The 115,343-nt window shown below is 36.4% G+C and carries 102 protein-coding genes (2 of these 102 running past the window's edge); 43 read left to right on the forward strand and 59 right to left on the reverse strand.

What is annotated here, in order from left to right; translation table 11 throughout:
* Both LC814_RS08665 and LC814_RS08670 read right to left on the reverse strand, forming a co-directional pair.
* Window positions 1-428: the 5' portion of a C40 family peptidase gene (locus tag LC814_RS08665; RefSeq protein WP_226063538.1), read on the reverse strand. 262 nt of this gene lie to the left of the window's left edge; only the first 428 of its 690 coding nucleotides appear in the window; the start codon lies at window positions 426-428; its stop codon lies off the left edge, out of view.
* 330 nt (window positions 429-758) lie between these two features.
* Window positions 759-2,957 (reverse strand): glutamine synthetase III family protein, encoded by a 2,199-nt coding sequence (locus LC814_RS08670; RefSeq protein ID WP_226063539.1) that lies wholly within the window; start codon window positions 2,955-2,957, stop codon window positions 759-761.
* 299 nt (window positions 2,958-3,256) lie between these two features.
* Between LC814_RS08670 and LC814_RS08675 the strand changes: the two genes are divergently transcribed.
* The 4 genes from LC814_RS08675 (at window position 3,257) to LC814_RS08690 (ending at window position 8,675) form a co-directional block, all read left to right on the forward strand.
* Window positions 3,257-4,933 carry a DUF6909 family protein gene (locus LC814_RS08675; RefSeq protein WP_226063540.1) on the forward strand — a complete coding sequence of 559 codons (1,677 nt, stop codon included), beginning with the start codon at window positions 3,257-3,259 and terminating at the stop codon, window positions 4,931-4,933.
* Window positions 4,934-5,052: 119 nt separating this feature from the next.
* A complete protein-coding gene (locus LC814_RS08680; RefSeq protein ID WP_226063541.1) occupies window positions 5,053-6,897 on the forward strand; it encodes a M1 family metallopeptidase in 1,845 nt (614 codons plus the stop codon).
* Between the two features lie 63 nt (window positions 6,898-6,960).
* Window positions 6,961-7,719 carry a type III pantothenate kinase gene (locus LC814_RS08685; protein WP_226063542.1) on the forward strand — a complete coding sequence of 253 codons (759 nt, stop codon included), beginning with the start codon at window positions 6,961-6,963 and terminating at the stop codon, window positions 7,717-7,719.
* A gap of 8 nt (window positions 7,720-7,727) precedes the next feature.
* The gene (locus tag LC814_RS08690) at window positions 7,728-8,675 is read left to right on the forward strand and encodes a hypothetical protein (protein WP_226063543.1); all 948 of its coding nucleotides are present in this window, start codon (window positions 7,728-7,730) and stop codon (window positions 8,673-8,675) included.
* Window positions 8,676-8,677: 2 nt separating this feature from the next.
* On the opposite strand, the gene LC814_RS08695 is transcribed toward LC814_RS08690, so the two are convergent.
* The 7 genes from LC814_RS08695 to LC814_RS08725 form a co-directional block, all read right to left on the reverse strand.
* A complete protein-coding gene (locus LC814_RS08695; protein WP_226065798.1) occupies window positions 8,678-9,109 on the reverse strand; it encodes a nucleoside deaminase in 432 nt (143 codons plus the stop codon).
* A gap of 82 nt (window positions 9,110-9,191) precedes the next feature.
* Window positions 9,192-9,731, reverse strand: a complete 540-nt coding sequence (locus LC814_RS08700) for a DUF3575 domain-containing protein (RefSeq protein ID WP_226063544.1) — start codon at window positions 9,729-9,731, stop codon at window positions 9,192-9,194.
* 65 nt (window positions 9,732-9,796) lie between these two features.
* Window positions 9,797-10,426, reverse strand: a complete 630-nt coding sequence (locus LC814_RS08705) for a hypothetical protein (RefSeq protein ID WP_226063545.1) — start codon at window positions 10,424-10,426, stop codon at window positions 9,797-9,799.
* Window positions 10,427-10,559: 133 nt separating this feature from the next.
* Window positions 10,560-11,195 (reverse strand): 50S ribosomal protein L25/general stress protein Ctc, encoded by a 636-nt coding sequence (locus LC814_RS08710; protein ID WP_226063546.1) that lies wholly within the window; start codon window positions 11,193-11,195, stop codon window positions 10,560-10,562.
* Window positions 11,196-11,242: 47 nt separating this feature from the next.
* A complete protein-coding gene (locus tag LC814_RS08715) occupies window positions 11,243-12,181 on the reverse strand; it encodes a ribose-phosphate diphosphokinase (protein WP_226063547.1) in 939 nt (312 codons plus the stop codon).
* A 90-nt stretch (window positions 12,182-12,271) separates the two neighbouring features.
* The gene (locus LC814_RS08720; protein ID WP_226063548.1) at window positions 12,272-13,834 is read right to left on the reverse strand and encodes an SGNH/GDSL hydrolase family protein; all 1,563 of its coding nucleotides are present in this window, start codon (window positions 13,832-13,834) and stop codon (window positions 12,272-12,274) included.
* A gap of 13 nt (window positions 13,835-13,847) precedes the next feature.
* Entirely contained in the window at window positions 13,848-15,086 is a 1,239-nt protein-coding gene (locus LC814_RS08725; protein WP_226063549.1) for an OmpP1/FadL family transporter, read from the reverse strand.
* Between the two features lie 388 nt (window positions 15,087-15,474).
* Here LC814_RS08725 and LC814_RS08730 point away from each other — a divergent pair, with 388 nt between their 5' ends.
* The 5 genes from LC814_RS08730 to LC814_RS08750 all read left to right on the forward strand — a co-directional run bounded on the left by LC814_RS08730 (window position 15,475) and on the right by LC814_RS08750 (window position 22,531).
* Window positions 15,475-16,767, forward strand: coding sequence for a PSP1 domain-containing protein (locus tag LC814_RS08730; RefSeq protein WP_226063550.1), 1,293 nt, complete (start codon window positions 15,475-15,477; stop codon window positions 16,765-16,767).
* Window positions 16,760-17,224 carry a gliding motility lipoprotein GldH gene (locus LC814_RS08735; RefSeq protein ID WP_226063551.1) on the forward strand — a complete coding sequence of 155 codons (465 nt, stop codon included), beginning with the start codon at window positions 16,760-16,762 and terminating at the stop codon, window positions 17,222-17,224. The genes LC814_RS08730 and LC814_RS08735 overlap by 8 nt, the downstream gene beginning before the upstream one ends.
* 8 nt (window positions 17,225-17,232) lie before the next feature.
* On the forward strand, window positions 17,233-19,614 hold the full coding sequence (locus LC814_RS08740) for a penicillin-binding protein 1A (RefSeq protein WP_226063552.1): 2,382 nt from the start codon (window positions 17,233-17,235) through the stop codon (window positions 19,612-19,614).
* Window positions 19,615-19,681: 67 nt separating this feature from the next.
* Window positions 19,682-21,226: a protein adenylyltransferase SelO gene (locus LC814_RS08745; RefSeq protein WP_226063553.1), complete on the forward strand. Its 1,545-nt coding sequence runs from the start codon at window positions 19,682-19,684 to the stop codon at window positions 21,224-21,226.
* Window positions 21,227-21,238: 12 nt separating this feature from the next.
* A complete protein-coding gene (locus LC814_RS08750) occupies window positions 21,239-22,531 on the forward strand; it encodes a DUF6080 domain-containing protein (RefSeq protein ID WP_226063554.1) in 1,293 nt (430 codons plus the stop codon).
* 57 nt (window positions 22,532-22,588) lie between these two features.
* Here LC814_RS08750 and LC814_RS08755 read toward each other — a convergent pair whose 3' ends face one another.
* The 6 genes from LC814_RS08755 to LC814_RS08780 all read right to left on the reverse strand — a co-directional run bounded on the left by LC814_RS08755 (window position 22,589) and on the right by LC814_RS08780 (window position 29,320).
* Window positions 22,589-23,959, reverse strand: a complete 1,371-nt coding sequence (locus LC814_RS08755; RefSeq protein WP_226063555.1) for a tetratricopeptide repeat protein — start codon at window positions 23,957-23,959, stop codon at window positions 22,589-22,591.
* A gap of 98 nt (window positions 23,960-24,057) precedes the next feature.
* Entirely contained in the window at window positions 24,058-25,440 is a 1,383-nt protein-coding gene (gene glmM, locus LC814_RS08760) for a phosphoglucosamine mutase (protein ID WP_226063556.1), read from the reverse strand.
* A 375-nt stretch (window positions 25,441-25,815) separates the two neighbouring features.
* A complete protein-coding gene (locus tag LC814_RS08765) occupies window positions 25,816-25,968 on the reverse strand; it encodes a hypothetical protein (RefSeq protein ID WP_226063557.1) in 153 nt (50 codons plus the stop codon).
* The gene (gene feoB / locus LC814_RS08770) at window positions 25,968-27,998 is read right to left on the reverse strand and encodes a ferrous iron transport protein B (RefSeq protein ID WP_226063558.1); all 2,031 of its coding nucleotides are present in this window, start codon (window positions 27,996-27,998) and stop codon (window positions 25,968-25,970) included. Before feoB ends, LC814_RS08765 begins: the two co-directional genes overlap by 1 nt.
* 40 nt (window positions 27,999-28,038) lie before the next feature.
* Entirely contained in the window at window positions 28,039-28,293 is a 255-nt protein-coding gene (locus tag LC814_RS08775) for a FeoA family protein (RefSeq protein ID WP_226063559.1), read from the reverse strand.
* A gap of 136 nt (window positions 28,294-28,429) precedes the next feature.
* Window positions 28,430-29,320: a GLPGLI family protein gene (locus LC814_RS08780; RefSeq protein ID WP_226063560.1), complete on the reverse strand. Its 891-nt coding sequence runs from the start codon at window positions 29,318-29,320 to the stop codon at window positions 28,430-28,432.
* 126 nt (window positions 29,321-29,446) lie between these two features.
* Between LC814_RS08780 and LC814_RS08785 the strand changes: the two genes are divergently transcribed.
* The gene (locus tag LC814_RS08785; RefSeq protein ID WP_226063561.1) at window positions 29,447-29,944 is read left to right on the forward strand and encodes a DinB family protein; all 498 of its coding nucleotides are present in this window, start codon (window positions 29,447-29,449) and stop codon (window positions 29,942-29,944) included.
* A 64-nt stretch (window positions 29,945-30,008) separates the two neighbouring features.
* Here the strand turns inward: LC814_RS08785 and LC814_RS08790 are convergent, their stop codons facing one another.
* Window positions 30,009-32,720, reverse strand: a complete 2,712-nt coding sequence (locus tag LC814_RS08790; RefSeq protein WP_226063562.1) for a TonB-dependent receptor — start codon at window positions 32,718-32,720, stop codon at window positions 30,009-30,011.
* Window positions 32,721-32,881: 161 nt separating this feature from the next.
* On the opposite strand from LC814_RS08790, the gene LC814_RS08795 reads away from it, so the two are divergent.
* Window positions 32,882-33,763 (forward strand): cupin-like domain-containing protein, encoded by an 882-nt coding sequence (locus LC814_RS08795; protein ID WP_226063563.1) that lies wholly within the window; start codon window positions 32,882-32,884, stop codon window positions 33,761-33,763.
* A gap of 42 nt (window positions 33,764-33,805) precedes the next feature.
* Here LC814_RS08795 and LC814_RS08800 read toward each other — a convergent pair whose 3' ends face one another.
* The 6 genes from LC814_RS08800 to LC814_RS08825 form a co-directional block, all read right to left on the reverse strand.
* Window positions 33,806-34,198: a DoxX family protein gene (locus tag LC814_RS08800; RefSeq protein WP_226063564.1), complete on the reverse strand. Its 393-nt coding sequence runs from the start codon at window positions 34,196-34,198 to the stop codon at window positions 33,806-33,808.
* A 39-nt stretch (window positions 34,199-34,237) separates the two neighbouring features.
* Window positions 34,238-35,935 carry a M14 family metallopeptidase gene (locus LC814_RS08805; protein WP_226063565.1) on the reverse strand — a complete coding sequence of 566 codons (1,698 nt, stop codon included), beginning with the start codon at window positions 35,933-35,935 and terminating at the stop codon, window positions 34,238-34,240.
* Between the two features lie 201 nt (window positions 35,936-36,136).
* Window positions 36,137-37,933 carry a translation elongation factor 4 gene (gene lepA, locus LC814_RS08810; protein ID WP_226063566.1) on the reverse strand — a complete coding sequence of 599 codons (1,797 nt, stop codon included), beginning with the start codon at window positions 37,931-37,933 and terminating at the stop codon, window positions 36,137-36,139.
* A 247-nt stretch (window positions 37,934-38,180) separates the two neighbouring features.
* Window positions 38,181-38,693, reverse strand: a complete 513-nt coding sequence (locus tag LC814_RS08815) for a hypothetical protein (RefSeq protein WP_226063567.1) — start codon at window positions 38,691-38,693, stop codon at window positions 38,181-38,183.
* 9 nt (window positions 38,694-38,702) lie between these two features.
* The gene (locus LC814_RS08820; protein ID WP_226063568.1) at window positions 38,703-39,239 is read right to left on the reverse strand and encodes a hypothetical protein; all 537 of its coding nucleotides are present in this window, start codon (window positions 39,237-39,239) and stop codon (window positions 38,703-38,705) included.
* A gap of 11 nt (window positions 39,240-39,250) precedes the next feature.
* On the reverse strand, window positions 39,251-39,802 hold the full coding sequence (locus tag LC814_RS08825) for an RNA polymerase sigma factor (RefSeq protein WP_226063569.1): 552 nt from the start codon (window positions 39,800-39,802) through the stop codon (window positions 39,251-39,253).
* Between the two features lie 103 nt (window positions 39,803-39,905).
* Here LC814_RS08825 and LC814_RS08830 point away from each other — a divergent pair, with 103 nt between their 5' ends.
* The 4 genes from LC814_RS08830 (at window position 39,906) to porW (ending at window position 44,334) form a co-directional block, all read left to right on the forward strand.
* Window positions 39,906-40,658 (forward strand): Rossmann-like and DUF2520 domain-containing protein, encoded by a 753-nt coding sequence (locus tag LC814_RS08830; protein ID WP_226063570.1) that lies wholly within the window; start codon window positions 39,906-39,908, stop codon window positions 40,656-40,658.
* Window positions 40,648-41,166 (forward strand): KdsC family phosphatase, encoded by a 519-nt coding sequence (locus LC814_RS08835; RefSeq protein ID WP_226063571.1) that lies wholly within the window; start codon window positions 40,648-40,650, stop codon window positions 41,164-41,166. The genes LC814_RS08830 and LC814_RS08835 overlap by 11 nt, the downstream gene beginning before the upstream one ends.
* A 13-nt stretch (window positions 41,167-41,179) precedes the next feature.
* Window positions 41,180-41,737, forward strand: a complete 558-nt coding sequence (locus tag LC814_RS08840; RefSeq protein WP_226063572.1) for a Maf family nucleotide pyrophosphatase — start codon at window positions 41,180-41,182, stop codon at window positions 41,735-41,737.
* Window positions 41,738-41,829: 92 nt separating this feature from the next.
* On the forward strand, window positions 41,830-44,334 hold the full coding sequence (porW, locus tag LC814_RS08845) for a type IX secretion system periplasmic lipoprotein PorW/SprE (RefSeq protein WP_226063573.1): 2,505 nt from the start codon (window positions 41,830-41,832) through the stop codon (window positions 44,332-44,334).
* A gap of 10 nt (window positions 44,335-44,344) precedes the next feature.
* Here the strand turns inward: porW and tsaB are convergent, their stop codons facing one another.
* Genes tsaB through rpiB form a run of 7 tightly spaced genes read right to left on the reverse strand, consistent with a single transcriptional unit; the run spans window position 44,345 to window position 50,501 of the window.
* Window positions 44,345-45,025, reverse strand: coding sequence for a tRNA (adenosine(37)-N6)-threonylcarbamoyltransferase complex dimerization subunit type 1 TsaB (tsaB, locus tag LC814_RS08850; RefSeq protein WP_226063574.1), 681 nt, complete (start codon window positions 45,023-45,025; stop codon window positions 44,345-44,347).
* 31 nt (window positions 45,026-45,056) lie between these two features.
* Window positions 45,057-45,806, reverse strand: a complete 750-nt coding sequence (locus LC814_RS08855) for an SDR family NAD(P)-dependent oxidoreductase (RefSeq protein ID WP_226063575.1) — start codon at window positions 45,804-45,806, stop codon at window positions 45,057-45,059.
* A gap of 16 nt (window positions 45,807-45,822) precedes the next feature.
* Entirely contained in the window at window positions 45,823-46,194 is a 372-nt protein-coding gene (locus LC814_RS08860; protein ID WP_226063576.1) for a YraN family protein, read from the reverse strand.
* A 10-nt stretch (window positions 46,195-46,204) separates the two neighbouring features.
* Window positions 46,205-47,134 (reverse strand): S66 peptidase family protein, encoded by a 930-nt coding sequence (locus LC814_RS08865; RefSeq protein WP_226063577.1) that lies wholly within the window; start codon window positions 47,132-47,134, stop codon window positions 46,205-46,207.
* Window positions 47,134-47,814 carry a LysE family translocator gene (locus LC814_RS08870; RefSeq protein ID WP_226063578.1) on the reverse strand — a complete coding sequence of 227 codons (681 nt, stop codon included), beginning with the start codon at window positions 47,812-47,814 and terminating at the stop codon, window positions 47,134-47,136. The genes LC814_RS08865 and LC814_RS08870 overlap by 1 nt, the downstream gene beginning before the upstream one ends.
* Before the next feature lie 60 nt (window positions 47,815-47,874).
* Window positions 47,875-50,040, reverse strand: a complete 2,166-nt coding sequence (gene rnr / locus LC814_RS08875) for a ribonuclease R (protein ID WP_226063579.1) — start codon at window positions 50,038-50,040, stop codon at window positions 47,875-47,877.
* Between the two features lie 29 nt (window positions 50,041-50,069).
* Complete coding sequence (gene rpiB, locus LC814_RS08880; RefSeq protein ID WP_226063580.1) at window positions 50,070-50,501, reverse strand: ribose 5-phosphate isomerase B; 432 nt, start codon at window positions 50,499-50,501, stop codon at window positions 50,070-50,072.
* Window positions 50,502-51,104: 603 nt separating this feature from the next.
* Between rpiB and LC814_RS08885 the strand changes: the two genes are divergently transcribed.
* The gene (locus tag LC814_RS08885) at window positions 51,105-52,295 is read left to right on the forward strand and encodes a phosphoglycerate kinase (protein ID WP_226063581.1); all 1,191 of its coding nucleotides are present in this window, start codon (window positions 51,105-51,107) and stop codon (window positions 52,293-52,295) included.
* A gap of 135 nt (window positions 52,296-52,430) precedes the next feature.
* Here the strand turns inward: LC814_RS08885 and LC814_RS08890 are convergent, their stop codons facing one another.
* From LC814_RS08890 to LC814_RS08915, 6 genes are all read right to left on the reverse strand, one after another.
* Complete coding sequence (locus LC814_RS08890; protein ID WP_226063582.1) at window positions 52,431-53,249, reverse strand: class I SAM-dependent methyltransferase; 819 nt, start codon at window positions 53,247-53,249, stop codon at window positions 52,431-52,433.
* 37 nt (window positions 53,250-53,286) lie between these two features.
* Window positions 53,287-55,146, reverse strand: coding sequence for a tRNA uridine-5-carboxymethylaminomethyl(34) synthesis enzyme MnmG (gene mnmG, locus LC814_RS08895; protein WP_226063583.1), 1,860 nt, complete (start codon window positions 55,144-55,146; stop codon window positions 53,287-53,289).
* A 73-nt stretch (window positions 55,147-55,219) separates the two neighbouring features.
* Window positions 55,220-55,633: an rRNA maturation RNase YbeY gene (gene ybeY / locus LC814_RS08900; RefSeq protein ID WP_226065800.1), complete on the reverse strand. Its 414-nt coding sequence runs from the start codon at window positions 55,631-55,633 to the stop codon at window positions 55,220-55,222.
* Between the two features lie 4 nt (window positions 55,634-55,637).
* On the reverse strand, window positions 55,638-57,803 hold the full coding sequence (locus LC814_RS08905; RefSeq protein WP_226063584.1) for a patatin-like phospholipase family protein: 2,166 nt from the start codon (window positions 57,801-57,803) through the stop codon (window positions 55,638-55,640).
* Window positions 57,804-60,248 (reverse strand): bifunctional UDP-N-acetylmuramoyl-tripeptide:D-alanyl-D-alanine ligase/alanine racemase, encoded by a 2,445-nt coding sequence (locus LC814_RS08910; protein ID WP_226063585.1) that lies wholly within the window; start codon window positions 60,246-60,248, stop codon window positions 57,804-57,806.
* Window positions 60,245-60,835, reverse strand: a complete 591-nt coding sequence (locus LC814_RS08915) for a thymidine kinase (protein WP_226063586.1) — start codon at window positions 60,833-60,835, stop codon at window positions 60,245-60,247. Before LC814_RS08915 ends, LC814_RS08910 begins: the two co-directional genes overlap by 4 nt.
* Window positions 60,836-60,896: 61 nt before the next feature.
* Here LC814_RS08915 and LC814_RS08920 point away from each other — a divergent pair, with 61 nt between their 5' ends.
* The 7 genes from LC814_RS08920 to LC814_RS08950 all read left to right on the forward strand — a co-directional run bounded on the left by LC814_RS08920 (window position 60,897) and on the right by LC814_RS08950 (window position 67,792).
* On the forward strand, window positions 60,897-61,895 hold the full coding sequence (locus LC814_RS08920) for a DUF8457 domain-containing protein (protein WP_226063587.1): 999 nt from the start codon (window positions 60,897-60,899) through the stop codon (window positions 61,893-61,895).
* A 9-nt stretch (window positions 61,896-61,904) separates the two neighbouring features.
* Entirely contained in the window at window positions 61,905-63,281 is a 1,377-nt protein-coding gene (locus tag LC814_RS08925; protein WP_226063588.1) for a UDP-N-acetylmuramate--L-alanine ligase, read from the forward strand.
* Window positions 63,282-64,016 carry a 16S rRNA (cytidine(1402)-2'-O)-methyltransferase gene (gene rsmI / locus LC814_RS08930; RefSeq protein ID WP_226063589.1) on the forward strand — a complete coding sequence of 245 codons (735 nt, stop codon included), beginning with the start codon at window positions 63,282-63,284 and terminating at the stop codon, window positions 64,014-64,016. It begins immediately after the preceding gene.
* An 11-nt stretch (window positions 64,017-64,027) separates the two neighbouring features.
* Window positions 64,028-64,771: a 3-oxoacyl-[acyl-carrier-protein] reductase gene (gene fabG, locus LC814_RS08935; protein ID WP_226063590.1), complete on the forward strand. Its 744-nt coding sequence runs from the start codon at window positions 64,028-64,030 to the stop codon at window positions 64,769-64,771.
* 260 nt (window positions 64,772-65,031) lie between these two features.
* A complete protein-coding gene (gene egtB, locus LC814_RS08940) occupies window positions 65,032-66,183 on the forward strand; it encodes an ergothioneine biosynthesis protein EgtB (protein ID WP_226063591.1) in 1,152 nt (383 codons plus the stop codon).
* A complete protein-coding gene (locus LC814_RS08945) occupies window positions 66,180-67,133 on the forward strand; it encodes an L-histidine N(alpha)-methyltransferase (protein ID WP_226063592.1) in 954 nt (317 codons plus the stop codon). Before egtB ends, LC814_RS08945 begins: the two co-directional genes overlap by 4 nt.
* Window positions 67,130-67,792 (forward strand): aspartate/glutamate racemase family protein, encoded by a 663-nt coding sequence (locus tag LC814_RS08950; RefSeq protein ID WP_226063593.1) that lies wholly within the window; start codon window positions 67,130-67,132, stop codon window positions 67,790-67,792. The genes LC814_RS08945 and LC814_RS08950 overlap by 4 nt, the downstream gene beginning before the upstream one ends.
* A gap of 75 nt (window positions 67,793-67,867) precedes the next feature.
* On the opposite strand, the gene surE is transcribed toward LC814_RS08950, so the two are convergent.
* On the reverse strand, window positions 67,868-68,632 hold the full coding sequence (surE, locus tag LC814_RS08955) for a 5'/3'-nucleotidase SurE (RefSeq protein ID WP_226063594.1): 765 nt from the start codon (window positions 68,630-68,632) through the stop codon (window positions 67,868-67,870).
* A gap of 134 nt (window positions 68,633-68,766) precedes the next feature.
* Between surE and LC814_RS08960 the strand changes: the two genes are divergently transcribed.
* The 6 genes from LC814_RS08960 (at window position 68,767) to cls (ending at window position 75,152) form a co-directional block, all read left to right on the forward strand.
* On the forward strand, window positions 68,767-70,887 hold the full coding sequence (locus LC814_RS08960; protein ID WP_226063595.1) for a carboxy terminal-processing peptidase: 2,121 nt from the start codon (window positions 68,767-68,769) through the stop codon (window positions 70,885-70,887).
* Window positions 70,888-71,027: 140 nt separating this feature from the next.
* Complete coding sequence (locus tag LC814_RS08965; RefSeq protein ID WP_226063596.1) at window positions 71,028-72,332, forward strand: 2TM domain-containing protein; 1,305 nt, start codon at window positions 71,028-71,030, stop codon at window positions 72,330-72,332.
* A gap of 5 nt (window positions 72,333-72,337) precedes the next feature.
* On the forward strand, window positions 72,338-72,619 hold the full coding sequence (locus LC814_RS08970; protein WP_226063597.1) for a 2TM domain-containing protein: 282 nt from the start codon (window positions 72,338-72,340) through the stop codon (window positions 72,617-72,619).
* A gap of 4 nt (window positions 72,620-72,623) precedes the next feature.
* The gene (locus LC814_RS08975; protein WP_226063598.1) at window positions 72,624-72,917 is read left to right on the forward strand and encodes a 2TM domain-containing protein; all 294 of its coding nucleotides are present in this window, start codon (window positions 72,624-72,626) and stop codon (window positions 72,915-72,917) included.
* A gap of 32 nt (window positions 72,918-72,949) precedes the next feature.
* Window positions 72,950-73,690 carry a LytR/AlgR family response regulator transcription factor gene (locus LC814_RS08980; RefSeq protein ID WP_226065802.1) on the forward strand — a complete coding sequence of 247 codons (741 nt, stop codon included), beginning with the start codon at window positions 72,950-72,952 and terminating at the stop codon, window positions 73,688-73,690.
* Between the two features lie 10 nt (window positions 73,691-73,700).
* A complete protein-coding gene (gene cls / locus LC814_RS08985) occupies window positions 73,701-75,152 on the forward strand; it encodes a cardiolipin synthase (protein WP_226063599.1) in 1,452 nt (483 codons plus the stop codon).
* A 31-nt stretch (window positions 75,153-75,183) separates the two neighbouring features.
* On the opposite strand, the gene LC814_RS08990 is transcribed toward cls, so the two are convergent.
* Window positions 75,184-76,272 (reverse strand): endonuclease/exonuclease/phosphatase family protein, encoded by a 1,089-nt coding sequence (locus LC814_RS08990; protein ID WP_226063600.1) that lies wholly within the window; start codon window positions 76,270-76,272, stop codon window positions 75,184-75,186.
* A gap of 229 nt (window positions 76,273-76,501) precedes the next feature.
* Between LC814_RS08990 and LC814_RS08995 the strand changes: the two genes are divergently transcribed.
* Entirely contained in the window at window positions 76,502-77,245 is a 744-nt protein-coding gene (locus tag LC814_RS08995) for a sterol desaturase family protein (RefSeq protein WP_226063601.1), read from the forward strand.
* Window positions 77,246-77,334: 89 nt separating this feature from the next.
* Here the strand turns inward: LC814_RS08995 and LC814_RS09000 are convergent, their stop codons facing one another.
* The 5 genes from LC814_RS09000 to mnmA form a co-directional block, all read right to left on the reverse strand.
* Window positions 77,335-79,353: a M13 family metallopeptidase gene (locus LC814_RS09000; RefSeq protein WP_226063602.1), complete on the reverse strand. Its 2,019-nt coding sequence runs from the start codon at window positions 79,351-79,353 to the stop codon at window positions 77,335-77,337.
* Window positions 79,354-79,622: 269 nt separating this feature from the next.
* Complete coding sequence (locus tag LC814_RS09005; RefSeq protein WP_226063603.1) at window positions 79,623-80,315, reverse strand: Dph6-related ATP pyrophosphatase; 693 nt, start codon at window positions 80,313-80,315, stop codon at window positions 79,623-79,625.
* A gap of 74 nt (window positions 80,316-80,389) precedes the next feature.
* Window positions 80,390-81,406 (reverse strand): MAE_28990/MAE_18760 family HEPN-like nuclease, encoded by a 1,017-nt coding sequence (locus LC814_RS09010; RefSeq protein WP_226063604.1) that lies wholly within the window; start codon window positions 81,404-81,406, stop codon window positions 80,390-80,392.
* Complete coding sequence (locus LC814_RS09015; protein WP_226063605.1) at window positions 81,399-82,607, reverse strand: DUF262 domain-containing protein; 1,209 nt, start codon at window positions 82,605-82,607, stop codon at window positions 81,399-81,401. Before LC814_RS09015 ends, LC814_RS09010 begins: the two co-directional genes overlap by 8 nt.
* Window positions 82,608-82,791: 184 nt before the next feature.
* On the reverse strand, window positions 82,792-83,979 hold the full coding sequence (gene mnmA, locus LC814_RS09020; protein WP_226063606.1) for a tRNA 2-thiouridine(34) synthase MnmA: 1,188 nt from the start codon (window positions 83,977-83,979) through the stop codon (window positions 82,792-82,794).
* Window positions 83,980-84,292: 313 nt separating this feature from the next.
* Here mnmA and LC814_RS09025 point away from each other — a divergent pair, with 313 nt between their 5' ends.
* Window positions 84,293-84,832 (forward strand): hypothetical protein, encoded by a 540-nt coding sequence (locus LC814_RS09025; protein WP_226063607.1) that lies wholly within the window; start codon window positions 84,293-84,295, stop codon window positions 84,830-84,832.
* 60 nt (window positions 84,833-84,892) lie between these two features.
* On the forward strand, window positions 84,893-85,732 hold the full coding sequence (locus LC814_RS09030) for a DUF5694 domain-containing protein (protein WP_226063608.1): 840 nt from the start codon (window positions 84,893-84,895) through the stop codon (window positions 85,730-85,732).
* A 76-nt stretch (window positions 85,733-85,808) separates the two neighbouring features.
* Here LC814_RS09030 and LC814_RS09035 read toward each other — a convergent pair whose 3' ends face one another.
* Window positions 85,809-86,450, reverse strand: coding sequence for a hypothetical protein (locus LC814_RS09035; protein ID WP_226063609.1), 642 nt, complete (start codon window positions 86,448-86,450; stop codon window positions 85,809-85,811).
* Window positions 86,451-86,557: 107 nt separating this feature from the next.
* Window positions 86,558-88,762 carry a TonB-dependent receptor gene (locus LC814_RS09040; protein ID WP_226063610.1) on the reverse strand — a complete coding sequence of 735 codons (2,205 nt, stop codon included), beginning with the start codon at window positions 88,760-88,762 and terminating at the stop codon, window positions 86,558-86,560.
* 142 nt (window positions 88,763-88,904) lie between these two features.
* Between LC814_RS09040 and LC814_RS09045 the strand changes: the two genes are divergently transcribed.
* On the forward strand, window positions 88,905-89,408 hold the full coding sequence (locus LC814_RS09045) for a superoxide dismutase family protein (protein ID WP_226063611.1): 504 nt from the start codon (window positions 88,905-88,907) through the stop codon (window positions 89,406-89,408).
* Window positions 89,409-89,484: 76 nt separating this feature from the next.
* Here the strand turns inward: LC814_RS09045 and LC814_RS09050 are convergent, their stop codons facing one another.
* Window positions 89,485-92,004 carry an ATP-dependent Clp protease ATP-binding subunit gene (locus tag LC814_RS09050; protein WP_226063612.1) on the reverse strand — a complete coding sequence of 840 codons (2,520 nt, stop codon included), beginning with the start codon at window positions 92,002-92,004 and terminating at the stop codon, window positions 89,485-89,487.
* 158 nt (window positions 92,005-92,162) lie between these two features.
* Between LC814_RS09050 and LC814_RS09055 the strand changes: the two genes are divergently transcribed.
* The 4 genes from LC814_RS09055 to LC814_RS09070 are packed head-to-tail and all read left to right on the forward strand — an operon-like array spanning window position 92,163 to window position 94,897.
* Window positions 92,163-92,381, forward strand: a complete 219-nt coding sequence (locus tag LC814_RS09055; protein ID WP_226063613.1) for a uroporphyrinogen decarboxylase — start codon at window positions 92,163-92,165, stop codon at window positions 92,379-92,381.
* 9 nt (window positions 92,382-92,390) lie between these two features.
* On the forward strand, window positions 92,391-93,485 hold the full coding sequence (locus LC814_RS09060; protein ID WP_226063614.1) for a glycosyltransferase family 4 protein: 1,095 nt from the start codon (window positions 92,391-92,393) through the stop codon (window positions 93,483-93,485).
* A 33-nt stretch (window positions 93,486-93,518) separates the two neighbouring features.
* Window positions 93,519-93,938 (forward strand): SufE family protein, encoded by a 420-nt coding sequence (locus LC814_RS09065; RefSeq protein ID WP_226065804.1) that lies wholly within the window; start codon window positions 93,519-93,521, stop codon window positions 93,936-93,938.
* Entirely contained in the window at window positions 93,935-94,897 is a 963-nt protein-coding gene (locus LC814_RS09070) for a glycosyltransferase family 9 protein (RefSeq protein ID WP_226063615.1), read from the forward strand. Before LC814_RS09065 ends, LC814_RS09070 begins: the two co-directional genes overlap by 4 nt.
* 183 nt (window positions 94,898-95,080) lie before the next feature.
* Here the strand turns inward: LC814_RS09070 and LC814_RS09075 are convergent, their stop codons facing one another.
* The 8 genes from LC814_RS09075 to LC814_RS09110 form a co-directional block, all read right to left on the reverse strand.
* A complete protein-coding gene (locus tag LC814_RS09075) occupies window positions 95,081-96,163 on the reverse strand; it encodes a mannose-1-phosphate guanylyltransferase (RefSeq protein WP_226063616.1) in 1,083 nt (360 codons plus the stop codon).
* A gap of 2 nt (window positions 96,164-96,165) precedes the next feature.
* Window positions 96,166-96,756: a SprT family zinc-dependent metalloprotease gene (locus tag LC814_RS09080; protein ID WP_226063617.1), complete on the reverse strand. Its 591-nt coding sequence runs from the start codon at window positions 96,754-96,756 to the stop codon at window positions 96,166-96,168.
* A 30-nt stretch (window positions 96,757-96,786) separates the two neighbouring features.
* Complete coding sequence (locus LC814_RS09085) at window positions 96,787-98,127, reverse strand: TolC family protein (protein WP_226063618.1); 1,341 nt, start codon at window positions 98,125-98,127, stop codon at window positions 96,787-96,789.
* Window positions 98,128-98,225: 98 nt separating this feature from the next.
* Entirely contained in the window at window positions 98,226-98,411 is a 186-nt protein-coding gene (locus tag LC814_RS09090; protein WP_226063619.1) for a hypothetical protein, read from the reverse strand.
* Window positions 98,412-98,486: 75 nt separating this feature from the next.
* Window positions 98,487-100,277, reverse strand: coding sequence for a MutS-related protein (locus LC814_RS09095; protein WP_226063620.1), 1,791 nt, complete (start codon window positions 100,275-100,277; stop codon window positions 98,487-98,489).
* Window positions 100,278-100,283: 6 nt separating this feature from the next.
* Window positions 100,284-100,673: a hypothetical protein gene (locus LC814_RS09100; RefSeq protein WP_226063621.1), complete on the reverse strand. Its 390-nt coding sequence runs from the start codon at window positions 100,671-100,673 to the stop codon at window positions 100,284-100,286.
* 28 nt (window positions 100,674-100,701) lie between these two features.
* Window positions 100,702-102,105, reverse strand: a complete 1,404-nt coding sequence (locus LC814_RS09105; RefSeq protein WP_226063622.1) for a spore maturation protein — start codon at window positions 102,103-102,105, stop codon at window positions 100,702-100,704.
* Window positions 102,106-102,291: 186 nt separating this feature from the next.
* Window positions 102,292-102,486, reverse strand: coding sequence for a hypothetical protein (locus LC814_RS09110; RefSeq protein WP_226063623.1), 195 nt, complete (start codon window positions 102,484-102,486; stop codon window positions 102,292-102,294).
* Between the two features lie 194 nt (window positions 102,487-102,680).
* On the opposite strand from LC814_RS09110, the gene LC814_RS09115 reads away from it, so the two are divergent.
* From LC814_RS09115 to LC814_RS09140, 6 genes are all read left to right on the forward strand, one after another.
* A complete protein-coding gene (locus tag LC814_RS09115; RefSeq protein ID WP_375373393.1) occupies window positions 102,681-104,795 on the forward strand; it encodes a prolyl oligopeptidase family serine peptidase in 2,115 nt (704 codons plus the stop codon).
* A gap of 89 nt (window positions 104,796-104,884) precedes the next feature.
* The gene (locus tag LC814_RS09120; protein ID WP_226063624.1) at window positions 104,885-105,604 is read left to right on the forward strand and encodes a class I SAM-dependent methyltransferase; all 720 of its coding nucleotides are present in this window, start codon (window positions 104,885-104,887) and stop codon (window positions 105,602-105,604) included.
* Window positions 105,605-105,641: 37 nt separating this feature from the next.
* Window positions 105,642-107,405, forward strand: coding sequence for a DNA mismatch repair endonuclease MutL (gene mutL, locus LC814_RS09125; protein WP_226063625.1), 1,764 nt, complete (start codon window positions 105,642-105,644; stop codon window positions 107,403-107,405).
* Window positions 107,406-107,408: 3 nt separating this feature from the next.
* Entirely contained in the window at window positions 107,409-108,050 is a 642-nt protein-coding gene (locus LC814_RS09130) for a rhomboid family intramembrane serine protease (protein WP_226063626.1), read from the forward strand.
* A gap of 12 nt (window positions 108,051-108,062) precedes the next feature.
* Window positions 108,063-109,040 carry an endonuclease/exonuclease/phosphatase family protein gene (locus LC814_RS09135; protein ID WP_226063627.1) on the forward strand — a complete coding sequence of 326 codons (978 nt, stop codon included), beginning with the start codon at window positions 108,063-108,065 and terminating at the stop codon, window positions 109,038-109,040.
* Window position 109,041: 1 nt separating this feature from the next.
* The gene (locus tag LC814_RS09140) at window positions 109,042-109,419 is read left to right on the forward strand and encodes a hypothetical protein (protein ID WP_226063628.1); all 378 of its coding nucleotides are present in this window, start codon (window positions 109,042-109,044) and stop codon (window positions 109,417-109,419) included.
* On the opposite strand, the gene LC814_RS09145 is transcribed toward LC814_RS09140, so the two are convergent.
* The 6 genes from LC814_RS09145 to ftsA form a co-directional block, all read right to left on the reverse strand.
* Window positions 109,420-110,937, reverse strand: a complete 1,518-nt coding sequence (locus LC814_RS09145; RefSeq protein ID WP_226063629.1) for a GH3 auxin-responsive promoter family protein — start codon at window positions 110,935-110,937, stop codon at window positions 109,420-109,422. It abuts the gene before it with no gap.
* Between the two features lie 106 nt (window positions 110,938-111,043).
* Entirely contained in the window at window positions 111,044-111,454 is a 411-nt protein-coding gene (locus tag LC814_RS09150) for a BrxA/BrxB family bacilliredoxin (protein WP_226063630.1), read from the reverse strand.
* A 96-nt stretch (window positions 111,455-111,550) separates the two neighbouring features.
* Window positions 111,551-112,807 carry a cation:proton antiporter gene (locus LC814_RS09155; protein WP_226063631.1) on the reverse strand — a complete coding sequence of 419 codons (1,257 nt, stop codon included), beginning with the start codon at window positions 112,805-112,807 and terminating at the stop codon, window positions 111,551-111,553.
* A 102-nt stretch (window positions 112,808-112,909) separates the two neighbouring features.
* Entirely contained in the window at window positions 112,910-113,356 is a 447-nt protein-coding gene (locus tag LC814_RS09160; protein ID WP_226063632.1) for a GatB/YqeY domain-containing protein, read from the reverse strand.
* Window positions 113,357-113,428: 72 nt separating this feature from the next.
* Window positions 113,429-115,249, reverse strand: a complete 1,821-nt coding sequence (gene ftsZ / locus LC814_RS09165) for a cell division protein FtsZ (protein ID WP_226063633.1) — start codon at window positions 115,247-115,249, stop codon at window positions 113,429-113,431.
* Window positions 115,250-115,268: 19 nt separating this feature from the next.
* Window positions 115,269-115,343 carry the final stretch of a cell division protein FtsA gene (gene ftsA, locus LC814_RS09170; RefSeq protein WP_226063634.1) on the reverse strand. It continues 1,299 nt past the right edge of the window, so only the last 75 of its 1,374 coding nucleotides appear in the window; the start codon falls outside the window, past its right edge — the gene reads right to left on this strand; the stop codon is at window positions 115,269-115,271.

The following is a 115,343-nucleotide window of genomic DNA, read 5'->3' on the forward strand; positions in this document are numbered from 1 at the left end:
GCCTGAGAAGCTGCTACTCTTGGTAAATCAACTCCAGCGCTTGTTCCAAATACTGATAAAACAAAAGCAGAACAGTCAATTCCATTTCTGGTTGTTCCGCCGTATCTATAAGGAGTTCCTAAATAAGATTCTGCTTCAGTAAGGATATCATCAATTTTTTTAGAAAAACGAACTGCTTTTGCAATCTCTTCGTTTTTAGCAATATTTTCTAATGTTTTCCCAGCAACGATTTGTTCTTCTCGAAAACTATTTACCAATTGTTTTTTTGCGATTTCAATTTTTTTACTATCTATTGAAGCAAGTTTGGCATTTGATTTGTATTCTGATACGTAGCTTGTTGGTGTTGAAACTACATAGTTGGTAACACAAGACTGCAATGATAATGTAGTAAACACGGCAGTGAAATAGAACAAAATTCTTCTCTTCATATATATTGATTCTCTGTGTTAAATGTAATATTTGTTTTTAAATGCAATACAAAAGTAGGTATTCATGCAAACGTGAGGGTGAAATCACCTTTTATACAGTAGCGTTTTAACACATTTTAACATTATTATTTGTAATGTTAATAGAATTTGCCGCGCAATCCCTTTAAAACAGGGATTGCAATTTTTTATTTATTATGATTTGTTAACATTTATAAGTTTCTTCTATATAGTTAATACGTATTATCGATAACCTTATCGGATTATTTATATAATAAAACAGAAAAGCCTCTATTTCAGAGGCTTTCTTATTTTTGATATTTTTGAAATGTATTATCTGGTAAACAGAAGTTCTCGATATTTAGTCAATGGCCAAAGTTCGTCATCCACCATCATCTCCAGTGAATCTGAAGCGAAACGTATTTTCTCAAAAAACGGAATCACATCATTACAGAAAGATTCAGCCATTTCTTTAGAAGAGTTTTTCGATTTTGCTTCTGCAATTGCATCAAGTAAATTTTCAACTTCTACTTTAATAGTGCTTACGTGTCCTGAAATTCCTCGGATTAAACTCATTTGTTCCTGCGCCAAAGTTTTGAACTCCGCATCACCAAAAATTTCTTTTAGACCTTTAACATTATCTATCAATCGGTTTTGATAATTTAACGCACTTGGAATAATGTGATTTCGTGCGATATCTGCTAAAACTCGCGCTTCTATTGCGATAACCGAAGAATATTTTTCTAATTTAATTTCATTTCGCGCTTCTGCTTCGCGAGCGGTATAAATACCGAGTTCTTCATATAGTGCAATAAATTTTGGATCAAGTTCTCTGCTTAAAGCTTCTGGTGTAGTTTTTAGATTATTAAGTCCTCTTTTTTCCGCTTCAATTGCCCACTCTGCAGAATATCCATCACCTTCAAACATAATATTTTTACACGACTTAATATATTCACGTAAAATATTGAAGATAGCTTCATCTTTTTTCAGCCCTTTTTCAACCAACGCATCAACTTCCTTTTTAAAGGTTTGAAATTGTTTTGCGGCTATTGTATTCATCACGATCATCACCTCTGCACAATTCGCAGAAGATCCTACAGCGCGAATTTCAAATTTATTCCCTGTAAAGGCAAATGGTGAGGTTCTGTTTCGATCTGTATTATCTAGGAGAATATTCGGAATTTTTCCAACTACATTTAATTTTAAATCTGTTTTTTCTTCCGGTGATAATTTACCATCTTTTACTTTCTCAAGCTCTTCCAAAACCGCAAAAAGCTGCGAGCCTATAAAGGCAGAAATAATGGCCGGCGGTGCTTCATTTGCTCCCAATCGGTGATCATTCCCTGCAGACGCGATGCTGACACGCAAAAGATCGGCGTAGTCATGCACTGCTTTCAAAGTATTTACAAAAAAGGTAAGGAATTGGAGGTTTTTTTTCGGATTTGCCCCTGGGCTCAAAAGATTTTCCCCCGTGTCTGTTGCGAGACTCCAGTTATTATGTTTTCCACTTCCATTTACGCCAGCGAAGGGTTTTTCGTGAAATAAAATGTGGAAGTGATGCTTATGGGCGACCCGTGCCATCAAATCCATTAAAAGTGAATTATGATCTACGGCAACGTTTACCTCCTCGAACATTGGTGCCAACTCAAACTGATTTGGCGCTACTTCATTATGTCTGGTCGTAACAGGAATTCCCAATTCAATTGAACGGATTTCAAGTTCCTTCATAAAGTTCATTACCCGCGTGGGAATTGATCCAAAATAATGATCATCAAGCTGCTGACCTTTTGCCGGAGAATGACCTAAAAGCGTTTTGCCCGTTATAACCAAATCTGGTCTTGACTGATACAAAGCAGAATCTACAAGAAAATATTCCTGTTCCCAACCTAATGTAGGACTCACTTTGGTTACATTTTTATCAAAATAAGATCGGCAAATATCTGTAGCTGCTTCATCAACTGCATGTAAAGCACGTAATAAAGGAGCTTTATAATCTAATGTTTCACCTGTATATGATATAAATATAGAAGGAATACAAAGCGTAGTTCCCATAATAAATGCTGGCGACGTGGGATCCCAAGCGGTATAACCACGAGCTTCGAAAGTATTTCTAATACCACCATTCGGAAACGAAGAAGCGTCAGGTTCTTGTTGAATAAGCATACCTCCGGAAAAACGATCGATCGCACGGTCACTTTCAAAAGGCGTAAAGAAGGAATCATGTTTTTCTGCAGTTGAACCTGTTAATGGCTGAAACCAATGCGTATAGTGTGTTACGCCTTTGCTCAGAGACCAATCTTTCATGGCTACTGCAATTTGATCTGCAACATCACGCTGAATTTTCGTACCTCTTTTAATAGCATTCTGAATAGAAGTGAACGCTTCCTTTGTTAAATATTCGCGCATGGTTTCTTCAGAGAATACCTTTTTGCAAAATAATTCAGATAATTTAGAAGGGACTTCGACTGCGTTTTCTTTTCTATAATCTTTCTGAGAAAGCAATTCCAGAGCCTTAAATCTTACATTAGCCATTTGATATTGTTTTTATTGCAGCAAAATTACAACAAAAACATAAAAAAAACACGATACACCCCCTTTTTTTATGGGGTCAAGTGAAAATAAAATAAATTTAGATAAATTAACATAAAGAAATAAGAGTGTTTTCTAGTAAAATAGCAACAATTATAAAAACGGCGTTATGCCGTACTACTTATTAAAAACGAAGAAATAATATTGTAACCACATATTAGCGATATGAATTTTTATTCACGTACAACCGTCGAATACAGATTTGAAGAGAAAATCCTTATATTTGTGTGAAATTTTACAATATGGTAAATTCACGTGCAAGAGAAACAACTGAAGCAATTGAAAGACTTTATGTTTCCATGCGACACTTATTCTATCGCGGTTTTTTCAAACCGGCCGGCATCTCCGGAGAAAGTCTTCGGTCATTACTGACCACCATCAATCCAGAAATTTACGGAACCATGGGCGTTCCAAATAAAATAGAGCTTGACGGACTTCTTTACGTTTTAGACCGTCTTCCGGAAGGCATTGAAGAGTGTTCCTTTATTCACCTCACTTCCGACGAAGGTTTTGAAAAAGGCAGTTTTGAAGTAATTGTTCCTAAAAAACGAAGAAGAAACTGCTATCGCATTGATGAGCACCAAATGAACATTGAAGTTCTATTGGGTCGTTCAGAAATCTATGATATTTTAACCCACCTTACCTTCTTATATATAGAAGCGGATAAAATTCGAAAACTGGCGTTTATTTCAGATGAAATTGATAAATCTACCAGAGCCTGGAAAATTATTGAAGGCGTAGCAATTGGTGAAAAGAAATTCAGCAGAAAAGAAAAAGAGGTCGCGTTAATTCATCTTTCTTCTCTTCTGGGAAGAACATTTGATGAGACTTTGAACGCTTATAATACTTTTGGTGACGACAAAAACCCAGATCGTCTTTTTAAAATTATTTATCATCTGGGTAATGAAAGCTTTAATGATTACAAAAAAATTCGCGAACGTGAAGTTCATTTCTCAGCTATTCTGAGGGAACGCGTGGGTCATCACTTCTTCGGAGAAAAATGGGCGAATAAAGTAAAAGAAGTTTTGGCTGAAAATGGCCTTCAAATGCGCCCCTTACATATAATTTCTGCGAATATGCATTCGGTAAAGAATATGCTGTTTGCAAATGATTCTATCGGTAAGAAAGTAACAAAAAAGGTCGATTATAAAATGTACGAAGAAATTTCTAACAAGAAATCCTTGCAGGAAAAAGTACTCAAACACTCCCAGGATGCTGGCCTTATTTATATTGATGACGAGAGCGGAAGTAATATTGATGTTCAAATAATAGACTTGTCTAAAACCGATTTGAGCAACACGCCTTTTGCAGGTATGAACTACTCGGGCGATGATGTTATTATGGTCTTTGATTATGCTTTCGGGGAACAGGCTTATGAAGTTATGGACGAATTGCTTCGCCCTTACGAATATAATGAAGAGGTATATACCATGAAGGTGAAATCAATTTCCATCATGGGTAAAGCTGGAATTTTAATGGGTGGAAAAGGAGATATTATGATTCCTACATCACACGTTTTTGAAGGAACGGCAGATAATTACCCATTTGAGAATGCTTTAAGTCTAGCAGATTTTGAAGATGACGAATTGCAAGCTTTCGAAGGTGGTATGGTTACCGTCTTAGGAACTTCGCTTCAAAATAAAGATATCCTTCGGTATTTTATGGACACTTCCTGGAAAGCGATCGGTTTGGAGATGGAAGGTGCGCACTATCAAAAAGCAATTCAAGTTGCTTCCAAAATACGGCGTCATATTTCGGAAGATTTATTTGTAATGTATGCGTATTACGCATCCGATAACCCACTTGAAACGGGATCAACTTTATCTTCAGGAGGACTTGGACTGACCGGCGTAAAGCCGACCTATCTCATTACTTTAAAAATATTGGAGAAAATTCTCGCCAGCTCGATGAACTCTTAATATTTATCGATTAAAACGCTAAAACCTTCCAGAACTTTAATATCTGGAAGGTTTTTTTGTCTCTTTTCAGTGTCATAAATTCTAAAATTCTTATCTTTAAAACTTTAAATAGAATATTTATGAATAAAGGTTTACTTCTTATTTTCGTCTTCTTTTTCGCTTTATCTTCAGCCCAGAAAGGTGCTTATTACCAGCAACGCGCTCAGTATAAAATGGATATCGATGTTGATGCGCAAAATTTCACCTATAACGGCAACCAAACTTTAAAATATACCAACAATTCACCTGACGAGTTAGATGTGGTATATTTTCATCTTTACTGGAATGCCTTTAAAGCTGGATCAATGATGGATCAGCGCATTGCCAGTCAGGGGAAAAATGGAGATTCACGCCTACAATTTAACGGCATTTCCCGCTTAGCATCAATTCCTAAAGAAGAGGAAGGTGCACAAAACATTCACTGGATCAAGCAAAATGGGAAGAACCTGAAATTTGAAATTCAGGAAACGGTGATGAAGGTTTATTTAGATTCACCTATAAAAGCAAACACTTCTACTACTTTTACTATGGAATGGGATGCAGTAATTCCCATGCAAATTCGCCGCGCGGGAAGGAACAACCGAGAAGGAATTGACATGACGGTTACACAATGGTATCCTAAAATTGCGGAGTACGATTATGATGGGTGGGCAACTTTTGACTATATCGGAAGAGAATTTCATGCTCCTTTTTCTGATTTTGAAGTCAACATTAAAATTGATAAAAATTATGTGATTGGCGCTGGTGGAACTTTAGAAAACCCATCAGAAGTCAAAGGTTATGATACAAAAGCGGCGATAAAATCAGATAAAAACAATAAAGCGACTTGGAAGTGGACCGCTAAAAATATGCTGGATTTTGCTTGGGCTGCTGATCGGGATTATACCGTAGAATCATTCGTTATTTTAGATGGACCAAAAGTGTACTACGTCTACCAAAAAAATGAAAAAACCAAATTATGGCAAGAATCTAAACCTTACGTAACGAAGTTCTTCCAATTGATGAACGCCACTTTCGGCAGATATGTTTACCCTTCGTACTCCTTTATTCAAGGCGGTGATGGTGGAATGGAATATGGTATGTGCACCATGATTTTGGGTGAAGCTAAAACACTGGACGGATTGGTGGGTTTAATGGTCCATGAAGGCGGACATTCCTGGAACCAACAGATAATGGCTTACAACGAAAGCGTTCGCCCTTGGATGGATGAAGGTTTTACAAGTTACTATGATGATTATATCATGTATCAACTTTTCCCGCCTGCAATCCCAAAGGCCAATCCTTTTACAGAAACCATCGAGCGGTACCGCAGTTTTGTAAAACGCGGAATTGAAGAACCGGCCGGCTGGTTGGGAGATCATCACGATAATGGAACCGCTTATTCGTTTGCGTCCTATTATAAAGGAGAATTATTTTTAGTGCAGCTGGGATATATTATCGGGGAAGAAAACCTGTCTTCGGTAATGAAGAAATTCTACAATGAATGGCATCTAAAACATCCGACAGATCGAGATTTTATGCATATCGCTCAACAGATTTCTGGGATGGATTTAACTTGGTTTCACCATTACTGGATCAATACGACCAAGACCATTGATTACGGAATCAAATCGGTTAAATACGATGAAACCTATACCACCATTACTTTAGAAAACAAGGGAACAATTCCGATGCCCATTGATTTTTCAATATTAACTGCGGAGAAAAAAATAGTGAATTTCCAAATTCCACTTAACATGACGCATACCTGGAAAAGCAAAGATATTTATGGTGATTTTAAAACGATGAGTTATTGGCCGTGGACCCAAAAAGAGTATTCATTAATAATACCGTACAACAAATCGCAAATTACTGCGATGGGAATTGACTTTTCACAAAGACTTGCAGACGTAAATCCGGAAGACAATTTCCTGGAAGTGAAATAAGAAGAAGATTTGATATCGCAGCTTTTACTTTAAGTTGTGGAAACACCTTCAAAATAAATACAAATGAATTCCATTGTAATTAATATAGGAAATACCAATATCAGATTCGGCTTGTTTGATGAGGACAATTGCGATATTTCCTGGATCTTAAATACAAAACCCTACAGAACCAGTGATGAATTGCAGATGCAGTTCATGATGATGTATCAAACACATAAAATAGATCCGGAAAATATCGAAAAGATTATTATTGGATCGGTAGTTCCTCAACTAACCTACGATGTATCGCGTGCAATTCAAAAAATTCATCATAAAAAACCCATTATTGTAGACCGTACGACCTCCTCGGGCGTTCAGCCAAAGTCGAAACAGATGGGTACAGATATTTACGCAAACTTAGTCGCCGCACATCATTTATATCCGGGACGCAAGAAAATAATTTTTGATTTCGGAACAGCTCTTACCGCAAGTTGTATTGATGAAAAAGGGGAAACAATTGGAGTAATTATTGCGCCCGGAATTATCACGGCGCTTAACTCTTTAATTCATGATACTGCGCAACTCCCCGAAATTGAACTGGTTAAGCCGAAATCTGTTTTAGGTTTAGATACCGTTTCCTGCATGCAAAGCGGAATGGTATACGGATATTTAGGAATGGTAGAAGGTTTTATAGACCGTATAAATGATGAGGTAAATGACGACTGTTTTGTTATTGCGACGGGCGGTGTATCGCACGTTTATAAACCATTGACCCATAAAATTCATATTGCTGATCGACTTCATACGTTGAAAGGACTGTATTATTTAGGTAAAGACTTATAAAAATTTGAATGAAAAAAATAGTTATTTTACCTCTGTTTTTTTTATTGATAACCCAATTTTTTTGGGCTCAGAAAAGTCTTGTCGGCAGTTATCAAATTTCTTCTACAAATCCTTATGATGTGGTTTCTCATTGGCTTTTGTTCGACAATAGTGAGTTTGCGGTAATAAGATCTAATACGGTGATAGCGGGAAAATATGAACAGGTTGACGAAGAAATTGATTTCATACCAGCTGTCCCGAAGGAACCATTTCACGTTTTCGGTAGATTTAATTCAGAAATCACCGGCACTAGAATAATGTTCAAAGGTGTAAATCTAAAAGAAAACATCTATGTGGCGACCTCTTCAGATGTGCTCTATTCTGTTCTCAAAAAGAAGGCAAAATGCGTCCCTTTTCCGCTCGCGAAGACTTTTGAAAAACCAATTTCAAACCTCATCCTCGCTAATTATGTTGGAAATGATGAAGTTGATAATAAATTCAGTTCAGAATATAATATAGGAGATTTTAATGATTTTATCATTTTGTATTTTAATTCTGAAACTATTCTGCCACCTGTTAAAGGGAAAATTTCCCATAATAAATTACGCGTAGAATACGGATTATCATCATATGAAAATTTAATAATTTCTGACTCTGATGAAATGCAGGTAGAAATGTCTGTGGAAAAACTGCAGAATTATTATAATCAGGATTCTATCATCAGTGATAATGAATATAACTTTGTCACTTTTTCTCCGGATTTAGATACCGATATTGAAAGAAGGATTTTGAATAATGGTGATTATGACTTCGATTCATCTAACGAAGTTTTCACTGTAAAAAATTTGGAAATCAGCGAGGAAAAATTTCCTACAGATTTTGAAAGGTTATTTGTTTATAAAATAGTAGATTCTAAACCAAGTTCTACTCCAGGAAAATTAAGCAAACGCAGCCTTTTTGACTACCAATGTCATTAGTTTTATCTTTTAAATTTAAAGAATTCTTTTACGATTTGGGAACATTCATTTTCCATAACCCCAATCGTTATTTCAGTTTTCGGATGAAGGGTTAATGACTTATTTAGAAAACCTCTTTGTTCATCTCTCGCCCCGATTACTACCTTAGAAATCTGCGACCAGTTTAGGGCTCCAGCACACATCACGCAAGGCTCCAGCGTGACATAAAGCGTACAGTTTTGCAGATATTTTCCACCCAAAAAATTGGCCGCTGATGTAATAGCCTGCATTTCTGCGTGTGCGGTAACATCATTCAAAGTCTCTGTGAGATTATGTGCTTTGGCGATAATTCTATTATTTGAAACAACGATACATCCAACAGGAATCTCCTCGTTTTCATAGGCGATTTGAGCTTCCATTAAAGCCATTTTCATAAAATATTCATCGGTAAACATCATGGTAAATTAAATCAGTGGTTTATTAAATAAAAAAAGGTTCCGCAAAATAGTGAACCTTTTCAATGTAAATATTTAAAAGTTAGAATCGATATCCAATTCCTAACATTCCTTTGCCTGTAATTTTATCAAAGTTTCCGCTGCCAAATCTACGTGCAATTCCAGCACTTGCTTCGAAAACAATATTACGCTTCGCTACCCACTTACCTCCAAAACCGATTCCCAAACCAATCGTGGTATTTTTCTCCGGCGTAAAAGAAGTGTCGTAATAGCCTGGTCCTGCATTATAGTAATACGTTCCGTTATTTGAAGTCGTAATGGGTGCAAATCCTTCCACGAAAAATCCCGAAGCATATTTTTTACCAAAATACATGCGATAATAAGGCGAAATTTGTGAAGTTATGCCACTGTCTTCGTCATTATTATCGAATAATATGATTGCATTAATTCCGATTCCAGAGTCATTACTAAGCAACCTTTCATACGAAATATTTAAGGCGGGACCGGCAATCAGCTCAATTGGACTGATCATGATATCATTCTGCTTTTCTGCATCAACCTCCTGTGCATTTACAGTGAGGAATCCTGCGGCGAAAACTACAAAAAGTATTAATTTTTTCATCGGTTAATTTTAATCAAATATAGAATTATATTCGTCATCATTCGCTGGTAAGAACAAACTTTGCTTTACTCAAAATTCATAGCTAAAGGAAGCCGAAACCGGTAACGCACTGCGGCACCTTTTATATATGCGGGAGAAAATTTATCGGGCAAAAGGTACAGTGCAATTTCCGCCTGTCTGTTAAAGGTGAAATTTTCACCATCTGCCTTTACACTGCTTATAGAACCATCTTTCTCAACAACAAAAATAAGGTTTGTCCGCATAATTTTCTGATCCGTAAGTACTGCATCAGTATAGAAAACATTGGTGATCTGCTGCCGCATCATTTCAAAACCTCCGGGATATTTTGCATCTTTTGTAAGTTCTGCCTTCTTAGCATTTGCTGTATTTAAGTGATTTTCATCTTTAAGGAAAAATTTACTTAGATCCTCCCGGATTTTAACTTTTATTAAAGCATTCACGAGCGCATTATTCTGAATACTGTCTAATTTTACCATAAACTCCTGAAAGTCATTGCGTACCGTCAATTTATTTGCATTATCAGCTTCACTATCAAACCGTTTTTTAAATTCTTTATTGAGCATGTAGCGCTGGTAATCGTAAAATTTCGTCACTTCTTTAAATTCTTCATTTTGCTGTCCAAAACAAAGGGAAAGCAATAAAATAAAGAATATTTGTAACGATTTTTTAAACATAGCGCGTAAAATGATGTAGTAAAAATAAATAAAATAAATGAGATTGAGGGCTGTTAAATTCTAGTAGCCTCAACTATTCCATAAAAAAGTCCCGCTCTATAAGAACGGGACTTCATATCATTTAAACGCTAAATTATTCTGCGCTTGTAGCTTCTGCTTCAGGAGTTTCACCTTCTGGAGTTGCTGTTTCATCTTCATCCTCATCAACGGCACCACCTTTAAGAGCAGTTCTCGCCATTTTCACAGCTACTACTACTGCATTATCTGGATGCATGAAAGTAAATCCTTCTGCTTTCACATCACCAACATAAAGTTTACTACCAATTTTCAACGGGGTAATATCTACCACGATCTCATCTGGCAAATTTGCAGGAATTGCTTTTACCTTCAGTTTTCTGAAAGACTGTCTTAGCGCACCACCAGCAACAACACCTTTAGAACGACCTGTTAATCTTACAGGAACTTCCATAACTACTGGTTTGTCATCTGACAATTGGTAGAAATCTGCGTGTAAGATTTTGTCTGTTAAAGGGTGGAATTGAATGTCCTGAAGTACGGCAGGAATAGTGTTTCCGTCAACTTCAATAGATACCGTGTGTGCTTCAGGAGTGTAGACTAACCCTTTGAATGATCTTTCTTCTGCAGAAAAATTAAGGGTTTCTTTGCCTCCGTAAACAACACAAGGAACTAATTCAGCATCACGTAAAGCTTTAGTAGACTTTTTGCCCACGCTTTCTCTTTTTGTACCTTGAATTGTAATTGATTTCATTATCGTAAATTAATAAATTTTAAGGGTGCAAAGATATAAATAAAATATTAGATAATGAATTTATCGCTGATGGATTTGTGCTGATGGACCATTTTCATCACATCTGCAAAAAGTTCTGCACAGGAAAGTACTTTTATTTTAGAAGATAATTCGGTCTTCACTGGAATAGTGTCGGTAACGATTACTTCCGCAAGTTGGGAATTTTCTATATTTTCATATGCATTCCCGGAAAGAACTCCGTGTGTTGCCATGGCTCGAACACTTTTTGCACCATTTGCCATGATTATTTCTGCTGCTTTGCACAAAGTACCTGCAGTATCTATCATATCATCAATAAGAATAACATTCCGTCCGGCAACATCACCAATTAGGAACATTTCATCAACAACATTGGCCTTTTTTCTTTCTTTGTACGCGATGACGACATCTGCTCCTAAATGACCAGCGTAATTCTTCGCTCTTTTCGCTCCACCCATATCAGGTGAGGCGATGGTCAGTTCCGGTAAATTTAATTTTTGAATATAATCAATAAAAATAGTGGAAGCATATAAATGATCTACGGGAATTTCAAAGAAACCCTGAATCTGATCAGCGTGCAAATCCATCGTCATAATACGCGTTGCTCCGGCAGCAGTGAGTAAGTTCGCCACCAACTTCGCTCCAATTGGTGCTCTGGGCTGATCTTTTCGATCTTGACGGGCCAAACCATAGTAAGGCAGAACCACTGTTATGCTTTTCGCTGATGCACGCTTAGAAGCGTCGATCATGAGTAACAATTCTAGTAAATTGTCTGCAGGCGGAAATGTTGAACCAATCAAAAATACCCGCGCACCGCGCACAGATTGATCTAAAACGGGTTCAAACTCACCGTCGCTGAATTCCTGAAAATTAATTTTACCCATTTCCTGCCCATAAAACTGGGCGATTTTCTCTGCCAGAACTTTACTCGTTCGGGTAGAAAATAAATAACTTGCCTGATCAACCATTTTTACTTTATTAGATGTGCAAATTTAAAAAAAATAAAACCACTCGAAGTACTCAAGTGGTTTTATTATTAGCTATTATTCTTTAATAATTTAAGGAAATGTTACGCCAGAATAACTATTTACATTCACCAATGGTAATGTTGATTTATACTTGTCATTAATGGCCTCAATAAATTCGTTGGCTAAAATTGCATAACCACGTCCTGTTGGGTGCACCCCATCAAGAGAGAACGAACCACCTGTTACGAAAGTTGAGGTATATTTTACACCATCAAACTGAATTCCTCCCGTAGCGTTAAGTTCACCCATTTTAGTGTTCGCATCAACAAATGCTAGTCCGTATGCGGAAGCTAAACTTTGAATTGATTTATTGTACGCAGCAACTGCCTTTGCAATTTTACCTACTTCTGTTGATGTAAGTGAATATTGATCAGCTAAAGGGAAAGAAGCTCCGTTGATAAATTGGGAAGTTGCTGTTGCTGGCTGACCAGTTAATGCATCTAAACCTAAAACCGTAGAAGCTGTTAGTAGAATTAATTCTCCTTTTTTCGCTTGTCTCGCCTGGCCGAAAGCTTTTCCTAAAAATGCTGCCTGTGCCGCGGGATAACCACTTGCACTTAAAACCGCAGTAAGCTGTGCTGATAAATTCGGTAAAGAATTATCTACCACAATAACCGGGTTGTTCCCAGCTTTCACTAATGAAAAACGATCTGGTGCTCCCAAGTACGTAAGTGCGCCAATCATTGGTTGGTATAAACCAGCATTTAAAGCTTGTGCTTTTGCAGCATCTAATGCAATCGTATTATAAGGAACACGGTTGAAATATGGAATTTTAGTTACATCAGGAATATTAGCAATTACCCCTTTTGTGGAACCCACGCTTTTCAATCCATCAAGCATACTTTTAATAACTCCACCAACAAGAGTTGGATCAGAGATGTCATTTGCCATGTAAGTGGTAGGATCCATATTCCCCGTTTGATCAACCGCAGGAGTGTATGTGGTTACATTACCAACTGTTTGAGAATTCATTCCCCCATTGGTTGCATAAGATAAAACATCATTATTACCAATCCAAAGAGAAAAGAAAGTTGGTTTTTGATCCATCGCATCAGCGATTACAGATGAGGTCGCTGGATTTTTTGCAAAACGCACAAAATAAGGGTTCGCTCTACCAACTGCAAGATTCGCCGGATTTCCGTAACCTGGCGCTACAAGATGGTAAGACTTAGCACCCGGAACTCCCATATTATTATAAGGACCTGAACTATAAATGTTCGCAAGTGTTGTTGTTCCTGTTCCTGAAGCTACAGCTAAACCAAGAGTAGAAGTTAATACGCGTTTGTTAGAAATACCAACTGAAGGAATACCTCCTAAATTATCAGCCATCAAAGGCTGTTTGAAAACACCGCCACCGGCAAGAGCCATTTGCTGTGCAATCATGGATGGAAACGATTCTGTTTGTCCATCAATATACAAAGCTCCATCTCTATAACCCGATGTAAGGGAATTCCCGATTGCAACATATTTGCTGAAATCTGCCTGCCCACTCGTTACAGCGATATTAGAAACATCCGTATCAAAGTCTGTGTTACAACTCACAGTGCACAATAATGCTGCTACTGCAATGGTTGAAAATACTATTTTTTTCATAATCAATTAATTCTTAAAATGCGTTATATGATAGACCTAAGCCGAAATAATAGGCTTTAGCTTTAGCCTGTCCGTAGAAATTATTATAAGCGTTTTCAACCGCTCTACTTTTTGGAAATGCGATTCCACCTGCGATATCTACTCCAAATCCTTTCATCAAATTAACTCCTAAACCTGCTGTAATAACATTAGCGTCAAACGATGGCGTTTCTGCTTGGAAATTTTTATCTGAATAAGGTGATTCATCATAGTAATATCCCGCACGTGCTGCAAACATATCATTGATCTGATACTGCGTTCCTACTCTATAAGTGTGCGTGTTCTTAAAATTCTTAGGACTTACCAAAATTGTGGGGTCATTCGGCTGATTACCAATTGGTGCATTCGCAAAATCAAGGGTAAGTTCGTTATATCGCTCCCAACCACTGTAATTAAAATCTCCAGAAACCATCCACTTCGGTGTGATCTTATAAGTAAGACCCACGGTATATTCGTCTACTAAAGGCAATGTCGCTTTAAATGAGTCTGTTCCAGCAGCATCAAGACCCAAATTAGGGTATAATGAAGGAGAAATATCAAAGGTTACTTTACCATTATCTGCCTGCATATCAATTGGAGAGCGGTACGCGATGCTTACGTCCAACTTTTCAGTTGGCTTCAAATAAAATCCAACGCCAAAACCACTACCAGATGCTTTATCATCGGTAAGATTTAGACTTCCTCCTAATTGCGTCACCGCTTTATCCCAGTTTACACTTCCTTTCGCATAAATATAACTACCTCCGACAGAAGCCCAAGGCGCCAATTTAAAGGACACCATTGGCTGGAAATAAAATGCTTTTAATTCTAACCGCTGAACGATTTCACGACCTGCCCAATCTGAAGGCCACTCTATCGTGCTACCAAACGGCGTCGAAAAGTTAAAACCTACAGAAACATTGTCTAAAACTCTATAAGCAATGGCTGCATAGATAGGAGTTCCAATTGGACTATTGGTTTCGTAAGATTGAAGGGTAGATAAATTTTGGTATGTCACGCTTGATTTCGCACCGAAACCACCGGCTGCAATGCTTAATTTAGCTGGTATAAAAGACATCCCAGCAGGATTGAAAAATGTTACACTTGCATCATCTGTATGTGCACTTGTGTGAGCCATGGCCAATTGTTTTACACCTTGCAAAGAAACTCTAAAGCCTCCGGCATAAGAAAGAACGCCGGCCAACAATGCTGTTGTTACAACTATTTTTTTCATAAAATCATTATTAATGTCCCAAATATAAAATTATTTTTTAAACAATTGTTAATTATTCTTAAAATATTTCAAACATATTTCGAAAATAGAGCAGTGTTTAAATGTTAATTTTCGGTAAAGACGTGGTAACAGCTGTTTTTAATGGAATCTTAATCGAATTATAAATCATTTTACACCGAGTGTTTAAATTAAATAAATTACCAAAATAGATAAATTTTTACCGGCAGTCCTATTGTATGATTTGCATAATAAATTCATATTCATTAAATATTTGATAAAAAATTATAGATTTTTATGAACTTTAAAAAATAGCATGTGTAAAAGAATGACTTTTGACTGATACCAAAAAAATTATACTAAATTTGCAACATATAACAAAAATATAAATATGAGTTGTGGATGCAAAACATCCGGCGATTCGTCCCATTCATGCGGAACAAAATCCGCAAATGGCTGTGAAAGTGTAGATACGTGTGGCAATAGTTATAAATTAAGTGTTTTCGATTGGCTTTCTGATATCAATAATCCTTCTCAATCTCAAACTGATTTTGTGGAAGTTAGATTCAAGAATGATCGTAAATTTTTCTATAAAAACATCAATAAATTGCCGCTTCATATTGGAAGCATTGTCACTGTAGAATCAAGTCCGGGTCACGATATAGGTGTGGTAAGCCTTACTGGAGAATTGGTTAAAATTCAGATGAAAAAGAAATACGTCACTGAAGATAACCCTCTGAAAATTTACCGATTAGCCAACCAAAAAGACATTGAAGTTTGGCAGGAAGTAAGAGCAAAAGAAGAAAGTGTAAAAGTACAAGGCCGTAAAATTGCCTACGCGCTTAATCTTGAAATGAAAATCACAGATGTTGAATTTCAGGGAGATGGCGGTAAAGTAACTTTCTATTATACAGCGGATAACCGTGTAGATTTTCGGCAATTAATCAAAGAATTTGCCTCACTTTTCCGTACGAAAATTGATATGAAACAAATCGGTTTTCGTCAGGAAGCTGCAAAAGTTGGTGGAATAGGATCGTGCGGACGAGAATTGTGTTGCTCGACTTGGCTGACGGATTTCCGATCAGTGAACACCAATGCAGCACGTTATCAACAACTGAGCATTAATCCGCAGAAATTAGCGGGACAATGTGGGAAACTTAAATGTTGCCTTAATTATGAACTCGACAGTTATCTCGATGCTTTAAGTGACTTTCCTTCTTCAAATTCAACCATTGAAACTGAAAAAGGGAAAGCCTTCTGTATTAAAATTGATGTTTTCAAAAAAAGAATGTGGTTCGCATACGTAGACCACTCTATGTCATGGTACGATTTAGATGTGCAGGACGTAAAAAAACTGATTGCCCAAAACAAAAAAGGGGAAAAAGCACCGCCGCTGGAGGATTTAAAAACCAATGATATTCCCGTAAAATCTGTTGATTTAATTCAGGAAAATAATGTTGATCGATTTGAAAGAAGAGGACGAAATCCTGGAAAAAACCAGAATAAAAGAAAGCCTAACAATCAGCAAAATCAGCAGCGAGGTGACCGAAAACCTTCTGAAAATCAAACGGATGTCAGAAACCCTGTAGCAAATAAGCAAGCACCGCAAAGTGCTAAGCCAACCCAACAGCAACCTAAAAAGTTCAAAAAGAAGACGCCACCAAAACGTGATGACAATGCATAAGATTTTGAGTCTTTTTTTCGTTATGTCATTGCTCGTAAGTTGTAGTGAAAAGTCAGAATATGTACAGCTCAATAATGTCAATGGAAATTGGGATAAAAAAGCCGAACAGAAATTTGATTTCAATATATCTGATACGCAAAAACCGAGAAATATTATGTTTGTTGTAAGAAACAACAATGATTACCCGTATAGCAATATCCGATTAATTGTAAATTTTCTAAATAAACAAACTAAGAAAAAAACGACAGACACTCTTAATTATATCTTAGCAGAGCCTAATGGAACCTGGTTGGGTAAAGGATTTGGCGAAACGAAAGAAATACTTTTTCAGTATAAATTAAATTATAAATTCCCCAATAATGGTGCTTATTCCATCGGCATTATACAAGCCATGAGACAAGATAAATTGCAGGGGATAGAAGATATTGGCGTAAAAATTAATACAGCGAAACCGTAAACGTATTTATGGAAAACACACAGAATAAAGGGAACAAACCACAGCAGAAATTTCCGCTTCCTCCTAAAAAAATTCGAAACACCGGCTGGAAAAAGTGGGTGAGATTAATTTGGATTTTCCTCATTGTGTTGATTTTGGGTATTGCAGGAACATTTTTCGCGGTATCTCAAGGATTTCTCGGCGATATGCCCGATGTGAAAGAACTCGACAATCCAGATATATTCGTGGCATCCGAAATTTATTCCTCAGATGGAAAACTGCTCGGAAAATTTGAAAAGGAAAAAACCCAACCGGTTAGCTATAAAGAACTTCCACCGTATTTAATTTACGCCCTTCAGGCAAAGGAAGATGAGCGTTTTAAGGAACATTCAGGTATTGATTTACAATCTGTAGTTCGTGCGGTTGCATTTGGTGGCCAACGTGGTGGTGGTTCAACCATTACACAGCAGTTGGCAAAACTATTATTTACAGGAACGGCTTCACAAAATTCGGTAGAAAGAGTTTTTCAGAAATTAAAAGAATGGGCCGTGGCCGTCAGTCTTGAGAAAAGATATACCAAAGAGGAAATTATTGAGCTGTATTTTAACAAATTTGATTTCGTTAATAATGCGAACGGAATTGAAATGGCCTCTAGAATTTACTTCAATAAAAAAACAAAACAACTGACATTACCGGAAGCAGCAATGTTCGTAGCGATGTTAGAGGCTCCTGTCGCAAATAATCCTTTACGAAACCCAGAAAGAGCGAAGAGACGACGAGATGTAGTTCTTGATCAAATGTTGAAAACGGGGTACTTGGATCAGAGCAATTACGAACAGGCAATTGCAACACCGATCAAAACAGATTTTCATCCTGTAAAATCAATTGATGAGGGTTATTCTGCGTACTATAAATCTTATCTTCGAAAAGAGATTGAAGGTTATATTAAAGATTTTGAAAAGCAGACTGGTAAAAGTCTCAATATTTTTAAAGATGGTTTAAAAATTTATACCACGCTGGATTCCAAAATGCAAATCTATGCTGAAGAAGCAATTAAAGAGCATTTAACCGATTTACAGAAAAGATTTGATGCCGAGCAAAGAGGCCGTAAAGATCGCCCTTTCTACTTAATTAATGACAAGCAGATCAACTCCATCATGCTGAACGCCATGAAGCGAACAGGAAGATACAAGCAGTTGAAAAACGCAGATGTTTCTGAAGATTCCATCATGATCGACTTTAAAAAACCAATTAAAACATCGAGGTTTACTTGGGAAGGAGAAGAGGAAGTTGAAATGTCTCCATGGGATTCTATTCGTTATCACAAGCAAATTGCGCAAGCGGGATTGATGTCTATGGTTCCAGGAACTGGAGAAATAAAAGCTTGGGTCGGCGGTATTAACTGGCAACATTTCCAATATGATCACATTAAACAAGGGAAAAGACAGGTTGGTTCAACTTTCAAACCGTTTGTATATGCGACGGCGATTATGAAATTAGGAATGACGCCGTGTTCAACAGTTTCCAATGCAACTTATACCAAAGGAACCTGGAAAGTGGAAGGATCAGGTGGGAATCTAACATTACGTGATGGTCTCGCACATTCCAAAAATCCGGTGGCCGTACGTCTGATTGAAATGACTGGTGTGAAAAGCGTCATCCAAACCGCAAGAGATTTAGGAGTGACGGAAGAAATACCAAATGAATATGCGGTGGCTTTAGGATCTTCAGATATTACGATTTACGAAATGCTAGGTGCTTACAGTACTTTTGCAAACTATGGAAATTACATTAAACCTGAAATGATTTGGCGTATCGAGGATGCCAACGGCCGCGTTATAAAAGAAGTAAAACCCGTAATGAAGGAGGTAATGAATGAGCTTTATGCATACACCATGATCGATTTAATGAAAGGTGTTGCAGAATTTGGTACCGCTTCCGGTGAATTAGCCAGAAGAGGCGTACCAAAAGGTATTGAAATTGCCGGAAAAACTGGAACGACGCAGAACAATTCCGATGGTTGGTTTATGGGAATTACGCCTAATCTTGCGACGGGAGTTTGGGTAGGCTGGGAAGACCGGGCGGCGCATTTCCGTGGTACGGGAGAAGGTCAAGGTGCCAAAATGGCTTTACCTGTTTGGGCAATTTATATGAAAAAAGTGTGGGCAGATAAGGAATTAGAAATTTCACCGGAAGACAAGTTCGTTAAACCATCTAACTGGACAGGAAATTGTTCCGATTTGCAGGGACTTGGCGGTTACGGTGATGAAGGTGCACTACAGACCATCGATGAAATTAAAAATCCTACGATAGAAGAACCGGTGTATGTTCCTAAGAAAGCGCCGGCGAAAAAAGAAGAAAACGTAAACGAGAAGATCAATACCGGCGAGGAAATTGATTTTAATAAATAGCAATACTCATTGCAACCATCTATCCTTCCAAAAAAACTTTGGGAGGATTTTTTTTTACCTTTGAATTATGAATTTAGATCTTATCACACAACCTTATTTCGAGAATTTCCCCGGCGATTTTTCCGGAAATGCCATGCAGCGACAAACGCCAAAGATGGTTTTTTCTACAGTTGATATCATGGGATTTGATACACCCGAATTACTCATATTTAATGAAAAATTGTCCCAGGAGATTGGATTGGGATCTATCGAGAATCAACAGGATGTCGATTTTTTAAATGCCAGTTCACTTCCGGAAAATGTGAAAACGTATTCTACAGCCTACGCCGGACATCAGTTTGGCAATTGGGCCGGACAATTGGGTGATGGTCGTGCTATATTTGCGGGAGAAATCACAAATAAAAAAGGACAACGCACAGAAATACAGTGGAAAGGTGCCGGCGCAACACCATATTCCAGGCATGCGGATGGTCGCGCAGTTCTTCGTTCCTCCGTGCGGGAATATCTCATGAGTGAATCCATGCATCACTTGGGAATACCCACCACACGGGCTTTATCACTTTCGCTAAGCGGCGAAAAAGTCTTGCGAGATATGTTATACGATGGAAATGCAGCCTACGAAAAAGGTGCGGTGATGACCCGTACTGCACCAAGTTTTTTACGATTCGGACATTTTGAATTTCTTTCTGCACAAAAGGAAATTGAAACGCTCCAAAAATTAGTTGACTTTTCTATCGAAAATGATTTCCCAGAAATTGATAAATCCAGTTCAACTAAATACGCTGAATTTTTCCAGAAAGTATCCGATTTAACCGCTGATATGATTGTAGAATGGTATCGTGTGGGATTTGTACACGGCGTAATGAATACAGATAACATGTCGATTTTAGGATTAACTATTGATTATGGTCCGTTCTCATTTCTAGATGAATATCACCTCAACTTTACGCCAAATACTACCGATTTGCCGGGTCGCAGATATGCCTTTGGAAATCAGGCGAAAATCGCACAATGGAATCTTTGGCAACTCGCGAATGCACTTTTCCCACTCATCAAAGACGAAACCAAGTTAGAAGGAACTTTAAATGATTTCAACGAAAGATTTTGGAAAAAGCACGACGAGATGATGGCTAAAAAATTCGGCTTCGATAATTTGCTAGAAGAGGATGCACAGTTTTTTACCGATGCTCAAGAAATCATGCAGGATTTGACCATCGACTACACTTTGTTTTTTAAACAGCTAGAAAGTTTTACTGAAAACACAGATTGTAAACTGCAATTTGAAGAGGTAATTTACACTTCTACAAGTACAGCTCAATTTGAAAAATTACAGTTATTTCTACAAAAGTACCAGGAACGTTTGGATAAAAATACAATTTCCAAAATAGCATCTTTAGAATTGATGCGTAAAACCAATCCTAAATTTATTCTTCGAAATTACCTGCTATTTGAATGTATTAATGAATTGAATGACGGCAAAAAAGACCTTTTGAACAAGTTGTTAATTGCTTTAGAAAATCCTTACGAAGAAATCTTTCCGGAATTTTCGGTTAAAAGACCTTCGTTGTACGACGGCCAAACAGGAAGTTCCACGCTATCATGCAGTTCATAAAATTACTTACTTTTGCCAAAACATTCTACCTTGGTTTTCAAACAAAAATTTATTGATCTTCTCAAGACTATTTTTCCGGAAACAAAATTTGAGTTGCTTCTTTTTGTATTATTTATTTCAGCGTATGGTTTTCTGGGAACTTCAATTGCGCTGAACTATCGGATCATTTTTGATGACCGCATTCCGTGGGATGCCTACTTTAGTTTTGATAATCGCGCCATCGTCATGACTGGTGGCGGCTTCGAAAGGCACCCGCTGGCGAATTATTTTTTTAACTGGATTCGAGAGTTTTCCTTACTTTTCTCAAATGGAAAAAAAGACGAAATTTTCCGCCTAGTTTTGGCGTGTTGTAGCAATATTGCGGTGAGTTTAAGTCTAATTCAAATCTATAAATATTTAAAAAATATTATTACTTTGCCAAAAAAAATTTCGGTAGTAATTGTTTTCTTTTTCGCTTTTTTCAGTACTTCGATTTTACTTTCTTTTACGCCAGAAACGTATACGTACACTTTATTATTTTTAGTGCTGTTTAATTATTACGCAGCTTTAAAATTGAGGAACAATGAAAAAATACCTGTAACGGCTTTGGCTTTAGCAGGTATTTCCATTGGTGGTTTGACGGTGACTAATATTGTTAAAGTTTATATTCCCCTGCTGTTTGAAAAAAAGGTTTTTCAGAACTGGAGAAAATTTGGGAATCTTATTTTTCGAGTAACCATTTCAGTTGCGGCGTTTGCGCTCTTGTTTATGTACCGTTTAAATTTTAAGTTTCTTAATTTCTTCGATAAATCTGCCGAGCAATATGAAAAGTTTTCTAATCCGAAAGTAACTCCTGTATGGGATATGATTGCATCTTGGTTTTTTGGCGGAAATATGCTTTTTAGCGGCTTTATTCTGCGCGATTATCACAATAAAAAAGGATTTGAGTACAAAGCAATTTTCATGGAGGTGTACACCGCTTTCCTCCCTTATGTTTTCGTAGGTCTTGTTCTGGTTTTGGTCTTGTGGAGTTACGTGAAAAATTTTAAAAATAAACTGGTACAGGTTTTAATGATTTCGTTTTTGGTAGATATTATCATTCACTGCGTTTTAAAGTTCGGACTTCACACTTCGTATATTTACGGAGGTCACTTTATTTTCGTGGTGCCTTTAATGATGGGTTGGCTTTTTTACGCTTACAAAGAATCTCCGAAAGTAATTTCATTTCTCTATTCATTAGTCATTCTTCTTCTGATTTATTTAGTTTTAAATAACATCTTCCGAATGTCGGAATTCTTTCAGTTCCTGGAATTATATTACCGCTAAATTTTAAACAAAAAAAAACGCCCTTTTCAGCGCGTTTTAAATTTATTTATAAAGAATTTATTTCTTTTTCGTTTTTACTTTATCTGCCTCTTCTTTAATGAATGGATATTTCTGCTGCATATCTTCCAGTAAATGAGGATCTAGCTCTAAGGCGGTTGCGAGCGCGTTTCGTCCTTTTTTCTGATTATTCAGATGGAAATAGCAATTGCTCAGCTGATAATACAATTCGCCGCGGTTGTGCAATTTTGTAGCTTCCAAAAGAACAGAAATTGCTTCTTCATATTCACCGACTAACATCAACACTTCTGATTGTGCATACCAATTATAAAAACGGCTTGGCTCAAAATCTACAAGTTTTTTCAGACAAATTAAACTCTCTTCAAATTCTCCAGCTTCGATATGTAAATAGGCCAATCTTTTCTGATAATCCAAATTACTTTCATTCAAAGAAACAGCTTCTTTCGCAAAATGCAGCGCTTCTTTCATGCTTCCCATTTCTTCGTAAACATAGGATTGCTCAATCATCGACATGTAAAACTGTGGATCATCACGCAATGATTTCTGAAAAGAATTTAAGGCCAAAACAGGTTGCTTATTTTCTTTGTAACAAAGTCCAATTTTATAAAAAGTAAAAGATTTGGTATATTCCAACTCCAACATTTCTTCGTATACGGCAATGGCTTTCAACCATTCTCCCATCGCTTCGAAACATGCAGCTTTATTTGCGTAAACGCCCACTGACTGAGAATTGATGGCCAATAAATAATCAAACCCTTTAATGGCTTCCTCGTAATTCTTTTTGTTAAAGTAAAACTGACCATACTCGTACCAGGCAGTTTCAGAAAAGGCATATTTATCCAAATAACCATTTAAAAATTCTATGGCTTCGTCACTTCTTTTCAGCTGGTTGTAACAGAACATGATATTCTCTAAGGAATATTCGTCCTGCGGATCAAATTTGAGGGCCAGTTTATAATGCTTCAGCGCGTTGAAAGGATCTTCTAGATTTACATACTCGTCTGCAATAAAATTGTGCAGAAAGTTCTCTTCTTCACCAAGTTCCAAGGCCTTTTCGCAGTATTCTATAGAACGTCGTGGATTACCCAGATTTGAGTAATATTTCGCACAGCAAACCAGAAAGTCTGTTTTTTCAAGACAGCTTTCCTTTAATTCCGCCATGAGTTCTTTTGCTTCAGCGTATTTTTCTAATTCTAAAAAAACCTCAAATTGCTTAACCTTTAAGTCTAGGGAATTGGGATGAATTTTCAACCCATATTTGGTAGCCATATCGGCGAACGAAATATCTCCCATTTCCAGATAGTGAATAATGATTTCTTCATATTCTTCGGTTTCGAAGTACAATTCATCATTATTTTCAATCATTGCTTCGAACTTTTGTACCAGTTCGTTTTCAAAAAATTCTTCCAATATATAATTTTGCGGTTCGTTACGAAGAGTGAAATTATCTTACAACCTTCGAAAAAAACCTTTTATTTAAACACTATTAAAATTAATAAAAATTTTGATTATATCAAACTTCTTATTTTTTCGATCATCTGCTCTCCCAGCTGATCTGCTTCTTCCTGGGAAAAGGCTTCTGTATAAATTCTGATAATTGGTTCTGTATTCGATTTTCTCAAATGAACCCAATTATTTTCAAAATCAATTTTCAACCCGTCAACCGTAGAAATCTCTTCGTTTTGATACTCTTTTTCCATTTTTGTTAAAAGGGAATCAACATTAATATCTGGTGTCAATTCAATTTTCTTTTTCCCCATGAAATAACTGGGGTAAGTTGCTCTAAGTTCCGATACCGTTTTATTTTCTTTTGCTAAGTGTGTTAAAAACAACGCCACACCAACCAAAGAATCACGACCGTAATGAAGTTCCGGATAGATGATTCCACCGTTTCCTTCACCGCCAATTACTGCGTTCTTTTCTTTCATTAAGGTTACAACATTCACTTCTCCAACAGCGCTGGCGAAATATTCAGAATCTAAATTTCGCGCTACATCTCTTAAAGCACGACTTGAGGAAAGATTAGAAATTGCAGCTCCTTTTTTATTCTTCAAAAGATAATCTGCTACGGCAACCAAAGTATATTCTTCACCGAACAATTCACCGTTTTGATCCACCAAAGCCAAACGGTCAACGTCTGGATCAACTACGATTCCGACATCTGCTTTCTCAGTTTTCATCAATTCGCAAATATCTCCCAAATGTTCTTTTAAAGGTTCCGGATTGTGGGGAAAATGACCGTTTGGTTCGCAATATAATTTTACGACTTCACAGCCTAATTCTTCTAACAATTGAGGAATGGCAATTCCACCTGTTGAATTTACGGCATCAACGACGACTTTATATTTCTTTGCTTTGATGGCTTCTACATCAACCATTGGTAAATCCAGAATCTTTTGAATATGAATATCAAAACCATCATCTCTGGTATCGTATTTTCCTAAATCATCAACTTCAGCGTAATCAAAATCTTGACTTTCTGCTAAAGCTAAAACTTCTGTTCCGTTTTCCCCGGTAATGAATTCGCCTTGTTCGTTTAATAATTTTAGTGCGTTCCACTGTTTCGGATTGTGAGAAGCGGTTAATATAATCCCCCCATCTGCATTCAATTCGGGAACCATTACCTCAACAGTTGGGGTGGTAGAAAGTCCCAAATCAATCACGTTAATTCCAAGACCTTGCAAAGTTGCCGTTACCAGAGAATTTACCATTGAACCGGAGATTCGTGCATCACGGCCAACAACTAAAGTTAAATCTTTTTTATTTTTATTATTCTGAAGCCAGGTTCCAAAAGCAGAAGTAAATTTTACCACATCAAGTGGCGTTAAGTTTTCGTCAACTTTTCCCCCGATCGTTCCGCGGATTCCTGAAATAGATTTTATTAGAGCCATAAAATGATTTTTTTTAATGATTTCTAAAAGCAAATGTTATGACAACATATGTTTTTTCAATGTGCAAAAATACGAATAAAATAGGAGAAGGAATAGTAGGATGGATGCTAGTTTTCGTCGATCATATCGTAAATTATTGATTAGATGGAATTTAACGAATTAACTTACGAACAACCGCAATCTGAATCGCAATCAGAATCTTGTTTTTTAAATTTTTTTGCGCCAAATGTTTTCGCTAACATTTTAAATAAATAATAGCCCGCAAAGAGAACAATCGCAGCGATCAATATATATTGAAATAACATGGAATCCATATCTTAACTTTTAGAAAATTAATGATTTTTAGCGTAACAATTGCTCAATTGCAAATCGAAATTAATGTCCACCACATTCTTGATCACACCCAAATTCTCCTTTTTTCTTTTTCTTAGAACTGAAGTTTGCAATGATCAGTTTGAATAAGGAATAACCCGCAAACAAAACCAGTGCTGCAATAATAATATATTGTAAAAGAAGTGAATTTTCCATTACTTTAGTATTTGATAAACAAATAATGAGGCCACATACGCCAAGCCCGACATGCCAAAAAGTTGCGCCATCGTCCATTTCCAAGACTTGGTTTCTCTATATACAACGGCCAAAGTAGAGACACATTGCATGGCGAAGGCGTAAAAGAACAAGATTGAAATTCCTGTCGCGAAACTAAACACTTTTTCCCCGTTTGGTTTTACATCGCTGCGCATTTTATCAATAATGGTGCCTTCTGGCGCTTCTTCATCCAAGCTGTAAAGCGTAGACATTGTTCCGACGAAAACTTCCCGAGCGACAAAACTCGTCAGAATTCCAACTCCCATTTTCCAGTCATAACCCAAAGGTGCGATGGCGGGTTCTATTGATTTCCCCATTTTAGCCAAATAGGAATTTTCTAATTTTACATCAGTTGCTACAAAGTCTTTCGGGTTTTGTTTCGGCCCAATGTAACTGAAAAACCAAATGACAATACTGAAGAGGAAAATAATTTTCCCGGCACCCGTAATAAATTCCCAAACTTTTCCCAGAACGATTTTAAAATCATAGCCGAAAAGAGGCATTTTATAAGATGGCAAATCCATCACAAGAAATGAAGTTCCTTTACTTTTAATAATTTTTTTCAGGATTAAAGAAGCCATTAACGACGTAAAAAAACCGAGAAAATACATCGCCATTAAAGCCAATGCTTTATAACTGATCCCAATAAAAAATTTATTCGGAATAATTAATCCAATAATAATACTGTACACCGGAAGTCGCGCAGAACACGTCATAAAAGGCGTAACGAGAATTGTAATAAGCCGTTCTTTTACATTCTCAATATTTCGCGTGGACATAATCGCGGGAATCGCGCAGGCAGTTCCGGAAACCAGAGGAACTATACTTTTTCCGTTTAATCCGAAAGGGCGAAGAAAGCGATCCATCAGAAAAATAACGCGGGACATATATCCAGAATCTTCCAGCAAGTAGAGAAAATATAGTAATATACCAATCTGCGGTGCAAAGACAACAATTCCCCCAACTCCCGGAATAATACCATTCGCTAACAGAGAATTTACAGGGCCAGCCGGCAACTGTGCATTTACAAATCCTGACAGCCAAAGGAAAAAATCGGAGATCCAGTTCATTGGATATTCTGCCAGAAAGAAAACACTTTGGAATATAAACAACAGCACAAACCCGAAAATCACATAACCCCAAAATTGGTGGACTAAAACTTTATCCAGTTTTTCGGTGAGTAATTCTTTGAACTGTGGTTTTTTTGAAATGACTTTGCCTATAATTTTGTCAATTTCCTGATAACGCCTGATGGTTTCTTGTGTCTGTAACCGTTTCGGCACCAAACACTTAACTTCGTAGTTATTCATCTGCTCGCTTACGGTTTCTAACTTTCCTAAATAAGTGTCCGAGGAGAGTAAAGTCCAGACTTTATATTGATTTTCTTCTTTCGTTTCCTGCAAAATTTTGAAAACCAAACCTCTGTGTTCCGTTGGAATATCAAAAGAAACGGTTTCTGATTTGGTAAAACTTTGTTTATGAATTTCATCTCGAAGTTCTTCTATTCCTTGATTAAGTTTTGCATTGGCTTGTAAAACCGTTACATTTAATTCTTTGGAAAGTTGGGCAATATCAATGGTAATTCCACGACGTTGCGCCTGATCGATCTGGTTGACGACTAAAATAATGGGAATTCCTAAATCTTGAATTTGCTGAAATAAAAGCAAACCTCTTTTGATGCTTAACGCTTCTAAAATATAAACAACACCGCTGTAATTATTCTGCTCATCAATCAGATATTTTGAAAATATGGCTTCATCCTCAGAACTTGGATAAATGCTGTAAGAACCCGGCAGATCAATTACCTCAACGCGCTCACCTTTATATTCGTAGCCTCCTGAATGACTCGCCACAGTTACGCCCGCATAATTACCGGTCTTCTGCTTTTTGCCGCATAAAAAATTAAAGACGGTTGATTTACCTACATTCGGATTTCCGACTAAAAGAATTTGTTTGTTTGAAGTGTTCATTCTTCGCTCCTGGTGTATCTGTAAAGAATTCGGAGAATATTTAAGTTAAACTTTCTACGATAATGAACCGTGCTTCTTCTTCTCGAAGTGCAATTCTGCTTTTTTCGTCACCGAACTCAATATAAAGCGGTCCACTGAATGGTGCCTGATAGAGCACTTTAAAAACGGTTTGTGGCAATAGTCCCATTTCAATAATTTTATTGGGCATTACAAGGTCATTATTTTCATAACCGAGTATTTTCCCAAACTTATTCCGCGGGAAGCAACATAATTTATCTGAAATATCTCTTTTCAAGGCTTAAATTTTGATAGGCAAATATACGTTATTTAAATTAAATCTAAATAAGACTTTGGAAAATAATAGCGTAAAAAAACCTCAGAACAGTAAATGTTCCGAGGTTTCAACAATTATAATTTAATCTATCTGAAGTCTATTTTTTAGTCTTTTCTACGGGCATTTCAATGGGATTATCGTTGGCTTTATAAAACTCTATGGTTGTTTTCTCCTGTTTTTTTAAATAATCACCCATTGTACCGTCCATTCCGGGCATTTTAGTGGCAAGCATTGCTGGCGTAAGCATTGGTCTCATCGTTGCAAACGGGTCTTTCTTATAATCTGCTAAAGTTTTGGTAAATTTTTCTCGCGTTAGTTCTTGTACTTTTCCGCCGTTTCCACCAGGCATTACAGACTCGATATAAGTTACTTCATTAAAGTTTGGTATTTTTTTGTTCCCCTTTAATTCCCAAGAATAATTATTTCCTTCATCGCTGATTTTCACAATAAGTCCGGGTAATCCGTGAAATTTATACGGTCCATCCTGCAAGGGAATATCTGAAGTAAACCAAGCTGTCCACTTTCTGCCGCCGTATTCTGTGGTGGCTTTTTGAGCATTATAAGAACCAATTTTTTCTTTTTGAGAATCAATTTTCCAGTTTAATTTTAAATCCTCATTGTAACCGATGTTCATTGGAGTAAAACCACTGCTGATTCTATCAACAAACTGAACCTTCATTTCTGGATAGAATTTATAAATCTTCTCCGTGAATTTCGGCATGGTCATCGTGTTCGAAATATCTTTAAACATTCCAGATTTTTGCATGGCTTCCACCTGAACTTTCAAGATGGAATCCTGTGCAACCAAGGTGTAATCTCTATAAATCGATTTATCTTTCGTCACATCTAAAATGGCCATCACTTTATCGACTTTCGCAGAATCTTTCTTCGGTTTAAACGTTAATTCGTAAAAGAATCTATTAGCGGTTTCCTGCGCGTTAACTGCGAAAAAAGCCGTAAAAGCAACCAGAGCAAATATTTTTTTCATATTTATATTTTATAATTAGTAATCAAGTGAGGTTTTTTGTTACACATTTTCAGAATTATATGTTTTTTTTAACATTTATTTTAAAGGTTAATTCGCTACACCTTTCTACCTTTAGAAAAACAAATTATGGAAACATTACCTATTTTAAGAAATGAATTTGAGCAGGAATATGAAACCACAAAACAATTCCTAGCAGCTTTCCCAGAGGGGAAAAATGATTATCAACCTCATGAAAAAAGTATGAAATTGATGCCTTTAGCCATTCATATTGCGGAAATTTTCGGTTGGCCAGAATTCATCATGAAAACAGAAAAATTAGATTTTGCAGCTGGTGATTATCAACCTACAATTCTTAACACCAAAGCTGAGCTTCTACAGAAATTTGAAGATGATTATGCAAAAACGAAAGAAACTTTGGCTTCCATGCGCGAAGAGGATTTAACAGGTGGCTGGGCAATGAACATGGGTGATCAAGTTCTTGCAGATTTCAATAAATATAGTGCAATGCGTCATGCTTTAAATCAGATTACGCATCATCGCGCGCAACTGGGCGTTTATTACCGCTTAAACGATATTGCTTTGCCGGCAAGCTACGGCCCGAGTGCAGATCATGAAAGCTTTTAAAAATTCTACCGCAAAAAAAATCCCATCTCTTTATGAAATGGGATTTTTTACTTCTAAAATTTTCTTATTTAAAATTAAACTTCACTGTAAACATCACTTGACTTGGTCTAATTTCTATACTGTTTCGCGTTGTTGAAAAGTATGTCGTGTTGTAACCAATGGTTTCGTAGACTTTCTTATTTGCAATATTCAGCCATTTAATTTCGAAATCAATTTTCTTTTTTGCCCAAGTATATTGGTAAGATAGGTCGTAGAAGGGATTTCGCAACGTTGTAGCACCTTGCGTTGTTGAAATGTCATCCCAAACAAAACCGATGGTGTGATTTTCCAGAGGATACAAATAAAGGTTTAGATTATGATTCCAACCCGAAGATTTATTCACATTATTTCGATAATCATCACTGTTTTTATTCCAGTTTAGTGAAATATTGTAGTCTAAACTCATCCAGGAAAAGTAAGTATTATTAAATTTTAATGCTAAACTCTGCGTATTGTTTTTATTCTCAATAAAATTATCAACATTATTGTTATCGACCAAAATACTGTAAGAATTGCCGTCACGATTGGTAAAACTCGCTGAAGCATTGGTTTTAAATTTGGGGAAATATTTACCAATTTCTACACTTTCACTTTCAGAATAAGAATTATTATCTACATATTCTAAAGTCACCGAAGACGCTCCAGAAGCAAAAGGTCTTGTCTTGGTAATGATATTTCTCTTCGTATCACTATAACTGTAGCGTCCATTAAAAAATAAATTATTTAGTGGATTTCGATATTCCAGTCGGGCAGAAGAATTGATGTTTCTGTTTTCAGGTAAAAGATTACTGTCTCTGAAATTGAGTGATTTTGGGTTGGTTAAAATCTGCCCTTGGTAAACCGACCCGAAGTTTCCATAACTGTAATTTACACCTCCATATCCAGAAAATTTAAAAAATGACGCAAAATCATAACTACCATAGAATGTAGGTTCAAAAACGGTTTTGTTGATTTCCGAATCTTTGTCTCGTAAAATATCTTTGTAATCCATGCCGTACATATTCAAAGGCAGATTAATACTCAAATTCAACGCTTTACCTTTATAGTTAAGACCTACTTGGGTATAGGGATTAATTTCATTCCATTTCATTCGGTTTTGAAAAGTTTGATCCAGCAGATCTCCGTCGCCATATAATTGGGAGTTCATATCATTAAAGGAAAGATTCAAACCAACTTCCGGGGTGATGGTCCATTTTTTATAGGAAAATCCGACTGATGCAGAATGATTTGCCTCCAAGGTTTTCAATGAAATTCCTTGATCCAATCGATTATAATGCGCACCTAAAACCGGATCAAGATCGTAGAAATTTTCATAGATCGCAGATAGATTTTGGCGGTCCTTCTGGTAAGAAAGATAACTCATGAAGTTTACCAGTTTTTCTTTCCAGGGAATAATGGTGCTCAGGGAATTTTTTATAATGCCTGTCGGAGCACTTAGCGACTCTGCGATAGAAATGTCGTTTAAACTGGCATCTGGAACAACCATATTATAGTTCGTTCTTGTATTTCCGCGATCTTCATTCCAGAAGCCGTTCCACGTCGTGGTATTTTTAAAGAACCCTTTCTTCGCATTTTTGGTAAAGATAATTTCTCCTTTTGCAGCATTGCTGTAGAAGTTGTTGGATTCTGAAGTGGTAATTTGTCCCGCTTTAAAAAAGTCCGTATCCTGCTCGTACGTCGTCTGGCGATAAGAATCTCTGCTGATGGCATTGTTGGTGTAACTGGTATTCGCTTTCAGTTCCCACTCTTTATTTTTAAAGGGACTCGTAAGAACATTGGCAGAGAAAAAATGCACATTATTCATTAAATATCTTTTTTCCGGGATATTTGGTACAGATGCTTTGTCGACACTTAACCACGAATTTGGGGAAGCTTGTCCTCTTCGTCCTTCAAATCGACTTCCGAACGACAACATATTTCCTTCTCTTTCAACACTTTCGCCGTTATTGTTCGTTTTATAATTCACTACCCACTGGTTTTTCTGTCCGAAAAACATCGGCGTCAGTTTCACATTCCAAAGTAGCGGTTCCATTCCCAAACCTACTTCACCACGACCTGTCATGGTTACCGCTTTTTTTAGTTTAATGTTTAGGGCTGCATTTTGAGAGGGAACTTTATCCTGAAGTATTTTCACAGGTTGGTGATTTTCCATCACCTCGATTTTTTGCACTGCGTCGGTCGGTAAAGAATTATTGATGGTTCCATAACCACCTTCCATCAAATCCTTACCATTCACATAAAATTTATTGATCGGCTCACCTTGATAAAGAACGGTGCCATCTTTATTTACATCAATACCGGGAATTTTCTTTAAAACATCAGAAAGTGTGCGGTCTGCTTTACTTTCGAACGCTTTTATATCGTAGGAAATGGTATCTCCACGCTTAGTAATCATTTTCGCTTTCAGCTTTACCTCCTTAATTTCGGTCGCATCTGGCTGTAAAGTAAAATTCTGAGTTTGATTTTCGTTTTTAATCTCTTTCTGAAGTGGCTTTTGGTTAAAAGCTTTTATTTTTAAATCAACATTTGCCTCAGAAGTGGTAAATGTAACTTTATATTCTCCTTTTGCATTGGAAATAGAAAAAGCGATAATTGCATCTTTACCAGGCTCCTCTACTGTAACACTTGCACTAGAAATGGGTTGACCTTCTGTATCTAATATTTTCCCTGTAATTGAAGATTGTGCCCAGGAAAATACAGCCAGCATTAAGGCAAAAAGAGTCGATATTTTTTTCATCAATAATTTTAGTAATGAGTACTTGAATCGTTGTAAATGTTACAATAATTGAATTCTTTTAATTTTCTTATCTCATATTTTATAAAAAAAATCCTCGAAATAAATAATTCATCTAAATATTGACTTTTTTATTACTTTTGCTCCATATTTATCTGATTTTTATGGGACTACACTTACTACCAATTGATGTCGTTGATACGATTACACAGGAAGAATTCCGGGAAAAATATTTGCTTCCCCGAAAACCTGTAGTCATCAAGGATTTAGCGAGAAGTTGGCCGGCTTACCAGAAATGGACCATGGATTACATGAAGGAAGTCGTGGGCGATGTTGAAGTTCCGCTCTATGATTCTTCCAAAGCCGATCCTGCAGCTCCCATCAATTCGGCAGCAGCTAAAATGAAATTTGGCGATTATATTAATTTGATTAAAGAAAAACCCACCGATTTGCGGATTTTTCTGTTTGATCCTATGAAATCTGCGTCTCAACTTTTGAAAGATTATATCGCACCGAAAGATTTAATGGGCGGTTTTCTAGATAAATATCCCAATATGTTTTTTGGTGGGCAGGGTTCCGAAACATTTCTGCATTACGATATTGATATGGCGCATATTTTTCACACGCATTTCAACGGCCGAAAACATGTTTTACTTTTTGATAATAAATGGAAGAATCGTCTTTACAAAATTCCCTACGCCACTTACGCACTTGAAGATTATGATATTTCAAATCCAGACTTCGAGAAATTTCCCGCTTTAGAAGGAATTGAAGGAATTGAATGTTTCCTGGAACACGGCGACACCTTATTTATGCCGACGGGTTGGTGGCATTATATGAAATATTTAGATGGAAGTTTCTCTATTTCACAACGGGCCTGGGACAAATCTTGGGCGGTAAAAGCGCGGTCGCTCTGGAATCTTACCGTTCAACGAAATTTCGATAATTTGATGAAAGGTAAATTTAAGAACAGATATATGGATTGGAAAGAAAAGAAAGCCATTGAAAATGCCAATTACGCACTGAAAAAAGGTTTGCCAAAATAATAAAAACGCTTTTAGAGATTGATTCTAAAAGCGTTTTTTATTTCAGGATTTCTTGAATTTCTTTAAAGCATCTGTAGAATAGAGCGCGAAAAAGATGAGCACCGGTTGAAAAAATAATCGCAATAATCTTTTGGAATCGGTATCTAAACCAAACCCATCTCGGTGTTCGGTATATTGCGCAATGTTTCCGGGAAAAACCAACACAAAGAAAATAGCCAAAGCTACACCGACGTGTTTTTTTTGTTTCGTAAAAAAGATCATCGCTAGTCCAAACAAAATTTCTACTATACCAGAAGCCAATACCACGAAATCTTTAGAAAGCGGAACCCAGTCTGGGACTTGCGCTTGAAATGTTTCCCGTGCGTAAGTCATATGCCCAATTCCTGCCAAAAGCATAAAGGCTCCCAATCCTATTCTTATCAAGTTTTTGATCATCGTTCGTTTTTAATTAGATTTTAAAAGACTGTTTCAATTTTAGAAAATCCGGTAAAATGGATATAAACCGACGCTTCCTTCGTAATACTCAGAATGTTTGTAAATCCAGTCCAGTTGAGCATTTCCATCTTTTGCAAAATCGATATTGGCTTTCTTTTCTTCTTCAAAAGCAGCTCTTAAATTTTTATTTGTTTTTAATAATTCAGCGGCGGTATCTTCGAAAACATACTCAGAATAATATTCCTTCTGTCCCAATATTGCATCAAAGAAGTTCCAGTTAAAGAAAGAATCTGTGGCTTCGGGTTCTAAGGTTTCCAATAAATATTTCACGCCGTTTTGTTGGGTAGAAACTAAAAAATCACCTTTTCTAAATTGAAAGTTTTTATTCTCAGAACTTACTTGAGTATCATAATGAAGGTAATGTCCTTCGTAAGGGTTTTTCACCGTTTTATAATCTGAAATTTTATATTGTTGCGCAAAAATTGTTGAATCCTGTTTGATTTCCTTCATCGCAATATCGTTGCGCTGTAAATACTCTAAAACTTTTTTCTCCGATTTTGGAATTACATAATAAGAAGGAATTGCAATTTCTTTCGTGGGAATATATTGATTGTAAAATTTTACTTTTCGATTAAACGGTTTGTTTTGGTCATAAAACAATCTTGGCTTTCCGGAAACCAAACTTGCTTTTTTTCCCGCTTCATATCCTTTAAAATCAATCATTTTAAATTTCGTACTGTCAAGTTTCCACTGAATTGGATATTTCATTTTGGGTTGATAATCCTTTAAACTTTCATCCATTAATTTTTGAATTTCCTTGGTGTTTTTTGAAGCATAATTAATGGAACTTATCATGTTTTCATAAGTCGCTCGAACACGGTCTTTGTAAGGTTTCAACATGTGAGTTTCAGCAACCGTTCCCATGGTATTAAAAAGCGTGGTGTAACCAGTTGCGTATCTGGGAGAATCCATAAAAGTTGGAAATCCTTCATCGGGAGAATCGCCATGAATATTGACATAAGGAGTCGTTAAAATTCCTTTCTTTTCTAAAGTTTCTAAAATTTCAGGTTGCATTTTGTCGTTAAGGTAGCTTCCTAACTTGTTGCCTAAACGTTCTTTATTTGTTGAAATATAAGTGAATAAATACTGGTAGTCTGCTCCATTACTCACATGATTATCAATAAAATAAATGGGTTTGAAATGCTGGAAAATCTGTTGAAAAGCTTTTGCGTTTTCAGTATCATTTTTAATGAAATCCCGATTCAGATCATAATTTCTAGCATTCCCACGAAAGCCATATTCTTCGGGACCATTTTGGTTGGCTCGGCTGTGTTTCCCCCGTCTTAACATTCCAGAAATGTTATAGGCTTGGACGGCCACAATTTGTAAATTTTTTACGGTGATTTTTCCAGTCGCGAAATCGCGCATCATCATCATCGTGGCATCAATGCCATCGGGTTCACCTGGATGAATTCCATTATTGATAAGGATTGTAGGAACGTTTTTATCTTTTGAATTATTAAAAATGACGACTTTTATCGGTTCTCCATTATCATCTGTTCCGAAAGATTCCACCGAAATAGTGGAGAAATTTTTGGCTAAATTATCGTAAAACTCTACCATTTCTGCATAAGTCGTGGTTTGGTTTCCGTTGCCTTTTTCGAAAGGAGTTTGATAGTTGGTTTGGGAGAAAAGAAGATTTGCAATTAATAAGGAAAAGAAAGAAATATATTTCATTGTATGAGATTTAAAAAAGCTGAACGAATTTAAACAAAAAATTCCTGAACGAATTCAGGAATTTTAATATTATATAGTCTTAAAGAAGCGAAAATCTGCGCCCCGACTTGAACGGAGCTCTTTTTATTTGGTGGCTGAGCTTGTCGAAGCTACCAAATAAAAAAGCGGGAGTGGAAGGAGGAAAAAGGCGCCCAACTCAATTTAATCGTTCAGTTTCAACACCGCCATAAATGCGGATTGTGGAACCTCTACTCTACCGATTTGCTTCATTTTCTTCTTCCCTTCTTTCTGTTTTTCCAACAATTTACGCTTCCGGGAAATATCTCCACCATAACATTTTGCGGTAACGTCTTTTCTCAAAGCTTTGATGCTTTCTCGGGCGATCACTTTCGCTCCTAAAGCTGCTTGAACAGCAATATCAAACTGTTGACGTGGAATAAGTTCACGTAATTTCTCACACATTCTTTTTCCGATATAAAAGGCATTGCTATCGTGAATCAAGGAAGAAAGCGCATCGACCATATCACCATTGATGAGAATATCCATCTTCACTAATTTGGAAGCACGGAACCCAATCGGATGATAATCGAAAGATGCATATCCTTTTGAAACTGATTTTAAACGGTCGTAAAAATCGAAAACAACTTCTGCCAAAGGCATATTGAAAACCAACTCGACCCGATCTGAAGTCAAATAACTTTGACCTACAATCTCGCCTCTTTTCTCGATACACAAAGTCATCACCGGACCAACATAATCGGATTTGGTAATGATTGATGCTTTGATGAACGGCTCTTCCACGCGATCCATAATCATAGGATCCGTCATTTCTGAGGGATTGTTGATTAAGATCATAGTGTCTGGATCTTTCTTGGTGTAACCGTGGTACGAAACGTTGGGCACGGTCGTAATGACGTCCATGTTGAATTCGCGGTCGAGTCTTTCCTGCACGATTTCCATGTGTAACATTCCGAGGAATCCGCACCGGAAACCGAAGCCTAGAGCGGCTGAACTTTCTGGTTCGAAAACGAGAGAAGCATCATTCAAACGAAGTTTTTCTAAAGAGAAACGCAGTTCTTCGAAATCTTCAGATTCTATAGGATAAATTCCTGCAAAAACCATTGGTTTTACTTCTTCAAAACCGTCGATTGGCTCTGTTGCGCCGTTTTCGAAAGTGGTAATCGTATCACCTACTTTCACCTCTCGGGCATCTTTAATCCCGGATATAATATAACCTACATCGCCCGTTTTAATTTCTTTCTTTGGAGTTTGTTTTAATTTTAAAGTTCCAACTTCATCGGCTTCATACATTTTGTTGGTCGCCATAAATTTGATTCGTTGACCTTTTTTAATGCTTCCGTTTACCACTTTAAAGTAAGCTTCAATTCCGCGGAAGGGATTATAAACAGAATCAAAAATCAATGCCTGCAACGGTCCATCTTCATTTCCAACCGGAGCTGGAATTCGGTTGACGATATGTTCCAACAATTCGTGAACGCCTTCGCCTGTTTTCCCGGAAACGCGTAAAACATCTTCATAATCACAACCGATTAAGTTCATAATCTCGTCGGTTACTTCTTCTGGGTTTGCGGAAGGCAAATCGATTTTATTCAGAATCGGAATGATGGTTAAATCATTTTCTAAAGCCAAATATAAATTGCTTATCGTTTGTGCCTGAATACTTTGCGCGGCATCTACGATAAGAAGCGCTCCTTCACAAGCTGCAATGGAACGGGAAACTTCGTAAGAAAAATCGACGTGTCCTGGAGTATCGATCAGGTTAAGAATATACTTCTCGCCATTTAATTCATAATCCATTTGAATGGCGTGTGATTTAATGGTGATTCCGCGCTCTTTTTCGATATCCATATCATCGAGCGTCTGAGACTGGAGTTCTCTCGCAGTGACCGTATTGGTATATTCCAAAAGTCGGTCTGCCAAAGTAGATTTACCGTGGTCAATATGTGCAATAATGCAAAAATTCCGTATGTTTTTCATTTAAAATTATCGTAATCTGCAAATTTAATCTTTTTTGATGGATTTTGTTAATATTTTCGGGTATCCTCTCGCGATAGGGATCGCAACGAAAACCCCGGAGTTCGCGGTGGGAATGTTGAGGCACGAGGAGTTGCAGTGTAGAGCCCGGCCCCAGAAGCTGGAGTAGCGCTGGCAAGGGATCGCCCAAAAAAGAACGACCTCTGCAAATAAATTGTAGAGGTCGCTCAAACATTAAAAAAATAAACTATTATGGTCGTCTGCGCTGCGAACCTGCATTTTGAGGTCCGTCTTGTTTTTTGTCTAATATCTTGGTACGCATTTTACCTTCTGTTTGGTACATTTTAAGGACCTGTTGAGGCGAAATCACTTTCATGAATTTCTGCGCATAATTTTTTCGGTTGTCTAGAAGCTGCTGCCCAATTTCAAAACTTTGATTGAGCTGCGTTGTCGCTTCTTCATCGCTCATGTTATCGTAGTTTTCATTCGGGACAAACTTATTTTTAATCGCATTTTGCTTTTGCTGATATTCGGTGTAGAGATTTTTAAAATCATCTTGGTGATCTGTGGATACATCTAACTCGGAAATCATCATTTTTTCCCGAAATTCCTTTAAAAGGTTCATTCTATCTTCGGGTTTCATTTTCTGAATAACTTCTTTTCTTTGTTCTGGTTTCATATTCTTCCAGTCATAGTTCAGTTGTTGTGCAAAACCACTTCCAGTAAGAATAACTACGCTCATCAGGGTTAAAATCTTTTTCATGCTCGCTGCTTAATTATACAAGTCCAGGTAAATATCTTGTTCTGAGTTCTGTGATAAATCTGCCAATTCTGCTCGGGTAAAATTCGAAAGAATTTGGTCTACCTGAAGGTCTGAATTTTTCACCTTTCCTTGTTCTTTTTGGTTTGCAAATTTAACTGTTTTGGCAGTCGTGTTAGTTTTGCGCTCCGTCTTGTTTTTTTGATGGTCGTTTTCTACAGAAGTTAAATCTTCTTCTAATACTTTCAGCGCAACCACTTCTTCAGATGGCGCAACGTTATCAGCTGACACCTTAACTATATTATTTTTTGCTGTCACATTCTGCTGTATTGCAGGTTCATCAGCAGGTGCCGAAGTTATAAAAAATGTAAATCCAAATATTAAGGCAATCGCGGCCGCAGCAGTATAAACCCAATTCATCTTAATTATCTTTCCCTCTTTTCTAGCAGGAACGTGTTCCAGGACTTTGTTCTGCATTTCTTCGAAAAAATCCTCCTTTTGAGTGAACACATTCTGGCGTTCTAGTTTTTCTAAATCAAATTCTTTCATCTCTCAATATCTTATTCCGTGAAATTTTGTTTAATATATTCTTCAACTTTTTGTTTGGCATAGTGGTAATTTGTTTTCAAAGTACCTACCGACATATCCAATATCTGCGACATATCTTCGTAAGGCAAATCTTCATAATATCTCATATTAAAAACAAGTTTTTGCTTATCGGGTAATGAATGTATGGCTTTCTGCAGTAAAAGTTGAATTTCATCTGCATCTGGTTGTACATTATCCGCCACCAAGTTTTGAAGATAGTTTGTTGCATCTTCATCACTTTTCTGCATCTTTTTCATTTTGTTTAACTGCTGCAACGATTCATTCGTTGCGATTCTATAAAGCCACGTATATAATTGACTTTCTTGTTTAAACTGATGAAAATTCTGATATGCTTTAATAAAAGTATCCTGCAAAACATCCTGAGATATATCGTGATCTACAATAAACCGCCGGATATGCCAATATAACCTGCTCTGATATGCATCCATCATCATGCGAACACCTTTTTCACGGGTTTTTTCGCTAGACATCAACTCGATAATTTCGGTCTCCTTAATCTTCATTGAGATGCATTCGTTGTTTGGATGAGTAATTTATTTAAAAGTTAAATAAGACTTCAATTTTTAGTCCAAACCAAAATACTATCTTTGTTTATAATACTTTTCTATGAAGATTGTTATTTTAGGTTCGGGCAATGTGGCTTATCATCTGTGTAAAGCATTCAGTCAAAAAAATATTGCGGTAGAGCAAATATTTGGGCGAAATGAAAAAGATTTAAGTCAGATTTCAAGCGAATTTCAAATTCCTTATTCTACTACTTCGCTGGCAGACGCAGATATATATTTAATTTGTGTAAGCGATGATTCAGTAGCGGAAATATCGAAGTTAATAAAAAAAGAGAACTGCCTGGTAGCACATACTTCCGGCTCTTTACCAAAAGAAATACTTTCTGGCAATTATAGAAAAGCAAGCTTCTATCCTTTACAAACGTTTTCTAAAGAGAAAAATTTAATGTATTCTGAAATTCCGTTTTTCATCGAAACAAATCAGAATGAAGATGAAAAAACCCTTTTTGATTTAGCAGAAAAGGTATCGCAAAAAGTGATGAGATCAAGTTACGAAAAACGAAAATACATTCACCTGACCGCTGTCTTTGCGTGTAATTTCGTTAATCATCTGTATGCGCGCGCGAAAGAAATCTCAGATCACGAAGGAATTCCGTTCGACTATTTTATACCATTAATTAAAGAAACTACGGAAAAAATTGAGCATCTTGATCCGAAACTTGCGCAAACCGGTCCAGCTATAAGAAATGATGAGCGTGTACTGAAACTTCATGAAGAACTCATCTTTAATGAAGAACATCGCAAGATTTATAAAACTCTCAATGAATCTATAAAAAAAATGTATGAGCTATAAAGCCCGATTAAAAAATATAAAAGCCTTTGTTTTTGATGTTGATGGTGTATTTACAGATGGCAGTGTTATTCTAATGCCCGATAAAAGTATGTGCCGTGTGATGAATGTTTTGGATGGTTATGCAGTTGTCAAGGCCCGCAGACATCACTATCCTATTTGCGTAATTACTGGTGGAGACGATCCTGCAGTAAGAAATAGAATTCATTATTTGGGAATTACAGATTACTACGCCAAGATTTCCGACAAGCTAGAGAAATTTGAAGATTTTAAGAAAAAATACAATTTAAAAGACGAAGAAATCCTTACAATGGGTGATGATGTTCCAGATTTATCAATGATGGAAATTTCAGGAATTTCAGCCTGTCCGGAAAATGCGGTGCCCGAAATAAAATTAATGTCTGATTATATATCGCCAATTCAAGGCGGCAAAGGAGCGGTTCGAGATGTCATTGAACAGGTGATGAAAGTTCAGGGAACGTGGCAGATAGATGACACGAAAAGCGTATAAAAGTTTGGAAAAGATGAAAATCATACTCGGCTCAAACTCTCCACGGCGTAAGGAATTGTTACAAAATTTAGGATATCCTTTTACGACGGTAAATATAGATTGTCCTGAAATTTATCCCGAAACTCTACCAATTTCAGAAATTGCCGGTTATTTATCAGAATTAAAATCTTCTGCCTATAAAACATTGAAAGAAGGCGAACTTTTAATCACCGCTGATACCATTGTTGTCTTAAAAGAAAAAGTTTTAGGAAAACCCCAAAACGAAAGTGAAGCTCAGCAAATGCTGGAAGTCTTGTCTGGAACTATACATCAGGTTTATACCGGAATTACCATTAGAACGAATTTGCAGACTATTACTGAAACTGACGTCGCAAAAGTGGAAGTCGAAAATCTAACCGCAGCGGAAATTGAGTACTATATTAAAACTTTCAAACCTTTTGATAAAGCAGGAAGTTACGGTATTCAGGAGTGGTTGGGAATGGCAAAAATCAAAAGTATTACCGGCAGTTTTTTCACAATTATGGGATTACCAACGCATTTGGTTTATAAAATTTTAAAAGAATTAACTTAAAAAAAGACCGAAAACAAAAAATCCCTTATTTTTACTTAAATATATTCAGTGTTTTTAGTAATAAAATCCTGATTTGAAAGTTATTATACATAATGAGAAAAACTATACTTTTCCTTTTGGCCATCGTTGTTTTTAATTCCTGCTCATCGCGGAAAAAAACCAGCGACTCTACCTTTATGAAAGGATTTTTCACCTACTACAATACATTATTTAACAGCAAAGACGCTTTGGAAACTGAGCTGAGAAATCGTGATAAAAGCCATCAAGATAATTTTTATGCGCCCTATATTCAAATTCTTACGTACGAAAACCAGGCTTTAGGATCGGACGTAAACAATTTATTCGGTGATGATGACACTATGCCAGGATTTACTGGTAACAATTCTCCGGGAACACCTGGTATGCCTGGTAATTTTCAATCAAATGATGGTGGAGACAAAAGAGGTGCAACCATTCTAGAAATTTCCGAAGCGAAAGCCTTAAAAGCGATTGCCAAATATTCGGTGATGAAAAGTGGCGAAGAAAAAAATAAAAAAATATTCGACGCCCATATTTTACTTGCCCAAGCGCGAATTTATCGGGAAAAACCTTTAGAAGCTTTGGATGCGCTTAACTATCTTTTTGCCAACATGCGCAATGATAAGCGCTTGCCTTTGGCTAGAATCTATCAGGGACTTGCTTACACGAAAATAGAAGATTACCGCCGCGCCGAAGATGTATTTGCAGATTTACAGGAAAGTAACCTCAATAAAGACTATAAAAGATTACTTAGTATTTATTATTCTGAAATGTTATTAAAGGCGGGTAAAAAGGAAGATGCCGTAAAGGAACTGGAAGAAGCCTACGTGGTAAATAAAGACAGAAAATTACGCAGTAGAATTTCTTTTCTCCGAGGTCAAATTCTCGCAGATTTAGGTAAAGATGAAGAAGCTCGCGAAAGCTTTGTTACGGCATACAAAAATGCAAACGATTTCGAGTTTGAAGTTAAATCCCAGATTGAAATCGCGAAAACCTTTAATGGAAGTGCCGACGATTTTGAGGGTGCAAGAGCATATTTAGAAAAAATAAGTAAAAAAGGAACCTATGCTTCCCGGAAAAATGAATTCTATTACGCACTCGGACTTATGGCAAATAAAGCGGGCAGAAAAGAGGATGCAAAGCAATTCTTCGCTCAATCGTTGACAGAAAAGATTTCTGATCCGCAGGTTCGTGGATTAACCTATTACGAAATCGGGAAGGCTTATTTTCAGGACAGTGATTATCTTTCAGCGGGCGCTTTCTATGACTCTTCATTAACTGTAATGACCTACGAACCATCGAAAATTTTATTACAAGAGCAGTCGGCAAATATTAAAAATGTCTCCGCTAATTACTATCTGGTAAAAAGAAACGACAGTATCCTTACTTTAACAAAGATGCCGCAAGCCGAAAGAATCGCCTATTTTACGAAGTATATTGACGAAATTAAAATTAAAGAACAACAGGCAGAAATCGAAGTTCGAAAAGCAGAAAGAAGCAAGGGTTTTGATACTGGCGATTATTCCGCTAATTCTGCATTTGCGGGAAACACTGGTGGTTTCCAGAACTTCGACGGTGGTAAAGGTGGATTCTATTTTGCAAATTTAGGAACTGTTGCGAAAGGAGAATCGTCTTTTAAACAAATTTGGGGCAATCGTACTTTGAGTGATAACTGGAGAACTTCAGCACGAAGTAATTCGATAGAAGATTTAAAAAATGAAGCAATGGGACTTTCAACAGCACCAAATCCGCGGCGTTTAGAACCGACTTTTTATATCGAACAGTTGCCAACAAGTATGGAAGAAATTTCGGAGTTAAAGAAAGCGCGGGACACGGCTTCACTAGGTTTAGGACGCATGTATGAGAGTTATTTTGGGGACACCAAACTCGCCACAAAAACCTTGTATGATGTCGTTGATAATCAGCCTGAAGAAGAAATTAAACTGCAGGCACTCTACCAAATTTTTTCAATGAATTACGAAAAAAATCCGAGCGCAGCCGACCGTGCGAAACAAATGATTCTCACGGAATTTCCTTACACCTCGTATGCTGAATTTGTGAGAAATCCGAAAAATAAAGTTTTTTCCCAGTCCTCTGATGAAGTTGAAAAAATGTATGCGGAAGCATTCAGTTTATATGAGCAGGAAAAGTTTGAGGAAAGTAAAGCTATAATTCAAACTGCTTTATTGAAATTTCCAAAAGATGCATTGGTTCCGAAGTTTACGCTTTTAAACGCTTTTAATACTGGAAAAACAGCCGGCAAGGAAGTTATGATTATACAATTGGAACAAATTGCACTGAATTATTCCCTTACGCCTGAAGGTGGAAAAGCTACTGAAATGTTGAAATACCTGGAAAGTGATCTGCAATTTGAAAAAACAGACAGCGAAGGAAATGTTATTGATCCTCCACGCACCCAAAATCCTGTACAAAATATAGAACCCGTTCCAAAAACGGCTAAAGATTCGAACAATGAAGAACTACCAAAAAGTACAGAGCCGCAGGATAGTCAAAAACAAGAACCAAATTCGAAGAATTTACCGCCAAATAGGAAAATAGAGGAAACAAAATTGAAGTAAAAAGTGAAGATTAACCTTCGCTTTTTTTCTTTTTTACGCCTTGAAACTCTTTTAAATAAAAAGGTTCGAAATAGGCAACATCTTCAAATTCTTTTTGTTTAAATTTTTCGACCGCTTTCTTTATTAAGTATTTTGCGCTGGGAAAAACATCTGCTTTAAAGACGGCGTCGGTACTTTGTAAGATATCCTGAGCTTTATTTGAACCATCACCTACAAAAAGAATTTTTTTACCGGGATACTCGTTAAAAGATTGGTCATCTAATATTTTAGCTTCTGTCTCCACAAGCAGATTTCCAGAAGTACCATCAAAAACTGCAGCGTACACTTCCATTCTCCGTGCATCGATTAAGGGAATTATGAGATCATATCCTTCATTTAAAAAGGGTTCGATCATCGTTTCCAAGGAATTGGTCGCGATAAGCGGAACATTTAGCCCATAACAAAATCCTTTCGCCGAAGATGATCCAATCCGCAAACCCGTGTAAGATCCGGGACCTTTTCCAAGTGAGATAGCATCGATATCTTCTAAAGTAAGTTTCGCACCTTCTAAAACCCACTGTACAAAAACGTGTAGACTTTCGGACTGCTTGTAATTTTCAGAAACTTCTTCGCAGAGAGAAATCAAGTGCTCACCATCAGAGATAGCGACGGAACAATTTCGGGAAGAAGTTTCAAGATGGAGAATTTTCATGTTTTAATAATAATAAGACATAATACGGTACCTATTTTCTGTGAATTGTTCTGGGTTCACTTTGGGCTGCGGGAAATATCGTTAGATCAGAAATACTCACATGTTTTGGAGCATTTATACAATAAGCGATTGCATCAGCAATATCGATCGCTTTTAAAGCTTCGTAACCCTGATAAACAGTTTTAGCTCTCTCTTCATCACCTTTAAAACGCACGGAAGAAAAGTCTGTCTCCACCGCACCAGGCTGAATATTGGTGATTTTAATACCATGTTCAGTAAGTTCAAGGCGCATACCTTCTGATATGACATCTACTGCTTTTTTCGAGGCACAATAGACTACTCCATTCGCATAAGTCTGTCGTGCAGCAACGGAGGAAATATTTACAATATGGCCTGTCTGCCTTTTTATCATTCCAGGAATAATCATTTTCGAAACATATAAAAGCCCTTTTACATTTCCATCGATCATTGCGTCCCAGTCATCGGTATTTCCGTCTGCCAACGAATCTAGGCCGTGGGCATTTCCGGCGTTATTGACCAGAACATCAATAGCTTTCCAATCTTCGGGCAATGCTTCAAATGCAGCTCTTACTTCTCGTAAATGACGCTGATCAAAGTTTAAACTAAAAACTTCGGTAATCTGTGATAATGCAGATTTTAATCGGTCTAAAACTTCTGTTCTACGACCACAAAGTATTAGTCTATAATTTTGCTTTGCCAGCAATTCTGCTGTTGCTTTCCCAATGCCAGAGGTGGCACCGGTAATTAACGCTGTTTTCATTTGAATTATTTATATATTAATTAGCATCAAAACTCTGAAATGCATCTTCTAAATGAGTAATTTTTAATTTCCCTCTTTGGTCCGGGAGAACGCTGATGATATCAAAACGTACTTCCTGCGGGAAATCATTTTGTTTCATATATTGATCCGCCGCTAATACAAGTGATTTTATTTTCGTTTTGGTGACTGCTTCTTCAGGTGCAATAAAAAGATCAGTTCCACGGGCTTTAACTTCTACAATAATAATCTGGTTCATAAAAAAAGCAATAATATCAATTTCTGCCCGCTGATATCTGTAATTTCTACAAAGAATTTTATACCCTTTTTCCTCTAAAAAAGAGGTGGCCAATTGCTCTGCAAGATTCCCGAAATCGTTGTGCTCTGCCATGAAATATCTTTTAAAACTGTACGCTCACTTTATCCGAAATTTTAATTTTTACTTGTGCTCCTATTAACAAGGGTCGGTTATCAAAAATATGACCATTCGGAAATGCAAATATCGTCGGAAAATTATATTTCTTTATCCTTTCAGCGATAATCTCGTAAGAAAAATCATCAAAACTGTTCTCATAATTTTTATTATCGATTTCCTCGCCCATGTTGATCATTCCGCCAATAATTAAACCTTTAATTTTCCGAAAGACTCCCGCAAGTTCTAGGCTCATTAGCATACGATCCAGCGCATAATATTTTTCTCCGATATCTTCAATAAAAAGAATGCTATTCTTGAACTTAAATGAGTAAGGCGTCCCTAATAAAGCGTAGATTAATGCTAAATTTCCGCCGATTAATTGGCCTTCTGCACTTCCTGATTTATTTAAGGGATGTTTATCAATTTTATACAGCGGTTTTGCTCCCTGCATCATGTCGAAAATCAAATCATAACTATCCCCAGAAACGCCAAAACTTGATGTTTTAATGGTCTGCCCATGAATCGAGGCAACATTATTTTTACAAAGAAAACTTTGGATGGCGGTGTTATCGGAATATCCAACGTACCATTTTGGGTTTTTCTTAAATTTAGAAAGTTGCAGGTGCCTCAGTAAATGCTGACATCCGTATCCACCTCGAGAGGCCCATACCGCTGTAATTTCCTCGTCATTAAATGCCCAGTTAAGATCAGATATTCGTTCTTTTTCGGTACCAGCGTAATTGTAACCGTGGTTATATCTTGTATAAAGGTTTTTCCCTACAATCGGCTCAAAGCCTTTTTTTCGAATTAGAGCAATCCCCTTCTCCAGCTGGTTTTCTGTGACCATTCCTGCAGGTGATACGATTGCAATTTTATCTCCTTTTTTAAGGGCTTTAGGAAAAATAATACTGTTCATTACCGTATATGCTTTTTTTCGATTCGCTCCGCTTCTTCTAATTTTTTATCAAAGGAATTAAACTTTTTAAAACTTTGTAAGAAAATAAATATACTGAAAGCAACTAAAACAAATCCGACCATTCTGCGAATTTTATTAGCCAAATGCTGGGTTAATTTATCATGGAAAATTTTTGCTAAGTATATTTTGAAAAAATCAATAAATAAATAAGTTCCCACTACGAGGCCCATATATAATAGAAAATCTTCAGTCTCGGGATAGGCATTTCTTACAGAAATTACCGTAACCAACCAAAATAATACAACACCGATATTTAAAATATTAAAGAAAAATCCATTTAAAAATGTTTTAAAATAGTTTTGATTGATGAGTTTTTCTTCGCCGGCCAGGTGCATTTTTGTTTTGGAAACGATCATAAACAACGCATAAATAAAGACGATAAACGCCGTTATTCTGTAAAATCCAGGATGTTTATCAATGATTTCAACCAAATCTCCACTTGCAAAATAGGAGGCCACAATACAAATAATATCCGCCAAGACAACACCTAAATCTAAAGTAAATGCATGCTTTGGACCACGCGAGAAGCTGGTTTCAATAAGGAGGAAGAAAATCGGACCGATAAAAACCAGACTGAGCATAATTCCTAAACCGACAGCTGAAAGGATTAGTTCTAACATTAATTTTTATTTAGAAAACAATCTTATTTTCTAAGGAAATTTAAAAGTGAAGTCCTGTACTTATACGTTTTGGGGCTCAATAATTTTAAAATCTAACTGCTTCTGAATGAGATTGGCTTTCATCACTTTAATCGTTACTTTATCGCCAAGCTGATATTGATTACCCGTTTTGCTGCCTTCTACCAAATGATTTTTAGCATCGTAGGTATAAGAATCATCCATTAAATCGCGCAATTTAATAAGTCCTTCCGCTCCATTTTCTGGAATTTGGACCCAAAAACCAAAATCTGCTACACCGGAAATTACGCCTGTAAATTCTTCACCTAAATGTTTCTCCATAAATTTCACCTGCATGAATTTGATAGAATCACGTTCCGCATCGGACGCTAATCTTTCCATCGCACTGCAATGTTTTGATTTTACTTCATATTCCTCTTTTTGTGGCGATTTTCCACCATCTAAATAATGCTGAAGTAAACGGTGTGCAATTAAATCAGGATACCGACGGATAGGTGAAGTAAAGTGGGAATAATATTCAAAGCCTAATCCATAGTGACCGATTGGGTCTGTGGAGTAAACCGCTTTGCTCATGGATCGCATGGCCAAAGTCTCAATCATATTTTCCTCGCCTTTGCCTTGGACATCTTTCAATAATTTATTGATGGATTCTGCAACTTTCTTGGTATTCGCAAGATTCATCTGGTAACCAAAAGTACCTACAAAATCCCGAAGTGCTTCCAATTTCTCGGGAGTTGGATCATCATGAACACGGTAAATAAATGTATTTCCGGTGGGAACGCCTTTTTTGTTTAGGGAAATAAATTCCGAAACTTTACGATTTGCCAATAACATAAACTCTTCTATGAGATGATTGGAATCTTTGCTTACTTTAAAATAGACGCCGATGGGCTCCCCTTTATCATCAAGATTAAAACGAACTTCACTGCGGTCAAAGGTAATTGCCCCGTTTTCGATGCGTTCTTTTCTCAATATTTTAGCGAGTCTGTCTAAAGTCAATATTTCTTCTGCTAATTCACCTTCTTTGGTTTCAATTCTCTCTTGCGCCTCTTCGTACGCAAATTTACGGTCTGAATGAATAACAGTGCGTCCAAACCATTCGTTCTTTACTTCGGCAGAATCTGTAATTTCAAAAACTGCAGAAAAGGTATATTTATCTTCATTTGGACGAAGCGAACATACATCATTACTTAAAACCTCCGGTAACATTGGTACTACGCGATCAACCAAATAAACTGATGTTGCGCGGTCATATGCTTCGTCATCAATGATGGTTCCGGGAATTACATAATGTGAAACATCGGCAATATGAACTCCAATTTCCCAATTTCCGTTTTCTAATTTCTGAATAGATAAGGCGTCATCGAAATCTTTTGCATCTTTCGGATCGATTGTAAAAGTGCATATTTCCCGCATATCCCGTCTTTTTGCAACTTCTTCTGGTCTAATGGTTCGGTCTAAACCATCTGCTTCTTTTTCAACTTCTTCCGGGAAAGTATACGGAAGTCCGTACTCTGCTAAAATAGAATGAATTTCTGTTTCGTGTTCTCCTGGAGGACCCAGAACTGTTATAATTTCTCCTTCCGGATTTTTCTCGCCGGCTTTCCAGTCGGTCATTTTCACAACGACTTTATCGCCATCTTGCGCACCGCCGATTTTACCTTTGGGTACAAAAATATCGGTATTAATTCTCTTTTTATCACCGACCACGAAACCAAAATCTTTGTGCTTTATAAATTGAAAAGTTCCGACAAATTCCGTTCGGCTCCGCTCCATAACTTCAAGAACAGAACCTTCGACTTTTCTGCCTTTAAAATGGTAAGTCACTATTAAAACAGTATCTCCCTGCAAGGCGTCTTTTACATTTTTCGAGTGAATGAAGATATCATCATCCATGCCTTCAACTTTTACATAGGCATTTCCGGTCTGATTAAAATCTATAACACCAGTTAATGTACCTTCAATCTTCAAATTAATGATATACTTTCCTTTTTCAACTTCTTTAATCCGTTGATCAGAAAGGAGCTTATGTATAGATTGAATAACCATCTCACGTTGGCGAGGATTTTTGTAATCAATACCATCAGAAATCTGCTTATAATTGTAGATTTTACTGGAATTATTGTTCATAAAACCTAAAATCAACCGGCCGATTTCCTGTAATTTATGATCGTTTTTTGCCGATATATATTTGTTCTTTTTCTGCATTGAGTAGCGTTGTATTTATTTGTAACGAATTAACAGGCGCTGATTTTCTGCACTCTGTTTTGATGTCTTCCTCCTTCGAATTCGGTGGATAGGAATTGGTTCACAATATCTATAGCAAGTTCGCTGGCAATAAATCTTGCTGGGAGAGCAATCATATTTGCATTATTGTGCTTGCGCGCTAGTTCTGCCAATTCAGGCATCCAGCACAGGGCGCAGCGAATTTCCGAATGTTTATTAGCGGTCATTTGTACTCCATTTCCACTACCACAAATCAAAATACCAAATTCATTTGCTCCATTTGCCACAGATGTAGCGGAAGGATGTACAAAATCAGGGTAATCTACGGAGTCTTCTGAAAAAGTCCCGAAATCTTCAATTATAAACTTATCTGACAAGTGCTTCTTTATAATTTCTTTATACTTGAAACCTGCGTGATCAGACGCAATTGCTATTTTTTTCATTGGTGGTAATTAGAGGTTAACTGTAGAACCAAGACAAATTTAAGATTAAAAATATAAATACAATTTTATCGGTATTATTATTTTACTTTGAAAATGGTAAAACTTTCTAAATTGAAGAAAAAACGAAAAGTAATCTAATAACCTGTGGATAGGATCAATAATTCGTGTTGGTAAGTTTATAAAAGCTTCTCTTTCAAGTTCAGAAAAATTTCCATACTGAACTAATTAATCGAACCGCTCACTTTTATCTTTCAAAAATTTCCTGAGGTTAACTGCCGAAGTTCCCAATAAAGCAGTTATTCATATTTAACGAGATAAACTATTACCAACAATTGTTAGCAAATACGCTATTTATCTATTAACCAACATTTTATGATATGGATAAACAATCGCAAAAAGAGGAACTACATGTGATTAAAAAAACACAATAAAGTTCTCCGCAACTTCGATACCTACAACAACACTACTCAATCTCTTTATTTATAAAAAGAGAATTAATGTTGAGAGTATGAGTTAAGAGGAGTTGTGGAATTTTAAAATCAAAATAATTTTTAGGAGCGAGAATTAATGCTAAATTTGTTGAACTTAAAACGGGGAATTTTTATGAAAACAATTAATGACTTTGACTTCAACGAAAAAAAAGCTTTAGTGCGTGTCGATTTTAATGTGCCACAAAGCGCAGATTTGAAAGTAACCGACAATACCAGAATTCAGGCAGTGAAACCAACCATAGATAAAATTTTGAATGATGGAGGATCTGTAATTTTACTCACGCATCTTGGACGACCGAAAGGAAAGTTTTCGGATGAATTTTCGATGAAGAATATTGTACCGGAAATTGAAGAAGTTTTAGGACATTCCGTAAAGTTTTGCCCAGATTGTATGGGTGAAGATGCTGAAAATATGACGTCGGAGTTAAAAAGTGGTGAAATTCTCCTTTTGGAAAATGTTCGATTTTACGAAGAAGAAGAAAAAGGAAATGTCGATTTCGCAAAGAAATTAGCGGGGTATGCAGATGCATATGTTAATGATGCATTTGGTACTGCTCATCGTGAGCACGCTTCAACAGCCGTGATAGCTCAATTCTTTCCTTCAACTAAATTTTTCGGTTTATTGATGGCGAAAGAATTAGAAGCGATCGATAAAGTTTTGAAAAGTGGTGAAAAGCCAGTTCTTGCAATTTTAGGAGGTTCGAAAGTTTCTTCTAAAATTACCATTATAGAAAATATGTTGCCTGCAGTTGATCATCTTATTATAGGTGGTGGAATGGCGTTTACCTTTGTTAAAGCATTGGGTGGCGAAGTAGGAAATTCTTTGGTAGAAGAAGATAAATTGGGTTTAGCTTTAGAAATTTTAGAAAAAGCGAAAGTCATGAATGTTAATATTCATTTACCAGTAGATGTGATTATGGCAGATGAATTCAGTAACGAAGCGGAGACAAAAGAAGTTGATATTTTTGATATACCGGAAGGTTGGATGGGGTTAGATGCGGGAACTAAATCTCGTTTATTGTTCCACGATGTTATTTTAAAATGTCGAACAATTTTGTGGAACGGACCAATTGGTGTATTTGAAATGCCAAATTTTGCCGCAGGAACTATATCTTTAGGTGAAAGCATAGCGGAGGCAACTCAGCTCGGAGCATTTTCATTAGTCGGTGGGGGAGACAGTGTGGCTTTCGTAAAACAGTTTGGATATGATGACAAAGTAAGTTATGTTTCAACTGGAGGCGGCGCGATGCTGGAAAGTTTGGAAGGTAAAGAACTTCCAGGTGTAAAAGCAATTAATCACTAACTATAAAAATTATATGATATAAAAAGTTTCCAATATCATTGGAAACTTTTTTTTATGATTTTTTAACAAATTCGTCCATTATTTGGTTAAACTTGTATAAAAATGACCTTCATATAACCATTAAAAATCGAATAACTATTTTTTTTCGATAATGTATATCAAACTTGAATATTCGCCAGTTTTTAAGGCTTTAAAATTGGAAATTGTTCCGGTGATTAATCCTTTTAGCCAAATTAATGATGATTTTTTGTATTTTTCACTTAATGCAGATATATAATAGGAATCGAGTAGGAGGGGTTTTATTTTGCTAACCTTCCAGAATCTATTATTCATTAATTTAATCATTCCGTTTTTTGAGAAATGAAATAGGTGTCTGGGTACATCGTAAGCCGCCCAAAACTCTTTATACTTTTTTGCGTCGTATGATGTTGGATTGGGAACTGCAATAATTAATTTACCATGAGGTGTTAATTTATTATAGAAAATTTGCAAGATCTCCTCCTGATTTTCTATATGTTCAAATACATGCCACAAAGTTATTGCATCTAAAGTATTATCTTCAATATCAGAAAGTGAAGAAATGAATTGGATCGAGTTGGTTTTTTTTTGCGAAATTATCCGTGCTGATACATCAGGTTCGAAACCATAAAGTTCAAAGTCATTTTCTATTTTCTTTAAAAATTCACCGGCACCGCACCCATAATCCAATACTTTCGATCCTTTTTTCACAGAATCCAAAAGTATATTTTGTTTATATTTTAAATTGAAATTTTGTAAAAACTTATATATTTTCTCTTTAAAACTTCCGGAATCTTGATGATGTGAAATATAATCATCACTTTCATAATAGACGGAAATATTTTGAGGTACGGGGTGTGTTTTCCAAATTCCTAAAATTTCAGTCTCTATAATTTCGAAAGTTTCTTGGGTAAGAAAGTGATCTTTAATTTTCATCGTTGTTAAAGTGGTAACAATTGTTTCACGTGAAACATTACTTCAAATAAATTAGTAAGACATTAATATCAGAGGGAGATACACCACTAATACGTCCCGCTTGTGCTATGGTAGCAGGTTTTACTTTGTTTAATTTTTGTATGGCTTCAGAAGAAAGTGATTTTAAGTTTTCGTATTTAAAATCTTCAGGGATTTTAATAGTTTCCAACCTCAATAACTTCGCTACATTATCTCTTTCTTTCTCAATATATCCTTTATATTTAATATTAATTTCAGCTTGTTCTTTAACCTCGGAAGAAAATTCTTTCGTAAAATCCTTTATAAAGTCTATCTGTTCTAATTTTTCTAAAGTCATATTCGGACGGGTGAGGATGGTTGCTGATTTATAAGCTTGATCTACCGGTGCGGAACTGATCTCGTCCAAAATGGGATTTATAATATTTGGTTTTAAAGAGGTATCCCGCAGAAAGTTTTCTAATTTTTGACCTTGTTCTATTTTATTTTGAACTTTAACCAATCTTTCCTGGGAAGCTAAACCGATGTTAAATGATTTTTCTGTTAACCGAATATCTGCATTATCCTGACGAAGAAGTAAACGGTATTCTGCCCGTGAAGTAAACATGCGATAAGGTTCTTCTGTACCTTTCGTGATAAGATCATCGATTAAAACACCGATATAGGCTTCATCACGGTTTAAAGTGAATTTTTCTTTACCGTGAACTTTATTGTGGGCATTAATTCCTGCCATCAATCCTTGTCCTGCAGCTTCTTCATAGCCAGTAGTCCCATTAATTTGGCCAGCAAAATAAAGGTTATTTATTAATTTGGTTTCTAATGTATGATAGAGTTGGGTAGGAGGGAAGTAGTCATATTCTATGGCGTAACCTGGTCGAAATACCTTGGCATTAGCAAAACCCGGTACATGACGCATCGCTTTTATCTGAATGTCTTCTGGTAATGATGAGCTGAATCCATTTACATAAATTTCAACTGTTCGCCAACCTTCTGGCTCTACAAATAATTGATGTCTTTCACGTTCTGCAAACCTGTTTATTTTATCCTCAATACTGGGACAATATCTTGGTCCCGTACTTTGTATTGTTCCGTTAAACATGGGGCTTCTATCAAAACCTTCGCGTAAAATATTGTGTACAATTTCGTTGGTATAAACGATATGACAGCTCATTTGTTTGGTGAGTTTCGGGGTATCGGTATAGGAAAAAGTCTGTGGATTTTCATCCCCTTTTTGTTCTTCCATTTTTGAATAATCCAGCGTTCTACCATCTACGCGTGGAGGCGTACCAGTTTTCATTCTTCCGGCTTCAAAACCAAGAGAAATTAGTTGCTCTGTAATCCCTACAGCGCGTGGTTCGCCCATTCTTCCTCCTCCGAGTTGTTTATCTCCAACGTGGATAAGTCCATTCAGGAAGGTCCCGTTTGTCAAAACAACAGATTTAGCCTTAATTGTCAATCCCAACGAAGTAATAACACCAACAACAGTCCCATTTTCAATAATTAAACTCTTTACCATATCTTGAAAAAAATCAAGATTTGGAGTGTTTTCTAAAGTAATGCGCCATTCTTCTGCGAAAAGCATTCTGTCATTTTGGGTTCTTGGTGACCACATGGCCGGTCCTTTCGAAAGATTTAACATCTTAAATTGGATCGCCGATTTATCGGCTACAATGCCCGAATATCCGCCCATTGCATCAATTTCCCGAACGATTTGTCCCTTTGCAATTCCACCCATCGCTGGGTTGCAGGACATTTGTCCTATAGTTTGCATGTTCATTGTAATCAAGAGGGTTTTTGATCCTAAATTTGCGGCGGCAGCTGCAGCTTCAGATCCTGCGTGACCTGCGCCGACAACAATGACATCATATATATCGTTTATCATAAATTAAGTTTAAAATGTTTCACGTGAAACATTAAAGAAATCACATCTTATATACCAAGATCACAATTTCCTGTTATAAAGAAAGCAATCTTAAATAAAAGTCTTCTTTACTTCGCATTTCGGTTTCTTCATTTTCTGTTTTATCTTTATAACCGCAAAGATGAAGGATTCCATGTGCAAGAACTCTATGGAATTCCTGTAAGAAACTTTTAGAATGAATTTCGGCATTCTCAGAAATGCGGGGCAAAGATACGAAAATATCAGCCGAGATGGTTTTACCCTTCACGTAATCAAAGGTGATAATGTCTGTGTAATAATCGTGTTTCAAATAATCCTGATTGACCTTCAGCAAAGCTTCATCCGTGCAAAAAATATAATTAATTTTCCCGACTTTCTTATTTTCAGCATTAATTATTTCCTTCAACCATTCAGATGATCGAGGATTGATGGTTATCGCGTCTATATCTTCAAAGAAAAAATTAATCATCATCTTAAAACCAATGTCCAAGTATTACACTCACTAAACCTTTTTTAACCTGCAATGAGTGGCTGTAATTAATTTTAATCTGGCCAAATGGGGATTTATAACCAGCTGTAATTTCCGCTGATGAGTCTGAGATATGTAGAATATCATCAACTTGCAAATTATCGAAAACGTTCGCTAAACTTACACCAGCTTCCGCGAAATAATTTTTGTAGACATTGAATTGGAAGACGTTTGTATTTTTTAGCAAGTTTTCTCCGCCTTTTTGACCAAACTCATAACCACCCAAACTTGTAAAATTCCCTAAACTCTGATCGAATATCGCTCCTAACCTGTACTGATAATACTTACTAAGGCTCTCACCGAGAGTAAAACCACCGAAGAGACTTAAGCGATAAGTTAACCAAGACGTGATTGGAAAGTTGAGTTTAGAATTCACTTTCAACTGAAGCGTTTTCCCGTCATTAATCTTATTAAATATGTCCAATAGCTTTCCTTCAGCATTAAGTAAAAATCCTTTTGTGGGGAAACTGCGGTCGTCCTGCGTATCTGTTTTAATAAAGACGTACGCATTAAGAAAATTCTGAGACAAACCATATCCGGATTCCCCAGTTGGTCTTGATTCGAAATAGTCATGACTTAAACCACCTCCAATGGCAAACTTATCTCGCCAGATTGACTGTAAAAAGGCCTCACTTCGAAACCAATTCCAGCGGTCGTAAGTATTCCCAATCTCATCTTTTAATTCCAATGACATCCCGGAAGCATATACCCCAAAACCAGGAATGTATCCATTATCGATAAAATAATTAAAATAATACCGTGGCTGATCTCCAACTACTAAATCTAATGATACCGTGGAATTTTGAAATAGAAGGCGTTTTGCCGTTGCATTTAGAAGTAATCCAGTTTTAAAAATTTCATCGTAATGAAGCCCAAACTTTAGAAAAAATCTGGTATCATCTTCCGTTACATCTAATTTCAAGTAATTTTGGTCGCCGCCTTGGATAATGTCATAATTAACCAAGCGATAATTGTTGGTAGCATAAAGCTTATCAATCATCTTATTGATACTTCCATAGGTTTGAAGGGAAGGAATCTTTAAATTCATTTTCCCTTGAATGTAATTTTTGCGGAAAATGTGATTGTTATCAACTGCTAAACTATCAATTTTATAAACGTTAGAATAAACAGAACTCAGCGGTGCACGAAGGAGGTCTTGTTTTCTTTTAGGTAGTAAAGACAAAGTTTCCACATATTTTTGCGCCTCTACATAGCCGGAGTCTAAAATTGCCTTCTTAGCATCATAACTGGTGGCGCCAGAGCCATCTAAATTAGGATGAATATTAATATCCGTATAGTTATACTGATTTTTAGTTTCTTTCTGAATTCCAAAATCAATAACCTGATTCAAAATTGATATGGCTGACTCGAGGTTTTTTCTACCTGCAAGTCCTTGACTTAAATCGACACCGATAACAACGTCTATCCCTTTATCCTTCAGTGGTTTAGAAGGATAGTTAATGGTCATAGCACCGTCAATATATAGCGAATCTCCAATTTTTACAGGATCCATAAGCCCTGGAAATGCGGAACTTGCCATGATGGCGGAGACCAAATCTCCTTTTTCAAAAACTTCCATTTTACCACTTTCTAAATTGGTAGCCACACACATAAAAGGAATGGGTAACTTAGAAAAATCATTAATCGTAGATACGTTTTTGAAAAGCTCTTTCAATAAATAGATATTTTTTTGTCCGGTCGAAATTGCCTTTGGAAGTACATTAATTTTTCCATCTTTTATAGGAATAGAAAGAATGTATTTGTCTACTGTTTTGTTGAAGAACGACGTTTCCTGCCGCGTTTTTTCGTTGGCGATAATAGAGTAGAAATCAGTGTCCATTACAATCTTTTCTATCTCTTTGCCGGTGTATCCAGATGCATATAAACCACCCACAATTGCGCCCATACTCGTTCCCGAAATGTAATCGATTTTTACACCAAGCGAGTCCAGAACTTTTAAAACGCCGATATGCGCAAAACCTTTCGCGCCGCCACCGGCAAGAGAAAGTCCGATTCGAGGATTTTTTGGGACTTTAAATCCTTCTTTTACTTGTGCCTGGAGCTGAAAGTTCAGGATTATTATGCAAAAAAGTGCAATTATTTTCTTCATTTAATCTTTAATATAAATTCTTTTCACTCTTCGTGATATAGATGTTAAAACTTCGTAAGGTATTGTCGAGCAGTATTCTGCAAATTGCTGAATGGTTGGGTTCGAATTAAATAGAACGACTTCTTCGCCCTCTTTAACGGGAAATTCGCCGACATCAATCATAAGCATATCCATGCATACATTCCCCACGATGGGAAATATATTATTTCGAACTCCTACGAACCCCACTTTATTCCCTAAAAGTCTCGGGATACCGTCTGCATAACCAACGGGAATAGTAGCAATTTTTGTATCTTTTTCTGCTTTAAATTTTCGATTATAACCTACCGATTCTCCCGCCTTTACCTCCGAGATCTGCGAAATAACCGTTTTAAAACTTACGGCACTTTTTAATCTTTTTGTAATCTCTGGGTCAGTAGATATACCTACCATTCCGATTCCAATTCTAACCATATCAAATTGGAATTCTGAATAATTAACTATTCCTGTGCTGTTCAAAATATGCCGAATCGGCTCGTATCTTAATTGATGACTTAAATACTTCGAATTTTCATCAAATATTTCTATTTGTTTTAAGGTATATAATTTTTCTTCCTCATCATCTGCAGAACTTAGATGGCTGAATATCGACTTTACCTTCACATTCATCGTCTGCAATCTCTTGTAAAGCTCCGGTAATTCTTCAGTTTTAAAGCCAAGGCGATTCATTCCCGTTTCTAATTTGATATGAATAGGATAGGTCTGCATAATACCTTTCTGCAGCAGTTTGTCATTGAAAAGTTCCAGCACCCGAAAACTGTAAATTTCTGGTTCTAAATTAAAATCAATTATACTGTTATAACTGTGTTGTTCAGGATTCATCACCATGATGGGAGTTGTGATTCCATTTTTCCGAAGATCTATACCTTCGTCCGCGTACGCAACACCTAAATAATCAATATGATGATGCTGTAAAAACTCTGCAATTTCGTATCCACCTAAACCATAAGAATAGGCTTTTACCATTGCCATCATCTTGGTTTCCGGTTTTAAGAGCAGTTTATGAACATTGATATTATGCAAAATAGAATTTAGGTTGATTTCTAAAATTGTATCGTGCTTTTGCAGTTCCAAAAATGTTTTAACCTTGTCTATTTCAAATTTTCTTGCACCTTTCAGTAATATCAGATGGTTTTCTACTTGATTAATTTGGTGACTATCAATTAGTTCAGATGTCGTAGCGAAGGTATGCGTCTCGGTTTTGAAGAGACTTTCGAGTTGCGTAATTTCAGATCCGACCAGAAATATTTGATTGAAATGCTGATCGTTTGTGAGTTCGGCTACTTCATCATAAAGCTCCTGAGAGTTTTTGCCTTCCACAAAATCTGTCAAAATCAGACATTTTTGCGATTTATTATATTCTTTTATATTCTGGTAAGCAATTTTGAGAGAATCGATATCCAGATTAAAAGAATCATTAATAATTAAATTATTTCTAACACCAACAACACTTTCGAGACGCATTTCTATTGCCTTCAATGAATTTAGCCGTTCAATAATTTGAAGATTACTAAATTCAAACTCTTTTAAAACCGCAATTACGCAGAGCACATTGCTAATGGTTGCTTCATCTCGTTGATATACGGGAATCGAAATTTCTTCCTCAAAATATCGAATAATAATTTCCTGAGAGCGGTCAGTCCAATTATTTATAACGCATAAATCGTTGTGTTCTTTAAGCCCAAAAGAAAGCATTCTCTTCTCTGGATAATACTCCTGTAATGCGCTTTTAACGAGAGAATTATCTCCATTAAAAATGATGAACTCTGAATGTTTAAACAGTTTTATTTTCTCTGCAATTAATTCATTTACATCCTGAAAGTTTACAGAATGTGCAGTTCCAATATAAGTAAGGATGCCGATTTGTGGGGAAAACAAATCTTCTAAAACTTGCATTTCGCCGGGTTTAGAAATTCCAACTTCAAAAATTCCCAACTGATGTTTTTGTTTTATTTCTAAAAGTGAGAGCGGAAGCCCTAATTGAGAATTAAAACTTTTCGGACTTTTCACAGTTGTGTAATCGTGAAACATCGCTTGGTATAACCATTCTTTAACGATAGTTTTCCCATTGCTCCCCGTTATGCCAATTGTTTTAAGATTAAATTGATGAAGATGATATTTGGCTAAATTTTGCAAAAATGACAAGGAGTCTTCTACAATTATCCAGGTAATATTTGAAAATTGCGGCAAATAGTTTTCGGCTATAATTACGGTAATTCCTTTTTCAATAACAGATTGAATATATTTTTCACCAGAATTTTTCGGAGTATTAATGGCTATAAATGCAGCATCAGTCACGGAATAGATATTTCTACTGTCGTAGGCAATATTTTTTACATGAATATCTGGATCACCAATTAATTTTGAATCGGTTATTTCTGCGATTTGTTTTGTGGTATAATTCATTCAGTTTCCCTGTTCAGAAATTCCTCGTTGAATACTTTTCTACTCACTGCTTCATAACTGTCAGTTTCTCCAAGCTGTACCAAATCTTTATTGGCTGATGTTCTCATAGAATGATTCGCTAAATTGCCAGTTCGCTTGCAAATTGCATGCACTTTAGTCACATATTCAGCAGTTGCCATCAGATTAGGAATCGGACCGAAAGGGCGTCCCATAAAATCCATATCAAGTCCGGCAATTACGACTCTAACACCACTGTTAGCCAGCTTATTAGCGACTTCTACAATACTTTCGTCAAAAAACTGTGCTTCGTCAATCCCAACTACGTCGCAGGTACTTCCTAAGAGTAAAATTTCGTTCGGACTTTCAACAGGTGTGCTTCTAATCTTATTTTGATTGTGGGATACGACTTCCTCGTCGGCGTATCTCGTATCTAATTTTGGTTTAAAAATCTCAACACTTTGGCCGGCCATCTCTGCACGACGAAGTCTTCGGATTAATTCTTCCGTTTTCCCAGAAAACATAGAGCCGCAGATGACTTCCATCCAACCGCTTTGTTTTGCGTGATTAATTGTATTTTCTAAAAACATTTGTTAAATTAGCCGTAAGAATTAAAAGGCCAAAATTACGGAAATTTAATAAGAAATTGATATGCAAAATCTTCAAGATATACAGGATAAAATTTTTTTTGAAACCAGAACTATTTTAGAAACGCTCGGCAAAATCAGTTCAGTAGATGAGTTGTTGGCAAAGCAAGATTTGTTCAGTGAAGTAACCGACAGGATTGCTTTTCTAAGAATACTCGAAAAAAATGAAGAAAGTTTTGAACAGATTTACAACCGAAAAACTGAAGTTGAAGAACTTTCCAATCTAGCTGAAGTTCACGCAACTCATCAGATAGAAAATTTTGATGATGCGCCTTTCCCGGAAGATGTCATTGAAGAGGAAGTACTTTTTACCAATGAACTCAATGATATTCATTCCGACGAACTAGATGAAACTGTCGAAAGTCCTGAAAGTGTACCCAATCCTCGTTCCATCAGAGAGCAAAACGAATATAATATCAATATTGAAGAGGCGCGGGCTTTTAATGAGGAACAACATATTTTAGAAGTTTCCGAGCACTCAGATATTATTGCGCAAAAAGAAAAAGAACTGGAAGAATCCGAAGTCAGAAGACGTCAGATTGTGGAAATTAGTAAACATGAGCCACAAAAGGTAGAACAAGCAGAGGAACTACCTCCAGTGCACGATACTCCACTTCAACAAGCGGAAAAAAAATTCAAGTTAGCCAATATCAAAGGCTTAAACGTTGTAAAGCAAATTTTTGATAATGATCCTCTGGAACAAGAAGAAGTTCAGCCAGACCAGGGAAGTATTTTAAAAACCAATATTCAGACAGATTTCATGGAAGCTGAAAGGCGCAAACCAGAATTCCGTCTTGATTTAAATGATAAAGTTGCATTTACCAAAAGCCTCTTCAACGGGAATGCTGACGAGTTAACTGCAGCCATCACAAAACTTAACAGTTTCACAAACTTGGAGGATGCCAAAAATTATTTAAGCGAACTTTATCACGAGAGGAATTGGGTAAAAGCAGACGAGTATGCACAACGACTTTGGAGTTTGGTAGAAAATAAATTCATGTAAGACTTATCAATGATTAAAAATATAGCAGATTTCCAAAACGTCTTTTTTATCGGCGTGGCAGGAGTCGGAATGAGCGCTATTGCTCAATATTTAAAAGGAATAGGAAAAGAAGTTGGTGGCAGTGACCGCTATTTTCATCCGGGAGAATACAATAAAACCAAAGAACAGTTAGAAGCCGAAGGAATTACCTGTTTTCTGCAGGATGGAAGTGGAATTTCCGAAAAGACCGATTTAATAGTTGTTTCAACGGCTATTGAAGATACCATTTTTGAAGTTCAAAAAGCCAAAGAACTTGGAATTCAAATTATTAAAAGAAGTGAACTTTTATCCATCATCGCTAAAAGTAAAAAAACGATTGCGGTTGCCGGAACTTCCGGAAAATCTACAACTTCCGCGATGTTATATCAAATCTTATTAGATGCCAATCTAGAACCGAGCATTATTTCTGGTGCGGGTTTAACAAGCATTATTAAAGAAGGTAAAATTGGAAATGCTGCAGTAGGGAAGGGAGAATGGCTTATCATTGAAGCTGATGAAAGTGACCGTTCAGTGATCCAATATCAACCTGAAGTCGGCTTGCTTTTAAACATTGACAAAGACCATCAGGAAATAGAGGAATTGATTGAATTATTTACTATTTTTAAAAATAACACAAACAGCTTATTCGTTGTGAATCAGTCGAATGCATTAGCGAAACCTTTGTCAACAAATTCAGAGAATGATTTTGGATTTGAGGATGAAAATGCAGGCTATTCCGCGGAAAATTTTGAGCAAGATGGTTTATCACTGACCTTCGAAGTCCGTGCTCAAAAATTCCAGATGAATTCTCTGGGTCAACATTCCGTCGAAAATGCAACTGCTGCAATTGCGGTTGCGAATCAGATCGGAATTGATTTAAAAACCTGTGCCGACAGCTTGGAAACTTATGAAGGAATTTATCGGCGTCATCAAATTCTCGGACGAAAAAATGGCGTTTGGGTTATTGATGATTATGCTCACAATCCAGCAAAATGTGCAGCTTCGATTAAAGCCTGTAAACCCTTGGCAGAAAAAGTAATTGCCTGGTTTCAACCACATGGCTATAAACCAACGAGGTTTTTGAAAGACGACTTTATTCAGGAAATCGCCGATTCATTAAGATCACAAGATGAAATCTGGATGAGCGAAATTTTCTACGCTGGCGGAACTGCTGTGAAAGATATTTCAGCGAACGATTTAATTGAAGGCATTACAGCAAAAGGGAAAAAAGCCTATTTTGTCGAAGACAGGAATTACTTATTAGAAAAATTAAGACCAGAATTAACGGACGGAACTGTTTTGCTGTTAATGGGTGCGAGAGATCCGAGTTTAGAAACGTTTTGCAAAAATCTTTATGAAAATTTGTAGATGAGTGGAATAATGTATTTTGTTCCCACACCAATTGGGAATTTAGAAGATATGACTTTCAGAGCGGTAAGAATTCTGAAAGAAGTTGATTATATTTTATGTGAAGACACACGAACTTCTGGAGTTCTTTTAAAGCATTACGAAATAGGTAAACCTTTGAAATCCTATCATTTACACAATGAACATCATTCGACGCAGAAAATTATAGAAGACCTAAAAAACGGTCAGAATATCGCCATAATTACGGACGCCGGAACACCAGGAATATCAGATCCTGGTTACCTTTTGGCAAAAGCAATTTCCGACTCGAATTTAGAAATGCAATGTTTGCCCGGTGCAACGGCCTTTGTCCCAGCTTTGGTGGTTTCCGGTTTGCCGAATAATGAGTTTTTATTTGCGGGATTTTTACCTCAGAAAAAAGGTCGCCAAACCAAATTGAAACAATTGGCAGAAGAAAAAAAAACGATTATTCTTTACGAAAGTCCGCACAAGATTAACACCACTTTAGAACAAATAAAAGAGGTCTTCGGTGAGGAAACCAAAGTGAGTTTAAGCCGCGAAATTTCAAAGAAATTCGAAGAAACCAAACGCGGAACAATTAATGATTTAATTGCTTTTTCTCAAAGCAAAACTTTAAAAGGAGAAATCGTTTTAATCATTAATAATGTTGAAAGCAAAGAAGATGAAGAAGAGAAACCTTCGTCTAAAAACAAGTACAAAAACCTAGAAAAATAAACGAGTATAATATGGGATTATTAGAAGGAAAAGTTGCCCTCATCACCGGCGCAACCCGCGGAATTGGAAAAGGAATTGCTGAAGTTTTTGCAAAAGAAGGTGCGCACGTCGCATTTACTTACGCGGGTTCTGTGGATAAGGCAAAAGCTTTGGAAGCAGAATTGGGCAAAATTACGACGGTAAAATCTTATCAGTCAGATGCTTCTGATTATGATGCGGCTCAGAAATTGGCGGCAGATGTGATGGCAGATTTCGGGAAAATCGATATTCTGATTAATAATGCCGGAATCACGAGAGATAATTTAATGCTTAGAATGTCTAAAGATGATTGGGATACGATTATCAAAGTAAATTTAGATTCAGTTTTCAATTTGACAAAAGCAGTTATTAAACCCATGATGAAGGCAAGATCTGGCTCGATTATCAACATGACTTCGGTTGTTGGTATTAAAGGAAACGCGGGCCAGGCAAATTATGCCGCGTCAAAAGCGGGAGTTATTGGTTTTTCAAAATCAATTGCGTTAGAGCTGGGTTCTCGAAACATACGTTGTAATGCGATTGCTCCAGGATTTATTGAAACCGAAATGACTGCAGCACTAGACGAAAAAACCGTTCAGGGTTGGAGAGAAGCGATTCCTTTGAAACGCGGTGGTCAGCCCGAAGATGTGGCGAATGCATGTGTTTTTCTCGCCAGCGACAGGTCGGCGTACATCACAGGGCAGGTGCTGAACGTGGATGGCGGAATGCTGACTTAAAATTTAATTTACTTGGAGGAGCGTCAACACTTATGCTTCTTTTCAAAACCCAACCCGCTCTCCGCTTTATCTATTTTTTCAGAAAAAAAATAGGATATCGCTACGATCGGGGCTAAAATTTAATTTATTTTTTCTTTTCAATTTTTAATTTACATTATCATAAATAGTAAAATTTCGTACTAATTTGTTACATTTAGTTGGTAAATTGCATATCTCGGAATATTTTTTGCATTCCTTGCGACTTCTAATAAATGTTGATTATGAATTCTTTACTCAAACAATTTCAGAAAACACGTGCCGCAACGGTTGCGCTTTGCGAGCCTCTTCATATAGAGGATTATATTCCGCAACCTGTGGATTTTGCAAGTCCGCCGAAGTGGCACCTCAGTCATTCGACCTGGTTTTTTGAGGAAATGGTTCTAAAAAAATATCTGGAAAACTATAAAGTTTATAATCCGCACTTTTCCTTTCTTTTCAACAGTTACTACCAAACTTTGGGTGATCGCGCAATTAGAACTGAGCGCGGAACTATTACCAGACCAACTGTTGCCGAAGTTTACGAATACCGTAAATATGTCGACGAGCACGTCGAAAAATTGCTTCAAAATACAGACGATGATGAAATCGAGAAACTCATAATTTTAGGGATTAATCATGAGCAACAGCATCAGGAACTTTTAATTACCGATTTAAAGCATACACTTTCTTACAATCCAATTTACCCCGTTTATAAAGAGAATTTCAATCTAACTGCGCATTCAAATATTGACCAAGGTTGGTTAAATGTACCGGAAGGCTTTTACGATATAGGTTTTGAGGGAGAAGGTTTTCATTTTGATAATGAAAAAGGACGTCATAAAGTTTTCCTGCATGCTTTTGATATTTCAAAATCGTTGGTAACCAATGGTGATTATTTGGAATTTATGGAAAGTGGTGGATACGAAAATTTTAAATATTGGTTAGATGAGGGTTGGAGTTGGGTTACTGAAAACCAAATAAAATGCCCTCTTTACTGGAAAAAGATAGAAGGGAAATGGCATTCCTTTACTTTAGAAGGCTTGAAAATCATTGAACCTGACCATATTCTAACGCATATTTCATTTTACGAAGCGCAAGCTTTTGCCATGTGGAAAGGTCTGAGATTGCCCACAGAATTTGAATGGGAAGTTGCAGCAGATCAATTAAATTGGGGACAAAGATGGGAATGGACCTATTCCGCATATCTTCCTTATCCTAATTTTTCTATTGCCGAAGGAGCAGTTGGCGAGTACAATGGTAAATTTATGGTGAGCCAAATGGTTTTAAGAGGATCATCATCTGCGACCGCAGAAGGTCACGAAAGAAAAACATACAGAAACTTTTTTCACCCGAAATACAGGTGGCAAATTACCGGAATAAGATTAGCAAAATGACGAAAAACGCCACTTTTTTAAAGGATGTAAATGACGGCCTCAGTCAAAATCCGAAATATATTTCTTCCCATTATTTTTACAATAAAGCTGGAGACGAACTTTTTCAGCAGATTATGGAAATGCCGGAATATTATCTGACCAATTCAGAACTCGAAATTTTTAGCAATCAGAGCGACGATTTTATCAAATCATTTGAAATTGATGAAAACGAGGAATTTGAGCTGATTGAATTGGGAGCTGGAGATGGCAAAAAGACAGAACATTTATTAAAATCGCTGCTCGATAAAAACTTTAACTTTAAATTTATTCCGGTTGATATTTCCCTAAACAGCTTAGAGGTAATCACTAATCGGATGGAAGCTCAGTTTCCTGATTTAGAGATTTCTGCGCAACAAGGTGATTACTTTCAGGTTTTAGATGATCTTTTTCTCTCGGATAAAACTAAGATTATTATATTTATTGGGTCGAATCTTGGCAATATGGAAGATGAAGTTGCCTCTGAATTTCTACAGAAAATTTCTCAGCATTTAAAGACTAATGAAAAATTACTTTTAGGTCTAGACTTAATTAAATCACAAGATATTGTACTTCCAGCCTATAATGACGCTGCAGGAATCACGAGAGATTTTAATCTTAATTTATTGAAAAGAATTAATTATGAATTGGGTGCAGATTTTAATCTCGAAAATTTTCAACATGCTCCCGAATATACCGAAGTGGAAGGAATTGCAAAAAGCTTTTTAAAAAGTACGAAAAAGCAAACCGTCTATATTAAAGAGTTAGATCGCTATTTTGATTTCGCGGATGATGAGCTGATCCATACAGAAATTTCTCGAAAATATGATGATCAAGTTTTACAAGATTTAATTGAGGGGACGAACTTTGAAATCACCCATAAATTTTTAGATTCCAAAAAGTATTTTGCAGATTATATTCTTACTAAAAAATGAAAGCAGATTTACCTGAAAAAGGAATTTTAGGATTAGGTAAAGCGTCCACTTTGTATTATCTGTCTGAAGTTCAGTCGAGATATAAGGAGCAAGGCGAAGAATACTCTACCTTGCCATTTCTAATGTATCAAATTGATTTTCAGGAAATAAACTCGTTCTTGCCCAATCAGTTTTCAGTGCTGATTCCTAAAATTGAACACTATATTGCCCAACTTTCAAAGTTGGGAATTTCTAAACTGTTGGTGCCAAACATAACGCTACATGAAACGCTGGATCAGATTGAATTCACTATTGAAATTTGTCATCCGATTCAATTGACTATTGATTATTTAAAGAAAGAACAAATTTCTGAAGTTTTTATTTTCGGAACTGCGTACACGATGAATTCTAGTTATTTGAAAAAGTATTTTTCGGAAAGTAATATTGTTCTTAAAGTGCCGGATTATGAAGATCAGCAGCTGATAGACAATTTCAGAAAATTGGTCTACGAAGAAAAAGCTTCTCCGGCAGAAATTTTAGACTTTCAAAATTTAATACAAAAATATTCCGAAAAAAATCTGGTGGTAATTGCCTGCACAGAATTGTCGGTGTTCGCTCCAAAAAATGAAACTAACTGTGTTGACATGGTAACTTTACAAACTGAAGAATTCTTAAAATAAAGCCATCTTCGATTCTCAAATATCTTAACCTTAATATTAAGGTTATGAATAAAAATGTGAATTTAATTTTCCAAACTATTCCAAAATTTCTCTCAACTGTTGTAAATGCTCGTGCGCGGTCAAGTCAAATTTTACAGGAACGATAGAAATAAATCCAGCTTCCAACGCAGTTTCATCAGCATCGTCACCAGAATCCATATTGTTAAAATAACCGGTTAACCAGTAATATTTTTTACCATGTGGGTTGATTCTCTCATCAAAGTTCTCTTCCCATTTGGCTTTTGCCTGGCGACAGACCTTTATCCCTTTTATTTCCTCTTTCGGAAGTTTGGGAATATTTACATTTAAAACGATGCCTGGCGGTAAAGGATTTTCTAAAACTTTTCTTACAATATCCTGAATGTATTCTTTCGCTTGAGAGAAATCGGCATCCCAGGAAAAATCAAGCAAAGAAAAACCGATGGCTTGCAATCCTTCTACACCTGCTTCTACCGCGGCACTCATCGTACCAGAGTAAATCACATTAATCGATGAATTGGCACCATGATTAATTCCAGAAACCACCAAGTCAGGTTTTCTGGTTAAAATTTTGTTCAATGCAAATTTCACACAGTCAACGGGCGTTCCACTTAATGAATAATCCTTTTGTGGTCCTTCTAAATTAATTTCTTCAAAAGTTAAGGTCGAATCAATTGTAATTGCGTGACCTTTACCGGATTGCGGTGAGTTTGGAGCGACTACAACGACTTCTCCTATTTCATTCATAAAGTTCACTAGATTTCGAATTCCCGGTGCGGTTATTCCATCATCATTGGTCACTAATATCAAGGGCTTTTGCATGTAAATTTTAGGTTTCTACAAATTTAATTAAAAAATAGGGCCTAGATGTAAATAAGGTATTAATTTTGTTTACTTGTAAAACCCTGTAACAAAACTGGGAAAATATCAACAAATTATCTATTACTACTAATTATATGTTTAAAAAATTTAGCCTCAATACTTTACTTCTTTTTATACCATTGACGAGTTTGGTGTTTTGTTTTAACACTCCGAAGAATGACGATGAAAAAATGTCGACGATCATGATCAGTGTAAAAAATACACTGAGTTATCTTCATTATTCCCCTAAACCTATTAACGACGCCTATTCGCAGGAAGTTTACAAGCATTACTTTGAAATGGTCGACGCTTCCAAGAGATATTTTTTACAGTCAGATATGGCTGAATTTGCGCAGCATAAAACCAAACTTGATGATTATCTTAATCAGGGAGATCTGAAGTTTTACAAATTGACTATAGACCGTTTATATCAAAGGGTTGACGAGATTGATAAAATCACACAGGACATTCTGAGCAAACCGGTTAATCTTAATGAAGATGAAACCTTGATTTTGGAACCGAAAGTGAAAACAAGTCCCGCAAATCAAACGGAGTTGGCTTCGGAATGGAGAAAATATATTAAGTACAATATCCTACAGGAAATGGAATCTTTAACTGCAAAAGAAGAAATGCAGAAAGAGAAGAAAGATTCAGTACAAAAATTCAATTTGAAGGATACCATTAAACTTGAAATTTTAACGCCGGATGAAAAGAGAGTGAAAGCAACTCAAGAAGTAAAGGATTTGGTCACCGATACCTTCCGAAGGTTCAAGAAAAGAAACAAAATGGATTGGTTTACGGTGTATATGAATTCGTACACCGAAGTTTTCGATCCGCATACAAATTATTATTCTCCGAAAAATAAAGAAGATTTCGATACCCAGTTTAAAGGAAAAGTGATTGGAATCGGTGCAATTATTCAGGAGAAAAGAGGGTTTTTATTCTTAGGTCCACTAACAATCGGAGCACCAGCTTGGAAATCTAAACAACTTACTGAAGGTGACAAAATTTTAAAAGTAAGATCTAAACCGGGTGAAGATGCTGTAAACGTAGTGGGAATGCTTTCCGACGAGGCAGTACGATTGATCCGGGGGGAGAAAGGAACTAAAGTAACTTTAACCGTAGAGAAAAAAGATAAAACGATTCGGGAAGTCACCATGATTCGGGAAGAAGTGGCGATTGAAGATACGTTTGCACGGAGCATTATTGTAAATTCTACCGATGGCAAAAAATATGGTTTCATCAGTTTGCCAAGCTTTAATGCAGATTTTGAAGATGCAAAAGGACGAAATGCGTCTGACGATATTAAAAATGAACTGATCAAACTTAAAGCCCAAAATGTTCAAGGAATTGTTCTTGATTTGCGAAATAATGGTGGCGGAAGTTTAACTGAAGTTGGCGATATCATGGGATTATTTATGAATGAAGGTCCTTATGTTCAGGTGAAAGATGGAAACGGAAAAATTCAAACGCTTCGTAATAAATCAAATACGCCGCTTTGGACAGGTCCGCTGGTAATCATGCAAAATGAACTTTCAGCTTCGGCTTCAGAGATTTTGGCTGGTGCCATTCAAGATTACGGCAGAGGTGTCGTTATCGGCTCGCCTCAATCTTTTGGAAAAGGAACGGTGCAGACTTTCGTTGATTTAAACAGGTTTTTAAATTCCACCGATGATTTCGGGTCTTTAAAATTAACGATTCAGAAATTCTACCGAATTAGTGGTGAATCAACACAGCGTAAAGGAATTGAGTCTGATATAAAAATGAAAGATTTTTATACCTATTCTGAAATTGGAGAGCGATATGATGATTATGCCTTAGCATGGGACAAAATTCCATCCGTACAATATCAACCTGTGAACTATTTTTCAATATTGGCTTTGCAAAAAGGAGTGGAAGCGCGACTTGCCAATAATAAAACCTATCAGCTTGTACAAGAATCTGCACAGTGGAAAGAAAATTTAGATAAGGAAGAAACCATTTCATTAAATCGAGAAAAATTTAATGAAGTAATGCAGAAAAGAAAAGCCCAAATCAAGAAGTTTAAAGGTTTAGAAAAATTCAATAACGGATTGAAATTTTCACTGAATCCTGATGAAGCACTGCGCGAGAAAAAAGATGAAGCATTTACCAAGAAAACACAATTGTGGACGAAAAATTTACAACGTGATCTTTATCTTCAGGAAGCGATCCATGTTATTTCCGAAATGAAATAAAAACGAAAAAATCATTACAATAACCACCGAATACCGGTGGTTTTTTTGTTTCTACGATTCAGCATTTAATTTTTACCATTCAGTCACTAAATTTTTTATTTACCTTTAATCAGTTATACATTTGATCCAACAATTAAATCATGCAAAGAAAAAGTTTACTGACCATCGGATGGATTACCTTTTTTATAGGAACGCTCATCTTTGTATTTTTCACACCAGAAAAATCCTTGAAAAATTACTTTATTAATATTTTTATTTCGGGGTTATATACTTTTACAATTGCGGTTGGAAATGGAGTTGTCAACAACTATCTAAACCAAAGATATTCTTGGGTGGAAGAGACTAAAAAACGTACAATTTTCGGGATTATATCTACGCTGATTGTTAATGTAATTCTGGTTCTTTTCTGCAACTATATTAATTTTATTATTTTCCAGAAACAAGATGTTGCTAATTTTTTCTCGGGTGAGATGGGATTTTCGAATTGGATCACCATTAATGTCGCATTACTAATCTCCGCCTTTTTGCATGCAAAAGGTTTTGTTGAAGAATGGAAAAGTTCAACCCGACAGGAAGTCGTTCAGCAAAAACTAATTGCGAAGTCTGCCAATGCGCAGTTTGAAAGTTTAAAAAATCAATTAGATCCTCATTTTTTATTCAATTCCTTAAACGTCCTTAGTTCTTTAATTGATGAAAATCCGGAGCAGGCACAACGCTTCACGTCGTCGATGTCTAAGATCTACCGGTATGTTTTAGAACAGAAAGATAAAGAACTGGTCACCGTAGAAGAAGAAATAGAGTTTGCAAGAATTTATTGTGATTTGCTAAAAACCCGTTTTGAAGACAGCGTGAGTTTCGATTTTAATGTAAATGCTGCTGAATTGAAATTTTTCGTGGTGCCGCTTTCCTTACAATTATTATTGGAGAATTGCATTAAACATAATTTTGCGACGTCGGGAAAACCTTTACATATAGAAATTTATGTTCAAGACAATCATCTTATTGTAGAGAACAATTTGCAACAAAGAGAACAAGTCAAAGAAAGCGCTGGTATTGGTCTTTCAAATATTGTTCAGCGCTATGCTTTATTAACCAAACAAAATGTTTTTATTGAAAAATCACCTCTTTTCTTTAAGGTAAAAATACCAATGCTAATTCAAAAAATTAAAACCATGAATACAATTTCCGATCAAGCGCAATCTTATGCGCGAGCCTCTAAAAGAGTGAAAGACTTGAAGGGCTTTTACAGCAATCTTATCGCATACTGTGTGGTCATTCCTTTCCTTATCTTCATCAACCTGCGTACTGCACCAGAATATTACTGGTTTTGGTGGCCCGCTTTGGGTTGGGGAATCGGTGTGGGGCTTAATGCTTTACAGGTATTTGGTATCAGCAACAATTGGGAAGAAAAGCAAATTCAGAAAATTTTAAATAAAGAAAAATAAATATCATGGAAAACTTAACAAAGACAGAAATTGATTATTCGATCGCCAAAGAGCGCGTAAATCAGCTTAAAAAATTCTACGCAAACCTGGCAATTTTCACCATCGTGTTTGCAGTATATAATTTCCGACAATTTTACTTAACAGGAGAAATAACCATTTTAAGTTTTGATAAATGGTCCGGAGTTTTTTGGATTTGGAGAATTATTTTGGCGGTAAAAGCACTAAAACTATTCTTTTTTAATACAAGTTGGGAAAGAAGGATGCTAGATAAAGAACTCAATAAATAAGATCATGGAAAATTTTAACGATACTGATATCAGATATTTAGAGGCTAAAAAACGGGTAAAAAGAATCAAAGGATTTTATATTCATGCATTTATTTACGTTGTTGTAAATATTGGTCTTATACTGATCAATGTTGATTACGGTAAAAGAAGCTTAGACAATATTGATTTGTATTGGACGCCGATTTTCTGGGGAGTTGGGCTTCTTGGTCATGGTTTAAGTGTTTTTCTGCCAAATTTTATTTTAGGTAAAAACTGGGAAGAAGAGAAAATACGCGAATTAATGAATAAAAATAAGTAGTTTTATTTCATAAATGATAAACTGTGAGAAGTATTAAAACCGTCATCATTGAAGATGAAAAACCAGCGGCCCGAAAATTAGAAAGGCTTTTGAGCGAGTTCACTGATTTAGAACTTGTTGGAACAATACATTCCGTGGAAGAAGGCATGCAGTGGTTTGAGAATAATGGGGCGCCTGACTTAATCTTTTCAGATATTGTTTTGGGAGACGGACTATCTTTTGATATTTTCGATAAAATTTCGGTGAAGAGTTTTATCATTTACACCACGGCTTTCGATCAATATACATTAAAAGCTTTTAAGCTGAATTCTATCGACTATCTTTTAAAACCAATTATGTCTGAGGATCTCGCGCGCGCAATTGAAAAGTTTAAAAGTTTTCTGCCTTCGGATATTCAGTATAATACGCAGGAAATTAAATCATTAATTAAAGAAGATAAGCAAAAGCTTTCCCGTATTTTGGTTAAAATAGGATATAATCTGAAAATTATTCAAACCGCAGAAGTTACCTGCTTTTTTAGTGAAAATAAAATAGTGTATCTGCAAACATCAGAGCGAACTTATCCGACCGATTTTACTTTAGATGAATTACAGGAAGTTTTGGAAGAACAGAAGTTTTTCCGGGTGAACAGGCAGTTTATTGTGAACTCAGATTATATTAAAAATATTCATACTTCGCCTTTTTATAAAGTGGAACTGAGTGCGCAACCTGAGGAGGAAATAACGGTAAGTCGCGATCGTCTAAAGGATTTTAAAGACTGGCTTTGTAAATAAAAACAACATTATGAACTGGATTTTAATTCTAGAGGTTCTTTACGTTATTTTTATTGTCGGCGTTTTGCTCCGCGTTGTTTACGACACCCAAAGTGTGACCAAAACTTTAGCTTATATTTTAATGGTTATTTTTTTACCATTAATCGGTGTTTTGATTTATTTTTCTTTTGGCATCAATTATCGGAAAAATAAACTGTACAGTAAAAAAATTATCCAGGATCAAGAACAGCAAAAAAAGGTTCTGCAAAAATTAGAGGATTACAATCGGGAAAATCTGCGAAATTCCAAGGAAAGTTTAAAGTTTCCGGGTCTCTCGAATATGATTTATCAAACGGATCGAAGTCCTTTAACGATGAACAATCACACCCAGTTGCTCATCAATGGTGAAGAAAAATTTCCAGTTGTTCTAGAAGAGTTGAAAAAAGCACAACATCATATTCATATTGAATATTATATTTATGAAGATGATGAAATTGGTCGCGCGATCGAAGAAATATTAATTGCTAAAGCAAAAGAAGGCGTTGAAGTTCGTTTTATTTATGATGATTTTGGAAGTTCATCCATTCGAAAAACTTTGGTAAAAAGACTTCAGGAAAATGGCGTGAAAGCTTTCCCTTTTTATAAAATTATTTTAATAAAACTCGCGAACCGCCTTAACTATAGAGATCACCGTAAAATAATTGTAATTGATGGACGGGTTTCATTTGTAGGCGGAATTAATGTTTCGGATAAATACATCAACGGTAAAGGAAAAAACGAACTTTTTTGGCGGGATACGCATCTTAAAATTGAAGGTGACGCAACAGCTATTTTGCAGCATATTTTCATCGGCGACTGGAATTATTGTTCCAATGAAAAACTAACATTAAATGACTTCTATTTTCCGAAACAAGAGCAAAAATTAGCGGATCAACATAAAACGGTACAGATTGTTTCCAGTGGTCCAGATTCCGATCGGCCTTCCATTTATTACGCAGTTATAAAAGCTATTCAATCTGCAAAAACTGAGGTTCTGTTGACAACGCCTTATTTTATTCCCGGCGAAACAATTATCGACGTCATGAAGATGGCCGGACTTTCTGGTGTGGAAGTAAAACTTTTAGTGCCGGGAATTTCCGATTCTTACTTGGTGAATGCTGCGGCTAAATCTTATTACACCGACCTTTTAAAAGCAGGAGTTAAAATCTATCTCTATCAAAAGGGTTTTGTTCACGCCAAAACTTTGGTGATTGACCGTGAGCTTGCGATGGTGGGAACGGCAAATCTGGATTACCGAAGCTTCGATCTTAATTTTGAAGTGAATGCAGTTGTTTACGATCAAGAATTGGCAGCAGAATTAGCGACTCATTTTGAGGAGGATTTGAAAGATGCCAAACAAATTGAAATTAATGCCTGGTTGCAGCGCCCAAAACATATTCAATTGATCGAAAAAATCGTGCGCTTGATTTCGCCGATGCTTTAAAGCTGTTTCTGTATAGCGGGTTATTCTCGGACTAATATTCTTTGGCAACAGCAGGCCTGTCGCTTTCTTCTTCGATTCCGTTTTCTATAATTTCTTCAACTGTTTCTTCTTCTTCTTCTTCCAGCGTTTCTACATCCTCCTTCTGAACTTCATTTTTGGTATTGATAAAGAAACTGCAGAACAGTGGTAAATGATCACTTCCTATATTTCGTAAAGTTTTAAAGTCTTCAATAAAAATATCTGTAGAGTGGAAAAAAAGATCGATTGGGAACCTCAATAATTTATATTTTGCGTGGTAGGTAGAGACAAATCCCCGTCCGATTCTAGGGTCTATCAACTCTGAGGTTTTTCTAAAAAGGATAGAAGACCGCGCCCAGGCTACATTGTTAAAATCTCCAACTACGATAACTGGTCCCTGTATTTCTTTCACTTTTTTACCAACCGCCAGTAGCTCGCCATCTCTTTCCTTGGCAGTATCTTCTTCTGTCGGACTTGGCGGCGGCGGATGAACGCCAAAAAAAGTGAATTTCATGCCGTTTTCACTAAAGAGAGACGCTTCAATACTTGGTAAATCATCTGCGATGAGGTAATTCACTTTTATATAATCAACTTTTAGTTTGGTATAAAAGTGAATTCCGTACGTATTTTCTAAGGGGACTTTTTTAAAATTTGGATAATCGTCTTCGATTTGTGTCAAGGCATTTTCCCAATTTTGATCCGATTCCATCGTTAGTAAAATATCTGGCTGCACTTCTTCCACTAGATTAATCAGTTTCTCGTAATGCTCATTAAACTGATAAACATTAACGGAAATAATAGAAATAGGATTAGAATCTATCGTATTGTTTCGGGCCGTATTTCGTTTGTATAGTGTCGTATAAGGAATTAAAATGATGACGTGATTGATGATAAGACCTAGATGAACCACTAAAACACTCCAAAAAATAACGCTTATATCCTGTAAGAAAAGAAATCCTAAAAGGAGGGTGGCAACTTGAAGGACGACTATCTGAACCCGACCAAACTCCCAGACCCGAAAGATCCAGTGCTGATTCCGGATGAAAGGGAGAATACTTGCCGTAATAGATATCGCGGATAAAAAGTAAAATACAAATAGCATAAATTATAATTGGGTGAATTCAACAAGATAAACAAAGTCTTGCTTAATTAATTCGCGATAAAGATAGCAATAATGTAAAAATAGAGGATTTTTTTTTGCGTGTAAAAGGTGAGTTGTATTTTAATATAATGTTCAAATCTCCCTAAGAATATCTTGGAATTTTATTTAATGGTCTTTACTAAACCAATATTTCGAATCTTTTCCTAACTTTGAAATTACTAAAATAAAGTTGATCACGATCATAATGGGAGAAATCATTGGTTATATCTTAATATTTTTTGCAATTCTACTCATTCGTTATTTTGCGACTGCAGGAATGTTTTATGCCTATTATCTACGAGTGAAGAATAACAAAACTTCAAAGAAAATATTAAGTCAACGCCCACTTAAAAAAGAGCAGGTAAAAAAAGAAATTTATTGGAGCATTATTTCTTCAGCTATTTTTGCTTTTTTTGGCGCCATAACATATTGGCTTTGGCTAAACGATATGACGGCTGTTTATTTAGATCCCTCAAAATATGGCTATTGGTATTTACCATTCAGTTTGGTAATCGTTTTATTAATTCACGAAACCTACTATTATTGGCTTCATCGCGCCATGCACATCCCGAAAATTTACAAAGTTGTGCACAAAATTCATCATAACAGTCTGAGCAGCACGCCCTGGACTGCTTTTTCTTTTCATCCGTGGGAAAGTGTTATTGAAGCACTAATTCTTCCTCTAATCTTATTGGTTTTGCCGGTAAATATTTATGTTCTACTTTTCTATCTATTGTTTATGACGTTTAGCAGTTTAGTCAATCACCTAGATATTGAAATTTATCCTGCGTATTTTAGAAAAAGTAGTTTTGGGAAATTATGGATTGACGCTACCCACCACCATTATCATCACAAAGAATTCAATACCAATTACGGCCTGTATTTTACATTTTGGGATAAATTAATGGGTACGGAAAGTCGCAAAATGGAATGATAAGATTATAAAAAAGATCGTGAGCTAAATAATAGCTCACCGTCTTTTATACTGTAACTTGTTTGTTTTAAGTGCACTAACAATTTCTTTTACCAGATCGTTATTCGCTTCTCTTTTGGCAAATACATTTTGTCCTCAGCTTTTACATCAAACGCTTTATAAAAAGGAGTGGTGTTCATGAGTGGGCCATTCACCCGCCAGATCGGTGGAGAATGCGGATTATTATTGATCCACAACCGAAGAAATTCATCTTTCATCTTCACTTTCCAAATTCTGGCAATAGAAAGGAAAAAGCGTTGATCTGGCGTAAAATTGCCCACTTTCGTAGAATCCTGTCCTTCCTTTGTCATTTTAAAAGCGTCGTAAGCAACAGCAATTCCTGCGATATCTGCTGTATTTTCGCCCACCGTCATATCACCTTTAACATGTAAACCATCCAGCACGGTAAATGTGCTGTATTGATCTATTACTTGCTGAATTCTTGATTTAAACTGGGCATAATCGTCTTTTGTCCACCAGTTTTTAACATTGCCATCTTTATCATATTGGGCACCTTGGTCATCAAATGTATGGGTTATTTCATGTCCGATTACCATTCCGATTCCGCCATAATTTAGGGCGTCATCTGCATCGTTATCAAAATAGGGCGATTGCAGTATTCCGGCTGGAAATACAATCTCATTTGCCGACGGATTGTTGTAGGCAGTAACGGTTGAGGGGGTTGTGAACCACTCGGAATGGTCGACCGGTTTACCCAATTTTGCAAGTTCACGTTGGTAACCAGCTGCAGACGCTGAAACTAAATTTTCAAAATAAGAATCTCTGCCGATACGCACATTACTGTAATCTTTCCATTTATCGGGATAACCAATTTTTTTAGTCATCGCGAAGAGTTTTTCTTTTGCCTTCTGTTTGGTGCTGGCGCTCATCCAGTCCAGATTATCAATTCTTACCGCATAAGCCTTTTGAACATTATTAACAAGATCTAACATTCTTTTTTTGGCAGATTCCGGAAAATATTTCTTCACATACAATTGTCCTAAAGCTTCGCCCAGGTAATTATCAACAGCGCTTGCCATGATTTCGCCACGAGATTTTTGAACCGCCTGACCAGATAATACTTTACTAAAGTCAAAAGCCGCATCTACAAAAGGTTGACTTAAATTAGCAGAATATCCTGCAATGGCATTTGCCCGTAAATATAATTTCCAGTGGTTGATAGGAATAGACTTTAAGAGGTCGTTTAATTTTACATAATAGGCCGGTTGACCAATATCAATAGAATCGGTTTCAGCGCCTAAATTTTCAAGAAAACGCGCCCAGCCGATGTTGGGTTGTGTTTTATCAAGATCTTTTACAGCCATCATATTGTAATTTGCAATCACATCACGGCGCTCTACTCTTGTGCGGTGAGAAGCTGCAAGTTGTTTATCAATATCGTACACAATATCCGCATCTTTTTTAGCTTCTACCTGATTGCTACCAGTAAGCTGAAACAAGGTGGAAAGATATTTTTTATAGGCATTCTGAATAGCAACCGTTGATTCATCTGTTTTAAAATAATAATCGCGGTCGGGTAAACCGAGACCTGTTTGAGAAGCATGTGCAATATTCATATTGCTGTTTTTATCGTCGGGACCGACTCCAAATGCCATTATAAAACCATTATCAACTTTCATTTGATTGGCCACAAAATCCATCAAAGATGGTACATCACGAATGGCTTCAATAGTTGAAAGCGTAGGTTTAATAGGTTCGAAACCGCGCTTATTAATGGTTGCAGTATCCATTCCGGCAGCGTAAAAGTCTCCTACTTTTTGTTCGATGCTTCCTTCCTGATGTTGCCCGCGTGAAACGCTGTCTAATATTCCTTGTAACCGCATGCGTTGTGGATAATTCATAAACATATAGGCGCCAACTCCTGCCTGAGAAGCCGGTATCGTTACGGAATCGTACCATTTGCCATTTGCATATTTATAAAAATTATCACCGGGCTTTAAGGAAAAGTCGACTCCCGTGATTTCCACAAATTTTTTGTCGGGAGTCGCAGGTCTTGTACAGGAGACCATGGTAAAAAGCGTTACAAAAAGGAGAACTGCGTGTTTCATTGTTTTAATTTCTATTAAAATTAAACATTTTGGCAATATAAAGGCAGTTTAATTGGATTATTACCAGATTAATCATCGATTCTGGTTTTAAACCATACTATTTACACTAAAATATAGATGCAGCTTTAAAACGGAAAGGTCGTAAGCAAAAAATAACCTTAAATGCCGCTAATACTCAAAATAGGCAGATGTATTCTAGTAGTTAAGATCTTAATTTCGAAAATATTTGTATAACTAAAGGAGTCGTCGACCGAGTTTCTCACATGATGTTAAACTGTCAGTACAGCCTGCCAATATTCAAAAGTCTTTTTTTCTCCTGTATCTAACGTAAAATCAAATGAAGTTTTAGTCGTTTCCGAAATTGAAAACTTAACTTCCTTCTTAAATAAGCCGCCGGCATAAGATAATGTGTGATACTCCCCATTTTCTCCGCAAACATCGATATTCTTCGGAAATGAGTTGATTAAATTTTGGTCTAAATCTTTTCCAATAAATGTTTCATCTAATAGATCGGCTTGAGTAACAATGATTTTTGATTGAATTCCGGATCCTAAAAAATCGTCGATTACTTCCTGCGATGTTTTTTCCCAAAGTGGTTCTACAACTTCAATTCTTAAAGGCTGAAGTTTGCTTTCCCGATATGCTTTGACGTCTGATAAAAAGATATCACCAAAAATAAAATGCTTCACGCCTTGTTCTTTAAAATGAGTGACTGCTTCTGCCATTTTCTCCTCGTAATTTTTCAACATTGTAGAAGATGTGACCGCGTACAAAGGGATGCCAATACTTTCGGCCTGTCTTTCTAATATTTCCAAAGGAATAGAATGCATCGAAGATTTTTGAGTTTCTTCATTCATAGTTGTCAGTAATGCAATGACTTCAAATTCTTTTTCTTCCAGAACTTTCTGAAGTGCTAAAGCAGAATCTTTTCCGCCACTCCAGTTGAAAACTGCTCTTTTCATTGAGTACGTGAATTTAAATATTTTCCTTTCCGCTGGCTACGATTAATGTTTTCTTATGCATGTGTTTTATAATATTAGCATACTTTGAACTTCATTGTATCTTTAATTTTTTTGTCTACTTTAATACCAATATCAACATTTTCATTTTCGATTGTATTTAATATGCTGGTTTTGTTATGTTGAATATTCAAAATATTAGTGTAAAATATGCTTGGAAAGTGATTGTCAGATTTAACTAATATTTTAGTTTTTTTGTCTATTATTCTTCCTTTTGTATTAAAACATAAGATCTCTTTATTAAAAATACTAATAACCTCAATATCGTTATTGTTAAGCTCGTAAATTTTAGACAAATAACTACAATTTATTAATTCAAATAACGATTTAGAAAAGATTTTCATAAAATCAATATAGTCAAATAGTATAGTCTTATTTATCAGCTGAACATTAATTACGCCATGTGCTATATCATTTCTTAAATCACAAATATGTTCAACAATTTGAAATACAATGGTATTCTTTTTTGATGAAAAATCTGAAACATTATTTTCTAAATAAGATTTTAAGGGTTCATATTGTCTGACTAAACTTGAAAAGTTTTTAATTCCAATTTCTGTAAAATAGTTGTCAATTACTGATATCCTAAAATTAGCACTATGATTTAGAAAGGCTTCAATATTAAGGACAGGAGAGTTTTCGTTTATGTTATTGTGTAAGATTTCAACTAATTTCTCTGGTCTTAAATTTTTATTCTTTCTATAATCTAGTTGTTTTAATATTTCTAATGTTTTATTTAAATTGTTTTTCTGTATTTCTTCAGGCAAAGAATTATAGGTTGTTGTTATTGCGCAAATGTTTTCTAAATATTTAGATATTAATTGCTCAATAAAATGTTCATATGCTCCATATATAGAAATAATATGAGAGCTAAAATCAAACTGCTTAATTTTTGAAATTGTCAAAGTTTTCAGAACAGTGTCTGGGTTATGTTTTTCAATTTTTGATTGATTTTTATAACTTCTATTTTGAAAATCTATGTAATACTTAAGCAAATCCATTTCTATTTGAAATTCACTTAATATTTTATTCATTGATGAAGGAGTTTATATATTCATTGAGTATTTCAATTCTATCTATGACTTTTGTTTTATTAGTATCACGTCCTTTGAATGCATCGTATTCCGTTTTGTGAAAATTTTCTAAACCAGATATAATTTCTTGCTTTTTAGTCAATATTTTTTCCTTACTATCAAGGTTGTTTGCTAAAACTTGCATAAGTGGGTCGTACAAAATTTTTGTAGGTCTTTCATAGTGAAACCATTTTTCTTCTCTATTTCTATGAAGCCAAAAAGCTTTCTCTTCAAATAAATTGTAGGCAAATTCTACAGTTTCATTAAATGTTTTTTTCAAGTTATCTAAAACGTCATCATTAAATTGTTCATTACCCTTTTTAAGAAATTCATCTAAAAAGAACTCCATTGTATTTCCTTGCCATTGATCAATTTGTCTATAGGCAAAAAATCTCAGTACAAGTTCTGCATCAGACATATCTTTAAAATACTTATCTTCAATTACTTGTTGGCGAGGTTGACCTGTTGTTAATTCTGTTTCATCAGGTTCTGGAATATCCCATAGTCTGCAAAAATATTTGTTTCGTGATAGAACTATTGTTAAATTGTTAAGACCACCAGGAAATAAAGCATTTCTAATTTCTTGAGCTTTTAATTTTTCACCACCACTATTTATTCTTTCAAAAACCAATTGCTTTAATCTATTAGCTTCTGTTTCCGATTTAGCGGTTTCTTGTAATAAAATTATTGAAGAAATATATCTTCTATCAATACCTTTTCTTATTTGATCTGGTAATTCAGAGTATTTTAAACCATTTAATTCCTTCCATTCTGCTAAATCTTGTAAAGCAAATCTATCTTCATAGAATTGCGAAATTGCAGTTAATCTTTGAAGTCCGTCCATTACTTCATAAACTGAATATTCACTTTCATATAGAAAAATTGGGGGAATAGGAACATTCATAATAAATGATTCAATTAATTTTGATTTTCTTGTAGCATCCCATCTATGTCGTCTTTGAAATTCTGGATTAAGAATATAATCATCGCTATTTACCATAGTGACAATTGTATTTAGTGGATAACGAGCTTGTTCAGTAATAATCCTTACTTCGCCTTTTTTATACTTTTCGTTGATTTCGTCGTTCGTCAACTTAATTTCATTTTCATTATCTTGTTGAAATAATTCAACTTTTTCATTTTCGTATAATTGGTTATTCATTTTATTTTTATTTGTTAATGGGAAATATCATACAACTCCTTTTCATTTATTACAAAATATTACAAAGCCACCTAATATAGGTCTACATATTTGACAACAATATTATATTATCTAATTGCTAAAATACCAAAAATTCCTCTTGAAAAATCAAAAGGAATTATATTATTAATTAAAAATCAGGATTTTACGAAATCACGCCACTTCCCACCAACTCATCCTCCAGATACCAGGCAGCAAACTGTCCTTCTGCAATCGCAGATTGTGGGTTTTCAAACTCGATAAAGAAACCTTCTTCAAATTGGTAAAGCGTCGCTTCTTCCAAAGTTTGTCGGTATCGGATTCTGGCTTTTACTTTCATCGATTCGCCATTTTGCAAACGCAAATCTTCACGAATCCAGTGAACTTCTGAGTTTTCTATTTTTAAAGCGCTTCTGAAAAGTCCCGGGAAATTTCTTCCTTCGCCTACAAAAACAATGTTTTTTTCAATATCTCTGGAAATCAAAAAGCAGGATTCTTTATGTCCGCCAATTCCCAAACCTTTACTTTGACCCACCGTAAAATAATGTGCACCCTGATGTTTGCCAATTACTTTTCCGTCCGATTTTTCGTAGTTGAGTTTCTGAGACAGGAATTCCAATTCTTCTAATTTTGAAGAAAACTCAGGCGTTTCTTGATGAAAACCAGTGAAATCATTAAAAATTTCTACAATTTCGCCTTCTTTCGGTTCCAGTTGTTGTTGCAGAAAAGTCGGTAAACTCACTTTCCCGATGAAACATAAACCCTGCGAATCTTTTTTATCTGCCGTCACCAAACCCATTTCCCGGGCGATTTCCCGAACTTCAGGTTTCGTCAATTCCCCAATCGGAAACAACGATTTCGACAACTGATCCTGATTCAACTGACAAAGGAAATACGACTGATCTTTATTGTTATCTGCTCCCGCTAAAAGGTGAAAAATCTCTTTTCCATTTTCATCAAAAGTAGAGTTCACCTGTGCGTAATGTCCTGTTGCAACTTTCTCAGCACCAAGCGATAAGGCTGTTTTCATGAACACGTCAAACTTCACTTCACGGTTACACAAAACATCAGGATTCGGCGTTCGGCCTTTTTTATATTCCTCGAACATATAATCTACGATTTTCTCCTTATACAGTTCACTCATATCAATGACCTGATAAGGGATTCCCAGTTTTTGCGCCACCATCAAAGCATCATTACTGTCCTCAATCCAGGGACATTCATCCTCCAAAGTTACCGACGCATCATTCCAGTTTCGCATAAAAAGCGCCACCACTTCATGACCTTGTTTTTGCAGCAAATAGGCTGCAACACTGGAATCTACACCTCCAGAAAGTCCAACTACAATTTTCATATGTTCATTTTATAAAGTCTTTCAAGGAGACTCTTTATTGAGGCTGCAAATTTACGACTTAATTAATGATTATGAGGAGCTTCACAATTGATTCCCTGTTCGAATGCCCGTCCCGCTGTCCGCTAAATCTTTCTCTTTTCTGAGGAAAAGAGAAAGGATACCGCTACCATCGGGGCTAGAAGAAAGTTCATCTCTTCTTTCCTCAATTTTAATTGCATAGAATTGAGCCTCCAGGTAATTATTGATAATTTCAATTTCAAAAAAAGGTTTAATTTTAAACTTTAAACACTTCACTAATTTAATAGTTATCAAGATGAAAAAAATAATATTGCTAGCACTCCTTGTTTTCGCCTTCGCGCTAAATGCACAGATCGGGACTTCTAAAACTTTTGGGAATCCAGAATCAAAATGGACTTTTGGCGGTTACGCTGGTTTAGGTGGGTCTTTCGGAAGTGGCGGTGGCGGAACTTCCGTTTATATTTCGCCGCGCGTTGGTTATCTGCTGTCCGATAATATAGAAACCGGTCTTGCGACGAATTTTACATGGTCGAACTCCCGATATTATTCTTCGACTACAGTTGGCGTTGGTCCATTTATCAATTATTATATTGCGCGTAATTTCTTTTTAAGCGGTATGTTCCAGGAATACTTTTTCACGCGAAAAAATAAGGTGGATCATCTGAAATATTCCGGCGATGAAGCTGCGTTGTATCTTGGGGGTGGATATATGCAGAGAATTGGAAACAGTGCATATATGCAAATCGGCGGAATGTATAATGTTTTGTATGACAAAGAAAAATCGGTTTTTGGGAGCGGATTTATTCCCAGTGTGGGAGTTGTCTTCGGACTGTAATTTTAATATCTCCTAAATATTCCTTTCAAAAAATTAAATATCCAATATAAATAAGTCAATATGATTTTGAAAAAATTGATCGTATCATTCCTTGTCATTCAATCAATAATAAACTGGGCTCAAATCAAAGATCCAGCCTCATTTTTTCCCGAAAAAAAAACGAAGGTTTTGGTGGTCGGTACTTTTCACTTTGATTATCCGAATTTAGATGTAACTAAGGTTTTAGATGCGGATAAAATTCACGTTTTGACCGAACCAAAAAAATCGGAAGTCACAGCATTGATCAACTATATTAAAAAGTTTAAACCCACGAAAATCGGCATTGAAGCTTACCCGAGTTGGAATGCAAAACAAAAATTAGATCAATATAAAGCGGGTAAACTAAGAAATGTACGAGATGAACGATACCAAATAGGTTTTCGATTGGCTGCAGAACTAAAATTAGATACCATTTACAGTATAGATGCGGCATCGATGGATGAAGATTTGACCAATATTGATTCAGTTTACACCAAAAAGTTATTCGAAGATTTTGATTTTAAAAGTGAGGATCCCTTATCAAAAAACGTGTCAGATTGGTTTGCTTATGAAAACAGTTTGGTCTCTAAAATGACGATTTTAGATAATTTTAAAAGAACCAACTCCCGCAAATATCATCAGTTAGGTTATGGAGCATACTTAGTTGGGGATTTTAAATTAGACAATAATCGGGGTGCAGATATACTGGCAATTTGGTGGTATAATAGAAATCTTCGGATTTTTAGAAAAATTCAGGAGATGAAATCGTCTCCGGATGACCGATTATTAATTTTGATCGGCAATGGTCATGCTTCAGTGTTACGCCAACTTTTAGAAAGTTCACCAGAATTTGAGTTTATTGAGTTTGAGAATTTAAAGTAATCCTATCAATTTTCAATATCCTTTTCGCACAAAAAAATCGCCATATAAAATGGCGATTAAGTATCATTGGTATTTCTTACGGTTTATTTGATAAAAAATATTCTGCTTCACCTTGTCCCCAATTGGGATCTAAATCCGATTTAGGCGGGTAAACTTTAAACTGATCCAATGATTTTTGAAACAGCTCCAGGCCTTTTGCTTTACTACCGCCAAACTGTTCAGGCGTGTAATAAGTATCTTCAGCTCGTAGTAAGGTAATTCGGGGATTTTCCGGATCTAATTTTTCCGCTTTACCCATCGCCTCTGCGCCAAGCATTGATTCGCTCATAAATCGGGATTGTGGATCAACCATCATTTTCAAATTATGAATCATTTTTTGTAAAATCAACAATTCAGCATTGTCTTTGCTTAGCTCCGCAGCTTTATCCAAACTTTTTTGTGCTTCTGCCGCAATGGCATCCAGTTGATCAACTTTTCCGGTATGCATGAGGTTTCGTCCTTTTTCAATCGTCGCGTGCGAAGCATAATAGTACGGCAGCCACTGCGTTTTTTCTTTATCGCCAATCCTTGTGAAATCATTTGAAAGTGCGGTGAATTCTTCTGGAGTTTTTGCCTGTACCAGGTTGCCTACTTTTTCGGTCATTGCTTTTTCAAAAGCAGTTTGGGCGAATATGCTTACTGTAGAAAATAAAAGCAGTGTAAATAGTAATTTTTTCATGATCTTAAATTTTATTTGTTGGTGTTTTGATAGATCAAAGGTATTTGACCAAACGTGTTTTTAAAAATTTTCTTTTCCGAAAGGTTGAATTGATGTTCTGAACCGTTCTACAAATTATTATTAATGGCATCATTCGTTTTATCAACGCCAAAACTGATGAATGCACCGATAAAAACAAAAGTATTTACGGGTGGTAAAACCGCCGAGCGTCTCTGACCATCCGCTGAGAAATTATATCCGAACACATTTTTTCTGCCTAAAATATTAGAAATACTCAGCACCAAAACGGTGAACGTTTTCGCATCTTTATTACCGAGATTCGGTAAATAATTTAAACTGAAATTTAATCCGCTATAATCTTTCAGTGTTCCTTCATGGCGGATAATATTGGTTTTATTTTCAGAAATAATATCATAATACGGCCGTCCAGAAGCATAAGTGTAAGACATATTAAATCCCGTTTTCCAACTGGTCACAAATTTTTTCGCCACTACAGAAAGGGTGTGTTTTGCCGCAAATCCCGGCGGTAAACTTACCGGATAATTCAGAAAATCTCTTTTGGTATCCAGAAACGAATAGGAAATCCAGTAATCTATATTTTTTAAAGTCTTACGATCGCGCCAGAAAACTTCTACACCTTTTGCATAACCGCTTCCATTATTATTATCCGCCATCTGATAATAGTCTTCACCGAAAGTTTTGGTGAGCTGCGTATAATTTTTGTAAAAAGTTTCTAATCGCAAACTACGTCCTTCAGATGACCGTTGAAGCTGGAAAATATAGTGATCAGCTTTCTGAAAGGTTAGTGGTTGGTCGGAATTTAAATATTTACTTTCCGGATTTTGATAGAAAATTCCATAGGCAACTGAAGTCGTCCATTCTTTTGAAAGACGATAGGCCACCGCAAATCGAGGTGCATAATTTTCAGTATTTAAATATGAGGAATGTTCTGCTCTAATTCCCAGTTTAAAAGATAAATTATTACTTAATCCCAAATCAGTTTCTGCAAAAGCTGCAGAAATTATATCATCATATTTCGTGGTTGCATTATTTTCTTCCTGAGCTGTATTCAATTCAAATCCAGCCCGAATTGCAGAGATTTTATTGATTTTTCGAACTAGAACCGTTTTAAAATTCAGGTAATTATTTTTGGTGCTGAAAAAATTCTGCGGAGATTCAATATTTTTACTCAGTGTCGAAATTTGTAAGTCAGAGTCATTATAAGAATAAGAAGTTCCTACATTTAAAAGATACTTGCCAAATTTTTGGCGAAAAGAAAGGTTTTGATAAAGATTGTTAGCACGCAAACCGGTTTGTATTTCCTCATATTCAGGATTTAAGCTGGGAGATTTGACAATCAATTTGTTGAAATCGAAATTTCCATAATATTTAAACATACCGCCTGATTTTGTTTTGAACCTGAAATTGAGATCGCCACCCAGGCCTTGCGGACTTTGTATGAAGTTTGTATTGTAAGAGGCAATTTTTTGTATCAAACCGAGATTGAAATAGCTAAGACTCGCGCCATAAGAATAGGTTTTATCAGTAGAGAGTTTCTGTAAACTGGCATTCACGAAAAGAGGAGAAATACCAAAATCATAGGAACTGGTTTCGGGTAAATCAACACTTTCTAATATCAGAACTCCGGATAATGCCTGACCATAAAGCGCGGAATAACCACCACTCGAAAATATATTGCCTTTGAATAACGAGGTATTGAAACGATCACGACCCGGAATTCCCGGTACCGAAGTACTGAAGTAGTTGTTGATCAAACTTCCATCCATAAAAATTTTAGTTTCAACCCCGCTTCCACCCCGAACAAAAAGACCTTCATTTTCTCCAACTTTCTGCACGCCAGGCAGGTAATTTAGTGCAGAAGAAATTTGTCCGTCTGCACCCGCGGTCGTATAAATATCAATTGGAGTCAGGAGTACGGTCGCTCTTTTCTTATCACTGGCCTCGATGGAACCTGCAGAAATTACTACCGCATCGATCTCTGAAATTTGTTCCTTTAAGTCAGAATTTATAATGACGTTTTCGCTTCCAAGTGAAATAGGTTTTTCAATATCCACAAATTTTGAATTTGAAAATACCAAAATTTGAGTCCCTTTTACTGAAGTTTGAAATGAATAGTTACCATCGGAATCTGTAGTGGCACCGTCATAAGTATCTTTCAAGGTGACTGAAATATCTTTCACTCCTTTGTTCTTAAAACTAACTTTCCCCGAAATCGAAATTTGGGCAGTAGCACCAATTGAGGAGCAGAAAATTAGGAGGCAAAGAATCTTAGATAAAATTGAAGTCAGCATGGTGATGAGTTTTATGCTGTAAAAGTATTGCGGAATAAAATTTGCTGAAAATTTATTGTGCCCAACCGTAAAATTTCGCACCTGAACGGTAGTTATATTCTATTTCGTATTTTTACTCTATTATTAACATAAAATATTTACTATGAAAATCGCAACACTGTCAACACTCTTTTGCAGCGCGTTACTTGCTGTATCGTGTACAACAACGAAATCTTACGTTGTAAATTCCAAAAGTGGAACGCAAACACAAGGAACTGCTAATTTCAAACAGATGGGGAAGAAAGTTACCATGGATTTGAATGTCTATAAACTCACGCCTGGGATTCACGCTGTACACATTCATGAAAAAGGAGATTGCTCCGCAACCGATGCAAGTTCCGCAGGAGGACACTGGAACCCAACAACTGAGATGCACGGAAAATGGGGGAAAGACCAATATCACATGGGAGATATCGGTAATTTAGTGGCTGATAAAGACGGAACTGCGAGATTGAATTTCAATACCGATAAATGGTGTTTGGGATGTGCTGATCCGGCGAAAAATATCATGGGAAAAGCAATAGTAATTCATGCTGATAAAGATGATTTTATGACACAACCGACGGGTAATGCTGGTGGTAGAGTAGGATGTGTTGAAATAAAATAATTCGATAAAACTCCTTAAAATAAAATCCGTCGTAGAAAATATCTACGACGGATTTTTAATTATAATTTGAAAAAAATTACTTCGCTGAAGTCTTCTTTTTTAAAGGTTCACCTTCTAAACCATCTTTCGCTTCATTAAGCTTTAAGACAACGGTTCCACCTTCAGTTAATTGCTTATTTACCAGCATTTCTGCTAACAAATCTTCTATGTATTTTTGGATCGCACGTTTTAAAGGTCTCGCTCCAAAATCTTTGTCCCAGCCTTTCTCTGCAATAAAATCTTTTGCCTCATCGGTAAGATCTACTTTATAATTGAGCTTTTCTAAACGTTTGTAGAGTTTACTCAATTCCAGATCGATAATTTTAGAAATATCTTCTTTTTCTAAATTGTTAAAGATTACAATATCATCTATCCTGTTTAAAAATTCAGGAGCAAAGGCTTTTTTCAACGCGTTTTCGATAGTACTTCGAGCTCTTGCATCAGTATTGGTTTTCTTTGCATTTGTGCCGAATCCTACACCGTCACCGAAATCTTTCAGATCCCGCGTTCCGATATTTGAAGTTAAAATGATGATCGTATTTCTAAAATCAATCTTACGGCCTAATGAATCGGTTACAAAACCTTCATCTAAAATCTGCAGTAAAATATTGAACACATCTGGATGTGCTTTTTCAATTTCATCTAAAAGTACTACTGCATAAGGTTTACGTCTCACCGCTTCGGTAAGCTGACCACCTTCTTCATAACCAACATATCCCGGAGGCGCTCCCACCAAACGAGAAACTGCGAATTTCTCCATGTACTCACTCATGTCAATACGGATAAGGGCTTCATCAGAATCGAAGAGTTCACGCGCCATTACTTTTGCAAGCTCTGTTTTCCCTACACCTGTTGTTCCGAGGAAAATAAATGTTCCAATCGGACGGTTTGGATCTTTCAAACCTGCTCTATTTCTTTGGATGGCTTTCACCACTTTTTTCACTGCCTCTGGTTGTCCGATCACTTTACCGTTCAACATTTCATCCATGAGTGCAAGTTTGTCCAGCTCATTTTTCCCTACTTTCGTTACTGGAATACCGCTCATCATAGAAACTACTTCAGCAACATTTTCTTCTGTTACCGTTTCTTTCTTTTCTTTAACATCTTTATCCCAAGCTTCTTGTGCGATATTAAGCTCGATCTGTAAACGCTCTTCTTCGTCTTTCAGCTTTCTTGCTTCCAGATAATCTTGCTTTTTTACAGCCTGTTGTTTCTGTTCTTTTATCTTTTCAATGGTCGTCTCAAATTCAATGATTTGGGTAGGAACTTTCATGTTTTTAATATATACACGAGAGCCTGCTTCATCCATCGCATCGATCGCCTTATCTGGTAAAAATCGGTCGGTGATATATCTTGCAGTTAAGTTCACACACGCTAAAATCGCTTCGTCGGTATAAGTTACGTTGTGGTGATCTTCGTATTTATCTTTAATTTGATTAAGGATTTGAATTGTTTCTTCTAAAGTGGTTGGTTCTACCATCACTTTTTGGAAACGTCGCTCCAAAGCACCATCTTTCTCAATATACTGGCGGTATTCATCTAAAGTTGTTGCACCAATACATTGAATCTCTCCTCTTGCCAAAGCTGGCTTAAACATATTTGAAGCATCGAGACTACCGGTAGAACTACCAGCACCTACAATGGTATGTAATTCATCGATGAATAAAATGACGTCTCTGTTTTTTTCAAGTTCCGTCATGATGGCTTTCATTCTTTCTTCGAACTGGCCACGGTACTTTGTTCCGGCAACTAAACTTGCTAAATCAAGGGTGATTACCCGTTTTCCGTAAAGAACGCGCGATACTTTTTTCTGCTGTATTCTTAAAGCTAAACCTTCCGCAATTGCCGATTTACCAACACCTGGCTCTCCGATCAAAAGTGGATTGTTCTTTTTTCTTCTTGATAGAATTTGAGAAACTCTTTCGATTTCTTTTTCGCGCCCGATAACCGGATCAAGTTTCCCCTCTCGTGCTAAAGTCGTTAAATCTCTACCGAAATTATCAAGGGTTGGCGTCTTACTTTTACCAGTCCCGATATTTCCGGTTGGTTTTCTCATTTGTCCAAATTCTTCACGCTCATCATCGTCGTCGTATGCACTCATCTTCGGATCCTGACCAGAACTTTTAAGCAATTTTTGATATTCTTTAGAAATCATTTCATAATCAATATCGTAAGAGCTTAAAATACTGGTGGTCGGATCTTCTGGTTTATACAGAATTCCCAACAACAAGTGAACGGTATTTATTTCAGAACTTTGATATTGTCTGCATTCTAATTCTGATCGTTTTACCGCCTGATCCGCCATTTTCGTGAAAGATATTTTATCACTTTCTACTGCAAAGGGATTAAGACTGGCGACAGACATTGTTTCGATTTTTCTTTTTATTTGGGTTAAATCGGCTCCCAAATTTTGCATAATCTCTTTCGCAGAATTCTCCGTGGAGATGATTCCGAGAAGGAAATGTTCTGTATTCAGAAACTCGCTGTGCAAGCGTCTGGCTTCGTTTTTACTGAGTTTGAAAACTTGATCCAACCCAGCTGAAAATTGATGATCCATATATTGTTTCTCGTCTTGTTAATTTAAAAATAACTTACTTCCATAAGTCTTTAACCAAAGTTACAAATACTTTACCAAAAAGTAATTCAGACTATATGGCAGTAAAAGTTTCCTCAATTCGTTGAAAATGATTAGGTTTGTCTCCCCAAAAAAAAAATATGAGTCCAGAAATTACGAATTTTATCGGTTACGCAGCATCCTTTTTCATCGTCCTAAGTTTTGTACTGAAAGATATTAAAAGGATTAGAATTGTAAACCTCATTGGGTGTATTTGTTTCGTTATTTATGGAATTTACAGTGATTATCTTTGGCCAATCATTATACCAAATGCTATTCTTTGTTTCGTGCAGGTCTATCATTTGATCAAAAAAGCGTAAATTGATGCGGTGCGAGTTATAGTAAGTGTTTTCAATAATTTATATACGGACCAACGCGTAGAAAAGGTTTGTAGAACATTGTCGGAAAACGGATATACTATAGAACTCATCGGCAATAACTGGGGCGGATTGCCTCCCATCAACCGGAATTATACGGTAACCCGATTAAAACTTCGGTCTAAAATTCTCCGCTTTGCGTATTTGGAATTTCAATGGAAACTATACAAACATCTTCTCCAAAAAGCAGATGAAAAGTGTATTTTACTTTCCAATGATTTAGATACGCTTTTGCCCAACTATCTGATTGCTAATAAACTTCAGATTCCGCTCGTTTTCGACAGCCATGAAATCTTCACCGAAATGCCTTCTGTAAAAGGAAGATTTACCCAAAAAATTTGGCGCGTTTTAGAAAAACAAATTTTGCCAAAAATTCGCTTTATGATGACCGCAAGCGAAAGTTATGCAGACTGGTTTGTAAAAACCTATCAAATTGAAAGACCTGTCGTGCTTCAGAATTTTCCATTATATATTCCGTCGTTTCAAAATTCGGAAGTAAATCATCCTCAAATTATTCTATATCAAGGTGTTATTAATCCTTCGCGGGGTTTAGATAAAATGATTCCCGCTATGAAACATATTTCAGCGGCAGAATTATGGATTGCTGGTGATGGTCCAAAGAAAATCGAGTATGAAGGTCTAGCAAACGGCTTAGGACTTCAAAACAAAATACGGTTTTTAGGAAAATTATTGCCTGAAGATTTACGAAAAATAACCCACAAAGCCGATGTTGGTCTTAGCATTGAAGAAAATAACGGTCTCAGCTATTACTATTCCCTTCCGAACAAAATTTCAGATTATATTCAGGCGCGGGTTCCAATTGTCGTCTCAGATTTCCCTGAAATGAGTAAAGTGGTCGATACTTGGCAAGTTGGAGTAAAAATTGGAGATCACAATGAGCTGGCAGAAAAAATAAACAAAGTACTTCAAAACGGTAAACATTTTTACAGCTATAATCTTGAAAAAGCAGCAGTAGTAATGTGCTGGGAAAAAGAGGAGCCTAAACTATTGCACCTATTTCAGAAAGTGACAGAGGAAAACTTTTAGGATTTCATATCTTTGCTAAAATTCGATTGAATGATGACAATTAAAGAAAAACAGCAGGAAACTGTAGAATCTTTTGCCTTTTTAGAAGATTGGGAGCAGAAGTATGAATATATTATAGATTTAGGAAAAGAGCTGAAGGGAATGCCGGAAGATCGAAAAACGGAGGATAATTTAATTAAAGGTTGCCAATCGAAAGTGTGGATTGATGTTGATTTTAAAGACGGTAAACTCAATTTCAACGCGGATTCTGATGGTATTTTGCCTAAAGGAATTGTCTCGCTTTTGGTTTCGATTTATAGTGGCCATTCCACACAGGAGATTTTAGATTCTGATTTCAAATTCATAGAGGAAATTGGGTTACAGGAATTTCTGTCGCCTTCCCGCGCCAATGGGCTAATGGCAATGACAAAACAAATTAAGTTTTACGCCGTCGCCTACCAGTTAAAATCGTGAAGCGAATTTTAGCATATCGATTTTCCGCTTTCGGTGATGTTGCAATGACCGTTCCTGTTTTCATTGAATTTTTGGAGCAAAATCCTAATGTTGAGGTTATAATGGTTTCCCGGACACAGTTCAGTGCACTTTTCGAAGGAATTCCAAATTTGACTTTTAAAGGAATTAACCTCGATGATTATAAAGGAATTTTCGGTTTAAGAAAGTTGGGTGAAATTTTGATTCAAGAGTTTAAACCTGATTATATTGCCGATTTACACGACGTAATCCGCACAAAAGCGCTTAATCTTTTCTTTGTAAAAAAAGGGTTTAAAATTTATAAAATAAATAAAGGGAAAGACGAAAAAGATGAACTTACCGATATTTGGAATTTAGAGAAACACCAACTTAAATCCACGAGCGAAAGGTATGCAGATGTTTTCCGTGCGATGAATTTTAAGCTAGAACTTTCCCACACTTATAGGCCGAGAGGCGAGAAGTCCGGAATTGGCGTTGCGCCTTTCGCACAACATAAGGGGAAAATGTTGCCGCTCGAAAAAACATTTGAAGTCGTACGCATTCTGGCAAAAAAAAATGAAATATATTTTTTTGGTGGCGGTCCGGAAGAAACTACAATTTTGAATTCCTGGCAAGAGCAAATTCCGAATACTACGAATTTAGCGGCGTCGCACACTTTAAAGGAAGAGTTGCAAAAAATAGCAAGCTTGGAAGTGATGATATCCATGGATTCTGCGAATATGCATTTGGCAAGTTTAATGGGTACAAGATGTATTTCCGTTTGGGGTTCTACGCATCATTATGCGGGATTCCTCGGCTACGGACAAAGCACAAAAGATGTCGTTCAGGTGAAAGATTTAACCTGCCGGCCGTGTTCTGTTTTTGGTGATAAAAAATGTTACCGCGGTGATTGGGCCTGTCTTGAAGAATTAAATATTCAGAAGATTATTGATTTGGTTTAAATTAATAATCCTTCCCAATTTTGGAAGGGATTTATTTTTGTCTCCTGGCGAAAAAGGAGATGAAATAAATTTTAGCCCCGATGGGAGCGGCATCCTGCGCGCCACGATAGTGGGAAGCAGATAAAGCGGACAGCGGGTATGATTTATAAAAGAAGCGGAGTTTGCGCGCTCCCTGTTTTAATTTTACAGAAATTTATCACCCTTTTTCAGGTTTTTCAAATCCTGAACGTACTCTTTGATCAGTTGGTCGTTTTCGCGTGGACAAATCAGCAATGCTTTGTCGGTATCAATTATAATGTAGTTTTTAAGACCATCAATAACGGCAGCTTTATTTTTATTCTTAAGGTTGATGATGTTTCCTTTTGAGTTATAAGTCAAGATATGGCGGGACTTTAAGGCATTTTTGTTGTTATCCTTGGCGGCATTTTCATAAATGGATGTCCAGGTACCAAGATCGCTCCACCCAATATCTGCGGGAATTACAAATACATTTTTGGCTTTTTCCAGAATACCATTGTCGATGGATATTTTGGCCACCTTTGGGTAAATAACGTCGATGCATCTTTCTTCTTCCGCAGTGTTATATTCGCAGCTTTCGAAATGTTGGGACATTTCGCTGAGGTATTCATCGAAAGCTGCTAAAATCGTTTGAACATTCCAGACAAAAATGCCGGCATTCCACAAGAAATCGCCACTTTCCAGAAAAGTACGGGCTATTTCTAAATCGGGTTTTTCAGTGAAAGTTTTAACTTTAAAATAATCCCATTCCTGATTTTCTACAAACTGAATATAGCCGTAGCCCGTCTCTGGTCGAGTTGGTTTGATGCCTAAGGTAATGAGATAATCTTTGGTCGCTGCAAGGTTTAAAGCCAGTTCAATTTTCTGAAGAAAAACAGTTTCGTTTAATATTAGGTGATCCGCGGGAAGTACAATAATATTGGCCTGCGGATTTTTATCGGCAATTTTTCGGGCCATATACATATTGCAGGCTGCCGTATTTTTCATCATCGGTTCCCCAACGATATTTGCAGGATTTAAATCGGGCAACTGTTGCTCGGTTAAGGTGATATATTCTTTGCTGGTAATTACATAAATATTTTCCGGCGCTACAATCTTGCTGATTCTGTCATAAGTTTGCTGGATCATCGTACTACCGGTTCCCAAAATATCCTGAAATTGCTTTGGATATTTCTGGGTGCTCATCGGCCAAAATCTACTCCCGACGCCTCCTGCCATTATAACGCAGTAATTATTTGATTCTGACATATTTAACTAATTTTTTCTACCCGAGCTAAGGGTTTAAAGATGTATTTTTTTCCGTTCTCGGTATTCAAACAAAGATAGTTTTTTTTCCGCTTCTCTTCAATGATATAAGTCTGTTTGCGGTAGGTAAAACGGTCATTTACCGTAAGGTCTTCAATATAAGAGCTTTCGTCTTCGTAATTTTCGATATGAAAGTAGCGGACGAGTTCTGGACTCGACATAAAATTGGCTTTAGGAGCCTTTGCGAACCTCCGAATGATGGGTTTTAAATCATCTGTATAAATATCGATGCTTTCTAATAACATCAAACTGAAAGTCTGTTTCCATTCCGCACCGTGCGCCGAAATGCGATTGTTAAATTTCTCAAAAGCGATAAGATGCGCCAATTCATGAGTGAGTACAAAAAAGAAAAGTGGTGGCTGTAAAGTAGAATTGATGGTAATTTGATGAGATCGATCGGGCATTTTTCGATAGTCGCCTAATTTTGAATTTCTGCCGCGCGTGACTTTAATGTGAATGGTATAATCTGCGAACCACTTTTTTAAATAAATTAAACTGTGCTCCGGTAAATATTTATCTAACAGCGTTATTGACATTTAGAAAGAAATAAATTTGAGATTTAACTCCTATAAAGTTAAAGGAATTCCCGCGTAGAAATTTAATAATTTCAAACTGAAAAGATAATTATACTTTGCTTGGGCAACGCTTCCCTGCGCATTCGCGTAATTATTTCGGGCGCTGTTAAGGTCATAAATCGTGGCACGACCCGCATTATAACTTTTTTCAGTAAAGTCAAGCGCCAATTTTGCACTTTTTTCAGCTTCGCGGGAAGCAACGAAGGATTCATAATTACTTTCCGCATCGAACTGCGCTTTCTGTACGTTTTGTAAAACTTCCTGTTTCTGAAGAAGTAAAGCGTTTTTTGCAATCTCTTCGCTAATTTTAGACTGTTCTACATTTAACCGTGTAATTCCTTTATTAAAAATAGGAATGCTGGCAGACACACCAACTTGTTGCCCGAAGTTATCTTTGTATTGTTTAAAAAATCCGCTTTGGTTAATTTTACTTCCTGTAAGATCTGTTCCCGCATTAAAAAGATAAAAATAAGAAGTTCCTAATCCAGCATTTGCTGAAATCGTGGGCCAGAAAGCTGTTTCCGTTATTTCTGTCTGCGCTTCCGCGGATTTTATGCGACTTTCTGCGGCTTTTATTTGGGGTTGATTTTCAAACGCTTTATCCAGGATTTGAGCTGCCGTATATAAAGGAGCTTCGATATCGTCCTGAACACTAACATTTTGGATGTCGAAATTCTTATAATCTGGAAGTTGCAGAAGCATTGCTAAAGAAAATAAACTTCGATCGGTATTAATTTCTGCAGTTTTAACATTAAGTTTTTCCCGTGCTAAAGCCGATTCCGCTTCCGCTAAGATCGTTTGAGCCGTTGTACCCACTTGTGTTGTAATCTTAGCTCGTTGATACAGTTTCTCCGCATTTTCTAAAGCACTTTTTGAAATGGTGGTCACTTCGCGATTGAGTAAAACAGATAAGTACTGCTGTGCAATCTGGAGCGAAATATCATTTTTCACCCTTTCAACATCATATTGAAAAGCCTCTACTTTAAATTGATTTAGTCGAATATTTTTTTCGATTTTACCGTGATTAAAGAGCAACATATCTGCACCTACATTCGCACTGTTGCTGAAATTATCGTTACTGCCGGTACGGCCGAAGGTATCACGACCTTGACCAAAACTCGCAGTATTATTAACATTCCCGGATACTGAAGGAAGATATTGGCGTTTCGCGATCGAAAGATTATAATCCTGAATTTTTTGATTGAATTGTGTTTCAATAACCTGCAAATTATTTTCAACGGCATAATTCACACATTCCTGAAGCGTCCATTTTTTTTGAGAAAAGAGAATGGCAGACATAAAAGTCAGGATAAAAAAGGCAGATTTTCTCATGGATTATTTTAATGAATAAGACGAGAGTTTTGGCGAATTGTTACAAGTGAATTCTTGATGGATCTGTTTACTTCGTATCGTATTTTGAACAAATGGCATTATAAGCCATCTTTATAAGCCGTTTCTCCCACGAAATATCCAAATTGATAAAGCAAAAAGAGCACGACTAAAATTGCAATAACCGTAAAAGCAATTTTTCTTGAGTTCCATTTTAGATTTTTATTACTCGAATTATAAAAAATATCGGTTCGCTCTCTCGAGGTCTTTCTGTTCTCTTGTTTCATAAAATAGTTTTTGCAAATTACATCAATTTTTTATTCAATTAAGATTGTTCAAAATATTGCTAAATTATCTTCCTGCTAAAGGTCGATGATCCCAAATTTCCTCATCAGATAAATGGCATTCATACTTTTTGTTACTCCATTTTGAAGTTTGTAATCAGTCTCTAGTTCGCCCTCGATATTTTGAAGTTCGAAGCAGTAATTTTTTATTTTTAAAGGAAATTTATTTTCAATTTTTGTTAAATCCAAATCATGAGTTGCAATGAGACAAGAGAAGTTGACGTTGCTTTTCATTAATTTTTCTAAAAATAATTCAGAACCGGTAAGTTTATCCTGCGAATTGGTTCCTTTTAAAATTTCATCTAAAATAATAAATTGAGGTTCGCCTTCACCCAAATTTTCAATTAAATTCCGAAGACGAAGGATCTCAGCATTAAAATAAGAAGTTCCGTCACTTAGAGAATCGCTCGTTCGCATAGAAGTAAAAAGCTTCATCGGAATAAAACTGAATTTTTTTGCCGCAACAGGACAACCTGCCATTGCTAAAACCAAATTTGTTCCTACGGCTCGCAGAAAGGTGCTTTTACCCGTCATATTTGCACCGGTAATAATTGAAATTTCAGTTTTCTGACCGATGGTGAAATTATTAGTAACTACTTCCTTTTGAAACAACAAAGGATGTATAAGTTCTTCAGTTTGAAGTTTGACTCCTTCTTCATTGATTTGGGGAAAAATGTAAGTTGGGTTTTTGAACTTAAAAATCCCCAGCGAAATTATGGCTTCAAATTCTGCAAAAGCTTCAAACCACTGCGGTAAATCGTCATTAATATGGTGAAATTGCTTTTCAATTTTAAGTGCAAAATTAAGATTCCACAAGAAAAAATTATTGAGAATTACGCCAATATTTCCTTGTCCGCTTTCGTAATTTCTGAGCAAACGAGCCAATTTTTCGATTTCTTTTCGCGAAGATTTGCTCTTTCCGGATTTGAGTTTATTTTGAAGCGACTGATTTAACTCTTCCTTGAAACTTTCATTTTCTATATGGGAAAAAACATTCAGAAACTGCTCATATTGGTTCGAATTAAAGGAAAGTTTTTTTTCTAATTCCTGAAATTTTCTTCGATAAATATAAAGAACTATCCTCGAAATGATTAAAATACATAGGAATAGCACCCAAATGAAAGTTGCTGATATCGAGCTGAATATCGCTAAAAGTAAAGTAACAATACTTAAAATAGGAACGACCACTGTGGCAATCTTTCCTAGAGCAGCCTTATTAAAAACTGAATTTATTTCGGTTGGATGTAAAATTTTTCCTTTAATTTCCATCGACTTCCCCAAAGTCAAAAAATAGATGTTCCACGCGATTTTCTTGGACAATTCTGTTACCGATTTTTGACGTAAAATTATTTCCGTTTTTTCAGTACTTAAATCTAGAAGGAGATCTTTGAGTTTGCTTTTGCCTAAAGTCGTTTCACCGTAATTTAGATAACTGAAAAGCGAATTTTTGCCCAGAATATCCAGATCTTTTGCGAACGGATGTTGATCAATGTCTTCCTCAAAATCTAGCCCCGTTTTGAATTCTGTTTTGTGAATGATTTCATTTCCAATATGAAGATAATTCTTATAAAACTGTAATTTCTCCTTTACATCGACAAGGAAATATCCTAGAATAAAAAAGAGAACAATGAAGAAAATCGCCAAATATAAATGGATTTTCAACCCGCTTTCAAAAACGAAATATTTCAATAAAAAGTAAGTAATAGAGAGGAAGACGGCAACTCGGACCCAGCCTAAAATCGTTAGCTTTTTTTGCAGTTTTTGAAGAGTTTCTTTTTTTTCAGCTAATAATAAATTTAATTCGCCCATCAAATATTAATCTTTTTTCAACTCGCCTATCCTACTCACAATCGGCAAAGAGAAAATACCGCTCGTCTGTAAATAATGTTCGTAAAAAACATTGGCTTTTTCAGCAAAATCAGGATTTGGATTTTGTTTGTTTTTAAAGTAAAAAAGATGTCCCAGCAACTCAAAGTAGGGAATATGATGGCTTTTATCTTTTTCGGTAATTAACTGAACAATTTCATCAGTAGATTTCGTCGACAAAGTTTCGAAATCCATTTTGAAAGTATCATTCATATTCGTATCAAATACTCTTTGAAGTTCTACTAAATCGCCTTCATTTTTGCCACCTAAAATCATTTTAGATAGAAATTCCGAAAACTGCTTTACAATTCTGATGATGTAGTCTTTATCGTGGATCATTTTTATTTATTTTTTAAGAGCTATTATTTTAGGCAAAAAAGATATAGGCCAAAATTACCGACGTAATAATTCCCACCAAGTCTGCCATTAACATTGCGGTTACGGTATAGCGGGTATTTTTAATGCCAACCGCTCCAAAATAGATTGCGATGACGTAAAAAGTAGTGTCTGAACTCCCCTGTAAAACCGCTGCAAGTCTCCCTTGAAAACTGTCTGCACCGAAAGTCTGCATCGTATCAACCATCATTCCTCGTGCGCCGGACCCAGAAAGTGGTTTGATCAAGGCGGTTGGCAAGCCATCTACAAATCGGGTATCAAAACCTACGACTTGTGCCACCCATTTCATACCATCAATTAAAACATCAAAAACGCCTGAAGTACGAAGCAGGGAGATTGCAATAAGCATTCCGACCAAATATGGAATAATTTTCACACACGTCCAAAATCCTTCTTTTGCGCCGTCGATAAATGCATCGAACACATTAATCTTTTTATAAAGTGCTCCCATCACAATGGCGAAGAAAATTAGGAGAATAATTCCATTGCTCAAGAGCATGCTGAAATTATCCAGACCTTCTTTGCTTAAATTCACCAAATAGACAACGAGCAGAGCGATGATGGCAGAAATACCTCCAACATAAGCAATAACAACGGGTTGAAGTAAATTTATTTTTTGATAAAGGGAAACAAAGATCATGGCCGCCAGAGTTGCCGCAAACGTGGCAATCATGCAGGGAAGGAAAATATCTGTGGGAGTTACGGAGCCCATTGAAGCCCTGATCGCGATAATAGAAACAGGAATAAGAGTCAGCCCGCCGGCGTGCAAGCATAGAAACATAATTTGTGAATTACTGGCACGTTCCTTATCAGGATTTAATGTTTGTAAGCTTTCCATGGCCTTTAAACCAAAAGGCGTAGCAGCATTATCCAAACCGAGTAAATTAGCGGAAAAATTCAGCAACATATGTCCGAACGAAGGATGATTTTTTGGAATTTCCGGAAATAATTTGGAGAAAAAAGGTTGAATCATTCGCGAGAGTAGATTGATACCGCCGGCTTTTTCGGCAATGCTCATAAAACCCATAAAAAGGGTCATAATTCCAATTAAACCCAGACAGATTTTTACTGCAGTTTCAGAGGTTCCAATCACACCGTCTGTTTGCTGAACGCGGTAAACTGCGACTTGAGATTTTGCAGAATCTGTTTTGTAATGAATCCTGTTTTGATCGAAAGTAGGTTTTAAGATCAATGCATTTTGAATGTCGGGATTTAAATCACCGATATTTTGTGTGGCAATTCGTACCGTATCACCGCTTTTACCAACCACCATATCGTTATATATGGCTTTGTAATGGTCAGAAAAAACATACTTAATGCTGGCTACGATAATTGCGACAATAATAAATGCACTCCAGATTCTGCTTAAAACCATTTTAGAAAATTTTGTTAAAAATAACTAAAAACTTTATTTAATGGTGGAATGAGTGAAACTATTGTCATTTATTATCCGAAAAAGCTTAGAAATAAAGCATAGATGGCTTTAATGATTAAAGTAAACTTTTAATATTAGCAAGACGCATAAAAAAATCTGCTTTCTAAGAAAGCAGATTGTGTTATTTTACTGAACGGCAAGAAATTCGATTCCGTCATTGCCGTCATCTTTCGCTTGCTTCACAAAATGACGGTGAAAATCTGCATAGTAATCGTCGTAATCCTGACTTTTCTTTTTCAAGAATTTTCGCAATCCAAATAAGCCAATTCCTAAGATTATACCAAGACTACCAGCCAATATTATGTTTACTTCTTTTTTCATATTTTTAAAATTTCTCAATGGTGTGGGATGCAAAATGTATTCCTTTCCTCAATATGCCCACACTTAAAATATGTTAAATTTAATATGTATACCCCTTACAAACTCTACAATCATAAGTTTTAATAAGGCAATATCGTTTTTTCTGAACCTTACAATTCATTTAAAAATGGTATTTTTGAAGAAATCCTGAAAGTATGAATTTAAAAACTTTTGCTCTAGGCGCGGCCGGATTTTTGGCTGCAGCATGTACACCACAAAAAATGATTAGCAATCTAAATTATCCTGAAACCAAAAAGGTAGCACACGCCGATACTTATTTCGGAACTGTGGTTTCAGATCCGTATCGCTGGCTTGAAGATGACCGCGCGGAAGATACCAAAGATTGGGTGCAACGTGAAGTGGCTTTTACCAATGACTATTTGGCGAAAATTCCTTTCCGTGAAGAAATTCGGGCACAGTTAAAAAACATCTGGAATTACGAAAAAATTGGAGCGCCGTTTAAGGAAGGTGATTATACTTATTTCTATAAAAACGATGGTCTTCAAGCGCAGTCTGTTTTATACCGCACCGACCATTGGGGCAAAACAGAAGTTTTCTTAGATCCCAATAAGTTTTCTGAAAAAGGAACTACATCTTTAGCAGGAGTTTCTTTTAACAAAAAAGGCAATCTCGTTGCATATTCCATCTCGGAAGGCGGAAGTGACTGGAATAAAATAATTATTCTAGATGCGTTGACCAAAAATAAAATCGATGAATCCATCAACGATGTAAAATTTTCCGGAGCGTCGTGGTTGGGAGATGATGGGTTTTTCTATTCGAGCTACGATAAGCCCACGGGCAGTGAACTTTCTGCAAAAACAGATACGCATAAAGTCTATTTTCACAAATTAGGAACGAAACAAAGTGCCGACCAACTCGTCATAGGCGGCGATCAGTTCAAAAGAAGATATATGGGAATGGGCATTTCTGATGATGAACGTTTTCAGATCCTTAGCGCCTCAGAAGCTACAAATGGCAACGAATTGTATATTAAAGACTTAAAGAATAAAACCGATTTAATTCCCATTCAAAATGGCTACGATGTCAATACGAATATTGTAGATTCTAAGGGAGATTTTATCTATGCGCTGACCGATAAAAATGCGCCTAATATGCGGTTGGTTAAATTTAATATCAACACACCAACTGTTTGGACCGATGTTATTCCTGAGACGGAAAATGTACTAAGTGTTTCTACAGGTGGCGGATATTTATTTGCAAAATATATGAAAGATGCCGTGACTTCTGTAAAGCAGTTTGATTATGACGGCAAGCTTATCCGTACAATTGATCTTCCGGGAATTGGAACAGCAAGTGGTTTCGGCGGCAAAGAACAAGAAAAAGATTTATACTATTCCTTCAGCAACTATATTACGCCGGGAACAACTTATAAATTTAATGTTGACTCCGGGAAATCTGAGATTTATCAAAAACCAAACGTAAAATTCAACCCAGAAAATTATGTTTCTGAACAGGTTTTTTATACGTCAAAAGATGGAACCAGAATTCCGATGATGATTAATTATAAGAAAGGGATTAAGATGGATGGTAAAAATCCTACGATCCTTTATTCTTACGGTGGATTTAACATCAGTTTGCAACCAGGTTTCTCTGTAGTGAACGCGATTTGGATGGAAAACGGCGGAATCTATGCCGTTCCAAATATCCGTGGCGGTGGCGAGTATGGGAAAAAATGGCATGACGCGGGAACAAAAATGCAAAAGAAAAATGTATTTGATGATTTTATTGCAGCAGGCGAATACCTTCAAAATAAAGGATATACTTCCAAAGAATATATGGCACTTTCTGGCCGTTCAAATGGTGGACTTTTAGTAGGAGCGACCATGACGATGCGACCGGATTTAGCGAAAGTAGCTTTCCCAGGTGTAGGCGTTCTCGATATGTTGCGTTATAATAAATTTACCGCCGGTGCAGGATGGAGCTACGATTACGGCACTGCTGAAGACAGCAAAGAAATGTTCGAATACCTGAAATCGTACTCACCAATTCATCAGGTGAAAAAAGGAGTTTGTTATCCATCAACCATGATTATCACGAGCGATCATGATGATCGAGTTGTACCAGCGCACTCTTTTAAATTTGGGGCTGAGCTTCAGGAAAAACAGTCTTGTAATAATCCGGTTTTGGTTCGCATAGAAACTAATGCGGGTCATGGTGCGGGTAGAAGTACGGAACAAGTTATTGGAGAAAATGCTGATATTTTAAGTTTTGCGCTTTATGAAATGGGCTTTAAAACATTAAATAAGTAATTGAAATATATTTTTAAACAAAGACTTTCCGCAAATTCGCGGGAAGTTTTTTTATTTCAGTCCATCGATAATTTCACTAATTTTGCGGCATGAATAATGAGGATATCGCCGATTTTTATGACGATTTTTCAGCCAAGCAAGTGAAAACTGGGGCGAATGAACGTTTGATTTCCCTTTATAAAAGGCTTTTGAAGATGGGTTTAAAATCTACTTCTACAGTTTTAGAATTGGGCTGCGGTGTAGGAAACTTTACTCATCTTTTAGCCCAGAAAGTTAATTCTGGTAATATTGAAGCTGTAGATTTAAGTGAAAAAAGCATTTCAATTGCTAAATCAAAATTTAAAAGTCAAAAAACTATCTTGTTTGAGGTAGCTGATATTGTAACGCAGAAACCCAAATTTTCGAATTTCGATTTTATTACTTTAATGGATGTTATTGAGCATATTCCTCTGGACCAGCATGATCATCTCTTTAACAATATTGCGGGAATCTGTACCGAAAAAACCTTAATAACAATCAATATTCCTAATCCTGAGTATATTCGATACACGCGCGAAAATAATCCAGAAACTTTACAGGTCATCGATCAGGAAATCCATTTATTACCTTTGCTAATAATTATCGAAAAAAATGATTTGGAACTGGTGTTATTTGAAAAGTATGGAATTTGGGAAGTAGAAGATTACCATTTTTTAGTAATTCGTAAGAAACGGAATTTCGAACTTAAACATCTTGCAAATCAACGCAAAATTTCCGAGAAGATTTTGAAAAAAGTTTCCCGAAAAATTGATACGGTGAAGTACCGATAATTGCTGAAAAAAACCTTTATTTGATTATAATATTTAAATGTCTGACATTATAAAACTTTTACCAGATCATGTTGCCAACCAAATTGCTGCGGGCGAAGTGGTGCAGCGGCCTGCGTCGATTGTAAAAGAACTTATCGAAAATTCCATTGATGCTGGAGCATCTAAAATTGAACTCATCGTTCGCGATTCTGGAAAAAATTTAATTCAGGTCGTAGATAACGGAAGTGGCATGAGCGAAACAGATGCACGTTTAGCATTTGAGCGCCATGCAACCTCTAAAATAAGCACGACCGAAGATATTTTCCGCATCTCTACAAAGGGCTTTCGGGGCGAAGCATTAGCTTCAATCGCTGCCGTGGCTCAGGTTGAACTTCGTACAAAAACACACGATGCGGTAACCGGCACTAATATTTATATAGAAGGCGGTGGATTTCAGTTTCAGGAACCTATTCAAACTGCAGAAGGTTCTAATTTTTCGGTGAAGAATCTTTTTTATAATGTTCCGGCACGCCGAAAATTCCTTAAAAATAACAATATTGAATTCCGTCATATTATTGATGAATTCCAGCGTATTGCCCTCGCACACGATAATCTCGACTTTGAACTTTTCCATAATGATGATATTATTTTCAGGCTTCGGAAATCAAGCCTTTTGCAGCGGATTGTTGATGTTTTCGGACGTAAACTACAACCACTGCTCATACCGATAAAGGAAGATTTGGGTTGGGTTCAGTTGAATGGTTTTGTAGCTAAACCCGAAGGTGCGAAAAAAACACGAGGCGAACAATTTTTCTTTGTTAATGGACGATTTTTCAGAAGTGCTTACTTTAATAAAGCAGTTCAGGAAGCTTTTGACGGTTTACTTTTACCGGGTTATATTCCCACTTTCTTTCTTTTCCTAACGTTGGATGTGGAGAAAGTAGATGTTAATATTCATCCGCAGAAGACAGAAGTTAAATTCGAAGATGAAAATTTAATTTTTGCCTTGGTTCGATCAACTATTAAAAGATCTTTGGGAATATATAATATTTCACCCAGCTTAGATTTTGACCGTGGCGAAGGTGTTGAAGCTTTTATTGCGCAGTCTTCTAAGAGAAATATGGTATTTAAAACACCGGAAATCACTGTTGATCGAAATTATAATCCGTTTTTGGAAGAGCAGGTTTCCCCAGGCGAAAAGATTGCGATGACTGATCTGTATCAGCAGAATACACCGGCAGAACCCTCGAAAATTAATCTTTTTGATGAGGAGGATTTCGATGAGGATTTAATGCGTTTGCCTAATGGATACTGGCTTTTCAATAAAAATGGGAAAACGCTGATGCTTGATCTCGGCAGAATGCACCGTCTCATCATAGGCGAAAGAAATGCGAAAAAGAAACGCAATACAGAAAAGCATACGCTGCTTTTTTCTCTGGAATATCATATGAATGAAACCGAAAAAAATAAATTTCGGTCCATTAAAAAGTTTCTGCCAGAATTGGGATTCGAAATGATTCTAGCCAATGATAATGTTCTAAGAATTGATGCGGTTCCCGAAGGTTTAAAGGAAACGCAGGTAATGAAATTTCTGGAAAATCTTTTTGAAATCCTAGAGTATCGCACAGAAGATGAATTCATGGATTTTTACAACAGTCAGTGGAATAAAATACAGAGCAAGTCGCGCTTTGATTTTCTATATAAAACAGATGCCGAGCAAGTGATCAAAGATTTCACCGAACTTGGTTTCCCAGAATTTTTACCCTCGGGTAAGAGGTGTTTTACGCACCTTCCCCTGGATGAACTTAAAAATAAATTTTAACTTATGTTTCCAAAACTTACGCCGATTACGAGAAATATTATCATGCTGAATGTTATATTTTATTTGGCCTCTAATTTCATTGCTTTTCCTAAACTTTATGAAATGTTTTCGGTGTATTATTTTGCATCACCTTATTTTAAAGTTTGGCAGATAATTACCCACATGTTTATGCATGCACCATTGGGACAGGGAATTGGCTTGACGCATATTCTTTTTAACATGTTGACCTTATTAAGTTTCGGACCGGTTTTAGAGCAGGTTTTAGGAGACCGAAAATATATTATTCTCTATTTCGCGAGTGGAATTGGTGCTTACCTTCTCAATTGCGGCTGGAATTATTTTGAAATTACACAAGGCGCAAATCCAATGGAAATTTATTCAATTCCGATGATGGGCGCTTCCGGTGCGATTTTCGGTGTTGTTGCGGCATTTTCAACTATGTTTCCAGATTCAAAACTCTACTTCATGTTTATTCCATTTGGGATTAAAGCCAAATATCTATTGCCTGGAATTATTTTAATTTCACTCTATTTAGGATTCAGTGGATCGATGGGTGGAATTGCCCATTTTGCCCACATCGGCGGTGCATTGGTAGGATACTTTCTGGCAAAGAATTGGAAGAACAACCATTTTAGAGTTAATTAAGAAAGGACTCCTGTGAAATTATTCCGATCTTTTTTTACCTTAGGTCACGCCACTATTTTGATTTTGCTCTTGGCGACTTCACTCAATGCGGTGGTCCGACCTCAGAGTTTTCCTTATTTCAACCTGTTGTCGCTGGCATTTCCGGTATTGATGATTTTGAATGTAATCTTGTGTTTTTGGTGGATCATCAGAGGAAAAAAAAGAGCATTATTCTTTATCGCAGTTTCTTTACTCCTCATCGTACCCACAGGCAGATGGATCAACTGGCACAGTAAAAGTACAGAATCAGCCAATCTTAAAGTGGTTTCATTAAACATAAAATCTGGCGATTGGGGACGAAAAAATGTCTATGAATATTTGGGCGGTCAAAATGCAGACGTCGTCTTCGTTCAGGAATACGGGAAAGAATTTAATATTCCGGGATACCAATATAAAGTTGACGATTATCAAATAGTCGCATTAAACTCCAAACTCAAAATCATTAATACCAAAAAAATTGCGACCATAGGAAATGGAAACTCTTTTTTTGCAGATATTGAAGTTAATGGGCGAATTATTCGAGTGATTAATTTATATCTTACCCCTTTTGCGTTTGACAAAAAAAAGGTAAAACCCAGCGAAGATTTAGAAATGAATAAGACAAAGTTAAAATATGTTTTAAAACGTTTAGTTCCCACTTTCAAAACACATCAAGATGAAGTGAAAGATATTCGACAGGCTGTTGAAGATTCACCTTATCCCGTACTTTTAGCGGGTGATTTTAATGCGGTTCCCAATTCCTACGAATATTACCAAATAGGTCACGGTTTAACAGATGCGTTCGTGAAAGTGGGGAGAGGCAGCGCAACCAGTTTTCATGATTATAAGTTCCCGATTAGAATTGATTATCTTTTTAGCTCAAAAGAAATTGAGCCTGTAAGTTATCGCGTCGACCGCAGCGTAAAGCTTTCTGATCATTTTCCCGTTATTGCTACATTTAAAGTTAACTAAAATGCCTAAAATTTCTTATTTAATAATTATTTTGATGTTTGTATCCTGTACGAAGAATACGACGGAAAAAAATGCAATTGTTGCTGAAAATACTGCAGTTCCACCTTACGATACGATCGCTGTCGATTCATTTTCAGCAGGCGCCACTACGGTTGATATTGCGCGGAGAATCAGAATGTCTACTCGGAGATTTCAGGATTCGTTAAAAGAAGAAAAACTAAAAACAGATGATTTAAAACTTCTGAAAAAAGCAAAAGAAGAAAAGGAAAAACTGGAAAAAGCTAAAGACGAAAAGAAAGCGATTGAAGCCAAAAAGAAATCTGCCACAGAAGAGCAGAAATCGGTAAAATCTGAAGAAAACGGTAATAAACCTGAGTGATTAGGACTCATTCATCTGAAGAAGTGGTTCAATATATTCGCGGTCATTGCTTAAACGGGGAACTTTATTTTGTCCACCCAATTTGCCACGCTGCGACATCCAATCGTAGAACAATTTTGGTTTGGCCACATGAATAATCGGTTTTTTTAAGGTCATATCGTTATATCGTTTCGCCTCGTAATCTGAATTTACCGATTTTAAATGATTATCAAAGATTTCACTAAAGCGTTCCATATTTTCGGGGTGACGATGAAATTCAAAAACCCATTCATGTGCGCCACTCTCGCCATTCTGCATAAAAACGGGCGCGCCTGTAAAATCCAAGATGCACGCATTTGTAGCCTCGCAGGCCTTGGTAAGTGCTGTTTCTACATTATCAATCATTAACTCTTCACCAAAAGCATTGATGTAATGTTTTGTACGCCCGGAAACTTTAATTCTAAAAGGCTGAAGTGATGTAAATCGTACAGTGTCACCGATTAAATATCTCCACAATCCGCTATTGGTTGTGATCACCATCGCGTAATTTTTACCAATTTCAACTTCTTCTAAGGGAATTGCGTTGAGGTTTTTTTCATTAAAGGTTTCCATGGGAATGAATTCATAGAAAATCCCATAATCGAGCATCAATAGCATTTCTTCGCTACCATATTGATCTTGAATTGCAAAAAAACCTTCCGATGCATTATAAATCTCGTAATAATTGATGTCTTTACCAATGATTTGGCGGTATTGATCGCGGTATGGTTTAAAGCTGATTCCACCGTGAAAAAACACTTCCAGATTGGGCCATAAATCAGATATGGTTTTATCACCCGTTTCTGACAAAATCCTTTGTAATAGCACCAACATCCAACTTGGGACGCCGGTTAAACTGCCAACTTCTTCATTCTTGACTTCAGAGACAATCGCTTTTAATTTACTTTCCCACTCTGACATGAGGGAAACTTTCTTGCTCGGAGTCGTAGTAATTTCAACCCAGAACGGCAGGTTGTCGATCAGTATTGCCGAAAGGTCCCCAAATTTTGTATTGAAGCTTTCATAGAAATCAGCGCTGCCGCCCAGACGTAAGTTTTTATTGGTAAATAATTGATTTTCAGGATGATTGTTCGCGTAGATAGAAATTAAATCTTTGCCCGCTTTCATGTGACAAAGTTCCAGGCTTTCATCCGTAATAGGAATGAATTTACTTTTAGCGTTTGTGGTGCCAGACGATTTTGCAAAATTTTTGACCACACCCGGCCAGAAAATATCACGTTGTCCCTGACGTGCCTTTTCAATATACGGTTCAAAATCCTCATAGGTGACAATAGGAATATTTCGGCGGAAATCTTCATAGCTTGAGATCGAACTGAAACCATGAATTTTGCCGTATTCTGTATTTTCGGCGTGATAAAGTTGGGAGAAGAGCACACCTTGTTGAGTTTCAATTGGATGATCCACAAAATTTTGGATCTGATCAATACGCTGGCGGATAAACCAATTGACTACCGTATTAAAAAGTGCTTTCGTTGCCATATTTACAAATATAATATTTTTTGCGTAAAGGAGGTTACGCTACTGGCCAACAAAAAAATTCCGCTCTAAAAAGAACGGAATTTTTATTTCAACTAAAGAAATAGTTTTAGCAGTATTCGGCAAATGCACCTTGAAGATTTGCCGCAATAGCGCCGGCAGGATTTCCTTCAATATGGTGTCTTTCCAACATATGAACCAATTCGCCATCTTTGAAAAGAGCGATACATGGTGAACTTGGTGGGAAAGGGGCTAAGTGTTTACGTGCTTCATCTACGGCCTCTTTATCATAACCTGCAAATACAGTTACTAAATGGTCTGGTTTTTTATCTCCTGTGAGAGAAAATACAGCTCCTGGTCTTGCTGCTCCTGCTGCACAACCACATACTGAATTGATCATCAAAAGGGTAGTGCCTTCTTGTTTAAGAGCGTCAGTCACTTGTTCAGGGGTAGTTAAATCCTGGAAACCTTTATCTGTTAGTTCGTCCTTCATGGGCATTACTAAATCATCTGGATACATATCTTTATAATTTATAAGTTAGAATATTAGGTGTAAAATTAATCCTTTTTAATTAATTTTTCCTCTTTCAAAAGCTATCAAAACAATACCAATTATCTATTGAGACTTTTTGTCTGAATTTACTGTCAGTTTTTTTGCAAGGCTGCCAATGGTTAAACCTTGAAAAATAATAGAAAAGAGAACGATAATGTAGGTGATTGCAACGAACATGTCGCCCGAACTGTGCCGTGGTAAGGCTAAGGCAAGTGCCACGGAAATTCCTCCCCGAATTCCACCCCAAACTAAAATGGGAAAAGAGTTCTGTTCAAATTTTACGCGTTTCTTTAAGAGGAAAAATGGAATTCCGACCGAAATAAAACGGGCGAAAAGAACGACAAAAATAGCGATGATTCCAATTAGGATATAAATATTTTCAAAATTGATCACCAAGAGTTCCAAACCAATTAATAAGAATAAAACAGCATTCAGAATTTCATCCAGCATCTCCCAGAATTTATCGATATATTCTTCCGTTATGCTGCTCATTCCAACTTCCCGACCGCGGTTCCCGATAAATATTCCAGCTACAACCATGGCTAATGGTCCACTGATATGAATCGCAGATGCCATCCAGTAACCGCCCATTACCATTGCTAATGTCACCATTACTTCTACTGAATAATCATCGATGGTTTTCAGAACGTAAGTTCCTAAACTTCCTAAAGCGGTTCCCAGTAAAATGCCGCCGCCGGCTTCCTTTAAAAATAAAAGACCAATTTCAGAAAGTCCCATATTGGCAAATCCAACCTGCGAAATTTCGTAAATCGCTACGAAAAGTACCACGGCAACGCCATCATTAAATAAACTTTCGCCTGAAATTTTTGTTTCTAAAGATTTCGGAATATTTGCAGATTTCAAAATTCCCAGAACCGCAATCGGATCTGTAGGAGAGATTAACGCACCGAAGAGAAGACAGTTGATAAAAGGAATATTGAGATCAAAAGCTTGTAGTAACCAATACATTAAACCGCCCACAATTACTGTAGAAATAAGCACGCCGATGGTCGAAAACGCGATAATAGGCGCTCTTTCAGACTTAATATCGTTCAGTTTAATGTGTATTGATCCTGCAAAAAGCAGGAAACTGAGCATCACTTCCATTAAAACCGTATAGAAATCGATCGATAAGATCATCTCTTTCGTCTGCACGAATAAATTCGGAAAATAGGAAGCTGCCAAAACAATTCCGAGGGAAGTAAGCAGGGCAATAATCATCACGCCGATCGTTCGGGGCAGCTTTAGAAATCTCTTGTTAAAATAGCCGAAAGCTGCGGCAAGGATGATGATGGTTGTAAAATAGTGGTAAACCTGCATTGAAAAATTTCTTCAAATGTAAGAAAATAAAAAACCCGGAACATCAAATGCTCCGGGTCTCAATCAAATCGATATGCAAAGGTTGAATATCCGTACTACTATTTAGGAGAGTAATTTTTTAGCCATGTCGGAAATACTTTTTCCATCACTTTTTCCGGCGAGAGATTTACTCGCCAGGCCCATAACTTTTCCTAAATCTTTTGCGCTCGTGGCGCCAGTTTCTGCGATGATATTTTTCATCGCGGTTTCCAACTCGTCGCTGGATAATTGTTGAGGTAAAAATTTCTCGATAACTTTTGACTGTGCTTCCTCAACTTCGGCAAGGTCATTTCTATTCTGAGCGGCAAACTGATCATAAGAATCTTTTCGCTGCTTGATCATTCGTTGTAAAATCGCAGTTTCCTGCTCTTCCGATACTTCAGCACCTTTTGCTTCGGTTTTCAGCAATAAAATCTGTGATTTTACAGCTCGTAAAGCATCTAAGGCCACCTTATCTTTTGCGCGCATTGCGTCTTTAATCGCGTCGCTGATGATAATTTCTAAACTCATAATGATGATTTGATGATTAATTGATTTGATGATGGGTTAATAATTAGTCCATCATCAAGCAACACATTATTATTAATCTACGTCTTTATTTAAAAAACGGTTTTCACGAACTTGCATTTTACCGTCATTTTCTTCTAAAAAATTGTTGATTTTCTGATCTGAGGCATTTTCATGTCCGATAGAAATATTTTTTCTACGGAATGCAGGTATTGTTTCGAAATCATTTTCAACTTCCATATTCTGGTAACGGGAATTAAATTCTTTTAATTTATTTCTTCTTTCCTGAACTTTGTCGCTGGACGTTGTTTTTGTAATAAAAGTGAAATCATTTTCTACCTCGAACATATTTGCTTGAGGAGTTTCCGGTTCTACGGGAATTACAGTTTGTTTCACGATTTCTTCTTTAACAACTGCTTTCGGCTGCGCGATTATTTCAGCTTTTGGTTCTTTAATGGGCTCATTTACTACAAAGCTGAAATCTTCCGTTACTTTTGGAGTGAAATGATGAATTGGAGTGGAAACTTCCGGTTTTTTATCTTCCGTTTCGAAACTGAAAGATTGAGAAATAGGCTCATCATTGTGCTCTTCAGTGTAGGTAAAGAGATCAAATTCATTTTTTACCTCATTTGGAAAGGTATTGGTTTCGTCTTTAAATTCTGAAAATCGGTTCATTTCCGTCGGTGATTCTCTTTCAATAACCATTTTTTTTTCGGCGGTATTGACTTTAAAATCTGACGATGGATAATCATCCTCGTCATCAAGAATGAAAAGATTACCAGAATCTACATGGTCTTTTCTTACATCGGCGATTTCATTATCTGCCTGAAAAGCGGTCTCTTTTTTCGTGGAAGAATCTCTGGAATCAGAAAGTGTAAATTTTACTTTTTCAGTAATGCCTGAATGTTTTTTATGATCTTTAGCAAAACCTGTCGCAATAACCAAAACGCTTACAGAATCGCCCAATTCTTCATCGGTACCCACCCCAAAAATAATGTCTGCTGTATTTCCTGCTTCTTCCTGAATATGGTCCATGATTACACCAATTTCATCCATGGTTACCTCTTCTGTACCACTTCTGATTAAGAGCAAAACATTTTTAGCACCCGTAATTTTATTGTCATTTAATAGTGGAGAATCGAGTGCTTTTTTCACCGCTTCTTCTGCTTTATTTTCACCTGAAGCTACGCCATTAGACATCAATGCTGTTCCGGAATTCGCCAACACAGATTTTGCATCACGGAAGTCAATATTCACATCGAAATAACCGGTAATAACTTCTGCCATTCCTTTAGCGGCGTTGGTCAACACTTCATCCGCTTTGGAAAAACCAGATTTAAACCCAAGGTTTCCAAATTGCTGACGTAATTTATCATTATTAATGACAATTAGAGAATCAACATTATTTCTTAATTTATCTAAACCAAGTTCGGCTTGTTCCAATCTTCTTTTACCTTCAAAACTAAAAGGAACGGTAACAATCCCAACGGTTAGAATGCCCATATCTTTAGCTACTTTCGCAATGACTGGCGCTGCTCCGGTTCCGGTTCCACCACCCATTCCTGCGGTAATAAAGACCATCTTTGTATTTTGGCCCATTGCCGCTTTAATTTCTTCAATGCTTTCGATAGCTGCTTTTTCACCCACTTCAGGGTCGGCGCCTGCACCCAGACCTTCTGTAATAGTCATTCCCAACTGCACTTTATTGGCAACTGGATTATTATCTAAAGTTTGAGAATCGGTATTGCAAATTACGAAATCAACGCCGTGAATGCCGCGTTCGTACATGTGTTTCAGCGCGTTGTTTCCGCCGCCGCCGACACCTATTACTTTAATTATCGAGGAATTTCCTTTTGGTAAATCAAATGAAAATCCGGTTGTGCTTATGTTTTCCATAGTATTTGGTTTTTTTTAATTATTCAACTTCTTCAAAGAATTTTTTTACACTTTCCATGATTTTTTGACCGATGGTAAGTTTGTTCCGTCTTTT

The sequence above is a fragment of the Kaistella polysaccharea genome (assembly GCF_020410745.1).
GTDB classification, from domain to species: Bacteria; Bacteroidota; Bacteroidia; order Flavobacteriales; family Weeksellaceae; genus Kaistella; species Kaistella polysaccharea.

Excerpts from the sequence above, each read along its gene's own strand:
- LC814_RS08670 (WP_226063539.1), bottom strand. The coding sequence starts at position 2,957 with ATGGCTAATGTAAGATTTAAGGCTCTGGAATTGCTTTCTCAGAAAGAT.
- LC814_RS08675 (WP_226063540.1), top strand. The coding sequence starts at position 3,257 with ATGGTAAATTCACGTGCAAGAGAAACAACTGAAGCAATTGAAAGACTT.
- LC814_RS08680 (WP_226063541.1), top strand. The coding sequence starts at position 5,053 with ATGAATAAAGGTTTACTTCTTATTTTCGTCTTCTTTTTCGCTTTATCT.
- LC814_RS08685 (WP_226063542.1), top strand. The coding sequence starts at position 6,961 with ATGAATTCCATTGTAATTAATATAGGAAATACCAATATCAGATTCGGC.
- LC814_RS08690 (WP_226063543.1), top strand. The coding sequence starts at position 7,728 with ATGAAAAAAATAGTTATTTTACCTCTGTTTTTTTTATTGATAACCCAA.
- LC814_RS08695 (WP_226065798.1), bottom strand. The coding sequence starts at position 9,109 with ATGTTTACCGATGAATATTTTATGAAAATGGCTTTAATGGAAGCTCAA.
- LC814_RS08700 (WP_226063544.1), bottom strand. The coding sequence starts at position 9,731 with ATGAAAAAATTAATACTTTTTGTAGTTTTCGCCGCAGGATTCCTCACT.
- LC814_RS08705 (WP_226063545.1), bottom strand. The coding sequence starts at position 10,426 with ATGTTTAAAAAATCGTTACAAATATTCTTTATTTTATTGCTTTCCCTT.
- LC814_RS08710 (WP_226063546.1), bottom strand. The coding sequence starts at position 11,195 with ATGAAATCAATTACAATTCAAGGTACAAAAAGAGAAAGCGTGGGCAAA.
- LC814_RS08715 (WP_226063547.1), bottom strand. The coding sequence starts at position 12,181 with ATGGTTGATCAGGCAAGTTATTTATTTTCTACCCGAACGAGTAAAGTT.
- LC814_RS08720 (WP_226063548.1), bottom strand. The coding sequence starts at position 13,834 with ATGAAAAAAATAGTATTTTCAACCATTGCAGTAGCAGCATTATTGTGC.
- LC814_RS08725 (WP_226063549.1), bottom strand. The coding sequence starts at position 15,086 with ATGAAAAAAATAGTTGTAACAACAGCATTGTTGGCCGGCGTTCTTTCT.
- LC814_RS08730 (WP_226063550.1), top strand. The coding sequence starts at position 15,475 with ATGAGTTGTGGATGCAAAACATCCGGCGATTCGTCCCATTCATGCGGA.
- LC814_RS08735 (WP_226063551.1), top strand. The coding sequence starts at position 16,760 with ATGCATAAGATTTTGAGTCTTTTTTTCGTTATGTCATTGCTCGTAAGT.
- LC814_RS08740 (WP_226063552.1), top strand. The coding sequence starts at position 17,233 with ATGGAAAACACACAGAATAAAGGGAACAAACCACAGCAGAAATTTCCG.
- LC814_RS08745 (WP_226063553.1), top strand. The coding sequence starts at position 19,682 with ATGAATTTAGATCTTATCACACAACCTTATTTCGAGAATTTCCCCGGC.
- glmM (WP_226063556.1), bottom strand. The coding sequence starts at position 25,440 with ATGGCTCTAATAAAATCTATTTCAGGAATCCGCGGAACGATCGGGGGA.
- LC814_RS08765 (WP_226063557.1), bottom strand. The coding sequence starts at position 25,968 with ATGGAAAATTCACTTCTTTTACAATATATTATTATTGCAGCACTGGTT.
- feoB (WP_226063558.1), bottom strand. The coding sequence starts at position 27,998 with ATGAACACTTCAAACAAACAAATTCTTTTAGTCGGAAATCCGAATGTA.
- LC814_RS08780 (WP_226063560.1), bottom strand. The coding sequence starts at position 29,320 with ATGAAAAAAATATTTGCTCTGGTTGCTTTTACGGCTTTTTTCGCAGTT.
- LC814_RS08785 (WP_226063561.1), top strand. The coding sequence starts at position 29,447 with ATGGAAACATTACCTATTTTAAGAAATGAATTTGAGCAGGAATATGAA.
- LC814_RS08790 (WP_226063562.1), bottom strand. The coding sequence starts at position 32,720 with ATGAAAAAAATATCGACTCTTTTTGCCTTAATGCTGGCTGTATTTTCC.
- LC814_RS08795 (WP_226063563.1), top strand. The coding sequence starts at position 32,882 with ATGGGACTACACTTACTACCAATTGATGTCGTTGATACGATTACACAG.
- LC814_RS08800 (WP_226063564.1), bottom strand. The coding sequence starts at position 34,198 with ATGATCAAAAACTTGATAAGAATAGGATTGGGAGCCTTTATGCTTTTG.
- LC814_RS08805 (WP_226063565.1), bottom strand. The coding sequence starts at position 35,935 with ATGAAATATATTTCTTTCTTTTCCTTATTAATTGCAAATCTTCTTTTC.
- lepA (WP_226063566.1), bottom strand. The coding sequence starts at position 37,933 with ATGAAAAACATACGGAATTTTTGCATTATTGCACATATTGACCACGGT.
- LC814_RS08815 (WP_226063567.1), bottom strand. The coding sequence starts at position 38,693 with ATGAAAAAGATTTTAACCCTGATGAGCGTAGTTATTCTTACTGGAAGT.
- LC814_RS08820 (WP_226063568.1), bottom strand. The coding sequence starts at position 39,239 with ATGAAAGAATTTGATTTAGAAAAACTAGAACGCCAGAATGTGTTCACT.
- LC814_RS08825 (WP_226063569.1), bottom strand. The coding sequence starts at position 39,802 with ATGAAGATTAAGGAGACCGAAATTATCGAGTTGATGTCTAGCGAAAAA.
- LC814_RS08830 (WP_226063570.1), top strand. The coding sequence starts at position 39,906 with ATGAAGATTGTTATTTTAGGTTCGGGCAATGTGGCTTATCATCTGTGT.
- LC814_RS08835 (WP_226063571.1), top strand. The coding sequence starts at position 40,648 with ATGAGCTATAAAGCCCGATTAAAAAATATAAAAGCCTTTGTTTTTGAT.
- LC814_RS08840 (WP_226063572.1), top strand. The coding sequence starts at position 41,180 with ATGAAAATCATACTCGGCTCAAACTCTCCACGGCGTAAGGAATTGTTA.
- porW (WP_226063573.1), top strand. The coding sequence starts at position 41,830 with ATGAGAAAAACTATACTTTTCCTTTTGGCCATCGTTGTTTTTAATTCC.
- tsaB (WP_226063574.1), bottom strand. The coding sequence starts at position 45,025 with ATGAAAATTCTCCATCTTGAAACTTCTTCCCGAAATTGTTCCGTCGCT.
- LC814_RS08855 (WP_226063575.1), bottom strand. The coding sequence starts at position 45,806 with ATGAAAACAGCGTTAATTACCGGTGCCACCTCTGGCATTGGGAAAGCA.
- LC814_RS08860 (WP_226063576.1), bottom strand. The coding sequence starts at position 46,194 with ATGGCAGAGCACAACGATTTCGGGAATCTTGCAGAGCAATTGGCCACC.
- LC814_RS08865 (WP_226063577.1), bottom strand. The coding sequence starts at position 47,134 with ATGAACAGTATTATTTTTCCTAAAGCCCTTAAAAAAGGAGATAAAATT.
- LC814_RS08870 (WP_226063578.1), bottom strand. The coding sequence starts at position 47,814 with ATGTTAGAACTAATCCTTTCAGCTGTCGGTTTAGGAATTATGCTCAGT.
- rnr (WP_226063579.1), bottom strand. The coding sequence starts at position 50,040 with ATGCAGAAAAAGAACAAATATATATCGGCAAAAAACGATCATAAATTA.
- rpiB (WP_226063580.1), bottom strand. The coding sequence starts at position 50,501 with ATGAAAAAAATAGCAATTGCGTCTGATCACGCAGGTTTCAAGTATAAA.
- LC814_RS08885 (WP_226063581.1), top strand. The coding sequence starts at position 51,105 with ATGAAAACAATTAATGACTTTGACTTCAACGAAAAAAAAGCTTTAGTG.
- LC814_RS08890 (WP_226063582.1), bottom strand. The coding sequence starts at position 53,249 with ATGAAAATTAAAGATCACTTTCTTACCCAAGAAACTTTCGAAATTATA.
- mnmG (WP_226063583.1), bottom strand. The coding sequence starts at position 55,146 with ATGATAAACGATATATATGATGTCATTGTTGTCGGCGCAGGTCACGCA.
- ybeY (WP_226065800.1), bottom strand. The coding sequence starts at position 55,633 with ATGATTAATTTTTTCTTTGAAGATATAGACGCGATAACCATCAATCCT.
- LC814_RS08905 (WP_226063584.1), bottom strand. The coding sequence starts at position 57,803 with ATGAAGAAAATAATTGCACTTTTTTGCATAATAATCCTGAACTTTCAG.
- LC814_RS08910 (WP_226063585.1), bottom strand. The coding sequence starts at position 60,248 with ATGAATTATACCACAAAACAAATCGCAGAAATAACCGATTCAAAATTA.
- LC814_RS08915 (WP_226063586.1), bottom strand. The coding sequence starts at position 60,835 with ATGTTTTTAGAAAATACAATTAATCACGCAAAACAAAGCGGTTGGATG.
- LC814_RS08920 (WP_226063587.1), top strand. The coding sequence starts at position 60,897 with ATGCAAAATCTTCAAGATATACAGGATAAAATTTTTTTTGAAACCAGA.
- LC814_RS08925 (WP_226063588.1), top strand. The coding sequence starts at position 61,905 with ATGATTAAAAATATAGCAGATTTCCAAAACGTCTTTTTTATCGGCGTG.
- rsmI (WP_226063589.1), top strand. The coding sequence starts at position 63,282 with ATGAGTGGAATAATGTATTTTGTTCCCACACCAATTGGGAATTTAGAA.
- fabG (WP_226063590.1), top strand. The coding sequence starts at position 64,028 with ATGGGATTATTAGAAGGAAAAGTTGCCCTCATCACCGGCGCAACCCGC.
- egtB (WP_226063591.1), top strand. The coding sequence starts at position 65,032 with ATGAATTCTTTACTCAAACAATTTCAGAAAACACGTGCCGCAACGGTT.
- LC814_RS08945 (WP_226063592.1), top strand. The coding sequence starts at position 66,180 with ATGACGAAAAACGCCACTTTTTTAAAGGATGTAAATGACGGCCTCAGT.
- LC814_RS08950 (WP_226063593.1), top strand. The coding sequence starts at position 67,130 with ATGAAAGCAGATTTACCTGAAAAAGGAATTTTAGGATTAGGTAAAGCG.
- surE (WP_226063594.1), bottom strand. The coding sequence starts at position 68,632 with ATGCAAAAGCCCTTGATATTAGTGACCAATGATGATGGAATAACCGCA.
- LC814_RS08960 (WP_226063595.1), top strand. The coding sequence starts at position 68,767 with ATGTTTAAAAAATTTAGCCTCAATACTTTACTTCTTTTTATACCATTG.
- LC814_RS08965 (WP_226063596.1), top strand. The coding sequence starts at position 71,028 with ATGCAAAGAAAAAGTTTACTGACCATCGGATGGATTACCTTTTTTATA.
- LC814_RS08970 (WP_226063597.1), top strand. The coding sequence starts at position 72,338 with ATGGAAAACTTAACAAAGACAGAAATTGATTATTCGATCGCCAAAGAG.
- LC814_RS08975 (WP_226063598.1), top strand. The coding sequence starts at position 72,624 with ATGGAAAATTTTAACGATACTGATATCAGATATTTAGAGGCTAAAAAA.
- cls (WP_226063599.1), top strand. The coding sequence starts at position 73,701 with ATGAACTGGATTTTAATTCTAGAGGTTCTTTACGTTATTTTTATTGTC.
- LC814_RS08990 (WP_226063600.1), bottom strand. The coding sequence starts at position 76,272 with ATGCTATTTGTATTTTACTTTTTATCCGCGATATCTATTACGGCAAGT.
- LC814_RS09000 (WP_226063602.1), bottom strand. The coding sequence starts at position 79,353 with ATGAAACACGCAGTTCTCCTTTTTGTAACGCTTTTTACCATGGTCTCC.
- LC814_RS09005 (WP_226063603.1), bottom strand. The coding sequence starts at position 80,315 with ATGAAAAGAGCAGTTTTCAACTGGAGTGGCGGAAAAGATTCTGCTTTA.
- LC814_RS09010 (WP_226063604.1), bottom strand. The coding sequence starts at position 81,406 with ATGAATAAAATATTAAGTGAATTTCAAATAGAAATGGATTTGCTTAAG.
- LC814_RS09015 (WP_226063605.1), bottom strand. The coding sequence starts at position 82,607 with ATGAATAACCAATTATACGAAAATGAAAAAGTTGAATTATTTCAACAA.
- mnmA (WP_226063606.1), bottom strand. The coding sequence starts at position 83,979 with ATGAAAATTGTAGTTGGACTTTCTGGAGGTGTAGATTCCAGTGTTGCA.
- LC814_RS09025 (WP_226063607.1), top strand. The coding sequence starts at position 84,293 with ATGAAAAAAATAATATTGCTAGCACTCCTTGTTTTCGCCTTCGCGCTA.
- LC814_RS09030 (WP_226063608.1), top strand. The coding sequence starts at position 84,893 with ATGATTTTGAAAAAATTGATCGTATCATTCCTTGTCATTCAATCAATA.
- LC814_RS09035 (WP_226063609.1), bottom strand. The coding sequence starts at position 86,450 with ATGAAAAAATTACTATTTACACTGCTTTTATTTTCTACAGTAAGCATA.
- LC814_RS09040 (WP_226063610.1), bottom strand. The coding sequence starts at position 88,762 with ATGCTGACTTCAATTTTATCTAAGATTCTTTGCCTCCTAATTTTCTGC.
- LC814_RS09045 (WP_226063611.1), top strand. The coding sequence starts at position 88,905 with ATGAAAATCGCAACACTGTCAACACTCTTTTGCAGCGCGTTACTTGCT.
- LC814_RS09050 (WP_226063612.1), bottom strand. The coding sequence starts at position 92,004 with ATGGATCATCAATTTTCAGCTGGGTTGGATCAAGTTTTCAAACTCAGT.
- LC814_RS09055 (WP_226063613.1), top strand. The coding sequence starts at position 92,163 with ATGAGTCCAGAAATTACGAATTTTATCGGTTACGCAGCATCCTTTTTC.
- LC814_RS09065 (WP_226065804.1), top strand. The coding sequence starts at position 93,519 with ATGACAATTAAAGAAAAACAGCAGGAAACTGTAGAATCTTTTGCCTTT.
- LC814_RS09075 (WP_226063616.1), bottom strand. The coding sequence starts at position 96,163 with ATGTCAGAATCAAATAATTACTGCGTTATAATGGCAGGAGGCGTCGGG.
- LC814_RS09080 (WP_226063617.1), bottom strand. The coding sequence starts at position 96,756 with ATGTCAATAACGCTGTTAGATAAATATTTACCGGAGCACAGTTTAATT.
- LC814_RS09085 (WP_226063618.1), bottom strand. The coding sequence starts at position 98,127 with ATGAGAAAATCTGCCTTTTTTATCCTGACTTTTATGTCTGCCATTCTC.
- LC814_RS09090 (WP_226063619.1), bottom strand. The coding sequence starts at position 98,411 with ATGAAACAAGAGAACAGAAAGACCTCGAGAGAGCGAACCGATATTTTT.
- LC814_RS09095 (WP_226063620.1), bottom strand. The coding sequence starts at position 100,277 with ATGGGCGAATTAAATTTATTATTAGCTGAAAAAAAAGAAACTCTTCAA.
- LC814_RS09100 (WP_226063621.1), bottom strand. The coding sequence starts at position 100,673 with ATGATCCACGATAAAGACTACATCATCAGAATTGTAAAGCAGTTTTCG.
- LC814_RS09105 (WP_226063622.1), bottom strand. The coding sequence starts at position 102,105 with ATGGTTTTAAGCAGAATCTGGAGTGCATTTATTATTGTCGCAATTATC.
- LC814_RS09110 (WP_226063623.1), bottom strand. The coding sequence starts at position 102,486 with ATGAAAAAAGAAGTAAACATAATATTGGCTGGTAGTCTTGGTATAATC.
- LC814_RS09115 (WP_375373393.1), top strand. The coding sequence starts at position 102,681 with ATGAATTTAAAAACTTTTGCTCTAGGCGCGGCCGGATTTTTGGCTGCA.
- LC814_RS09120 (WP_226063624.1), top strand. The coding sequence starts at position 104,885 with ATGAATAATGAGGATATCGCCGATTTTTATGACGATTTTTCAGCCAAG.
- mutL (WP_226063625.1), top strand. The coding sequence starts at position 105,642 with ATGTCTGACATTATAAAACTTTTACCAGATCATGTTGCCAACCAAATT.
- LC814_RS09130 (WP_226063626.1), top strand. The coding sequence starts at position 107,409 with ATGTTTCCAAAACTTACGCCGATTACGAGAAATATTATCATGCTGAAT.
- LC814_RS09140 (WP_226063628.1), top strand. The coding sequence starts at position 109,042 with ATGCCTAAAATTTCTTATTTAATAATTATTTTGATGTTTGTATCCTGT.
- LC814_RS09145 (WP_226063629.1), bottom strand. The coding sequence starts at position 110,937 with ATGGCAACGAAAGCACTTTTTAATACGGTAGTCAATTGGTTTATCCGC.
- LC814_RS09150 (WP_226063630.1), bottom strand. The coding sequence starts at position 111,454 with ATGTATCCAGATGATTTAGTAATGCCCATGAAGGACGAACTAACAGAT.
- LC814_RS09155 (WP_226063631.1), bottom strand. The coding sequence starts at position 112,807 with ATGCAGGTTTACCACTATTTTACAACCATCATCATCCTTGCCGCAGCT.
- LC814_RS09160 (WP_226063632.1), bottom strand. The coding sequence starts at position 113,356 with ATGAGTTTAGAAATTATCATCAGCGACGCGATTAAAGACGCAATGCGC.
- ftsZ (WP_226063633.1), bottom strand. The coding sequence starts at position 115,249 with ATGGAAAACATAAGCACAACCGGATTTTCATTTGATTTACCAAAAGGA.